This window comes from Candidatus Endolissoclinum faulkneri L2, from assembly GCF_000319385.1.
GTDB lineage: Bacteria > Pseudomonadota > Alphaproteobacteria > Thalassobaculales > Thalassobaculaceae > Thalassobaculum > Thalassobaculum faulkneri.
In genome coordinates this window covers 807399-922741 of the sequence record NC_019566.1, presented here as the reverse complement: position 1 = coordinate 922741, position 115343 = coordinate 807399, and the positions used below count along the sequence as shown (strand labels likewise).

Here is a 115343-nt window from a genome sequence, read left to right as displayed (position 1 = left end):
TAAGGTTGACTGGCCATTATGGGCATTATTTTTACCAATCGGTGCTGCTTCGCTGCGTGCCTTAGGTCATTTGTTATCAAAAGTTGGTATGGAGTCTGGCATTCCAGATCCTTATTTTGCAAGTATTGTTGGTTTTACGGTCTCTGCCATCATAACGTGGTTAGTACAAGTCTTGCTCCGTGATTCAATATTAATAGATTGGAAAGCCCCTGGGGTGAAGTGGTTTGCTCTGGGAGGAGCAACGACCTCAGCTGGTATAATTTGCTTAAATGTTGGACTGCTGCGCGGTGATTTGGTCGTTCTTGCACCTATGGCTGCAACTTCACCGATATTCACTATGCTACTATCAGTGTTGATATTCCACAGCGAGCGTTTGACTAATAAAGTTGTGTGCTCAACGCTTATTGTTGTGATTTCTGTTCTTTTCATTGCTCTTGGTAATTAAGTTTTTGCATACGCAAAGAAATAGGAGAGTTAAATAGCAGTCAGTCTTAAATATTCCGTTATATATAGAGATCATCTTGGATAAAAAAATAATTACTTGTATCTAGATTAATTAGTTAAATTACTTAAAGTTTTGATAAATTCGCCTTACTATCTAGTGCTTAATTATAGCTTATTTTAATACTAAAAATTACTATTAACTAATAGTTTATTCTTTATTCTCTTAACTATTTTGGTGCTTACATTCCCACAATATGCAAGTTTGCTGTGGACTTTATTGGGTAATATATTGGATTTTCAGGAAGGAGATTTTGTCAATGAGCAAAGTTAAGCTTATCGACGTGGGAGGAGATATTTTTAGAAGATCTTTTAGGAATCTTAAGTCAAAAGTTAGATAAAATTATATTCAAAGATAGTAAAAAGAAAATTTTACAATTCTTTTTTTACCGGAAAAATATCACAAAAGGATCATTGATATTGATTATAGATCAACTTGTTAAGTCGCGTAAATCATTTCAATTACTGCGATATTTATTTTTGTTGGTGATTCTATTCTTTCGAAGGTTGAAAAATTTTTAATTGTCTGATAGTAGCCAGTAAAAACTATAAGTTTTACAAAAGATAATGTTTAATTAAGCAAACTAATAACAATAGTAGTAAAATACATGTATTTTACTACTATTGTTATTAGTAATGACGTATATAACTCTGGTATTATTTTGTTATTGAATAATATTAAATTATTATAAATATATAGAGAGGTATTTTTTTTAGGTTTTATTTGAACAAGAATCTTGTAATTAGATTGATTGTTCAAAAAATGCTTACAGTTTTAAGTTAAATGAGTATGCAATTGCATTGCCTAACGCTAAACTAGACAAATATTCAACCTATACTTGTAAGAGTTAGCAGCTTAATTTAGATGATCAAAAATTATTCCAAGATTATAATTTTGGTGATTAAATAACTTTAACTCACTAGTAAACTGCTAAAGATCTAATTAGCTTTTGAGAAAATAAAATATTTTATAAGGCAAAGGCAAATTGATTTTTATATCATATACTTTAAAAATTTTTAATTAATTTCCAAGTCAACTGGCCATCCGACTGTACGACAAAAATCAATTTGTCTGGGAGTAAAAATAGATAGATCATGTTTACGCCATCGTCCGATGCTTTCTGGCACAATCACTTTACTTGCTGCCTTTATTAAGGTAGCTTTATCTATTGATAAATTTAACCTTTCAGCTAGTTCCAGCATAGCTTCCATCGGATTGACAACGAAAGTATCGAATTTTAAAGTATAAATTCGCTCTTTGTGTCGTGCACTCATGTTGTTAAGTCGCTTTTGAGTGCGAATCCAGTACTCAAGTTGGGCAACCTCTGGTACGACATAAGTATTTAAATCTATCTCAAATAACCATCCCCAATTGCCAAGTTGGCCCTTATTGTTGCTATAAGCCATGTCAAGCGGATGACGAGTAACATAAATAAATAGCACGTCTGGCCAGTGATCTATAATTTGTTCCAAAAATAGATGACAATTCGGTTCTTTAGTCATCCAACCAACGACATTCTTAAATCTATCAAAACCTTGCCGTTGTTGATGCCAAAATCTCCCCAAGGCTGGCCAGCGAGCTATTGACGTTAAGTTAACACCTTCTCGCATCACACGCTCAAACAATTGAAGACGTTGGTGAATTTTTTTTTCTGATACGCCACGGCGAATCCAATGAGGTCTCTTAAACAGCTCGGTGAAAATTAAGTTATCGTAAGCATTATTCAGACAATCACCAGCATAGTAGCCAAAAGACATTATTGCATTAGCAACAGCTCGAGTACCTGAGCCACCAATACCTCCGATGAAGAGAATAGGTAATTTAAATTTAACCATTTGAGTCGTGTTTATTGGGTTAAATTAATCAATAAGTAAGACATAATAGTTATGATTAACTTAAGTTTTTTATCATATTATTAGCACTTTTAGTCGGTTTATTGTTATAATACAGTTTAATCTAATAAAATAGATTTATTAGTAAAATAATACATTGTTTTTTAGAAAATCCATTACAGTGAAATAGTATAGTGTGTTTTGTTTTAGATTAGATTGTAAAATACATTAATTATTTTTCAACTTTTAATAAAAATAATTGCATTTGCTTAAATATTATTTCTTTAACTAAAAGTACTCATAAGATAATCCCATTAGGTTTACTAATAGCGAATATTTATTTCAATAATTTTTAATTATTTTCCAGAACAAGCAGAATGTAATATTCCGATAGAGTAAAAATTCTAACGTAAAACTAACTAATAAATTTTTACCATTTATATCAATAATATTAAATAATTGTCAGATTATACTATAAAATTCTAATGCTTGCTATTAGCATTGTCAATGCTGCTTACTAAGCTGCAATATTGTTTGATATACCTTAGCTTTCCTTATATAAAAATATTATTACTTTTTTCATTTGCGTAATTTTTTTTGCTATAATTAGACATTATATTTTTAAAAGAACTTTTTCAAGTCTTATTAACCCGTACAAGTGCTTTGCTTTTAATTAGCGTCTTGTCCGCAGTGAAGTTGCCTAATTATTTATAAATTTACTTTTATTAACGAGTTGCATAAAATCAATTAATAAATAATTTGATGTTAATTTTTCTGTAGGTTGCTCGCTAAATAACAACTATTAGCATAGTGGAATGGATTTTCTTTAATTGAAAATACCCAGCTACATATCTTCTCTTTCTTCCTCTTTACGTGTTATAGGTATTGAAATTAGTGAACGCGAATTAACTAAAATTTTGACGCGAATTGCAATTAGTCCTAGAACTTATCCAACTCATGCATGGCATAAGCTGATCTTCACTTCCAAATTACCTAATATCTTGGCAGACAATCTTGACTATGCTGTAGAAACGTTACGGCAAAACACCTATGAAGTAGAATTACAATCCAATGCATCTCGATTAGCCAGCCTACGCAGTGCACTTGAGAAAATAGGCGTTAACGGATTTATTTTACCTCGAGCGGACGAACATATGGGTGAGTCTATACCATCCTCAGCAGAGCGTGTATCTTGGTTAACTGGCTTTACTGGTTCAGCTGCGGTACTACTAGTACTATCCGATGTAGCGGTAATATTTGTAGACGGGCGGTACACTACGCAAGTCGTTCAGCAAGTTGACATCGATTTATGGACCGTGGAGAATTTTTCCCTCAAAAACTTAACCAACTACTTGCGCAAGCATCTTGCTGGCCGTTCTCTTGGCTTTGACCCTAAACTACATTCAATTAATACCATTCATCAGTTAACTATTGCAGTCCACGATGCAGGAGGTATTATACTTTCACTGGAAATCAATCCAATTGATGAGTTATGGATTAATCAACCACCTACTTCGCTTAGTCCTGTAGAGTTGCTTCCGGTTAAATTGACAGGCATGGAGACGACAGTTAAGCAAAAATTGGTTGCAAGCAAACTGGAGCACTATAAAGTAGATGCAATGGTATTAAATCAATCAGAATCGATTGCTTGGCTGCTTAACTTACGTGGCGCTGATGTAGCATACACGCCTTTACCATTAGCTTATGCTATTATCAATCGTACTGCACAGGTTGCACTATTTTTAGAAAAATCAAAATGCAGGGGTTGTTTGCAGAATATTTTAGATAATAAGATTTCTTTGTATCCGTTTGAGGATATTGGCAGTGCTATAGATACTTTAGGAGCTAATAATAAGACAGTAGCCATTGATCCAAATTTCTCTACTGAATGGATGCGTCGTAGGTTAGAAAACGCTGGTGCCGTTATTTTTTTGGCTTCTGATCCTTGCATCATGCTTAAAGCCTGCAAGAATGCTATCGAATTAGCTAATACTCGTAATGCTCATATACATGATGGAGTTGCAGTGACGCGTTTTTTGAAATGGGTAGAAGATAATGCTAATAACACTACTGAATTAGATGCTATTGAAGTATTGGAAGCATTTCGCTCTGAAATTAGCAATTGGCGTGGTCCTAGTTTTCCTCCAATATCTGCTTCTGGCTCTAATGCTGCTATAGTGCATTATCAAGTAACATCAAAGACTAATCGTCAACTGGATAATGATAATCTTTACTTGATTGACAGCGGTGGCCAATTTTCTGATGGAACTACCGATATTACACGAACTGTTGCTATAGGTACGCCAAATCAAGAGATGAAGGAACGTTTTACTTTGGTACTAAAGGGGCATATTGCTATTGCTTCAGCACGTTTTCCAGTTGGAACCAATGGCGGTCAGCTTGATGCGCTAGCGAGACAGTTTTTGTGGAAGGCTGGGCTTGATTTCGATCATGCTACAGGACATGGGGTAGGAGTATTTCTTGGTGTTCATGAAGGTCCACAAAGGATAGCCATTTCGAATAATGTTTCCATCGAAGCTGGAATGATTTTATCGAATGAACCGGGATATTATAAACCTGGTGCCTATGGTATTCGTATCGAAAATTTGATGATAACGGTGCCAGTACCTTTGCAAAATGATCAAATAACTGATATGCTAGGTTTTGAGATCATTACTTTTGCACCAATAGACCGGCGGTTAATCGAGATATCATTGATGACAAAGGAAGAGATTAGTTGGTTTGACAGTTATCATGCAAAGGTGCGTGAAAAAATATTGCCTAATTTGGATTCAAATCATCAGCACTGGCTAAAATTGGCCACGGCCCCCCTGATAGTTAGTATCATTGCTTGGTTTTTTATCGGTTTTAGCAACTAATTTTAATAAAAAACTTAGATTAGTAAGTTTTTATTAAAATACCCTAATATTAGTTGTGAAATATTATGTAATTTTAGCAAATTTTCTTGAGTCTTTCTGTGAAAGACTATTAAAATTTTTTAATATTTAGCTATACGTCTTTTCTATGTTTTAATCCATAGTAATTCAAACAATACAATAATAGCTAAAAGGCATAATATTTATGCTATCTTAGGATAAGATAGTCAACATTATTTTTAATTTAGTTAATTAATGTTATTAATACGTTAATATGCTGTCTTGTTTATTATTTTAACTTTTTTTTAAAAATCGAACATTGTAACTATTGTTTTTATATTTATCGATAAGTTTACATGTGCTTTTGATTTACTTAATGGCAATCGGCACGAGTTGACAGTAATTTAATTAACTCTTCGTCCAGTTATAAGCGTATGAATAACTTGTAATTAAATTTTTTTAAAGTTAAAGAGCAGTACCTCTATACTTTTGCTTTTGGTAAAGGCTTATTTTATAAAATAATTTTTGGATTGTTAGCAAGTAGTGATGTATATGCTTTCAATTTATTGCATTGTCTACTAATAATCGAACAGAGCTTTTCTTGATAATTCTAGCAATGAAGTGAAATTTATTACTAGATTACTATCTAGTAAAGTCAACATTTTTCTTATCAAAGAAGAGAAGTCTAGTGCAAGATTAATCGTATAGTGATACCTGTTAATGTACTACTACTAATGGTAATTAAGATAAATTATTTTTATTTGAAATAGCAATGAATTAGTGATAACAAGTATATCTTATTAATGTTGGTAATTTATGATAAACTTATTTATTATTTAGCAATAAAAATATAAGTTATTCAATCTGCTGTATGCTGTTACGTTATTAATATCTTGGTGACATCACACAGATAAAACAAAGGATTTCAAGTTTTGTTATGTTTTAAGAAATCTCTAAAGAGATTAAGGCATGTATAAATAGCTCTGCTAAAGAAGGAAAATTAGCTAATTTTCCTTTAATCTACATATAAAATATAGCGAATTGAGCATTCGGCAAATGCATAGCCAAGCACATTATCTTGCAGTAAAATAAAGGTGAGATCTAATAAGATTTAGGAGAGCAGGAACTGCAGCTGTGGCAATTTGTGAAGCAACTGCCGACCAATCCATCAACAGAGCTCCGTGAGCAACAACGTTGGATTGCTTGATGCTCCCTAAATTACGACCGCGAGCATCTGAAATGCTCCAGGAAACAACAACTAAGTCATCATTGATATCATTTGGTGTTAGAGTAACGGTTCCTTGTATCACAAATCCATCTTGTGCAGGAAACTTAGTAATATTAACATTAACTTGTTTAATGGCATCAGTCAGACTTTGATGTAGCAAATCATTACCATTACCCGTTGCGCCTATAATTTTATTGATTGTTATTGTTAAATCCGCAAGTGGAATATCGATGCAACTAACTTTTGGCATGATCCAACAAGCCAATTGATCTAGAGCTTGATCAATCTTGATATTGTTGGCGATCACATCTTGCCTTAACGCAACCACTTTGCCGTTTGGTTTTTTTAAAGTCCATTTGATTCTTAGCTTCTCATCTAATTGTTGCTTACCTTCCGCTATAAGAATTAAACTTGCCCGGTTTGATGTTATTGAGCTAGCAGGTATGCCATGCTTTTGAATGGCTTTAACCGTCATAGTGGTAATGCGTTTCATTATAGCAGCATCCGGTAAAGCAAACACTGGGCATACTAATACCCCTTCTGTATAAGGAGCTATTAAGAAAGAAGCATAAGATATATTTGCTTTGTTCTTGGAAAAAGGCTGTGGTATTTGCCCGCATGCAGATAGTATACCTAAAATGCTTAAAAGTGAGAGTAGTTTGCCGATCAACTGATCTATTGATTTATTATTGTTCATAAAATGAATAGAAAATTTAACATCAGCAGCAATGGTAATATTATACTGCATTGTTTTTATCTTTACTTAAAAATTTAAGTAAATTAAGTATTTTATTAAATTATACATTACCTAGGTTATTGGTTTTTTTTAAAAAATCTATATTACACAATAGTTATCATTTTTTTAATTCTTTAGTTTATGTGCTTATATTAGACAATTAGTTTCTTAAAGTTTTGTGGTAGATCTGCTTATTAGATATCTTTGTTTACTTAACATGGGATAACGTGAGTAATAAATATTTATATGTTATTAAAACGATGATTGTTTGCATTTATTATGCAATAATTTTGATCAATAAAATTTAATTAAATTAATTTTTATTTTTTCGAATAACTTTTATCTTGGCTTAGTAAAAATAAAATTCTTTATTTAATTAGATTGCGCTTATTGTTCTGAGGATAGGAGATGAGTATTAGTCATTCCGCTTTGAATTTCAGATGAAATGGAGAAAAAATGAGCAATTTGGCATATTGTTCTTAATTATTGCACATTTCGACAACAATAATTAACTGCCTTTATACCGAGCAAAAGATTAAGTAAAGAATGTTGCAAGTTTTTTTTATTCGATAATTTAGCATTTTAAAAACTAACTATTTTAAATTATTATTTTATGCCGCACAGAGCGTAGTAAAATTTTTTGTTAAAACTAAATTTTGCTTGCTTGGTGGCTAAAGTATTAATCGAGAAAAATAGTTTGATTTATAAAATATACATTAGTGCCAATAATGAGCGTGTTAATCATGAACTATGAAAGATATTGTTAGCCAGCATAACAATTACGCTGAATTAATATTTGATTATAGGTGGATTTTTCTATCAAAAAGCTCATTTACATTATAAGATAAGACTATGTTATCATAATATTGATTTGATATATTGTTTTTAGTTGAGTACAAAATATAGTTATTTCTGATGTTTCTATTTGTTCTCTTTATCATTCTTATAGAGAAGTCAAAAATTTTTAGCCGCGTAATTTGCGATAGCTTGATAAAAATCAATTTTACTTTATCGACCATCATCAATGTTTTTTTAAATATAATACTATTCTTAAAAAGAATTACTAAATTTATAAAAATTGTTTATATACCTAATATATTAGGTATATAATTGGAATGTAAAAGCTATAAACTTTAATAAGTAAAGAAAGTATAATTGTATTTAACATTGTTGCTTTTATATACTATATTTTTTATTTAAAATCCTAACTTAATTCACTATTACGCCAGAGAAGGTTAATTAACGCTTTACTCAAAAAAAAATTATTTTTTATATTAAAAACATTGTTAGTTATTTTTGCTAAAAGATCTTTTTACTAAGCTTAGTTTTATTATTAATGTAAATAATTAGAATGACAGAGATAAAGAATAAACAAACTGTAATGAATGTATTTAATTGGATTAAATATGAAATTAAATCCTGTTTAAGAAGCCTGGCTATCTCAAAAAAATGGCCAGAAAAATTACCATTTGATCGAATTACCGTCGAGCCTCCACGCGATGCCTCTAATGGCGATATTGCTACGAATGCTGCAATGGTATTGGCTAAACCAGTCGGTATTAATCCGTATGATATTTATTTGCCACTAGCAGAAGGGTTGAAAAAACTTGAATCTGTCAAAAGTGTTGAGATTATCCACCCAGGCTTTATCAATATCCGCTTAATATCAGATATTTGGTTGGCCCAGATTAGCAAGATACTTGAACTTGGCCAAGATTTTGGCAACTCTAATATGGGGTCTGGTCTTAAAGTAAACGTAGAGTATGTTTCTGCAAATCCTACCGGTCCATTGCACGCTGCTCATGCGCGCTGTGCGGTTTTTGGTGACGCACTTGCGTCTTTACTAGAAAAAGCTGGCTTTAGCGTTATACGAGAGTATTACATCAACGATGTTGGTTCACAAATAGATAAATTAGCTCATTCTGTTTATCTTCGTTACCAAGAAGTGTTGGGTAGTAGCTCGTGCATTCCAGAATGCGATTATCCTGGTGAATATTTAAAGGATGTTGCTAAAGCATTAGTAATGCACGAGGGAGACAACTTGATGAATGCTTTAGAACAGGAATGGCTAGAACCGGTTAGAACCTTTGCTGTCGAATTGATAATGACTAATATCATGAAAGATCTAGTGACTATGGGCATTCACATAGATCGATTTTCTTCTGAGCGTGCAATTGTAAAAAAAAATTTAATTAGTCATGCATTGGCTAGGTTAGAAGCTGTAGGACTAGTTTATAGAGGTATGCTTAATCCACCAAAGGGAAAATGTCCTGACGATTGGGAACCAAGACCGCAGCTCCTCTTTAGGTCGACCAAGTTTGGCGACGACGTTGATCGTCCACTACAAAAATCTGATGGTTCTTGGACGTATTTTGCTAATGACATCGCTTATCATATGGATAAGGTAGAACGAGGTTATATGGATATGATCGATGTTTTTGGCGCTGATCACGGAGGCTATGTAAATCGCATAAGAGCAGCAATCTCTGCCATAACTGGTGGTCAGGCTAATTTAGATGTTAAGTTGTGTCAGATGGTGAATATGTTTGACGGTGGTAAACCAGTACGTATGTCAAAGCGCTCTGGTAATTTCGTTACTTTGTCCAACGTATTGGATACAGTTGGACCTGATGTTTTGCGCTTTATTATGCTAACTCGGCGTAACGATCAAACTTTGGAATTTGACTATCAGAAAGTTAGCGAGCAAAGCCGAAACAATCCGGTGTTTTACGTACAGTATGCATATGCTAGAGCTTGTTCGGTAATTCGCAACGCTAAGGAAATTTTTTCTGCTGAAGATCTCTCAGATTTTGCACTTTCTCGGGTTGAAATAAATTTTTTAACTGATCGTAATGAATTGAAGCTTAGCAAGCTGTTGGCAAGTTGGCCGCGCGTCGTAGAGAGCGCGGCGGCATCACACGAGCCACATCGAGTTGCATTCTATCTAGCTAATGTTGCCGCTAACTTTCATGAGCTTTGGAGTAAGGGTAGGGAAAATGCACGGTTGCGCTTTATTTTAAAAAATGAGCGAGAAATAACTATTGCACGAATTGCCCTAGTACGTGCAACAGCTGTGGTGGTTGCCTCTGGACTAGAAATAATGGGTGTTAAGCCTATGGATGAACTCAGGGGATAAAACGCAAACCTAATAAATTATAACACAAGAGAGCATTAAAATAACTATTTTGAATCTGTTATTGGTTATTGTAGGACTTAGTCGTATAGCTTAACGAATGAATCCTTTAATTCTTTGCTGGTACAAAGAAGCTTCGGATCTTAGAGTGACAATTTGCAATTCTCAGTAGCTAGATAACCAAGTTGGGACATAAATTGATACGGAAACAATTAGCAATAGTTTACAATAAGTGCATAACCAGTGAAAGCGCCATCCTAAAGCTTAATATTGTGCAGTCATTCTGCCATAAAATTACTCTTTTTTTGATAAAAAGTTAGTATCGATGACTTTTATCACGAAAGTCAAGCTATACGCTAAATATATCATTCTATACTATGCGACAATCATTTATAATTTATTTTAATGAAAAGCAAGCCATTGTTAAGCAACAATGCGCTCTTGATGATAAGAAAATGTATACTACTATAAGCGAAAGCTAATAAGCGTTATTTGGAATTTTGCAAATAATATAAATACTTTACTCTGTATTCGCAGAGCATTATGTTAGCAAATGAGGGTAGCGAGAAAAACTAACTCTTAGTTTAATGAACAAAATGCTAGTATGTTAGCTATATGTTTTTCTTTTTTTGTAAGATGTTATTTTACCTTTGGTAGGCCTATAGGCAGTAAAAAATAAAAGTTTAGATTAAGTAGCCCAATTCTTGTATTTTGGTTTAGAAAAAAAATATTTCTTAGTAATTATATTTAGAGATTTAATAATTGTAAAATACTGCAAAGATTTTTATTAACATTTAACGATTTAGAAATTAGATTATTTTTATTAAAGCTATATATTTAATAATTTGGCAAATGGTTGTGATTATACTATAGTTTATATTTGAATGATATAAATACTATATAATAGAATTATCAATATGGGATATGCAATATATGCTCTGTTAATTTTTTATGTATAGCAAAATCATTATTTTTATTTTTTTTTTTGATGATGATATTTACGTGTTTTAATTAGGAACATAAATACCTATTAATTATAATACAATAAGACCATTCTCACATGGCAATTCTAGTTGTGCATTTGCAGAAATAATAATGAAGGTGATTTTTAGTTTGAATTTTTACCGAATACCATCTAATTGGATGGCAATAAACAACTATTAAATAGCTGCTTATCAATTGTTAATTATTTAGACTTGCTCTAAGCAATTTTTGACCAAATTATTTTTTAATAGCCATGATTGGTGGCGATCTTGGATAACCTATATCTAATATGACATACGAGCATCGCATTCCTCTTGCTCTCTCCATGACCTGTATTCGCCATGCTTATGGGACCGTACAGGCTATTGATGGATTGGATGTTTCTGTGAGTCCTGGTGAGATAGTTTGTTTACTTGGTCCTTCTGGTTGTGGAAAAACAACAATCTTACGTCTAGCAGCTGGACTCGAGGATATACAAGAGGGAGAAGTATCCTTGAATGGGCAAGTTGTAGCGGTAAACGGAAACAACTTGCCGCCAGAAAAGCGCGGGGTTGGATTAGTTTTTCAGGATTACGCTTTGTTTCCACATCTCGACGTGATAGATAACGTAACCTTTGGTTTGATTGATTGGCGAGCTAGTGATCGTAAGGCTCGCGTGGCATATATGTTAGAAATGGTCGGATTAACGGATGTGGCGAAATCCTTTCCTCATGAATTATCTGGCGGTCAACAGCAACGCGTTGCACTAGCTCGTGCTTTAGCTCCCAAGCCGCGTGTAGTATTGCTTGACGAACCGTATTCCGGGCTGGATGCTCGATTGCGAGATCGTGTACGAAGCGAAGTGCTGCGTATTTTGAAATCCAGTTTTTCTGCATGTTTAATGGTTACTCATGATTCTGAAGAAGCTATGTTTATGGCTGACAGGATTGTTGTTATGAGAGCTGGGCAGATTGTTCAGCTTGGTAGTCCCGCCGAGCTTTATTGTTCACCATCTGGAGTTTTTGTTGCTGGGTTGTTTGGCGAGGTGAATTTGATTGAGGGTAGAGTGCGTGGTGATACAGTCTATACTATAGCTGGAGCATTTTCATCTGGTGGATTGCCTAATGACCAAAATGTTACTGTAGTTGTGCGACCAGAAGGTGTGCATATTGATACTTATTCTGAAACCTTTAACTGCGGTATTTGTTGCGAAGTAGATCAATCCCGCCTACTAGGTAGCGCTAGCTTAATTAATCTTAGTGTAAGGGGTGAGGATGTGAAAGTGGGTAAAACATTACATTTAACTGCGCGCGTATCTGGAATTTTTTTGCCATTGCCTGGGACTCGCGTACGAATTACGATCGATCCTTCTCAAACTTTTGTATTTCCGCGCAGTGATCCTCAATGAAAGCAAAGAGTCTTGCTATAGCATAATTTAAACATAGCTGGCTTTTGTATATTTGCTTTCACTAATTGTAGTGATTTGTCTATAAATTGCTGGTAGAGTCCATTGAAAAATTCATTCTAGGATAGGATTTAGGAACAATTTCATGGGAAGTTTTAGCATATGGCATTGGCTTGTTGTGTTAGCAGTTTTACTTTTGTTGTTTGGAGGTAAGGGTAAAATTTCTAGCTTAATGGGTGACTTTGGTAAAGGGATAAAAAACTTTAAAGAAGGCATGGAATCTGATAGCTGCGGTGGTCAAAAAACTAACAGGTTGCTCTCTGAAAAGACTAAAGATTAGCATAAAGTTAATAACTGATTTGATTAAAAATTTTTAAATAGCGACCTTATTGTTTAATTGCCTTCCACATGAAGTATTAATCGCAAATCAATAGAGAGAGTAGTATAAATGTTTGAACTTGGCTGGCAAGAATGCGTTATGGTAGCCATTGTAACAATTATTGTGGTCGGTCCAAAAGAATTGCCCTACGTAATGCGGGCAGTTGGTCGTTGGATGCGTAAGGTAGGTTTAATGGTACGAGAATTTCAAAGTCTTCTAGAAGAGGCTGAGCTTGATGATGTGCAAGGTGATATTCGTTCATCTTTTGAAGAATTATTTGGCAATAATTTCAATATACAATCGCAGCCTCAAAAGTCCAAAGATAATGCTTTTAAGGAAATGTACAAATCGGTAAATGCTAAATTGATTTTTGATGAAGTTAATAATGAGCATGATGATAGCATCTATAATTCATCACGAATGGTTGATATTGCATGCAATGAACCTGATAAAACATCATCATCCTTTCTTGATAAAACTACTTTAAGTTTATCTTCGATGTCACCTGAAAATGATTCAGCTAATACTCATCTGTTGGATGAGAATGCGTATTCTAGACATAATTGATGAGTATGGGTAATCGTCTAAGAGATCAAAAATATGATCTAGATGATACTAAGATGTCGTTCTTCAGTCATTTAATTGAGTTGAGGGTACGGTTGATCTATGCGATGGCAGCTTTTTTAGCATGTTTTTTTGTAGGTTATTATTTAGCTGAGCCAATTTTTTGGTTCTTGGTTGAGCCTCTACGGCAATTATGGAATGGTCAGTCAGATCGCCAGCTTATTTATACCGGTTTGCATGAGGCATTTTTCACCTACATCAAGGTTGGTTTTTTCTTTGCTTCTTGCTTCTCCTTTCCACTGGTGTCTATGCAAGTATGGCTTTTTATTACTCCTGGACTATACAAAAGTGAGCGTCATGCGTTACTACCTTTTATGGTGGCTACCCCTCTAATGTTTTTGCTAGGTGGAGGTATTGTATATTACTTCGTTATACCAATTGCTTGGAAGTTTTTTGTCAGTTTTGAAATAGTTGGCTCACATAGTCATTTGGCTATGATGTTAGAGCCAAAAGTTGATCAGTATTTGTCATTGGTAATGAGATTAATTTTTGCTTTCGGAGTTGCATTTGAACTTCCTATATTACTAATTTTATTAGCTAAGTATGACATAGTTAATTCTCGAATCCTTAAAGACAAGCGAAAATATTTCATTGTATTGGCCTTTGTAGTAGCTGCTATCATGACTCCCCCAGACGTAGTTAGCCAAGTATTGCTTGCTGTTCCTATCATTCTTCTTTATGAATTTTCTATTTTTATTGCGCAATTTATCGAAAATAAACGTAAAGAAAATGCAAAGACAGCAGGATGCAGTGGTTTGATGTCATAAGTTATTAACCTATATCTCGACGTTAAAATAATAAATTTTTCAAACTAATAGATATGGCAAATGCCTACAATTTATTCGTAAAGATTTATAATTAACCTGCATAATTTACTCATGCATGATATTCGAAGCATACGTAAAAATACTGCCACTTTCGATAAAGGTTTAATCAAACGAGGGATAGCTTCATCTTCTAAGGCTGTTTTGGCTAAGGATTCAGAATGGAGATCAATAATTACAGAGCTACAGATTGCTCAGCGACGTCGTAATGAAGCATCTAGGCAAATATACATTGCTAAATGCAAAGGGGAGGATGTACAAACTATAATTGCCGAAATATCGCAGATTAAACATGATATAAGTCAGCTGCAAGAATTAGAGCGGAAGCTTGCCACTGAGGTTAATGCCATGCTTGAAATTTTGCCAAACATTCCAGCAGACGATGTGCCAGATGGTCTAGATGAAAGTGCTAATATTCTAATGCGTACAGTAGGTACCCCGCGCAGTTTTAATTTCTTACCAAGAGATCATGTTATGCTCGGTGAAGGTTTAGGTATGATGGATTTCTCATTGGGTGCTACACTAGCTGGCTCTCGCTTTGTTGTATTGAAGAGTCATCTAGCTAAGCTAGAGCGATCAATTGCATACTTTATGCTTGACATTCATACTAATAAATTCGGATATACTGAGATTGTTCCGCCTTTCATTGTGCGTGATGCTGCGGTTTATGGTACCGGACAATTACCTAAATTTTCTGATAATTTATTTCAAACTACTGATGGACATTGGTTAATTCCAACCGCTGAAGTCCCTTTAACTAACTTAGTCGCAGATAGCATAGTTGATGAAAGTGAACTACCGTTGCGTTTTACTGCTTACACGCCATGTTTTCGCTCAGAAGCCGGTGCTGCCGGTCGAGATACTCGTGGCATGATTCGCCAACGTCAGTTCACTAAAGTTGAGTTAGTATCCGTAGTTCATCCAGAAAATTCAGATGATGAATTAGAGAGAATGACTAATTGTGCTGAAACTATTTTACAAAAGCTTGGCTTAGCATATCGTGTGATGAAGTTATCTGCAGGTGATATGGGGTTTACAGCTCGGCGTACTTATGACTTGGAAGTTTGGCTACCGGGTCAGAATGAAGGAAAAGGTCAATATCGCGAGATTTCATCTTGTTCTACTTGTGGTTCTTTTCAGGCGCGACGTATGAAAAGTAGATTTAAAGCTAAAGGCGAAAAAAAAACTGATTTTGTTCATACACTGAACGGTTCTGCTCTTGCTATTCAAAGAACCATGATAGCTATTTTGGAAACGTATCAAAATGAAGATGGTTCAGTATCGGTACCTGATGTTTTACAACCATATTTTGGTCGAGATTTGATTAATTTGGTAGAATAATCGATGACTTTTCATACTAAATATTGTACCGATTGACTATTTAATGATTAATGTGTTGCGGATTATAGGGAGATAGCGGTGATTATAGAATAAGTCTTTAAGTTTTATAGCTAAATTTTAATTTTTTAATGTTTATGCAAGAAGTAAAGTTCCTTTGTTATTTTTTTTTACTAGTCTACATGCTTTTTTTCTAAAAAAAATTATTTATCAAAATTATGATAAAGCATCACAAATAACAACGCGTTTTTCTATGTGTGATTGGTTATAGATTGTGAAGATTGGTATTTTTGACTAGTATCTACTTATCATAATTATTTTTATTGCATTGTGTATAAATCTATAAATTTACTACTAATATCCAATTTAGTTTTCATTCCAAAGTAATGGTCTGTAATAAGCAGCGCTTACATATCTCGTTAAATTTTATGGCCATAATAATAAATTACGAATAATTGTGAAATAAATTGCTTTATGATAAGATATATTTTAATACATGAGTTACTTAATTAGTGAGTAATGTCGTGGATTGATGTGCAATCATCAGCGATGAATTTTACCAATCATATTGGGAGGCTAAGTGTAATGTATTATCTACTATCGAAGCTTAATACTAAAGGTAGCTGATTTTATATTATTCTATATACGCAACCAACGACATTTTCGTCTTGTTTTCCTTTTTAAAAGGACTGATTAGCTATCATCCTTTGCATTCAACCCTTGTCGAAAGATAAGCTTTCGCCTCTTAAAAGTAAATATCAAGTTTACAAAATTATTGTGGATATATTATTATTTTGTTTATAGCAAATTGCGCATTATCAACCCTATTGTTTTATTTATTGTATCATTACCATAGAACAAAATCTCAAATATGGTTTATCGCAATTACAAAACTTATTATATATTATAATTATAAGCTTTATAATGAAAATATATAATAAAATTAAATTAATTTAGATTAATGCTAATAAAAATAACTTGTGCGGTTATTTATAAGAAAAAAGGTAATCATTTTTAGCTTACTTCCAATCTACCATAAGATTTAACATTGGATTTAGATCAAAATTAAAATTCTCATATAGTAAAGAAAATAGTTTACAGTATAAGTGTATACAAAATTATCATACATTTTTATTATTACTTTTCTTAAACTAATACGGCTTGTAATGACCTTCAACGTTATTTAATAGTTATTATTTTATTTACTAGTTAATTATCTTTATTCAGTAAATATTGTCGTTAGTTACTGTTACCTACTTATATAGTATAGTACAGCTTATACTAATTTTTAGTATCAGCAGCTTTGTTTGTTGAATGGTATATTAATCATACCATAAAGTACTTAATTGGTTAATTAAGTATAATTCACCGGAAAACTAAGAGAAGAATATTGGTTTATAAACAAAACTCTAATCTAAAGCATATTTTCATCAATTATTCTCATTCTATTTAATAATATGGCTTGGTAGTATTTTTGAACATTTACTGTAGCTTTAATTCTATTAATTAGCGTAGTGGTATCAATAATCTAGTTGTATAAAGCTATTGGTTTAGTTGGTAAAAGTAGTAATAGATGATTCGCACTTTTAATTATTGTATAATCCTTTATTATTTTTTAACGGGAATCTTAATCCTATAGTAATTAAGGAGGGCATTAATGCAAAATTAGCTATTATTTCCTTACTGTTAATATAGATCGATACTATTGAATTATAGCTATCTTTTTTTACTTAGTTGAAATGGCTATATTCTTGCTTGATCAACAAATAAAGCAATCTTTGTTCTACAATTCTTGGATTAGGCCTATTTACTAATCAAATCTAATTAAATTATGTTTAAGTATACCAATAGCATTGTTTATTATCAATGATAAGTTGTATTTATTGGGTGTTTTTTTCAACAGTTTAAGATATAAATATAGGTACAGTGTTCAAGTAATACCATTTCTTTTTATAGCGCAGATTTTTTTTACTTGCTACAAATACCATTTATTATGCTGATATAACCGTTGTATTAATTGATTATAATCATATTTTTTTAGACTAAAATTTGTACTTCATCTAAGAATAATTGATACATAAAAATGCTTTCCTGTTATTTTGTTGTATTGTTACACTTTTACAGGGAATATAGGAGATATTTTAATTAATTTTTCTAATCGAGCGCTGTTTATCTCCGCGATTCTAACATTGTTTCTGTACATACCCACTTGTCAAAATCTGCTTCTGAAACTAAACTCAGAGCATGAGCAGCTTGTTTTAAGCTAATGCCGTCCTGGTGTGCTTTTTGGGCAATCTTGGCTGCCGCATCATAACCAATATGTGGGACTAAGCCAGTAACTAGCATTAAACTACGGCTTAGTAAATAGGCAATGCGTTCTTTATTAGCTTCCATCCCTTCTACGCAACGTTCAGCAAAACTCGTTGATGCGTCTCCCAGTAATCGAATTGACTGCAATAATGCATCTGCCATTACTGGTTTAAATACGTTAAGCTCAAAATGCCCACTAGAGCCGGCAATAGTGATGGTAGTGTGATTTCCCATTACTTTAGCACATACTTGAGTCATAGCTTCGGCTTGAGTTGGATTAACTTTGCCAGGCATAATGGAAGAACCTGGCTCATTGGCAGGTAGAATTAATTCACCTATGCCGCAGCGAGGGCCAGAACCAAGCATGCGTATATCGTTTGCCACTTTCATTAGAGATACTGCCAGAGTATTGAGTACTCCAGAAATTTCTACTACAGCATCATGAGCAGCAAGCGCTTCAAATTTGTTGGTGGCAGAGGTAAATGGCAGATCTGTAAGATCTCTAATCTCCTCTATAAATTTTTCGGCGAATGCCGGATTAGTATTTATACCAGTACCGACTGCTGTTCCTCCCTGAGGAAGCTCTAAAAGGCGTGGTAGAACTCCCTCCAGACGTTTTATTCCAGTTCTTACCTGAAATGCCCAGGCACCGACCGTTTGACTTAGTTGTAATGGCGTAGCATCTTGTAAATGTGTGCGACCAATTTTAACAATACCTTGAAATTTTTGTACTTTTTTATCTAATGCGTTTTGTAAATGATGTAGCCCGGGCAATAGTCTAGCATAAATCTCACGCACCCCAGCGATATGCATGGCAGTTGGAAAACTGTCATTGGATGACTGCCCTAGATTGACGTGGTCGTTAGGATGGATTGGGCTTTTTGAGCCAAGAGAATTACCGAAATATTTATTAGCCAGATTTGCAATCACTTCGTTTAAGTTCATATTAGTGTGAGTACCGGAACCAGTTTGCCATACTACCAACGGAAATTCTTCGTCGTAATTTGCTCCTGCAATCTCTGCTGCGGCATTCTCAATAGCTTTAGCTAGTTCCATTTTCAAGGTACCAAGTTTGCTATTGGCTCGGGCTGATGCCTGTTTCTGCAAGGCAAACGCGTGTATTAGTGCGATGGGCATTCGTTCGAAACTAATTGGAAAATTTTCCAGGCTGCGTTGAGTTTGGGCGCCCCAATATTTATCGTTTGGCACGTACATAGTTCCCATGCTGTCAGTTTCTTTACGGGTGATGGACATTTAGACTCCTTAAATTAAGATTAGGAAAAATATTAGCGCGGAAAATAGCGACAAGCTCAATGTGGTAAGACCAGGAAAAATTGATCAATTTGGCATTAGTTATTCTAACGAATAACTGCCTCTGTTAAGAATCGAGGTATCTCGCGCTAAGTTTGTAAGATTGCAAGAGAGGGCTATGATTGCTGGGATTTTGTTTACAGCAAAGTTATTGACTTGTGCTTTAGATCGATCGTATGGATGGTTAAAGATAGCAAAAAACCACACAGTTTATTATTTCCTAAAGGTCGTGTAAACAGATTAAGGGTATATTTTTAATTCGACCGCTGTAGATGCCATTAGCATGAACTCCGGAACGGATTGCTCGGATATTTTCTGCGTTAACATCTATAGCGAACACTGGAGTATCAGGATTAAACGTTAGAGCAATGCTATAGCTCTCAGTAAAAATAAATCAACACGCTTATTAATATTGCATGCTTCTTTACGTACCACTTTAAATATAGCCTCATCAACATATTTATTTTTCTGAAATCTTTCTAGTGTTGGAAATACACCCAAAAAGTTAACATACCTAATAACTATTGAGGAATAATCTGCTATATTTGCTGGTAAAAGATCATGTTCCTTTGTTATTTGCACGAACAGAATGACTAGTGTTTAACTTCAGTTAATTCAGCCAAAATTTTTCTCTCTTCTAAAGAGATCGCTTGGTACTCTTGCCAAAAATATATACGTTGATATGCGCATGATTAAGTATGATATCTGTTCGTTCTCCCAATTGTAACATGTTATGCATATGTCTATGGATAAGCATACATCAATACCTGTAATGGTGCAGTTAGTATTGTATAGACATTAAATTGGCACTAATTTAACACTGTTATTTTCATTGAAACCAAGTACTCGAATGAGTACCTCACTGCAAGCTTAGCTCATTGCCGCGATCCCACAATATGATTGCCTTTACCAGTGTTACAATGTTAAAATTATTAATATTAATTCACAAAATAATCTTGTACATTTGAAGAAACTTATCATTGCTAATATTGATTCTAATACCAAAGCTGTAATGAGGAGTAAACATACTTCATGAAATTTGCAGATGTTGAATCTATGCGAGGATCAGAAGCAAATAGTACCCTTAATAATTTCCTGTTCTCCTGTAAATACGATTGACTATTGTTTTAGACTAAGATCGTTCTCAGATAGAATAAAAATTAAAACAATACAGAAACTTATCGATAGTAATTTTCTTTTTTTCCTATTGTTTATTTCAAAGCTGCTTACTGTGCCAATTGTTATTTATACCTATAAAAAGAGATATTGTTGGATGTGATCTTTTGTAAATAAAAATAAATAAATTAAATTATTTCTTACACTAATAATCGTCAAAGATTAATATTTAATTTAAATATATTTGTCAAAGAATTTAATTTATTAAAAGAAAATCTTAAAACATTTGGTTAGCTTAATTATTATATATTTTGCTTATTCTATTAGAGTAATACAGTAAGTTAGCTAACCTACTAAAGCATTCCTGTAGAATAATAATAATTAGATGTATCATAGCTAACGCTATGAGCAAAAACAAGCAAGATGGAGCGATTAAAAAGCAATAAACTAGAGAGTTTGGTCTTAGTTGTTTGTTAAAAAAATTATATTTTAGTATCTAATTACAATAGTAGCAATTTTTATAAGCTTTATTGATGTGATATTCTAGATAACATTTTATTGAATTATTTCTAAGTTTAGAAAAATTAAATTATTTAACTACAGTCTAATATTTTAAGTTATCTAATAGCGTACAATAATAGAATGACTCTGCAAGTTGGGTATAGCATTGAATAAAATTATATTATTTATTCCCAATGTCGATGGTATCAGGCTATTATTAATATAATCTGATCTTAAACATAGACCTAGTATAATACTAGTTTATATTATAAGTTGTCAATGTTTATATTGACATGTATAGAGCGCTTGATACAATAGAATAATCAAAACGTAAATGGGGTACTTTTTAAGTGTATAGTCAAATTTTATTCATGCTAAATTCAGACAAATAAAAATTATTTGCTTGTATGTGTTCCTCCTAAAAGTATTTTTATTTTATTTAGAATCATAAAACAATCGGTAACTCAAAATTCTTTTATGATAACTAGGTTAAACATTTTCACTGAACCTAATTAATCTGTGTTGTATCAGAATTATCAAAAACATTTTGAGTATTGCAGAAGGATCAATAATTAGTCTTATCAAACTAGTATTTTATAGAATATTTATTTTTGAACGATAAAGTTGATCGAGCAACATGTATCGCATTGTTCATTATGGCTTTTGTTTGATTGAAGAGAAATAAGATTTACATACGAGTGATTTGCTTAATACTGGTGGGGGTAATTATTCACTTGCAATTTATCATTAGAATTGGAAAAAAATATTTTTCTAATTGGATTTTATGCCATAAATGAGGATGATAAAATCATCACGTTGTTTTTGCAGTATTTATTACGATTAAATAATCTATCCTTGCTTTCAGCTTCTACATTAGCGCGGCATAAATGCTTTTATTTTCGATAAAGCTATCAAAAAGCTTATTATTATACAATAACGTATAGAAATCCTTTTTTGCTAAAAAACATTAAATGAGCTGTAGTTAGTAAATTCCAACGAATAATTTAGATATCAAGATTAGCCATTGAAGTGGAATGTATTCTTATAAAAAAGTATACACGGTGAGTTAGCTAACTAAATAATCGATGTATTATAATTAATAGTACTCCAAATATACATCTTGCTAAATTTAATAATGAAAATTCAATTATGATAATTTAAGGTGCATTTATCAATGCTAGCACTATGAGCATCTCTCTAAAATTAATGTCGAGCTCTTCCCCACTTATCCTCGAAGCAAGGGGTATAAGTTTATATAATGGGAACAAAGGATTACTTGAAGTAATTACCATATCGGTAAAAGCCGGCGAAATGATCGGATTGCTAGGTCCTAACGGTTCTGGTAAGAGCACATTATTAAAAATTCTTGCTTGTCTTTCTGAGCCATCAGAGGGAGATGTTTTGCTTAATGGTAAGCCAATTATTCGCTTAAATCGTAAATCAATTGCTCGTACGATAGGCTATTTACCACAGGGAGCTAATAGTACATGGCCGATTTCAGCACGTGAAATAGTTATGCTTGGTCGTATACCTTTTCTATCATCGTTATCTAAAATTTCTGAAGTAGATCACAGCGCAGTGAACAACGCTATGTTAGCAACAGATACTACACATCTCTCTAAAAGAGAGGTAACTAAATTGTCTTGCGGTGAACGCATGCGGATTATGATAGCACGTGTCCTAGCAGGAGATCCATCGCTTTTGCTATTAGATGAACCGGTGACAGGTCTTGATCCACGTCATCAACTGGAAGCGATGATATTACTCAAACAGCTTGCTCTAACCGGTCGAAGTAGCTTAATGGTTTTGCATGATATAACTTTGGCGGCTCGATTTTGCGATCGGATTTATGTACTAAATAATGGAAGGATAATTTCTGAGGGCTTTCCTTCTGAGGCACTGAATATCGAAATCATGGCTTCTGTTTTTGGGGTAGAGACTCGGCGTATCGAAGAAGGTAACGAAGTATTGATTATTCCTTGGTCTCTTCATGAGCAGAGCTAAGTTAGTTAAAAATTAGGCATAATTGACTGCTTTGTTCCAGCGTTTACTATTAATAAAAACCATAAGCATAAGAAAGTTTAATTGTAGGATATCGATTATGTAAACTTGAAAGTTGATATTATCTACAATACTCTGCAGCAAACAATCTTGTTATTCTAAGTAAAAGTACAGTCATAAAATAGCTTGTTAGCTATTTTATTTTAGCAATAACATAAATTTAATTAGCAGGTTAACTGTTTAAATTTATGTCATGTTTAATGCGGCAAGGGATTACTTATATAGTATTCGTAGTACTTTACTATTGTTTAAAATATTTTTTTAACGACTAATGAATTATAATTCAAAAAAAAATAAATTAAGCCCAAGAGGATTGGTATGAAGCATATTCATCTTTTACAGAAAGATCATTAGCAAATAAAGACCACCTTTTAGTGACAGCACTACTAATAATCCAGTTTAAAGATACAGAGAATGACACGATAGCTTGCTTTATTTTGTTCTAATTTATACTATAATAGATGGTGCTTTATTCTTCTCATATTATTAATATTATTTTACTAATTTATTATAGTAAATGATTTAAATAAATGTGTGATTTATTGTAGCTATACAGTAACTAATTAGTTTTTTGTCCTTTATATTAGGAATACTATCAGAGAATAATACAATCTCACTATCGAATATTTTTGTTTTAAGGCGTTTATTAGTGGGATTATCTCCTAGATGCTAATTTAGTTTAATGTAAAAGGTCGTCAATATTTTATAGCTGCAGTATTTTTATAGCATATAGTTAGGCAATAATAATTATATCATAATTACAGATAAGTTGTGTTTTGGGAAAAACTTAAATTGCAATTGCTAGCCTATCAAAAAAACCAGGTTTGCCGTCTAGCAGTTTATACTTTATGTTTATTAATGTTTTGCAATTAATTTGTCATTAAAATAATTGCTTGGAGATATAATTTGTTACTATTGTAGTCGTAATAATCTTTAATTTAATTTTTTAATCGACCAATCATTTATTAAATAAATAAAGATTTTATTTAATCTCTAGCATTGACTTGTTACGATCTTGCTATGGTTAAAGATCGTTTGCTTAATAGCTTGCAACTAAGCTTGGAGGAGTATTTGATCAATTATATTTCTGCTAAATTATTACATATTTATCCAGTTGCGCAAGTCATTCCTCTTTTACTGTGCGTGGTATTTTGTTTTTATTTAGTTTGCTGGTTTTATTGTTAAGAGCTTGTTTAAGCATACGTGCTTGGCGACTTTGTATTCGATTTTTCAGAAGGCGTTCAACTATTTTTCCTATATAATACCCTAATGGCAAGCCAATAATCATGAATGGTACTGATCCGAGAAATATTGCAGCGGTGCCTTCTTTTAAAGCGTACAAAAAATACTTAATATTTTCAAAATCTTGTACATCCATCACATTAGAGCATGTGATCATATGACAACCAACCCAATAATAAAACGTGTAAGTGGGTACCAAGGTTAATGGGTTAACCACTAGCGAACCAACTAAAGCGATTATCCAATCAAAAGTATCTTGACGCCATAGTCGGTTGCAAATAAATGCGGTAAGGAAGCATATAATTGCTTGCAGACCGACAGTGGGTGAAAAGCCGATCACCATTCCCATAGACATTGAACGGGAGATCACCCCGGGCGACATACTAGTCTTTTTCCACTGACGTAATATTTTACTAATTATTTTTATTTGCAATCGCGGCACTCACCATACCAGGAATCTAATAGTGCCGGTGCAGCTATATTTTATTTGCTATAGATTTTTTCAAATAGTTTGATTAAAACTAGTCGTATTTGATAACAATTCATCTCTACTGTAGAACAGATAGATTGAATTACATTATCAAGATTAAATATATGCACCGAGATGAATAGCAAAAGAAGGTTTATTTTTCTTTTTAAATACTAAAGCTTATACTCAGATAGTGTGTTGTTTAAACTTACATTAAATTCTTAAGTATCAAAGGACAACAATTGTGATTTTTTTGATATAAGTTTTGTTTTACACTCGTAGTTATATGCGTTTTGACGTGTTTACTCTGATTTTATGTCATCTAGCATAAAAACAATAAGATTTAAGAACAGTGATTTGATAACATATAAGTATTTTACTTACAACTACTGCATTAATTGCGAATTAAATGATCTTTAATTAATTGTTTTTTTTGAAAATTAAAACTGGTAAACGTTAGGAGCAGTAGGCTAGGATATATTTTTGATATCAATATTTAATGTATTCTTTTAGTTTTTTTCCCTATTTAGAGACGGCCAGACAACAAACCAGAGATCTTTCAAAAGAAAGTGACTATATAAGAAGATTACAATAGAGTAAGTGTTATAATTTAAGGATTTTTTATTACCCGCTCTCATTGAGAGACATGGGCGTTAGCTGTATTTTTAACAGAAAATTATGCATATAGAAGATGCTTTATAAATAATTTTTCTGCTGCTTGATCAGAATGATAATTTGAAGAACTAATGTAAAATATTAGGAATTGATTTGTCGCGTATGATTTTTAAACGATATAAGCTGAATTTTCTTAGCTTTGCTTTATACTTTTACTTTAAGCTCACTTTTTAAGTGAGCCCATTAAATTTATAAAAGGAACCATCCGCGCTTCCATGTATAAAATAAGATCATTCAGCTAAGTTTTACTCAGACTATACATAAAATTAATATCTTTCTTAAGGTAAGAATTAGCTTTAGTGAGCACTTTGTGCAATGATTAATTTAAATCTATTTCCGAGCGTTTACGTATTGTTTAGCATAAAGCTGAGCATAAGTTCCGTTTATTTTTACTAATGCTTGATGGTCACCGCATTCTACTACCTTTCCTCCTTCAATAGCATAGATAAGGTCTGCTTTTAGCAGAGAAGATATCCTATGTGTTATAATCATGATGGTTCTATTTTTCATAAGTTTTCCAAGTGCATCATGTATCTGCTGTTCTGATTCGCTATCAAGTGCATTTGTTGCTTCATCAAGCAGTAAAATTGGTGCGTTTTTTAGTATTGCTCGTGCAATAGCAATGCGTTGTCGTTGACCACCAGATAATTTAATTCCGTACTCACCAACTCGAGTATTATAGCCTTTTGGCAAAGAACTAATAAAAGTGTCTGCTGCAAATTCAGCTGCTGCATACAATTCCTTATCTGTAGCTTCGGGTCGGGCAAAACGGATATTTTCAGCAACGGTATCATCAAAAAGGATAATTTCCTGACTTACCAAAGCTATTGAGTCACGTAAGCTATTTATAGTTAAAGCACGCACATCGCTGCCACCAACAGTGACTGAACCGCTCTCTACGTCAAAAAATCGTGGAATAAGATTAATAATAGTACTCTTGCCAGCACCGCTGGGACCAACCAAGGCAGTAATTTTGCCAGCTGGAGCTAATAAGTTAATACCTGCTAACGCTTCAGTACCATCGGAATAGCTAAATCTTACATCCTTTAGAGTAATGTCCGCTGGAGCTCGTACCATGGCTTTAGCATTCGGCGCTTCGGTTGTAACAGAACGATGATCAAATAACACAAATAGCCGCTCAGCCGCTGCTAAACCTTCTTGCAAAGTTGTGCTAACTTTGCCAAGACCGCGTAATGGTTGATAGATCATAAGCATAGCAGTAATAAAGGAGAAGAAAGCGCCCGGAGTTGTGGTTCCTTCAATAACTTGATATCCTCCATAAATGATTATTGCTCCTATAGCTAGACCACCGCATCCATCGACAATAGGCTGCACAGCAGCACGCACTAGGCTTTGTCGGTAAGTTATTTGATAAATTTTATTGCTTAATGTGTAAATACGTTTAGTTTCTGATTTCTCCATTAAGTAAGCTTTTATTACCCGGATACCTTGAAAAGACTGGCTTAGCAGTGTTGTTAAATTTCCCATACATACTTGGGCTGTAATAGAAATTTGGCGCATGTTTTCACCCAATTTTTGTATAGGAAAAACAGTGATCGGTGTGATCAGTAAAGCGATTAACGAGAGACGCCAATCTTGATATAGCATTACTCCAAACAATAAGACTACCGATAAACCGTCACGTATTAGGCCAACTATGGCAGTTGAAGCTGTTTGACGTAAAGCCTGGACGTTGACAGTAAAATGTGATACTAGTTCTCCCGTAGAGTGATTTTGAAAGAATAACATATTCTGATCAAGCATATGAGTAAATAATCTAACCTGTACGTCCGCTACAATTCTTCCTCCTACTCTGGCAAGAAACGCTTCCTGAAAAAAAGATGCTGACGCCTTGAGCGCAAAGGTTATCATTACCGCAGAGCCAACTAACCATAACATAGAATGGTTCCGTTCCACGAAGACCTTATCAACAATAGGATCCATCAACCAAGCGGTAAGAGCTGTTGTTAAAGCTACCATCGCCATAGCAATAGCGGCGTAAACTAGCCATTTTATGTAAGCTCGTACGAAGGTTGTCCACAAGCGGAACAATAGTAGTTCAGTGTAAGTATGTTTTAACAAAATTTTAATTTTTTCGTAATTTGTAACGATCATTTGATACCTGATTCTTGTTGACAATAAACTTCTTGACTTACTTCGCGTTGCTATAGTCAGCCCTTAATGAGGTTTTTGAGAAGATTAATTAAGATGCTGGATACTATATACTCCTATTTAACTCACCGTTCAGATTGATGAAAAATCATGCTAGTTGATCATGGCTTTTTGCGTATACTTTTTTTTAATAAGCGCAGAGTTGATGGAGATCTTTGGCGGTCTGCTCAACCAAGCCCCGCTCATTTGCAAAAAATTAAAGCAGAGGGCTTTAAGACAATCTTGAATTTACGAGGGTCACGCAATGACGCTACCTATATCTTGGAACGTGCTGCGTGCACAGAACTTAAACTTAATTTAGTAGATTTTCGTATTCGCTCACGCTCGGCCTCAAACAAGCTAACTATGTTGGCTAGCATTGACATTTGGAAAACCTTAGAATATCCGGTATTGATGCACTGTAAATCTGGATCAGACAGGACCGGATTTATGGCAACGATGTATTTATGGCAGCATAAAAAAGTTCCCTTACGCCAAGCGATGAATCATTTATCTTTGCGTTATGGACACGTCAAACAAGCTAAAACAGGAGTTATTGATTTTTTTTATGAACAATACCTGCAGGCCGAAAAAGAAAGTGGAATTGGTTTTCGCAAGTGGGTAGAAACAATTTACGATCGTGATGCTATGGATGCTGCTTTTAAACAGAAAAGTCGAGCGAATATTTTGATCAACTGGATTTTGCGTCGCGAGTAACATTGCTTCTATACTAACAACAAAATCCCTTTATTTTATAACCAATGATTAAAATGCTATAAGCAAATTATTATAGATTCTTTATCTAACTATAATTCAATCGCGAATATTTATGATGTGAAAATGCTAGCGTGATAGCACTCTAATGTATTAGTTCGTTATTCCTATTGATTATGCTACGCCTTGTCCATTGATCATGAATGGGTGTTGATTTCTTTCCTGCATTTGTTATGATATATTTTTAGTATTTAACTACATATTTTGATTAGAAAAAGCAAGATATTGTTTTTGGTCATGTGATTTGCTTCTTTCTCGAATTACCATCTTAGCTTAAGCAATTTAGATAATATTTTACCTATATTTGTTCAGGATAATCTTAAGTGATTTATTTATCCTTTAAGTATTAGATTGTAAAAATACTTACTGACTAAGATTATGGATCATTTGGAAAAATTTATCATATCTCCAATTGATGAACAATTACCAATCGCTGAGCTATAAAAATCATTAGTTGCCAATAATTATATTATTGAATATAATTAGCTTGTGATAATTTGCTTTATAGCTTTTTAATAAGAATTAGCTTTGCTAATCCTTAAAGTAAACGCGATAATTTACCAAGAATGAAATTTGGTTGTAATAGCGTTGTAACTTAGATTAGTATTGTTGTTAGTGTTGGGATATCCAAGTAATTTCGTATTGATCTTTAATGAACTATTCAAACAGTCAACGTAATTGATTGCCTAATTTTTATTTGTGTTCTATCTTTATAGATAACCTTTTGCTTATGGATGACTTGCTTCCTGATTTGGATTTAGACTTACCTAGTCCCCGTAGAGATCAGCGTGTTGTTGTAGCAATGTCTGGTGGTGTTGATAGCTCAACAACCGCTTGTCTGCTGAAACATTCTGGTTATGACGTTATTGGCATTACCTTACAACTTTATGATCATGGTTTGAAGATTGGTAGTGTTGGTGGCTGCTGTGCTGGTAAGGATATTTATGATGCTCGAGTAGTAGCTGAGCTATTTGGTATTCCACATTATGTACTAGATTACGAAAGCCGTTTTCATGAGAGAGTAATTGAAGATTTTGCTGACAGCTATTTACGAGGTAAAACTCCTATTCCTTGTGTCCAATGCAACCAGAGAATTAAGTTTAGAGACTTATTGATAACAGCTCGAGGCTTAGGTGCATCCGCACTGGTTACTGGCCATTATGTACGTAGAGTGCCTGGACCGCATGGTGTTGAACTTCATCGAGCTATCGATTTAGCTAAAGACCAAAGTTATTTTTTGTTTACTACTACACGAGAACAGCTTGAGTTTTTACGCTTTCCTCTGGGGAATTTTAGGAAAAATCAGACTAGAAATTACGCTAGTCGGCTTGGGCTAAAGGTGCAAAATAAGCCAGATAGCCAAGATATTTGCTTTGTGCCAAATGGCAAATACTCAGAAGTAGTTAAAAAATTACGCCCGGAAGCATATGAACCAGGTGAAATCGTACATCTAGATGGTACCGTAATTGGGCGTCATGAGGGGATTATTCATTATACGATTGGCCAACGTCGTGGCCTTGGTATCGGTGGTAGAAAGGTTAAGGGTGGTCAATCCCATACCGATCCTCTTTACGTGATTAGCTTATCCCCAGAAACACATCGCGTTGTTGTTGGCCCGCGCTCGGCATTGGGAACAAATTATGTTCTGATTGGTGAGCTAAACTGGCTTGTAGGTGAACTTCATGCAAATATGAATATATCTTCTAATTTTCGCGTATTTGCAAAACTTCGATCTTCTCAAGAAATTACTATGGGCACCTTGCATTTGACTGGTGATAGTGCAAAATTGATTCTTGATGATGTGCAATTTGGTATTTCTGCAGGACAAGCGGCAGTTTTTTATGACGCTGAGGCTGGCAATCGTCTGCTTGGAGGTGGTTGGATCATGAGAACTAGAAAATTTTTGGAGTAATAGATAACGTAAAAGTAAAACATAATGTCTAATAGATTGGTTGATTTTACCTATAAATTATATTTATGTCAGCTAGTTGAATAAAATATAATTTATATTGTTGCAATAAATAATTAATGTTAAGTAAACCATTTCAGATTTTTGTTGAATATTTTACTATTATTATTAAGAGCATTTTTATGTATTAAAATTATTAAGTTGTTTGAAATAATTGTTAATTGTGAGTAATTCATCAAATTAAAATTTTTTAATCTATACATATGGAATCTTTTTCTATTTTAGCGTCAAATATATAAGATAATTTTTAGTATTATAGAGATAATTTTTTGGTTCTTTTTGAATAAAATTATAAGGTAATAATCATATTATCATTATCAATAAAAATGAACCAATAAAGATGAAATAATTTTTTCTCTATTTTGTTTAATGACAAATATTTACTGAGTGATTTTAGAGAGATATATAAAAGATACACTGTAATGACCAACTGATTTATTTATTATTATCTTTACTTACTCATTAGTAAGAGTGATGTTCTTATTAGAAAGAAATATTAATACTATTCTACAATGTAAAAAATTAATTTTTAATTATTTGAGGGTATTTAAAAAGCGTAAGATGCTTGCTATCATTTACTCACTTATCAAGTGATAAGTGAGTAATAATTTACATTCTAAACAGCACTTTTGTTATAGCTATTTTAGTGATAGTATTTTTAGTTAAATGCTATATGGGAAAACGGAAATACTAAATTAATTTTAAATTACTCATTGATTTTTATGATTTTATAAATTTAAATAATACGCTAAAATCTACTTTACACAATGAACATTGTTGTTGTTATGATGGTTTGGCTATTGAATAGCTTGGTTGTGATTATAAAATTACGGAATTTTGTTACCCTGAATAACGATGTATGGTAGTTAGGAAGGCTTTACTGTTTATTCTACTACTGCCGTTTTAATGACTGATCGATTAAATATTAAGCATAATTTATGAATTTATCCTTGATTTTTAGCTTTATAAATTTTGCTATATCTCAATTACTTATAATTTTTACCTCATCAATCTTACTGATACTCAGTAAGATTACTTTGTATTGAGTATAGATTGTCACTTGACAAATTATTGATTATTATAAAATTTCCATTTTAGTATAATTACTATAACTCAGGTTTTAATGACTGTTGGAGTATTCAAACGAAAAAAAATAATCTTCGTATTTTACCTGCTGCTTTTTATAATCCTAGCCTATATAGATAGGTTTGTCATTTTGAATTTTAGTAAATTTACTAAGTGCTTTGTATTTTTTCTAAATTTAGACCGACAAAAAAAAATTTTTCGGCTAATTTATTATTTCAATAATACAAATGGCAGTCTATTATACTTTTGATCTTGAATACAATAGCTTCAGCATATAGTTACCAGTCTAAATGATCAAATAATTTAATATATTTTAGCTATTTGTGAGTAAAGATTAATTAAGGCGAGTACATTAACTCTAATACAATTAAGCAAAATTTTTTTGTTGAGTAACACAACTACCTTAATTAAATTTAATCTCGAATAAAAAATTTTTATTTGATTAATAAAGTTGTTTTGCTAAAAACAGCCGATTTGATTCCGCTTTTATGGAAAAGAAGAAGATTGATTTATTTTATTTGTAATGTAGTTCTTTAAATACGTTTATTGCTGCTGATAAACTAGTAAATGTTTGCTGCTTTGACTGTAACAAAGTCTGTATCGTTACGCGTCTTTGCGTGGAATTTTAATTATGACGCTAGATAATAAAAGAATTATTTTGATAGTTGGTGGTGGAATAGCTGCTTATAAGGCACTTGACTTGACTCGATGTTTGCGTGATCGTGGAGCAATTGTCCGTGCAATATTGACTAAGGCAGGTGAGCATTTTGTTACTCAACTATCGCTATCAGTATTAACGGAAAACAAGGTTTATACAAAATTATTTGAATCGACAAACGATTTGGAAATGAAACATATTAAGCTTTCTCGTTCTGCCGACTTGATTATTATTGCTCCTGCTACTGCAGATTTAATTGCAAGCATGGCCAATGGATTGTGTGGAGATCTTGCTTCCACTTTATTACTTGCAACTGATACTGATGTGTTAATTGCTCCTGCAATGAATTTCCGTATGTGGGAACATCCGGCTACTAAGACAAACTTAACGACACTAATATCTCGAGGGGTGCGAATAGTTTGGCCAAATAAGGGATATATGGCATGCGGTGAGCACGGATTTGGCCGTATGGCTGAGGCAATTGATATTGTTAAGGAGGCGGAAAATTATTTTCTAAATCGCTCTGGCTCTCTCGCTGGACGCAAGGCGATTGTAACCAGTGGACCGACATATGAGCATATTGATCCAGTGCGCTATATTACTAATCGTTCTTCTGGTAAACAAGGATATTCCATTGCTAAGGCTTTAGTAGATTTAGGATCTGAGGTTACGCTAATTAGTGGCCCAACCAGCGAACCTTATCCTCTGGGAGTAAATACTGTGCTGATTGAAAGCGCTAGTGATATGCTAGCAGCTTGTGAGGCAGCTTTGCCTGTTGACATCGTGGTATGTGCTGCTGCTATTAGTGATTGGCGAGTAAATACTATAAGCAAACATAAGATCAAGAAGGAAGTTGGTAGCATTAAAACCTTGCAACTTACCGAAAATGCAGACATATTGCAAACTCTCTCCCAAAAGACGGAGGATAGGCCAGATTTAATGGTTGGCTTTGCAGCGGAAACAGACAATGTAGTAGAACACGCTATGGCTAAGTTAATACGTAAAGGTTGTGATTGGATTTTAGCTAATAATGTTTCTCTTGATGATAGTACCTTTGGTAGTGATAACAATACTATTCATCTGATTACTAGCGATAAATTAGAAAACTGGCCAACTATGACTAAAGCTGAGATTGCTTATCGTCTTGCCTCCAAGATAGCAGAGTATTTTCAGAGTAGGCTTTTTACATGAGCATTTTTATTCGTGTTGTTCGTCTAGCACATGGAGCCGACTTGCCTTTACCAGCCTATAAAACTAGTGGTTCAGCTGGAATGGATTTGCATGCTGCTATTCTTACTTCGTTAAGTCTGCCTCCAACGGAGCGAGCCGTTATTGCTACTGGGTTATCAATCGCGCTACCTAAAGGGTACGAAGGGCAGATAAGAGGACGTTCAGGCCTAGCGCTTCATTGTGGTATTGCTTGTTACAATGCACCTGGGACTATAGACAGCGATTATCGTGGTGAGATCAAGGTGATGCTAATAAACCTTGGTAAGAAAACGGTGAATTTCGAACGCGGAGATCGTATTGCTCAGCTAGTTATATCCCCTGTTATCAAGGTAGCTTGGGAAGAAGTATATGCTTTAGAAGATAGCGAACGCGGGACCGGTAGTTTTGGTTCGACTGGATTAAATTAATTAATTTTTCTCATTTATTTACTGGTTTTCAGCATTAAATTTAAATTACTGATAAAAAAATTTTTATTATCCTAAGTAAAAAATTACTTTATTATTTACGATGTTTTATTTAACGTAAACTTATTACTTGCTTTATTCCGAGTAAAAATCTAATAATTATACATTTAAGCATATATACTAATATTAAGGTTATAATAAGTAACAAATGCTAGTTGTATTACTGATGTACCATATCAATTAGAAAAAAATTAAATTAAATAACTAACTAGAAATATAATCAAAATAAGAAAATAGCAATAACTTATATAAAAACGATAAGTATTTAATATGAAATACGCTATAAACAATGTTCTGTTGGTGATTAATTTCTCTTTGTGAATAAAATTCAATAACAAATTATTCTCTAAATAAAACTATATGTTAGGCGATTAATATCTAAGAAATATTGATATGGTTTAACAAACTGACTAATGGAGTATGCAAAACGCTATTAGAAGCAATTAAATCGCCTGCTGATTTTAGCAACGCTATCTTGCCTTTAAAATCGCTGATATAGCCACCTGCTTCTTTTACTAACAAAATACCCGCTGCTGTATTGTTGATATTTAGTTTTTGCTCCCAGTATCCATCAAGCCGACCAGAAGCAACCCAAGCAAGATTTAGTGCTGAGCTACCGAAGCAAAGCACCCCAAAGCTTTTTTCTAGCAATTTACTTTCTGATACGTTAAATAAATTTCGACTATTAGTAATTTCAGCAATAGAAATACCAGTGGCTAACAAAGCTTGCTGAATTTTACTACGGCTAGATACACGTAAGCGACGATTATTGAGAAAGGATCCGGAGCCTTTTTCTGCCCAGTAAAACTCATCATTTAGCGGTTGGTAAATTGCACCGGCAATTATCTCACCTTTTTCTTCAAGTGCAACAGAAATAGCAAAATGCGGAATGCCGTGTAAAAAATTCTTGGCACCGTCAAGCGAGTCAATAATCCAACGCTGTCTATTCGGATCACTGCTATGCAATGTACCTTGCACTTTCATTAAAAACCCGTATTTTGGCCTAGCGTGTTTGAGCTCTTCATAGAGTAAACGTTCGGTTTGTCTCTCAGCAGTTAATACGAAATCTAGTGGACCCTTTTTAGAAACTTGTAAATTTTCAACCTCACCAAAGTCTCTCCGTAGGTTGCGAGCTGCTTTTTGGCAGGCTTTAAAAATTACGTTATATAAGGCCGAATGAACGGCCATTAGTATATTCTCCTATTGCTAAATATTTCCTTGATGAAAGCTAGAACATTAATTGTCATTCTTTTGCACGCTCGACGTAGCTGCAGTCTTCAGTCTTCACAATGACACAAGCTCCAATTTCAATGTAAGGTGGTACTAAAATTTTTAAACCATTTTCTAAAAGAGCAGGCTTATATGAGGCTGCAGAAGTTTGCCCTTTAATTACAGAGTCTGCCTCTACAATTCTCATAGCTACGGTGTTGGGTAAAGCAATAGAGAGTGGATTTTGCTCAAAAAACTCAATGCTTACTTTTAAGCCATTTTTTAAGAATGATCTTTTATTACCCACTACTCTAGAATCAATCTCTATTTGAGAGAAATTATCTTGATCCATAAAGTACAGTATATTGTCATCACTATATAGGTAGGTTGCTTCACGCTGCTCTAGGCGTATGACTTCAATCTGTTCTCCTGCACGAAAACGTTCGTTTAATTTCGTACCACTGCGAATGTCTTTCATCTCAACTTGATTAAAGGCTCCGCCTTTACCTGGCTTTACTGCCTGAGTCTTAGTAATAACCCAAAGTCTTCTTTTATGCTCCACCACGTTGCCGATGCGTAGCGCATTCCCATTTAGCTTCATTTAGGAGCCCCATCTTAAGGAAAAATTTTAAAATATAGTAACATTTTACCAAATTAATGATCATATGTCTATATTGATCAGACTATTAAGAAAGATAAAGATGATATCTAAGTTATTATTTTATTTAGCTTATCTTATCTCAATTACATAATTGATGAAATAACTATATAATTTCAGTGATTAACAATAGATAATATTGTTTTTATTTTAACACTTATAAGTTATTATATTATGAATTAATAATCAGTGATTAAATTGCTACTATTTGTTAAATCAAGCTATTTATCTAGCTCTCGCTGTAAAAATTTTTTATGAAAAATCATCACACTTGATGATAATATACATGATTTAGTAAAAACAGATTATTATAATCTATGTGATTAGTATAACTTAAGGTTTAAATTAAATGCTTTATGCTAGAATTTATAAGCTAAATTGTTAATTATTCTTCATTTGGCATATAAGATTAATCATATTAAGGTTTTTTTAAAGATAAAATATAAATTTTATCAACCATTTTTGTAGTAATACATTGATTACGCATAAAATTATACTAGGTTAAATGTATTTATTCAGGATATATGTTGTTTTCTTATCTGTTTAGAATGATCAAATAATAACTTAAATATGTTTAAAAAAATCAGCATTGATTTAAATATTATTAACCATAGCTTATGCGCTAATTAACAAATTAATTTACTTAATGTAGAATATTACAAATAATCAAATGCTAATTAATAAACTGCTATAAATAAATTATTCATTAAAAATATTTAATTTCGGTTAGATAGATAATTAACTAGCAATTAATAGCCGATATAATGTTATTCTAGTTCTTTAGAAGTTAACCAACAAAAACAATAACACAAGCATACTAAGATGGTATTTTATCAATCGATAGCTTTCTTAGCTATAAGAATTAAGTATAAAAATATGAAGTTAGATATTTGTTAAACAGCTTGTAATTCTTGCAAAGAAATAATAAAACCTAATTCAACTACAAAACTTCACTTTAAAGATAAAACATGTATTTATACATGTAAAATATAATTGGATTGTTAAATTATTCGTCAACCTAAGACCAGTAAATAAACTCACTACAGGTAATTTCGCAACTATTTTTAATCAATAAAGCAATTGACTAAACAAAAATTAAAAAAGTAATTCCCCAACATGGTGCTATTTAAGTAACTTTACACAAGGCATAACCATTTTAGTTATGTAAATAATCAAACTTAGCTATGTACTTATCACCATCTTTTTTTAAGATGATAATTTTAAACATAAGGATAGTATAATCATTGGTTATCAAAAGTTATATTACCAGCTTTATTATAATATTATTTAGCAATTCTAAAATTAGATTGCATAAAAATAACTTATAATATATTATTATTCAATAAAATATTAACCTTTAATTAAAGTAATATTTATACTTATTAATCACCTAAATAATGTTGGAGATATGTTAATTTAAACGAAGGTAAGATAATTAAATACAAAAGCCTTGTTTCAAAACTTATAGTTCATCTTCAACAACGAATATACTATAGCTTACAAAAGTAATTGATTTTTGTCAATTATATAGAACTAGTGAAGCTTTTTAGCCTCATTTTAGCACACTGAAAGTAAATCTATTTTTACTAAAAAAAATCTTCGTAATTAAATCATTAAGAATAAACGTAGTCTAATAATTTTATTGTGAAAATTTAATTCTTATTGATCGTATTTTCTTTTTAAACTATATTAATAGTTTATTTGATTAATTCATTTGGTTTCTAAAAAAACTATACATTTTACCAATATAGATTTATTTTTTTGGCTATGGCCTAATTTGTCATATTGACAATAAAACTTTAGTTATTTCTAATGCTCCAATTATCTATAAAATACTTATATTCATAGGTATAAAATAATAACCTGCCTTTATCAGCTGAGTTATTGTTTAAGATCGCGTTTTACATTTAAAAATCTTTTTTAAGAGCATGCGGCTTTGGGCCAATAATCTAATAAATGTTCCAAACATCACCCATCTACAATTGCTATCGCTTTATTTTAACATTTATCAGTTCTTTTTAATTCATTTACCATACGGTCCACCTGATGTTGATTTTTTTAACTAAAAATAATGCTATTTTTGATTTGCCATTACACAACTAATATTTAGTTGTAGGCTTAATAATAGTTCAAGCGATAATTTAAGCAATTGACTTAGCGACTATAGTTAAAAATTCCTTTTTTAGGAAGGATACTACTATCCATTAGCTATTCAGCGTAGATTATTTGTCATAAGTCGGATTAGTCGCTTAGTTTATCTTAGTATTTGATATCATACGTCTTAGCATTAATCGACAAGCTTGTTCATCTGCTGTAAAACCACCTGTAATCCACCAATTCTCTACTAAACGTAACAATTCCCCAATTTTTGGTCCAGGTTTAATGCCGAGTGCAAGCACATCATTGCCCCTGAGAGGGAAAACAGGTGGTATCCAATTTTTAGCGATAGCAAGATCATCTTCAATGTTCTCCCCTGTTTTTGCTGCGAGCAGCATTTTAGCATTGATAAAGTTTTTAGCACCGAAGCGATATATTATTGTTTTACGTTCATAAGAATTCATCAAAGTATTTCTGGATGTTGCGATAGCAGAAGCTAAACGTTTTGCATCAACATTAGAAAACTTAAGCCTTTCTGAAACCGATCGAGCTGTATTTGAATCGGCTAATAAAGCGGCGAGGCGACTAATAGGATTTGGATTAATACTATAGTAACGCTCGATATTTATGAATCTTATGAGCTGACCTACATCAAATGGACCATCCCACAAATGCTTAGCTATTCCACTTTCCGCCATGATAACTATCACCTTTGCTGCCATTGGAGCAATTAGCAGGCGGGAAAATTCTTTCCATATTCGTTCACCAGATAACCCAGATAAACTTGGCGCTAAATCAACACAAGCCTTAAGACTATCAATATCAGGTTCTTTATGCCCATACTCAGCATAGAAGCGGAAAAAGCGAAGAATTCGCAAGCAGTCCTCGTGAATTCGCATTCGCGGATCACCAATGAAGCGAATGCGTCTAGCACGAATATCAGCAATGCCGGTAGCAGTTGGATCATAAAGATTACCCTCCATGTCGAGATAAACAGCATTTAGAGTAAAATCTCGACGTGAAGCATCCTCAAGCCAATCTTCTGTAAAGGATACAACAGCATGACGACCATCAGTATCCATATCTCGACGCAGAGTAGTAACCTCTACAAAAGAACTATCAATAAAGATAGTTATAGTACCGTGTCTTATTCCAGTAGGAACTGCGTGTAAACCAGCCGATGTACATAGAGCAAGTATATTAGCAGGCAGTGCATTGGTTGCTATATCAAAATCAACAACCGGCAAGCCAAGCACATGATTACGAACTGCTCCGCCGACAAATCGTCCGAGGTAACCATTGTTGGCTAATAAAGATAAAACAGAACTGCAAGGTGGATTATACATCCATTCAGCAAATACCATACTCTCAGCCGGTTTCATGCGAAAATTAATTAACTACTCCTTTAAAGTATACATAAAAGTTTACAAAAATTCCCATTAACCTAGAAACAAGCTTTAAATTAGCTTGTTAGCACAACAATGTTCTTGTACATCAGCACAGATAGAAATATCTTTTTCTTAATCAGGTTTGTCAAATAAAAAGTACAATAAATGATTTTTATAAGGATAAATAATTTTTTACTTGTAGTCGGATTGCTTTATTGAAGTAAATTTATGCTTCTTTATCTAATAAATTAAAACAAACAGCTTTATTGTTAGTCAATGTTACAGTTAGTATCTATTAATAAGGATTATAGTTTATTATTTATTCGTGCATTTCTAACTATAGAGGTAAGCTATAGTATCTTATTAATAATTTATTACAATTAATGCATAAAAGATATTTCCAATTTACAGTATTGCATTTGTTAATACAGTAAAATAAAATAATTTGCGTTTTGACACTCTAGTTATTGAATTCTAATGCACTAGATTTCGGCGAAATCTATTAATTTAGATCTTAGCCTTTACAAAGTTTCAAATTGAAGTCGAGCTAATTAAAATGTTAATCAACAGACGCAGATTGACATTAAATCTTTCACGACTAACATTGGGTATTTGTGCGATGTTTAGTAAGCTAATGCTTAAACTTACTTAAGTTATATATTCCAAAATTATGAGCAATGATTGGAGTTAACTGGTAATCCATTATTAACAATTCCACAGCAATTTAAATACATGGACAAGATTATGATGGTTGTGTTGCCTTGGTTCTTAATTTAATGCAAAAATCCTAATTTTTTAGGATCTTTTTATCTTATTCTGTCTTGTAATAAAGAGTTGTGTAGCAAGAAATTTTTTAAACGGTGAATTAAAGCGTGATGCTAGATCAATTACCCAATTGGCTCACTATTTTCCGCATTCTAGCGGTAGTGCCGATTGCGCTGTGTCTCTGGCTTGGTGGAGAAACTCTGCGATGGATTGCTTTAGTATCTTATATATTAGCTAGTATTACCGATTACTTTGACGGTTATCTTGCGAGAGTCATGCAAGTTCAGTCGAGTCTTGGGCGGTTACTGGATCCAATCGCCGATAAGCTGCTGGTCGTGGCATCATTGCTGATCCTAGTAGCACTTGACCATATTTCTGGGATAACAGTTTTGGCGGCTTTAGTAATCATGTTGCGTGAGATATTAGTTTCTGGTCTGCGTGAGTTTTTAGCAGAACTGCGAGTTAGCATACCAATTAGTCGTTTAGCCAAGTGGAAAACAACGGTTCATTTAATCGCAATCGGTTTTTTGATTATTGGAGATGATTCAGCAAAATGGATATATTTCACAACGATTGGTGAAGTTGGTTTGTGGTTAGGTGTAATTCTGACACTCTGTACTTTTCAGGATTACTTAGTAAAAGGAATACGCCGTGTATCTGCTCATAAATTAACGCGTTTTTCGGAGAGGAATATGAAATAGTTCTATTTTATTTATTAGAAGATAGATTGTACTAAAAAAATTTTTTGCATAATACTATAATTCAATTTTGTCAATACTTAAAATTTGAATAATGTATTTATTCCTTACAATAAGCTACTAATATTTTGCTTGCTTTTACTTCAATAAGGGCAGTGCGGAGTATTTTATGATAAAAAACTTTATGTCATTGTACTGATGATCTTAACTTAGGAAAATAATTTAACGCTTGATTTGTTTGATGACATCACCCACTATACTGATATATATTATCGTAAAGGTAATTAATTTTTAAAGTTATTTGTTTTAGTACAATATGTGTGTCATACTTTTTCTTTTCGTGCGTAAAGTATGTATTTATATACGATGAAATTTACGTGTTAAATTACTATGGGTATGCTTTCTAATAGTTTTCTGAATCTTAGTTGTGCAGTTTTTTAACAATTATTTTTACTTAAGGTAATGATCTTATAGGTAAAGTATATTTATGCTAGTTTTATTTTGTATTTGTATAATTGATCCACTATAGAATTCTTACTAGGTTACTTTTTATAGTCTTATGTTATAGTACAGTTTGATCAACTTGTGTAATTGGTTTACTTCTGTAAATTAATCTGTCTTAATTAGAGTGTGTTAAGATCGCTAAACCTTTATACTAAACTTGGATATAGTTAATATAGGATTTACTGTTTACTTTATGATATAATTTGTTACAAAATTACGATGCTTCTTGACGCGCTACAGGATTCTTTACAAACTACATACAGCAAATGGCTATCAGCTCTTAATAATGTTATTTGTGAAATGGAGAAAAATTGCTAATGAAGAAAAGATTTATAGATTGTATCCCTTTAAAGATCTTTAAATTTTATGAATTAATAGGGTATTAGCATAAATAAAACACAGTAAATATCTTTCAATAAGATTGATTTTTATTAATTAATTTGCGTATGAAAAATCATACATTTAAAGAAATAATATTTATTAATAAACTTAACTATAGCAACTTTGCCTTATTGTTTGTGATTTTGCAAAGCTTTACAAAGCGGGCGTAGCTCAGTGGTAGAGCACAACCTTGCCAAGGTTGGTGTCGTGAGTTCGACTCTCATCGTCCGCTCCATTTTTATGTATTATTTTCCATCAATGATTGACTTGGGCTGCTGAGAATGCTATAAATTTAATTTTATAGTGGTAGTAAGGTCGTATTTTTAAATACGTAATAGATTATTCTGTGATTATTTTTATCAGCATTTTTCTTCTTTACATGATAAAATTTAGGGAAACAAATTTAAATTGTTTGCTTTTGTGTTGGCTTTAAGCTAATTAGCTAAATTAGGTTATGATATTTATGGTTTCTGTTATTTATCTATGAGGTTATTAATTGTAGTTAATGATATATTTTTTTCTTTTATTTGCTTTGTCATTTAATTCAGCGTTTTATCTTAGGAAAATTTATCGCGCTTATCTTGACTATCTTTGTAATTTTATGTTTAAGATAGCAAAAATCGAGCGTTTAAGCAGAAATTAGTTTTTCTTTTATCACTGTTACAAATTACTTCTGGAAGAAGATAGTTTCTGACTTTGCACAAGCAAAAGTTTGTATCTGCTGCATCTTTAATACAATGAAGATATATACAAGAAATACTTGTATAAAAGATAGATTGGTTTAGTGAATGATGGTACTCAGGCGAGTGTATGTTAATAAGAGAATGAAAATTCAGCATGAATCGATTGACCAGCGCTATTTAACCTCTTTTGTGCGTCATTGATCGAGTTATGCTTAAGCTGCTCTTAGCAGTCTTCAGATTAGTTTTATAGATCGTGGGCTAATACAGAGTAGTCATGACCGCTAAGATTATTCTTGGCTCGCGCGGATCGTTGCTAGCTCTTGCGCAGACTAGAGAGGTTAGCAACCGTTTAATGGCAGCTTGGCCTGAGCTAAGAGAGGAGGGAGCGATTGAAATACGTAGAGTGAAAACAACTGGAGATATTGTGAGTGATCGTCCACTTGTTGAGCTTGGCGGTAAAGGAATGTTTATCAAGGAGCTAGAAAGCAAATTGCTTTCTAGAGAAATTGATGCCGCGGTACATTCAATAAAAGATATTGAAACTACTATTGCCGAATCTACCGTACTTGAGGCTGTATTGCCGCGCTCAGATCCGCGCGATGCGTTTATTTCTTACTGTGTTGATAGTTTTAATAATTTGCCAGACGGTGCGCGAGTTGGTACCGCTTCAGTCCGACGTGCTGCTTTAGTGCGCAGTCAACGACCAGACTTACAGATAGTTTTGTTTCGTGGGAACTTGGATACTCGCTTGCGTAAACTGCGCGAAGGCCAGGCAGAAGCAACTTTCTTAGCAGTTTGTGGGTTACAACGTTTAAAGATGGAGCATACAATTACTAAAATAATGGAGGTGAACGAATTTCCGCCAGCAGTTAGTCAAGGAGCAATTGGTGTGCAGCGTCGAGCAGGTAGTACTGCGACTCATGACGCTAATATCGCTCGATGGCTTTCTGCTCTGGACGACTGGGCAAGTCGTTCAAGGGTAATAGCGGAACGCTCGATGTTAGCAACACTGCAAGGTTCATGTCGTACCCCAATTTCCGGTCATGCGGTGTTGAATGGTAATCTCCTGACTTTGAGCGGCTTGGTGTTATCATTGGACGGAATGCATAGTCATTCTGTGACTGCGAGCGCTGTTGCTAGTGAGGCAGAATCTCTTGGTCGTTGGGTGGGTGAGGATATTTTGTCGCGCTGTGGCCGCAATTTTCTCGCTTAACATTTTATGCCATTACGGCGAGTTATAGTCACTCGACCAGCATCACTGATAGCTGATTTTCGGGCTGAGCTTGCGCAATATAGGATTGAGGTGCTGCCAGCACCTATGTTATCGGTTAAACCGGTTGCTAAAATGGCAACTATTGCTAGTGATGTCCAGGCAATTTTACTTACTAGCGGCAACGGAGTGCAAGGTGCGGTACGGCTAGGAATAAGTCGTAATTTACGCGTTTTAACGGTTGGCTATGCCACCGCGCAATTGGCTATGAAGGCAGGTTTTGTTACGGTTACTTCTGCATTAGGTGACAGCGCATCTCTCATCAATCTAGCTATAAAAGTATGTAAACCAAAAAACGGACCATTGATCTGGATAAGCGGAGAGTCAGTCAGTACAGATTTAGTTGCACCACTATCAGCTCATGGTTTCTTAGTCTATCGACATATCGCATATTTTACAATCATGTCAACGAACATTCCGGTGAGAGTAGAAAAGGCCTTGCGGGCAGGATTAGTAGATGGAATATTATTTTTTTCCCCCCGTAGTGCAAAGGCTTTTGTGATTCTTGTAGGCAAACGATCCCTAGAAGTGGCTTGTTCAACAGTATCGGCGTATTGTTTAAGCGATTCTATTGCTCAGGTGATTTCAAAACTTAAGTGGCACGCTGTGTATGTATGTAAAATGCCGACAAAAGCTGCTCTTATACAGACAATGATTGTCAGCTGATCAGTTTAAAATATTTAGAAAGTGATTGCTCTATGGCGAATACGCCTAAGGAGGAGAACACAAAGAGCATTCTCGAGATATAGAATAGAAGGAGAAGGTTATGGAGTGGACGAGCTGCATATATTTAATTTACTAGCACAACGACTGTAGCAGCGAAGAGAAAACCTATATCTGTTACTAATAGAGATTCGCTGACTATCAGATCTAATAGTGTTTCCGATACAAACCATAATAATAAATTTAATTTTGATATAAAAATGCGGTTTCAATGGTCAATTCATCTGAGCATTTTAGCTCGAGTACCGAAAAAACAAAAGTTTGCCATTGTAAGGCAGGGAACGAAGCAAAGAGCGGCAATGATACCGTAAGTGATAAACAAGCTAAAATATCACCGAAGAATAAGAGTTTAAGCGCTGTTTTCATGCGGTTAATTATTGTATTTATTATTTTATCCATAAGCATTTGTTATGTTAGTTATCCAAAGTGGCGCGAAAAAGCAGAGCAATATGTAGCTATGATTGGCGCAATTTCACCGTTGACATTAAGTAAGTCTATTATAAACTTTTTAACACAAGATTCGCCTACTTCGTCGGAAAATATTAAATCTCAGCCTACTAAATACGAATATTTAGATTCTTTCTTCGATTCCTTTGCAGTTTTGAAGAAAGATTTTCAGTCTCTGAAAGAGCGCTTAGTTGTTTTGGAAACAAAGACTTATCTTTTGTCTGAAATACCTGAATGGATGAGTAAAACGAAAGAAAATATCGATAGAATAACTGAGCAAATTGATGCGATGGAGAGCAAAGTTAAAGTTTTATTAGATGATGTAGCAACTTTTCGCTACAAGCAAAAAGTTGCGGAAGATATTGACGTATTTTCATCAGCCGGTTTGGATTTGTCGGATCGTTTGTCTATTTTAGAACGTCGTCTTTTAAATATAGAAGAACAAGAAAATTTTGAATGGCCGCTTGTCTCGTCTGATGGTTTTGACATCTTGCAAGAGAAAATAAAAGTTTTACGGAGTTCTTTTGAAGACAGGGATACTAGTCTGATCGCTCAGATTGACGATATAGTTGCTGCTCAGCAAGAGCTAAAATACAAATTAGAAGAAGACCAAAATAAAAAAAAGAAGATTGGTGCTTTCTTGTTAGCGATTGATCGTTTGCAAGAAGCTAGCCAAAAAGGTAGTGCTTTTGCGGTAGAACTGGACGAGCTAGAAAATGCTGCTTGGGATCAGCTAAAAATTGCCGAGGCTATTGTTATTTTGCGCACTCATGTGGATGGTGTACCTTCCTTGGTAGATTTGCGGTATAGTTTTCCGGCTGTTGCCCAATCGATAATCAAATCCACGTCTTCAATCGGTGATGATAATGATATAGTTGACAAGGTAATGACACGTATATTCTCATTGGTAACCTTACGACACACTGAAACGGATGATAATCGCTCTCTTGACGCTATAATCAATCGAGCTGAAGCAGCTACCAGGAATGGTGATCTTTTGATAGCGGCTGATTATTTGGAGGCGTTAGTTGGTAAAGCTGCTCAAGCGGCACAGCCATGGATCACTGCGGTAGAGGAGCGTTTTGCTTTAGATAAAGCAATACATACTCTGCATTCGCAGGCGCTTGCTGCGCTGTTAGGGGATTGAATAGATGCGAGGATCACTAATTTATCTTATACAGCTTGTTACTTTTGTATTTATCGCAGTCTGGCTATCTCAATATCCTGGCTGGATTAGCATAGAGTGGTTGGATTGGAAATTAGAAACATCATGCGCATTGTTTTTATTAGCAATTAGTGTTATAATTGCTTTGGCAACATTCAGTTGGCGGGTTGTTTATGCGCTTATAAAAATTCCCTCGTCGTTATGGCACTACCGTAAAGTTTATCGTGATAAAGCTGGCTACCATGCTCTCATTCAAGGGCTGGCAGCAGTCGCTGTTGGTGATGGAGGTGAGGCTAAACGTTTTTCGCGTGAAGCTGGCTCCCTTCTAAAAGATCCATATCTAACTCGATTGCTTTCTGCTCAAGCAGCGGTATTAGGGGGAGATTTATCTGTTGCTGGGCGTTATTTTGCTACTATGCGAGACAACGAAGATACTGCTTTTTTTGGATTACTCGGCTTGATGCGGTTGGCTAGTGCAAGGGGTGATTACCCTTATGTTCTCGAGCTAGCTAAAAAAGCAAATAATTTGCGACCAACCTCTGTTAAAGTAGCCACTACAATGGTCTTCGCTCTCGCTCGGGATGGTCAATGGGAAGAAGCGCAGTCTGCTCTCCAGGACTTTGTTAAGAGAGGACTTATTTCTAAGTCCTCTGGTAAAAGACATCGGGCCGCTCTGCTAATAGAGCGCTCAAGATTAGCTGATAACCAAGATCTTTCTCTGACTTTTGCGGCTAAGGCTCGAGAAAGTCAACCGGACTTTGTACCTGCTATAATAGCAGAAGCGTGGCTATTAGGCGCTATGGGTCGTAAAGATAAAGCCTATACGCTGATAAATAAAGAATGGAAACAAACACCTCATCCAGATCTAGTTACATTAATGCGTATATTGTGGAAAGATGACCTTGCTGGATCTATGTTATTATGCAAAATACAGGCGATGGTGGAAAGTTTACCAGAACATGCCGAAAGCCTTTTGGCCGTTGCTGAAACTGCCTTAGATAATGATTTTTGGGGTGAAGCTAGGGCTCAACTTTCTTCCTTGGCTCCAGATGATATTGGCCCTCGAGCATGCATGCTTTGGGCTAGATTAGAGGAGGGCGAGCATGGCAATTTAATCAAATCTCGTAATTGGATGCAAAGAGCATCTTATGCTTTAAGTGATCCCGCATGGACTTGTATTTCTTGTGGTTCAGTTATGCCTCTATGGACTATTGCATGTAATAATTGTGGTGCGTTTGAAACGATTACTTGGATTCGTCCACCAGTAATAGTTTTTCCACCGGTCCTAAGCAGTTTTCCCCGCAATGGTATGGACTCAGTTAGATCTTTTCGCTGGTCTACAATTCAGCATATAAAACCAACAAAAAAACTTGCTTGGTAACTTAATTTTTTTTTGTTTTATATTTGTTTGTTAAAATTAAGCGATATTCATTTTTGCTTAACTTAGCTGATAAAATCTTCTAAAACAGATCTAGTAATCTATTACAAACTTTTTTATCAAAAGATTTTAAGACATTTTACACAATTAAAATTATTGTTGTACTGTTTTACTAGAAAAATTTTTTAAATTACAGTTAATATAAGAAGCATTGTTCGTAATTTATGCGCTAACTAGTAAATAATTTTACGATAATCCTGTTGATTTTTTAATGAAATATTGAAGAAATTTCTTCGACGTTGATGCATGTGTAAGAACGTATAGCAAGCTTAGATCTATTAATTGTTATAGTTTTTACTTGTATATTTTGACATTATCTTGAATTATCGTTTTTTAATTACTTATTTTTACCCAACGAACTATTCTATTATCAACGAGTAGCTAGAAGGCTAGTAACAAACTGCGCAATGTTCCTAAAGCGTATAATTAACGTTCGACCTAACGATAAGTGACATATCTATGTAGTAATTGTTTAAGTTATTTAACAGCAAAAGCATTAGCTATATACAAGAGGAAAGATATTTCCCGACTATTTTAAATCCGTTACAGCTTTATTATAGATTAAACGGATAGTAATAAAACTCATTTATAAAAGCTTCGTATTGAACATGCAGTGTGTTGCATTTTACTATAGTAGTCTATAATGGAAGAACTTTGTTTAAATTATCCCAACTAACAGCTTACTAGTAATAGCCGAAGCTTGCATTTTCGTTTGATTATCCCTATTATGCAGAGAAATAATTTGATTGATTATTGGATTTTCTTTGCCGCAATAGCTCAGACGGTAGAGCAACGCATTCGTAATGCGCGGGTCGGGGGTTCAATTCCCTCTTGCGGCAGCATTATCTTTTTTTGATTTACTACAAAAAAATAATCTTTTTTTAACTAAGTGATTGAGGTTGATAAATAATCTAATTTGTCTATAAAAATAGATATTTTATTATTCCGGTTTTTATCTAATCTATCTCCTATAGAGACAATCTTACATTTGTTTTTTTATATTACTCGTAATTTTTTAGCATTTGATGCTTTAGCACTTTTTAAAATATTTTACTTTTTAAGTATTAGTTCAAACATACAGATGTAAATCTTAACAAAGTCAAAACATTATATTTAATATATATAATCTAATCTAGTAAAAAGCAAGAAATTTTTTGTCTTACAATTATTTATACAATAAATATTATCATTGGGTTACTTATTGCGATTAAATAAAATTTAATTAAAAATGTCGTTAGCATAAAATTATAAAGGAATACTAAATATATTTTAGTTTATTATTTAAGTAAACAGTTACACTATTAACTAAATTAGAAACTATCTTAGTTAGTCATTTTCCATTGAAAAAGCTCTACGTACAGTTAATTATATTTAATTTAAGCTAATATTTAGTTCATTATTGAACTAATTAGCAAAATTTAAATATCATCAACTAACGATTAGCTTGTTTATAGATATAAAAATCCTATAAATATATAATTTACAATTAATAAATTATATAGCATTAGTTTAGATGATATTAATAGTTATTACTTATACTAAGGTATATATTTGATGAAATAAATTTTTGTAAAATGGACTAGTTATGGTTGTCGTAATATTACATTTTGGCCTGATTAAGCTAATGGCACTTCACTATTTTTCTATTTCGTAAATAGAATGATAATTTTTAGTATCGTTTAATAAATTTAATCTTTTAGTTGATAACTAATTTACAAGAAATTATTCTCCTACGTATCGTAGGACAATTAAAAAAAATTATCTAATTTAACTAATAATCTAGGCTGTGCCGAGAAATTTAATACAAGTATTAAATTTCTCTATATAGATTGCTTTTTTACACGCACGTCTAATCGCTTTTTTACTATGAGTAGGACTATACTTTTAATAAGATTCCTAGTCGTTTGTAAGATATATTTTCCTCTTTTACCTACGCACCTTGATTAAAAATAAAAATGTTTACTAAGGGTTAATCATATTAATAATTTTACTTTACATTAAAAAACTTCTACTGAACAATTAATAAATTGTTTAAAGAAGTATTTATTGTTAACGAACAATAAAAGATAATTTGTTAATTATTAAATAATTTATGGCAGTGCCTAGTAATTTGCTTTTATAATTCAGCAATTTTGACGAGGTCGTTTTGCATATTTTAATATGTCGAAAGATAGCTAAGTATTTGGAGATACGTTATGGCAACGAGTAAGGACATACGCCGAGCTTTTCTCGATTATTTCAATCATCACCAACATTTAGAGGTTGCTTCCAGCTCGCTCGTTCCTCACAATGATTCAACGCTGATGTTTACTAATTCAGGTATGATTCAATTCAAGAGCTTGTTTACTGGCGAGGAAACTAGTGAGTATACGAGAGTGACTACCTCACAAAAATGCATGCGTGCCGGAGGCAAACATAACGACTTGGATAATGTTGGTTATACGGCGCGTCATCATACGTTTTTCGAGATGTTAGGTAACTTTTCTTTTGGTGATTATTTTAAAGCTGAAGCTATCGAGTATGCTTGGAAAATGATAACTAACGAATTAGGCTTGTCCAAGGATAAATTATTGGCGACTGTATATGCTGAAGATGACGAAGCAGCTAAGCTCTGGAACAAAATAACTGGCTTGCCGGAGCAAAAAATTATTTGCATCCCGACATCAGATAATTTTTGGGCAATGGGTGATACCGGTCCATGCGGTCCATGCTCAGAGATATTCTTTGATCATGGACCTTCTTTCTCTGGTGATTTGCCTGGTAGGTCTAATGGAAATGGAGATAGATTTATAGAAATATGGAATTTAGTTTTTATGCAGTATGAACAAGTTTCGCAAGAAGAGCGTGTTGATTTACCTCGACCATCGATTGATACCGGTATGGGGTTGGAACGTATTACTGCGGTATTGCAAGGAAAGCATGACAACTATGAAATCGATACAATGCGCCATATTATCGAAGCTTCTGCAGATATTTCTGGTGCAGATCCGGATGGCAAATTTAAGGTATCTCACCGCATAATTGCTGATCATTTGCGGGCTAGCATTTTCTTAATTGCTGACGGTGTGTTGCCTTCAAGTGAAGGTCGTGGCTATGTTTTGCGCCGAATTATGCGCAGAGCGATGCGTCATATACATATTATGGGTTGTACCGATCCAATCATGTATCGTTTGGTGTCAACAATTGTGAAAGATATGGGTGAAGCATTTCCTGAATTAGTACGCGCATCAGCTTTGGCTACTGAAACTATTAAAATGGAAGAGATCAAGTTTAAGGAGACTTTGGATCGCGGCTTAAGCCTCTTATCTGATGAGACCAATAAGCTTGGCTTTGGTCAGCCTCTAAGTGGTGAATTTGCTTTTAAATTATATGATACATATGGATTTCCTCTAGATCTGACCAGTGATATTTTGCGTGGTCAAGGCAGATCTTTGGATCAGGCTGGTTTTGATCTGGCTATGGCAGGTCAGCGTGCTGCTGCTCGTAAATCCTGGTTTGGTTTAGTCGAGGCTGCACCAGATCTTATCTGGTCTCAGGTCCGTAAAGATGTCGGTGCAACCAAATTTTTAGGTTATGATAAGACCTCAATAAATGCTGTGATTTGCTCATTGATCGTCGACAACAAGCAGGTTAGCAGTATACACTCAGGCATTGATGTTTTGGTTGTCGTAAATCAGACCTCGTTTTATGCAGAAAGCGGAGGCCAGATTGGTGATACCGGTATTATGCGCACTTCCAGTGGAGCAACTCTAACCGTCACGGATACTAAGAAAAAATTTGGTGATCTTTTTGTTCATGTTGCTATAAGTAATAGTGGAATAATTAAGATTGGTGACTCGGTGGAAATGCTGGTCGATATTGATCGACGTGATCGAGTACGTGCTAACCATTCTGCCACTCATTTGTTGCATGAGGCTTTACGTAGAAGGCTTGGCTGTGAAGTTGCTCAAAAAGGCTCGTTAGTAACACCTGATCGTATACGTTTTGATTTTACTCAACCTACTGCTATCACTAATGGTGATCTGTTATGGATAGAGAGTGAGGTTAATCGCCGAGTATTTCAGAATTCTTCTGTAATTACACGTCAAATGACATTAGAATCAGCCCTCACTGAGGGAAGCACAGTACTATTTGGCAAAAAGTATGGCGAAAAAGTTCGCGTCGTCTCTATGGGAGGAAAGATTGAATCAGATAACAGGTTTGCTTGGTCAGTAGAATGCTGTGGTGGAATTCATGTGAAAAGAACAGGCGATATAGGTATAGTAAAGATCATTTCTGAAATGGCTATCTCTGCTGGTGTACGACGAATTGAGGCAGTTACTGCCATGGGTGCGTTAAATTGGATCAATTCTCACGAAAAAATTATTACAAAGGTTGCAGCTGAATTAAAAAGTACTCCGGAAAAATTACCTGCTCGCACTCATGCTTTAATCCAAGAGGTTCATCAGCTTAAACGTGATTTAGTTAAAAGCAGAAAGCAATTAGCTTTTGGTGGTGGTATTACTAAAAATGTCTGCGGAATTACCTTCACTATAAGGTTGTTGGATGCTGTTCCAGCTTGTGAATTAAAAAGTATCGCCGATGGTCTTAAGCAACAAATTGGCTCTGGAGTTGTTGCTATTATTAGTAATAATAATGGTAAATCCTCACTGGTAGTTGCTGTTACTAATGATTTAGTTGATCGTTTTAGCGCAATCGATCTAGTTCGAGCTGCTTCATTTGCTATCGGTGGTAAGGGAGGGGGTGGACGTCTTGACATGGCTCAGGCGGCTGGCGGATATAATATAATTGATAGCAACAATAAAGTTATCGCGGCCATCGAAGAGGCTTTAGCCTCTTTATACCCCTCGCCTATTTTATAGATTATAAATATTAAATCAAACCGCTAGGTAGTTTTGTTGTATGTTTTCTTTGCTTTATTGCATCCTTTAAAACTATTTTAAAGGATGCAATAAAGCAGTAAAATTTCCTTTTAGCAAAAGGATTCTTATAGAGTTTTGAGGAGAGATATGTAAGTATGTTCTAATCACTAATGCATAATAAATTAAATATTACTAATAAAAGTTGATAACTTCTATACCAACAGATTAAAATTAATATTTTAGTAGTTTAATGATTGATTAGCTTGACATTGAACTCAATGATATAATAATACAATTATTATTTGTTTAATTAGCTTAGTTTGTATATGTATTATTTATTTGATGTGGCGTTTATTTGATAAAATCAAAGATTTATTTCTTTTATTTAAAATTACAGTTTTTTGTTAAAAAAATAAACTTTCTCTAAAAAGTAACATCTATACGCTTATTGTCTGCTAATAAAAAAACTTACTTAGAATGATACTTATCTCTTTATTTAGTTAAAAATAAATATATAAATTTTATTTAATAAAACTAATTATACTTATAAAAACAAGGCATTAGTAATATCACTGTATAGTGATATTTTTATTTGATTAATAATTTACTTACTGCATAAGATTTAAAAACACTCTCCAGTACATCTTTATAAATTTTTTCTTAAAAAGCTATCCACTAGCATGAAATCAAACAAAAAAAAATAATAATATTATCTTATTGACTGTTTATCACTGCTAAAACCAAAACAACATTTCAAATAAAGCAATATATTTACTATATACAATTATTACTGCCATACTTCATGTATTACTTAATTTGTAGAAAGATAAATTATCATGAATTTGATAAACGAGTTATATTCAAAGATGGTGTCTAGACAATCCACCGTTGTACCATCTTTATATAGATATGTACTCATTTTCTTTTATAAAAATAATTAGGTATAATTACCATAAGATAATTTTTTGATAATATTCATGTTGCATCTGAGTCAAGTGTAAAACTAATCTTCTTCTTCTAAAGCATTAATTTAACATAATTATAACGAACCATAATTTTAGTTATATTATTTAATAATAAAAGAGATATGGGAATATGCTATCATATTTTAATCAACTTAAAGTTCTCTATTGTTTCTTAACTATTAAATGTTTTTTAGAAAACATTTAATAGTTATAAGCATTAGGCAACCTCCGAATGGGCAGCGAAATTTGATAGTGTACGTATTTCGTATTGATATCATCTTAGCCATTGATAATAGCTAAGATGCTTATTAGTTATTGAAGGATTAATAAATTGAATATGCTATAGTATTTACAGTGCTAAAATTTAGCAAATTACTGTAATTCACTGCAGACTAAATTAGTAATAGCTGTTTTTGGTAAAAATTATAAGTGATCAGCGATATCTAATTGTATTACCATTAGCCAAGAGTGCATTTTAATACAGTGAAGTAAATGTCTTGTAAGGTATAAATATCAGCTACGGACACGTGCTCGTCAACCTTATGCATAGTTTGGCCGACTAAACCAAATTCTACCACTGGGCATAGTCTTTTAATGAAACTAGCATCTGATGTACCACCAGTTGTGCTTAGCTCTGGACGTCTGCCTGTAATCACAAATATGCTGTCTGATATTAACTCGGATAGTGCCCCAGGTTCTGTAAGAAAGCTTTCACGGGAACATTCGGTTTTAAGTGTGTAAGACATATCCTGCTTATCAAAAAACTTACGAAACATGAGGTTAAGCGATTCAGACGAATAGCTATCATTAAAGCGTACGTTAAAGGTAGCTTGTGCTTTCGCTGGAATAACATTATTGGCTACATTACCTACATCAATTGTTGTTATTGATAGAGTGGTTGGTGGAAAGTTTACTGTACCTCGGTCTAAGTTATTGTTAATGAACGGTGTAAATAAACGAATTAGTTGGTGTACTGGATTACTTGTTAGGTGTGGATAAGCGACGTGGCCTTGGATGCCATGTAAAGTAAGACGTCCTGTAAATGAGCCACGACGGCCAATTTTTATCATATCCCCCATAATCGTATGGTTAGTTGGTTCTCCCAAGATACACATGTCAGGAATCTCGCCGTTATTTTTCATCCAATTAATGACCTTAGCGGTGCCATTAATAGCCTGGCATTCCTCGTCACCACTGATCAACAAGCTGATTGACCCTCGCTTTCCACCATAATAAGCTAGATATCTATCAACTGCAGCGACGAAGGCACCAATTGCCCCTTTCATATCTGCAGCACCTCTACCCCAAAGCTGATCTTTAGCGATGATACCGTCAAATGGTTTTACGGTCCAAGATGATAAATCACCAACTGGCACAACGTCTATATGTCCTGCAAAGCAGAAATGGGGTGCAGTGTTGCCTTTACGTGCATAAAGGTTTTCAATTTTATGTGTTCCATATTCTTCAAAATGTAATCGATGACATATGAATTCCATCGGTTCTAGCAAAGATTGTAATAAATCTATAGCACCTCCTTCTTCAGGAGTGACGCTGGGGCAGCGTATTAAATCTGCGGCAATTTTAACAGGATCAAGACAGTTTGAGAACGATGTAATGATATGGACAGGAGTTAACATATAAATTTTTTCATAGAAATCAGTAACGGAGTAAATCATTAATCGATGTCTTTGACCTAGTCTGAGCATCCACATTTTTAATGATTACAGCGCAAGAAAGCGAAGGACCCTGCATGTCATTAGGTAACAATTTGCCTGGCATTGATCCAGGTACTACAACTGAATAAGCAGGTACACGACCTATATGAACTTCTCCTGTATTCCGGTTGACGATGCGAGTAGATTGAGAAAGAAAAACTCCCATAGAAAGTACTGCACCTTCCTCAACGATCACACCTTCAACAACTTCGCTGCGAGCGCCGATAAAACAATTATCTTCAATAATAACTGGATTGGTTTGTATAGGTTCAATTACACCACCGATACCAGCGCCGCCGGATATATGCACGTTTTTGCCAATTTGAGCACAGGAACCAACGGTAGCCCAAGCATCAATCATGGTACTATGATCGATAAAAGCGCCAACATTGACAAAACATGGCATTAAGATTACACCTGAAGCGATATGCGCAGAATAGCGTACTACACAGTGTGGAACTGCACGGAAGGAGGCATCGCGGAATCTTTGTTTATTCCATCCAGCGAATTTTAACGGCACTTTATCCCACCATAAGGATTTTCCATGTTTTATATCCTCCGGACCACCAGAGACCAATTCCATATCGTTTAGCAGGAAAAATAGTAATAGCGCTTTCTTGATCCAATGATTAACAGCCCACTGGTGGTTACCCTTAGGTTGGGCAGTGCGAATTAAGCCAGCATCTAGTTTCTCTAAGACGATTTCGACGGCTTCACGCACTTCACCCTTGGTAGAGGTGTTTATGCTATCTCGGTTTTCCCACGCAGTGTCGATAACAAGTTGTACAGCAGTATTCATAATTTTTAATTTTTGTTAACAGTTTAAAATTATACATTTTCTTAGTATACTACATTTAGTTAGTATAGAATGCTGGTAGCGCAATGTTTACATCAGTTATTTTCCTCTCTTTACTACGTCTCGCAAAAAGCTAATTATATCTTTGGCTACGTTTTGTACGTACGGTTGATCGGAACCTGCTTTAGCCCAGTTGAAATCATTTTCTAGCCAAACCGTAGTCATCCCAAGATCTGCAGCCGGTTTTAGATTGTTGGCTATATCTTCGATCATTACTGTGCGTTTAGGATCAATGCTTAGCAAGCTAATTAGCCTGTCATAAGGTGCTGGATTAGGTTTAGGCGAATAATCAGAGGCAACTATATCATAAACATGGTCAAAATGGTGGTCGACGCCTAGTCTTTTTGTTACCCGTGCACAATGATCTGCCGATCCATTGGAATAAATAACCTTACGACCCGGCAGCTGCGCTAATAATTCTTCCAGCTCCGGCGCTGGATCGATAGAGTTAACATCGATATTGTGCACAAATTCCAAGAAAGACAATGGATCAATATTATATTCCATCATTAAACCGCGTAAAGTAGTACCGTAACGCTTGAATAAATCCTCCTGTAAATCGCTAGCTACTGTAAACTCTAAATCAAATTTCCCTTGAATAAATTCAGTCATTTTATCCGAAATTTGTATGAAAAGGTTAGATCGTGGAGAATATAGTGTATTATCCATATCGAAGATCCAACAGTCGATAGTTTTTGATATCATTTAGCGTATTAATCCTTAATAATTTTTTTAAAGTATGCTAGTATTTAGTTATGAAACGAAGTTTATCTTGAATGTAGTTAACTACTAAGCTTGGCGATATAATGATGGCCAAGAAAAATAATCTTATTATCCGGGCAAGATCATCAATCGAAATTACCAGCTTAAAAAGCTATCATCTTAACATTGACTGTTGTTATATAATAGGCTTGACTTAGGATTAAGCTGTAGAATGATAATTCTACATCATTGAGTCACAGATCGTTAACAATGACTGCTAAAACTTTAAAAATATTTTGGTATAAATTTAATATTTTGCTTGTATTTTGCGACCAGAAAATAATTGTCTTCATCTGAAGATGAATTAGTGATATAGCTAATTGCTCTAATACAGCAATAAATTTGTTGCTGTGATTTACAATTTTATCAAATTGATCGGAGGTATCGATTTAAAAAAGTAAATCAAATTTACTAAAATTAATTTTAAAAATTGTTCAAAATGAAATAAACGCTTCTTATATGAATTAAACAATAAAAGGAAAGCATCTTTTAAGATTCGGACTAGAATAAACTATTTTAGATCATAGTTTTTAGTTATTTATTTTTATATATATCTCATATGCTTTTTTTTAATACAATATTAAATAATGCATTATTAAATATTAAGAGTGCATAGCTGAAAAGTTTTCTTACTAAATTATAGTAGATATTTTACGTTAAGTATTGATTTTTATGAAAAATTTTGTTGTGTTATTGGCGTTTTTATACTAGGACGTACTTGTTAGCTATATGTTAAGTAAATGAATTATTACTTTTAAGCAGTATGCTATATATTAAATCTAGGCAAATAATAGTTTCACTAGCGTAATATTGAAATTATTTGTTTTTAATAAATCGAACAAGCATTTAGCAAAATAATTAAATAATTTAGCGTATAAAAACAGTTATCCTAGTTTTTAAGTTAATATTAAAAAAGTATTCTGCCTAATAAAAACTATTTAACTCTGATGAGTTGTTAATGACCGAAAGATAAAAATTATTAGCATAGTAACTTGTTGTAATACTTATCACTTTGGGATAAGTATTTTACTGTAGGTTTTTTAGATATTTTTGTATTCTAATGCTAGATCTACAGAGGATTCTTTTTAAGATGTTAAACTACGGCCGAGGAAAAATATAACTTATGGATAATAAAGTTGAATTATTTGGTCTAATCTTATCTTTTAGTTGAATTATTGACTAATTATGCGACAGTATTGATTGATTTAATCAAATAAGCTCTGAGAATTCATGTTTTTAATTTTAGTTTAGAAGATTATACTTAGCAGTTTTTAATCATTTTCCTGGTTAGATTTTTAATTTATGCACCTAATAAATTGTATTACTATAAAAGATGTTAGAAACAATAGATTATATTTTATTTGTTTAGTGTAATCATTAACTTTTTAAAATTATTTTTTTATTTATCCATTATGAATTGCACTATAATTAGATTTTAATCTGGTTTATCGTTTGGTATGATGATAATTTTTGCTTAACACTATTTTGTTACTTTTTTATCTAATGATTAATAAAGTGATAAACGCTAGATTGTATCCTGTATTCTACTACGTGGATAGATTTACTGTGTATCTCAGGTTATGCCTTATTAAAGAATATGCATTGTATTATCTGAAGAATTCCATTACGTCAGAATAAAAATATTCGAATAGCGCATACTAGATAAAGCTATAAAAGAAGCGATAATATAAATCTTAAGTCAATCAATTAATTAATTATTAGTCAAAAAGTATCTTCTTTGCGCGATAGAAAGCTATTATATTATTTTTCTTTTTTTTAATTACTTATTTAAATAAAATTATCTTGATTAATAATTAGTATTAATTAGGCTTATTGTGAAATAAGATAATTAAAAATGTTTTGATAAGTAATTAGGAGAATACGCTTAAAGATAAATGATGGCTCGATAAAAGTTTTAGACCAAACTCCCTCAAAGGGTTTGAGAGAAATTATCTATTCTTGGAGTATTTTGAATGCCTTTTGCGTATCTTTATTGTATATATGGATGTATATTAAGTTTATTGTTGCGAAGTGACACTAGAAATTTTGGTTGATCGTATCAACTTTAAAATAGCTATTCGATTGGATAATACGAAATCTTTAGGGTGATATACTTAAATTCTAATGGTACTTTTTTTAAGCAGTTTTTTATTCTGTTTTGGAGGTCTTGGATTTAAAGCCAAAGAAACGGATGTTTATTGCTCTCTTACTTAATTTTAAAGGAGACCACATGGCGCGGCCTGTGATCGGCATTCAATGCAACCACTTTGTAGCCGAAGGGGTAATTGAGACTCAGCTGGTTAGCCAGCTTAGCATTGAGGCAGTTGCTGTTGTGGCTAACTGCACGCCACTTTTAATACCCTCTATGCCAGATGCTTTGGACATTGATGATTTATTGGCAGTCTTGGATGGAGTTGTACTAACCGGAGGTCGAGCAAATGTACACCCTCATTACTACGGCGAGGAATGGACAGAGCAGCATGGTCAAATGGATCTTGGTCGTGATCAAGTAGCCTTACCAATGGTACGAAACTGCGTAGAACGGGGGATTCCAATTCTTGGCCTATGTCGCGGAATTCAGGAAATGAACGTTGCTTTTGGAGGCTCACTTCATCCAGAGATTGGCAATATACCAGGAAAACACCGTCATCGTATGCCTAAGAATTGCAAAGACCCAGAAATTATCTTTGCTTTGCGAGAAAAAGTACGTTTAACCCCCGGCGGGAAGATTGCTACTATGCTTGGCACTGAAAACATTGTAACTAATTCACTACATGGCCAAGCAATTATGCGGCCTGGCGATCGAGTAATTGTTAATGGTGTGGCAGCCGACGATACGATTGAGGCAATTGCAATTGCTGATGCTCCTAGTTTTGCTATTGGAGTGCAGTGGCATGCAGAATATAATGCTATTGCTGATCCTGTTAGTAGAGTTATATTTGAAGCATTAGGCGCTGCGGCTCGTGTACGCTATCATTCTAGGATAGCCAACTAAAAAATTAATCAATAATTAAGAGCAGGTCTATCTTGATAATTTGGATGACAGCACAAGCAAGTAATCGCTAAATAACTTAGCAAATTTTTATAATCAATTATTGCTACTAATTTAATCAGATATGCTAAATTTTTAGCATGACGATAATCTTTATTATAACAATGAAGTAGTTGTTTTTGTCATAATTTTAGCATTAAATATCTTAATATTTGCCGTTGACAGTGCTTTTTAAATTTTTTGCTGCTACTCATAATAATATACTGCACTTTGAGTTAATCGTTTGAAAGTGAGAGATGATAATTTTGGTTTTTACCTTGATATTAATTTAATTTTAAAAATAAGTTTTATTACTTGACTAAGATATTATGACTTAAATGCAGTACCACACATTCATTCGGATTTACTCAAGCCTATTGAGCTAGTTAGTTATGAAGTAAATAAACAATGATTACTTATAATTGAGCTATCAAGTTTAGGAAGAACTCAATTAATAAATAATTTTCCGTTTATTATGCCTTATTTACTTATATAAGCAACGTAATTTTAATTGTCTATACATTGTTTTATGGAATTTGATAATATTCATGTTAATTTTTATTACCTCATGAATACAGTATAATGGCAGTTTGTATGCAACTTTGCTTAATATCAAAATCTTAGATTAATAAAAGGGCAATTTCGTAGAATCATTTTACGTTTTCTAATCATAATGTTATTGATGTTTACTAATTAATTGCTAATATACTTTACATTAGTAGTTAATGAATTGTTTGGTAAAATAAATTCTGTCTAAGTTAACTATTGAAATCTTTAGTTGTTTTTTCACTGATACTATCTATCATAATATGATTATGGGATGATGTTGTATAGCATCAATCCAATTGTCATATGTTGGTTGTACGTTAAACTATTTAAGCAAGCAAATTATTGCTTTATTTAAATTTTGTTATATTGTTATAGCTAAATAAGGCTATTGTTCTAGATAATTTAAAAAATCAAATTTAGTTTGGTAAAAGTTTATTTTACATATCAAGAAAACTGGTCAAGTTACAGGTTAATTTTTTAATTAAAAAATTAGCGATGACAATCGATATTGTTTGATGAAAGATCCGCTGTATGTTTGATGCCCGACATATCTTTAATAACGTTAAGCAGTTCGCTGGACGCGTGATAACTTTCTGGTAATTTGATGCGTACGTTACCGCGGCTAGTTTGGATAATAATATAGACACGCCCAGATCCCTTTACTTCTTTTTGTATCAACTGCTTGATCTGTTTTAGAGATGAACTGTTACTGAGAAAAATTTCTATTCCGGATGTTATCTGTTCCATTACCTGATTTAGTAGTTTTATTGAGGAGGCTGATAGTTGCAACTTGTTGTCTTTAATTCTTGCGTTAGTATGAATCAGTAGTGGTTCTCCTGAATCTAATAAATCTTGTGATGTACCAAGTAGCTTTGAAAACATGATTAACTCAAATAAACCTTTACTATCAGTAAATTGTATGTTTGCGAAATGTTTGCCAAACTTAGAAGTGCGGATTTGTCTACCAATGACTATTCCAGCCATCGTCAGTTGTGTCTTTCCACCTCTACAGAGAGTCTCTGAATATGCTTCGCTAGAAGAGGTCACTTTCATCTTAGTTAAATTTTGTGCATAAGAATCTAACGGATTAGCTGAGAGATAAAATCCGAGTGCAGCAAATTCTTCCCGTAATCGATCCATGCTTGGCCAGTCTGGTCTGCTTTTAGGTAAAATTTGCTGTTGCAATGCCCAATCTTTTTCGATGCTAAAAAGACTTATTTGCTCAGAATTTCGCTCATTTGCTGCTAAGTTTAGGCGTAGCATAATGGTATTAATATTCTCAAATAATTCTGCACGATTGTTATGTAGTTCATCAAAAGTTCCGGCGCGGATTAAATTTTCCATAAGACGCTTGTTTACTTGATTGGGGTTAATACGATAAACAAAATCTACTATATTTTTGAAGGGTCCGTCTTTGTCTCGTAAATACACTAGTAATTTCATCGCTGAAATACCAACGTTTTTTATTGCAGCAAGAGCATAACGAATACCATATCTATCATCTTCAAGCTTTTCGACTGAAAAATTCTCGCGTGACCTATTAATGTCTGGAGGCAGTAATTTTATATTAAGATTGTTTAATTCTTGACGCAATACGTTTAGTTTATCTGTATTATTAATTTCATAGGTCATTGATGCTGCTAGAAACTCAACTGGATAATTAGCTTTTAGATAAGCAGTTTGGTAACTAATCATAGCATAAGCCACGGCATGAGATTTGTTAAAACCGTATCCTGCAAAAGCAGCGATTTGATCAAAAATACGGTTAGACTGGTTTTTTCTTACTCCATTTGCAGTTGCTCCCCTAATAAATTTATCACGTTGAGCATCCATTTCTTCCTTAATCTTTTTACTCATGGCTCGACGTAACAAGTCTGCAGCACCGAGGGTATAGCCAGAGAGTAGCTGAGCAGCTTGTTGAACTTGCTCTTGATAAATCATTATGCCAAAAGTTTCCTTAAGTACTGGCTCCAAAATAGGATGCATGTAATCTGGCTGTTCCTCGCCGTGCTTACAGGCGATATATTTTTCTATGTTTGCCATTGGTCCAGGTCGATACAAGGCAACTAGCGCAACGATGTCTTCAAACCTATCAGGACGCATGCGGCGTAACACATCGCGCATTCCTGAACTTTCTAATTGAAATACGCCAATGCTATCGCCCTTGGTTAATATAGAATAAGTGTGTTTATCGTTAAGAGGAATTTGAGATAGGTCGATTTCTACTCTTCGCTCTTTTAATAGGTCAACGGCTAACTTGAGTACCGTTAGAGTCTTCAAACCTAAAAAATCAAACTTTACAAGACCAGCTTGCTCTATCCATTTCATGTTAAACTGGGTAACTAACATATCTGAGCGTGGATCACGATAGAGAGGTACTAGATTGTTTAACGGCTTGTTGCCTATTACTATGCCAGCAGCATGCGTAGATGCATTGCGATATAGTCCTTCCAACTTTAGAGCAATCTTAATCAAATTAGCGACATTTATATCATCTGCACTTTGCGCTTGAAGTTCTTTTTCATTTTGCAGTGCTTGTTTCAAGGTGACTGGATTATTAGGATTGTTTGGTACTAACTTGCAAATATGATTTACCCGGCTATAAGGGATTTCAAGTACACGTCCGACGTCGCGTAAAGCTGCACGAGCTTGAAGTTTCCCAAAAGTGATAATTTGTGCAACACATTCTCGGCCATATTTTTTCTGCACATAGTGAATTACTTCATCACGACGATCTTGGCAGAAGTCGATATCAAAGTCTGGCATTGATACGCGTTCTGGATTAAGGAAGCGCTCAAATAGTAATCCCCACCGCAACGGGTTTAAGTCAGTAATTAGTAAAGAATAAGCAACGAGTGAACTTGCTCCTGACCCGCGTCCAGGACCAACAGGGATCTTTTTTGACTTAGCCCATTTTATGAAGTCCGATACGATAAGAAAATACCCTGGGAATCCCATTTGTTCGATAATCGTTAATTCCATATTGAGTCGCTTGCGGTAAGGAATTGCTATTTTTTCTCGATTAGTAGCATTCATTTCTGGAGTATAAACATAAGCATTTAAGCGGTTTTCTAGACCATCACTCGCTTGTATGCGTAACTCCTCCGCTTCAGTTCTATCATCTTTCGTTTCAAATCGTGGTAGTATGGGTGCAGTCTTCTCCGACATTACCGCGCAGCGTCTTGCGATTACTAGAGTATTATTAATTGCTTCTGGTAAATCAACAAATAGTTGATGCATTTCCTCAGCGCTTTTGAAGCGATGATGTGGAGTAATTTGCCAGCGTTTTAAATCGCTAATTGTTGTGCCTTGTGCTATACATAGAAGAACATCTTGTGCTTCATACATATCTTGGTCAGCAAAGAATACGTCGTTGGTAGCTACCAAAGGAAGATTACGAGCATATGCTAAATTAATCAGATACTTTTCTATTTGGCGTTCTTCTTCAATGAAATGGCGCTGCAGCTCGATGTAAAGTCTATTAGGAAAAAGTGTCTCTAAACGTGTAAGTATAGCCTCCGCTTTGCTTTTGCCTTCTTTAGCTAATAGTAAGCGACCTAAACTACCTTTTATGCCTCCTGTTAGTGCAATCACACCATCGGTACGTCCTTCCATTTCATCAAGGGAAATCAGCGGAGTGTCATTTCCTGTAGTATTGAGAAAGGCCTGACTTACCAGATTCATTAAATTAGAATAGCCGGTTTCGTTTTGGGCAATCAACGGTAGTTGGTCTGGTAAATTATTACAATTGCTGACTTCATACAGGCCTGCTAATTCCGTATCTATTGTTCGGCGAATGTTAAGCTGTACTCCTATTATTGGCTGTACGCCTTGGTTAGAAGCTGTTACAGAAAATTCCAATGCTCCAAACATATTGCTAGTATCCGTTATGGCGACAGCTGGCATAGCATTTTGCTTGGCAAGTTTTACAATCTCGCTGAGATGAATCGCTCCTTCAGCCATAGAATATGCTGAATGTACACGAAGATGAATAAATTTAGCGTGAGACACAATAACCTCATATATTAATATACAACATTAATATATTCTGTTTATTAGTAATTATAGTGTATCTAATTAGGGGTGAACGAATTATAAAATAAATTATAACAATTAGGAAAATTTTAATTATTCCAGTATTTTTAGATAAAAGTCTATATAAACGCAATTATTATTCTGTGTATAATAATTAGTTAGCTAATTCGTGAACAAAATTAAATTTTAAATCTAGCTAAGATAAAATAAACTATTATAAATAAACTGTAATCTAATATGAATTATAAAGTTTTAAATGTTGCTTTAATACTTAAAACAATTAATGGTTATTATTGTTATATTAAATGAAGTTATTTTTCATTTGAGAAAAGAGACGTAATTATTTTAATTTTTGTTAATCTTGTTATTACTTTATAATAAAAGTTGTACTACGAGATTGATAATTGACAGTTCTGATAGATACTACTGAATACGCTAAAGAATATATTATATCATCAGTTAATTCATGAATTTTTAGGCAGCCCGACGTGCATATAAAATAAATAAAATTAAGTTTAGCTATTTTACTGAATTGGTTGCCAAATATAGGATCCAATCTGTTGTAGCTGTTGAAGCTAATGTAATTTTATTTATTGTGTAGATGATTGTTGTTCAACTAATACTCCGTCACGACACTCAACTATACGGTCCATTTGTGTCGCTAGATCCGTGTTATGGGTTGCTATTAGGGCCGATAAACCGGTACTCTTTACTATATGGGTAAGTTGGCTAAATACTTGATATGCTGTTTGTTGATCAAGATTACCTGTCGGTTCATCGGCAATCAATACTCTTGGTAAATTAGCTATGCTGCGCACAATTGCCACCCTTTGCTGCTCCCCTCCGGAAAGCTTAGCAGGCCGATGATTTGCTCGAGAGCTTAAACCTACCATATCCAGTAATTTGTCTGCTTGCTTTCGTGCTTTACGCTTAGAATACCCGGCAATCATTTGTGGAATCATAACATTTTCGCGAGCAGAAAATGCTGGCAGCAAATGGTGAAATTGGTAGACAAAACCAATAGTGCTTTGGCGAAAACGGGTACGTTCTCCATCATCCAGCTCTGAGCAGTTTTTTCCGTTGACAATAACTTTACCACTGGTTGGCTTTTCCAAAAGGGCAGCAATGTGTAATAAGGTTGATTTACCAGCACCAGATGGACCAACCAAAGCGACAATCTGTCCTTTATTAAGAGTTAGATTAGCCGATCTTAGCACTAGCAGTTTCTTGCCTCCTAGGCTGAACATACGAGTTACTTCCTTCAGAACAATAGCTTTTTCATCTGAAATTACAGGGAAGTTTGGTTGCAAAGATATCATCGTTTCATTCGTAGCGTAGAGCGTCAACTGGATCAGTGAGAGCAGCACGCCAGGCGGCGTATATTGTTGCCATAAAACTAAGTGCCAATGTAATTATGAGCACCATAATTATTTCAATTGGGTTCATCTTTGCTGGGACATTGGCTAAAAAATATATCTCTGAAGGAAATATTGAGGTGGCAAAGATGTTTTCTATCCATTTCTGAATCAGATTTATTTTTACCACAAATAGTAATCCAAGCACCGCACCTATAATTGTACCAATAAATCCTATACTAGTTCCCGTCATAAAGAATACTCTGGTAATCATACCACGTGAGGCACCCATGGTTCTTAGTACAGCAATTTCCTTGATATTGTCTTTCACCAGCATGGTCATTGAGCTGGCTATATTAAATGCTGCAATTAAAATGATCAACATCAAGATTAAAAACATCACATTACGTTCAACCTGCAATGCATTAAATAAGCTGCTATTTTTTTGCTGCCAGTCATAAAAATACGCTGTAGGAGGCAGTTCTTTAATTATCTTACATCTTACATCATCTAGTAAATTTGGATTTTCTGTAAAGATCTCTAGTGCATTCACCGAGTTTCCTTGCTGAAAAAACGTTTGAGCTGCCTTTATTGACATGTAGACGAAACTACTGTCGTATTCGTACATGCCCATCTCAAACAAGGCAATCACCTTATAGGTTTTTATTCTTGGTATATTACCGATTGCGGTAACAGCGAAACTGGGTGAAATCATTGTTACATAATCGCCGACTTGCAAACCCATACGATCGGCTAATCGCGAACCCAGCACTATTTTGGTCATATCGTTAAAATCTTCGAGGGAGCCGTCTTTAATATTATTGGCTATAAGTTTTTTGGACTTTAAATCTCTTGTTCGTACACCTCTCACTATACTGCCCGCAGCAATTTTGTTAGCAGTTAGCATTGCTTGCCCTTCGACCAGTGGAGTAACGCTCAATATACCAGGCACTAAAGCAATCTGCATCAATAATTTATCGTAATTTTTAATTACTCCATCTCTTGCATAGATGTTGGCATGACCGTTAAGGCCAATGATTCGGCTGATTAGCTCCTCTCGAAAGCCGTTCATTACGCTCATAACAATGATTAAAGTTGCTACTCCAAGGCCAATACCTACTATAGAAAACCCAACTACAATCGAAATAAACCCTTCTTGGCGACGAGCCATTAAATAGCGCATTGCTAGCATTCGTTCAAAATCACCGAAAATCATTTATTAGAGCTTTCTGTGATAAGTGCCATCACCTGTGCTGTATGCGTGTGATATCGTAGATGTATCTTAGATTAATGATTTATCAGCCTACTAACCGAGTGAGGACTTCCTCAACTGATATTTCTTCATGTTTGCCCGTCTTGCGGTTTTTAATTTCTACGATTTTGTTTACAGCGCCACGTGGACTGACAACAATTTGCCAAGGCAAGCCTATTAGATCCATGATAGCTAGCTTAGCACCAGATCTATAATAACTGTCATCCATTAAAACCTCGACACCGGCTGAACAAAGCTTAGCGTAAATATCCTCCGTAGTGGCATGACAATTTGTGTCATCAACGCTTAAATTTATCAAGCCAACATGAAACGGGGCTATTTCTTCTGGCCAGACAATGCCGTTTTTATCGTTGCAGGCTTCAATGATAGCACCAACCAAACGAGAAATCCCGATACCGTATGAACCCATATGCACAACTTTTTTTCTGCCATCTGCACAGGTGACCTTTGCTCCCATTGGCTCAGAATATTTAGTGCCTAAATAAAAGACATGCCCAACTTCAATGCAGCGAATATTTATTAGATTGTCTGCCTCAATTGGACAATTAATTGGATCGTGTTTTGTTTTGGTTGCTGCGTAACGCTTTAGACAACAATCAACTATGGGCTGAAGGTTGTCATTATAATCAAATTTATCGAGAGTTACTTCTGTATCGATCCAATCCTTTTGACAAAATATTTCGCTTTCACCGTTATCGGCTAATATAACGAATTCGTGATTCATTTCGCCGCCAATTGGCCCGCTGTCAGCATTAACTGGAATTGCTTTCAAGCCCAGCCTATTAAACGTTCGTAAATAGGCCATAAATTGGCGATTATAGGTGATTTTAGCAGCTTCCTTGTCAATATCAAAAGAATAGGCGTCTTTCATTAGAAACTCACGACTACGCATTACGCCAAAGCGTGGACGTACTTCGTCACGAAATTTCCATTGAATATGGTATAGCCGATTGGGTAGCTTTTTATAGCTATGCACATGGTTTCTAAAAATATCAGTAATTTGCCATTCGTTAGTAGGTCCATAAAGCATGTTGTGTTTATGCCTATCAGTAATACAAAGCATTTCCCTGCCGTAATCATTATAACAATTGTTTTTATACCACAATTCGGCCGGTTGTATAGTGGGCATCAACATCTCGTTCCAACCCGCTGCATTTTGTTCTTCGCGTACGATTTGTTCTATGCGCTTCAAGACTTTAAGTCCAAGCGGAAGCCACGAATAAATACCAGCACTAGACTGCTGCATCATCCCTGCTCGCAGCATTAGACGATGAGATAAAATATCTGCTTCCCGAGGCGTGTTCTTTAGAGTAGGCAGAAAATAGCTGGATACGCGCATTCAATTTCTCGGCAATAAAATTACTAGATTATGTTAGGCGTGCTGTTGTTAATTTTGGTTAAACCTATACTTATTAGTTTTTCAAGTAACAGCAATTTTTATATTTACAATTTTGGAGTAATACCAAGGACAGAACGCTTTTACTGCAAAAAATAAGTATAGTTGAAAAAGCATTAATTAGATCCTACGAAGTTTTCGTATGTTTAGCGTTTTAATTAAAAATCAGATTATAGAAGATTATCTTAATTATTGTATAATAGAACTTTTTTTAATTAAAATTTAATAAAATCTCTAGCACTTGGCGAAAAAATAGAATATTCTATTTTTTCGCCAAGTGCTAGAATATAAAAAGCTTCAATTATGAGCTGCTTACGATCGAGCATTAATGCATTTTCTAGTTGGATTAATCGATATATAGCATCACGGCGATAAAAAGCAGATTCTAAACCGATGCAAGAAACATAAATTCGCCCAGCCTCTAAATCACCAGGAATTATTTCTTGAATGTCAGGGGACTGATTGGCAGCCAGAATGGCACGTTCTATCCAACGCAATAGCATGTAAGTCACAATATGAAAAATGTCTTGATTACTATTATTTAATTTTCTTTTGCACCAATTTTCTGCTAGAGCATGCACTTCTTCTCCACTTATTTTAGGAATTTTACTGAGAATATTGATAATGTCACGATATATTACAGCTCCACCAGCTTCTAAGAATGTTAAAGCTTTTCCTGGACTTCCTTCTACTAAGCGTAAGATGATATTCATGTCCTTATCTGATAGATACGGGTAAACCTTAGTTATCAGTGAGGCAACAAAATTATCATTTAGCGGTCTTAGCATCAATTTTCGACAGCGTGATTTAATAGTTGGTAAAATAGCATTTAGTGAGTTGGTAATTATTATTACTAAAGTTTTTTCGGGAGGTTCTTCAATCAATTTAAGAATAGCATTTGCAGCGTTAGTGTTCATCTTTTCGGCTTCATCAATAATTATTACACGCCAACCGCCGGAGCTAGACTTCAAATGTAACGAGCTTTTAAAAGAACGAATATCGTTTATACGAATTATAGAATTTGTTCTTCCTTGTTCGTTGGATTTACAGCGTAAAATTTTAAGATCTGGGTGGGATTCAGACGAAACTTGAAGGGCAGCTTGGCACTTAGGATTTATCGTAAGAGACTTAAATAAACTACAACTCAATGGTTGGTGAAGCTTATTTCCTTCTTGGGAAAGAATAAATTTCGCCAAACGGAAGGCTAAAGTTTCCTTACCAATACCAGTTGGTCCAAAGAATAGCCAAGCATGAGGCATCCGTCCTGAATTATAAGCTTCGACAAGCTCGCCTTCCGCTTTCTCATGTCCTAGCAATTCGGTTGATGCAGAAGGAAACGGTAAACCTTGATTTTTATTCTTTTGATTATCCCTCATTAACAATTTTTAGTACAACAATATCTAATTGATTTAGATTGCTCGTAATATATACATGTTGCCAACTAATAATTTTCAATTAGTGTGGCTTACAGATTAAGTATAGCCTAATATAGCCTTTAGGATTAATTTTTTTGTAGAGCGTTTTTTACATATATAAATTTAGAGTAGATCACATTTAATACAAGTTAATGCCTTAAATTATATTGTAGACTATTTTACTTTTACGTAAGATTATAATATAATAAAAAAGTATACTTACCATAGTATGAATATTTCATCACTACCTCTACGTTTTCATTAAAGAAAAAAATAGCTTCAATATTATATCTTTATGAGTGTTCTATATAGTAGCCCAATATTAAGTAGTAGATAGCTCGAGATATACGATTCAATCCATTCAATTTATCAATATTATTCTTAGCTACAAGGGGGACAATCTGATCCTCTCTATTGGGAATAGATATTCGTAGTTGGGCTAATACTTGACCCTTTAAAATTGGTGCGAGAATTGGGCTATCATATTCCACACTAACTTGCATTTCTTTACGACTGATACGATCCATAGTGATAACCAGTTCTTTCTCTGTCGTCAAGGATACCGTATTTTGTTCACCAAACCATACTTCAGCTTGTTCGACAGTTTGGCCTGAATCAAACAGTTTGTAGTTGTTAAATTCACGAAACCCCCATTCTAGTAACCTTTCGCTTTCTCTGGAGCGCTGGTTAGCGCTTTTTAAACCACTAACGACTAATATTAACCTACGTTCGTTACGTTTTGCACTAGCAGTTAGCCCATACCCAGCGATCTCAGTATAGCCAGTCTTAAGCCCATCAACCCCTATATTTTTGTAAAGTAACGAATTACGATTGTTTTGCTTGATTCCATTATAAATAAAGCTTTTTTCTGCATAAATCTTATAGTATTCAGGAAATTTTCGGATTGTTTCAATAGCTAAAACTGCAAGTCCACGTGCAGTAACTAAGTGTTTTGGATCTGGCCAACCTGTAGCGTTATAAAAGGTAGCTTCTCCCATACCGATCCTAGAGGCTTTTTCATTCATTAGTTCTGCAAAAGCAGTTTCCGTTCCAGCAATTGCTTCAGCAAGTGCAATTGCTGCATCGTTTCCTGACTGGACTATGATACCACGCAAAATATCATGAACGCTTACTCGTGAACCAATTTCCACAAACATCTTGGAGCCACCTTTTTTCCAGGCCTGCTCAGAAATCGGAATCTCGTCTTCCATGCGAAGCCTTCCATCTGCTAATCGTTCAAAAGCCAGTAATACAGTCATTATCTTAGTGATAGATGCTGGTGGCATGAGTCTGTCTGCATTTTTTTGCAGTAACACATAACCAGTATCGTAATCTAGCAGTATTGCTTCACGTGCACTAGTTGCTATTTTGGCTGCATTAGCTAATGAGGGCAATAAAATACCCATAAAAAGCAACAAATAAGTAATGCGAATAGTAGTGCTTACTATCATTTTCAGCTATCCATTGACGATACAAGTGAATTAGTATTCATTAACTTTAAAAGTATTTTGGTTTGCAAATTAATACAAAACACACTGTTTTGTAATTAGATTTAACATATTAAAAATTTTTTATAAATATAATATGCAAAGATATTATATTTGATTAGTGAATAATTATTCGATATTGTTTGTATCATGTGATCGATATTATTTGGTAAACGGATTTAATACTCTGATAGAGTTTTTGATACGTGCTACATCAAGCTTTCTTGATAAAATCTATTTATCTGAACAAATGCTATATTTGTTTTCGACAAAATGTGGCGTACTGGATAATTTATTATTTAATTTACGCACGAAAGTAATTATTTTTTTTCTTCTATAGCGCTAGTACCTAACGATGTCTTCTTAACTTTACTACTTCAACACGAACTCGAGCCGTTCCTTTATTTACAAATCCTAAAAGCTTAGCGCTACGGCGTGATAAGTCGATGATTCGACCACGAGAAAACGGCCCACGGTCGTTTATGCGTACGATCAATGAACGATTGTTTATCAAATTTGTTACTCGTACTAAGCTTGGCATTGGCAGGGTGCGGTGCGCAGCAGTTAATTTGTTATCGTTAAAAATTTCTCCATTAGCTGTTTTTCTGCCGTTGAACCCTGGTCCATACCAAGAAGCAATACCGACTTCTGAGTAATTTAATTCTTTCTTCGGATAATACCAAACGCCTTGGACTTTGTAAGCAGCGCCAAGCTTATATCTTTTTCTATGATCATAGTATCTTTGGTTATAATTAGTGTTCTCTATATTTTCCAATATATCTGTTTGTGAGCAACTAGTCAGGATAAATGCTACAATTAAAATTATGGTTGGGAACCATGGTCGAATTAAAAAATAACTTTGTAACAGAATCATTATGTTTTTAACATTACCCCATGTAACATTAGAAATGTAATATAATTATATTAGCATTAGCAATTTTGCTAGAATAATGATCAAATAATTGAATTAATAAGTTGAATATCCATAAATTAAAATAATTGTGATTATGTTTTGCTGCACTATTTAATTATACAGTATGTTTTTTTTCAGCAGTGCTGATTTCGTGTAATTTCTTTCGATAGTGCTGAATGATAAATTCAAATATTTTATGCGGAAATTACGAGGAGTGATAAGCATTAACTTCTTGATTAATAGATAATTACGGTTATTTTAGTGTACAGTAACGAGTGCTTCATATCCTATAAAATAATAAATAATACATTATTTTTTTATTTTAACGTATATTTTTATTACTGCGATTAAGTCAAAGGTATTTTAATTTATTGAGTGAGTGGTAGAGATTTATTTAATGATTAAATTAGAAAATGCATTTTACTTTTAGCGTTCATAAGTTTATATTTAGCTAATCATTCAGCAATACTTTTTTAGATTTAGGATATTAGTATCTTTGCTAAAAAATTACTAGAGATACAAATAAAAAGCTTTGTTATCACTATTTTTATGATAAATTTAAATAATTAAATATTATTTATTTTTTAATAAACTATTTATGTTGATTATAAAGTTAATTTTTATAATTAAATATTTAGTAATGTGATTACTAAAGAAAATAATGTTGTAGAATTCTTTGTTAAACTTTATTATGTTTTGGCGCTGGTAGACAAAAATTATAGAGTTGATTTGGTGTTTTGTGGCTAGCTATCTTTTAAAAGAAAGTTACATCTTACAACAAGAAATTGTAAAAAATTAGTATTTGCTAGTACTAGAGTTATTTGAGGTTAGATTACAGCATCGTATTTGTAGATATTGGCGCAGCTTGATTGCTAAAATTAATGATTGTTTTGCTGTAGAAGTTGAGCAATATGTATTATATTTATTAACATTTCTCAATGTGAGAGGATCTTTAAGATAGACTATTTTAGTATAGATTAAGCTATAGTAAGAATTTGAGTCTGCCTTATATTAATTAACTGTATTTATTTAGACTAAAGCTATTAATTCTTACGATTTATTTGCATTCTATAAAGAATAGAAAAATGCTTACTAGATGTATAAGGATTAAATTTAGTATGATAGCTTATTGCGTTATAGAAGTAATGAAATTATCACTTTATTGTTGATCAAGCTGTTGTCTTTAAAAATTTACTGTGAGCGGAAATACATGTTTATTATAGGTATTAAGAGAAACAATTTTATATTAAAAGAAAATTATTAAGAAAATCGTTAGCAATCATAGGTAATTTTTGATTATATATATCAATAGTAATTTAAATAGAGTATTTATTAATATTGCTTTTAAAAGTTGATGGTTAACCAACGACAAGACAGTTAGTATTGTTTTTCGAGTAATATTTCGACAGCAATAATCTAGGTTGTGTTAATTTAGATAAAAATACTAAAAACCTTGTTATTTCTAAAGTATTATACTAATAATAAAAGAAGTTTTATCTTTTTTCTGTTACTTAAACATTAAACATATCCTATAGATAAACGATTTTGATATTTGCTTAAAGCAATGCATAATGTTTGAATATCGATGAAAAACTAAATGCATTATACAATTCATCATATGAATTTATAAATGCTTAATTATGAATTAGTCTAAGAAAGAGTAAAATTATACTGTTATCATTTTTAAAATAATTTGATCAAAGTAAGAGTATATAAGTAAGGATATGTACTATACATCCTTAGAATTGTTAAAAATGGCTAAGATTTCATCACTTTACAAAAAAAAATTCAAATATAGTTACACAACTAGAATATAAATTCTTTATAAATTTAATTTGCATTAAAATCGATTAATAATAATAAATTGTTAATATTTTTAAGATATCTATTGGTCTGTCCTAGGTATACAATTGCATTTACTATAACCTTAACGCATCATCACTTGGTATGATGATACATTGATCTGTGAAATGTTAACATGCTTCCTTTACAAGGACGGATGACCGAGCGGCTGAAGGTAGCGGTTTTGAAAACCGCCAGGGTGCAATTCCCTCGTGGGTTCGAATCCCACTCCGTCCGCCATCTATTTTAACAAAGAAATACCATACACAATCTTGATTAGTTCGAAACGCCTTTATTATATTATGAATGTAATTTCTATTTGCCTCGCAGTTTATAACTAATCAATTAATTAATTATAAAAGTAAGTAACGATTGATATTTCACTAATAAAAAGCTATTTATTTTTAGTCAGTTAAATTTAGTGTTACTAAAAGATAGTAATTAGTAACATGTATTAGATCTAAGGAACTACATGTTGTATTAATCAATAGACGCTAAAAGGAATTGATTAATCTGTTGCTATAATAGTTTTACTAAAAACGAAATAAAATTTTTCTCGAAAAGTTTGGTGTCATTTTTAAATGAAGTTTAGTTTATGATCATAATCATATAAATTTGTATACTTTATAAAAATAAAGCTTTTTTAGGTTGGATATTTCCCGGTATGCTTAAATTATACACTTTTATTAATGTTAGAATGTAAGATTTTAGCGCTACACGTTAACTTAGAGATCTTGCTTTTTGGATAATTGCTACTACGGATGCGGTGTTATTTAGACAGCAAAATCAACATCTTTATAATGCTAGATTTACTGGTTAAGTCTTAATGACGTGTTTTAAGATTTAGTTATTAATTAAAATACGAGCAACTATTTAAAATAATAAAATTAACTAATTAATATTAAAATGCAAATCTATTCATCTTATTATACGAAGTTTTAGACAAAAGCATTGACTTAATATTAGAAAATAGTAAACGTTTGATTCATAGATAAGCTTCATTCATCAATTAGTACATTTTCCAATTAAGGAATTGAAAACAAATTCAGCGATAACCAAAGATAATGTTACATTATCTGATTAATTATTCTCCCTTGCCAGCAACAGTTAAGCCATCAATCCGGATAGTTGGGCAATCTGTTCCATATTGAAACATTAAATCGTTAGCAGCGACTATTGAAGCAAACATTTTTTCTAAGTGTCCGCCTATAGTTATTTCTGATACCGGATAAGTAATTTCCCCATTATTGATCCAATATCCAACAGCAGCCTGGCTATAATCACCTGTAATTAAATTGACGCTTGTTCCCATCAAGTCAGTAATAAACAATCCTTGCTCGACCTCATTGATTAACTGTTTGGGTGATAGTTTACCAGGTATCATGTAAAAATTGCTAACGCTTGGCTCAGGATTACTGCTGGTACTGCGCACCGCGTTAGCCGTGCTATCAAGCCCAAGCTGGCGGGCAGTAGTTAAATCTAAGATCCAACTGGTTAGTCTACCGTTATCGACCACCGCACGCGGGCTTGTAGCTAGTCCTTCTGCATCAAATGGCTTAGAACGAAAACCGCGAGGTCGATGTGGTTCATCCATAATACGAATGTTTTCAGGGAATAGTTGATTATTCATAGAATATTTTAAAAAACTTGTACCTCGAGCGATGGCTAAACCGCTGATTGCTGATGCAAAATAGTTAAGCATCGAGCGAGCTGCACGCGGTTCAATAACTACCGGCACCCGACAAGTTTTTACTGGCCGTGGATTTAATCGACGCACGGTACGCTCCCCAGCCTGACGACCCACATCAGCTGGTTTATCCAAATCTTCGTCAAACACTTTAGCAGTGTAATCGTAGTCACGCTCCATTGTGCAGTCAGTACCCGCTATAACAGCTACTCCCAATGAGTAGCTGGATTGCTTGTAAGCTCCAATAAATCCATTGGTTGCAGACATCGTTACTTCGGAAACTGTAAAACGTGCCTCGGCTCCTTCAGAATTTGTAATACCAGACACGGCGAGAGCAGCATCTTCAGCAGACTGGGCGCGCTCAATCAAATTATCCACACTCAACTCAGTTTTATCAAACATCTCAATGTAAGGCCATTTACGAGCTATTTGTGTAGGATCAGCTAGACCAGCATATGAATTCTCTGGTGCTACTTTAGCCATGGCTATTGCTCGCTCAATCATGTTATTTAAAACATTTTTTTTGAAGTCAGTTGTGGAAACTGCTGCTTGTCGATTGCCAACAAACACTCGTAAACCAAGTTTGCAATCTTCCGATCTCTCTATCGCCTCCGTATTGCCGAGACGTTGCGATACTGACTGAGAGATCTCCTGCACTAAAATAGTATCAGCTGCGTCAGCTCCGATTTTTTTTGCTTGATTTAAAATATCTGCAAGTAAATCATGCGCTAAAATATCATTCATGAAGTTTCCTAAATCCGTGCTAGCATTTAATTATCCAACAAACTACAAATTCATTAAGATATTAAACATATATTCTAAATATATTTACAGTATCTTCCACATTACAGCATAAAATAGTATAATTTATTTACTTGCATAAGTTTTATATCTTTAATTGTACTAAATATAACAATTATTAAAAGTTTAACGTGAGTAGTTATACGTCTTAAGCTAAATTAAGTGGTGTTTTTTGTTAAATTTTTGTATAGAGAGTACAATCTTGCTGCCATATATTCGAGTATAATTAAGTGTTTTTAAAAGCTATAAGCATTTTTTTAACTACTATAATCTTTGTTAGTCTAAGCCTGATGCTATCTTTTTTTAATTTTACTTAAAGCATTTCAGGATTTTCTACAATGTAGAATCATTACGACGAATAGGGCTATCATCAATTACTTCAATAATAAACTTAAGATCTTTTGCGGAAAAAATCTAGTCATAGTCTTGTACTTAATCTAGTAAAGTACAATTTTATGCTTGATAATTTATTATTATCGACGTTGCAAATATCTAGCTTATGATTTTAATTTTAGGATTTTATCTTATAGGATATTTCTACTTAATAAACAAGTTATATTCAACAAATCTCAAATTCACAGTTTTTGTCATTGATTGCCAGAGCCAAAGGCTATAAAATAGCTGTTTTACTAAATCAGCTAACATAAAAATCATTAATCCTTCTCGGGTATGCATTATATCTTCATTCATTTCTTAAAATATTATAATCATAATAATTCTTTATAAAAGAAAAGAATAATATAAAAAGTTTGTCAAAATTACTAGCTTCTCAGTTGTTTTAAGATCACTAATATGCTATTTAATTATTTGAGTTATTTGGAGTATTTAAATACTCAGGATTTACTGAATAGTTTCAGGATATTTAAGGTTATGAGCATTGCTTCGAATCCTCAAATGACTTCTATATTGTACAATAGATTAGGTAGATAATTATCAATTTTAGTATCTACAGTTAAGATCGGATAGAATGGGCTAAATTGTAAATTAACTTGCATAGCTTCAACAAAATTACGCTCGTTTACTTTAGTAAGTAAGCAATATATAATTATTTTATTAAGTTACTTTTTTAAAAACTTACGATACTTAATAAGTTTGGTTAATTCAAAATTAGTTTTTAAATTGTTGAATATAATAGCAAAAGTACAATAAAATATTTTGATATTATCATAGGAAGATCAATGCTTGCTTACTTAGAATTAATCGTTTCCTTATTTATTGAAAATGCTTAATAATATAGCATTAGCTTTTAAGCATATAAAATATCAACAGCTATTTTGAGTTATTAAAAATTCCAATGAGTTACACAATTATTGTAGCAAATGTTAATCCATTGTTTAATTGAAACTAAGTTCAAATAATTAAATGCTTTCAAAGATACTTCGCTTTTGATAAGCGATCAGGTGTCGAACTTTATTTACTTAGAGATTTTTAATCTAAATATCACCATCCATAACACTTTACTACTGTAGTCGATGGTCTTCTACGCTGAAGAAATTTATCTAGCGCTTTTTCGATAACAGTTTCATTTTTTGCTTATAGCTAACTCGCTAATTAATATACCATTACTTACATTATCTATTCCAGACTATAATATAGTCCATTACTACCATTTAATTTAGATACATCTTTAATAAAGAATAATACATTAAAAATACCTTAGTGGTAGAAATATTAAATTTTGATTTTTTTAATTATGGTACGGCAAAAAACTTCTACAGCTTTTATCTTAATGGCTATTAAAATTACTTTTATATTCTACGCACTATATGATTGAATATCACTTGTACAAATAATAACCGATATTAGTTGTTTTAGTTTTAGTACCTTGTCAACTAATCATTTGTAACAATGAACTGATTTTGGCATCGATAGGGTAATTTTTCAAAAAGTTAATTAAAAATTTTTTGGGAGATTATCCTAATTTTTAGTACAGAGGATTGGCATATTGAACTTATTTTATTTTAAACATTAGTTTAAAGATGCCTAAGAATATTAAAAATTTTTTTTAAACAGATAAATTAATTAATGAGAAAAAATAAAAATTAAGTTATTTGTTTTTTTTCTTTAATTTCTTTATTAGAACATTAAAGAAATTTTAAACGCTTGCTGAACAATTTAAAATAATAAAAAACGATATTCTCGCAAACGGAACAACAAAATAAAACTTTACTAACAGGATGTACACTTTAAAAGTAAAAATTAGAACAGAATTGTAGTCCAGATTAATAAACTCTTTTTAAAAAACGGCCCTAGCTGTGAAGTTTATTGTCACTAAGCGAAAAAGCTCATAGTGCTGTTAATTGGATTGAAGATAAGGGATAGTTAAAAAAGCTTCTAAGCTATAATAGCTCGAGCTACTTTAATTGCCCACAGGGCAAATTGTACAACACTTGACTAATTCAATACCATAGGATTACTATAAATTTTGCATCATTAATAAATATTAAGAAAGATCGATATGTCCAAAGCGATTTTTGGAGCAGGCTGCTTTTGGAAATTAGAAGAGCATTTTCGTTACGTTTTTGGTGTGGTTGACGTATCCGTAGGATATTGTGGTGGAAATAAGGATAATCCAACTTACGAAGAGGTTTGTAGTGGCACGACTGGTCATGCAGAAGTAGCAAATATTAAATTTGATAAGAGTAAAGTGGGTTATGAAGATTTGCTGAGAATATTTTTTAATTTTCACGATCCAACTTTGGTTAATCGTCAAGGGCTGGATGTTGGCAATCAGTATCGCTCGGTTGTATTCTTTGATAATGCAGAGCAGGAACGCTTTGCTTATGCAGCGAAGGAAAAGTTGGTAGTAAATGGCGTTAAGATAGCTACCGAGATTGTCAAATTTGATATTTTTTGGCGTGCTGAAGAATACCATCAGCAGTTTCTATCTAAGCTTTGCAAGGGATTATTTGAAAATAAATAGAGATAGTGTGCAATTTTACATATAACGGGATGGCTTTATAAAATATTTATTAGTTATTTAATGTTAAGCAAATAACATAGATTACTATATAAATATTATATAAGCTTGCCTATAATGGTTTGGGCTGATATTAGTAATTTATCGTTTTGATCGAGTAGAATAATGTTAGAATAACTTTCTGATTTATTGCAACGCAATATAGACTAAGATGATTGTTTTTTAGTAGAAAATCGCTAAGTATTGCTTTACTTTAATGTCTTAGCCGATTTTAAATTAAGTTTAATTGCATTATAATAAATTTTATACTTATTTTAAAATAATTTGTATTTTATAGCAATTAATTTAAAGTAACTTATTAGCAGCATTATTTTTTTTAATTAAAATATTTTTAGATGCATTGTTTATAATCTTATTTATTAGATTTATCTAAGTATTTCATTGTGTATATTGTTTTTTTTAGTTACGAATAGATTCTCTTTTAGAGAAAAATTTAACTGTGAAAATTGGTTTTGGCTGGTTGATGTGAGTCATAAATGTTAGTTATGGAAGATAGTTTAATATATTTGTTAAATTTAACTTATATAGGCTTTAAATGTTAATTTAAAGATTAAAAGTGTTTGCTCACTGTGACTATTTAAAAATGGTGAGGCATAATCTTGGTAGCGCACTATTTTATACTAATAATAGTCTAATAAACAGAATAAATAAAATTCTACTGCATTGTAGCATGATTGTATGATTTGTCGGCCCTATATTTACAATATAGTTTTTTATCAAAAAATTTCTTCAAAAGAAACCGTTACGTTAAGTAATGTATTAATGCTTAAGTTTGGAATGTTTAGTTGCAAAATAATCTAATAAAAAAAATAAATTAATCTATAATTATAGCGCTATTTTTGCGTAGATTATTGCAATGATACTGGTTGTTGATGTTTTCTCATACTAAATTAAAACATATTTTCAGAACAAAAAAACTATTTATTAACGTTCTGAGTAGAAATTTATGTACTATATTTAAATTAAGTTAATGACAAGTAGCTTCTTTTCGAAGACATATTAAATATTTATTGTATTTGTTGGTATCTATGTATTGATTTCCTTGCCTAAAATAATAGCCAGTTAGACAAATATTTTTAGGATGCCTACGCATGCTTTTGCTCATGATGCTTTTTAAATCAATATTTAACCTTTATTCAGGTAAGGTAATTTAGATTAATTAAAAATTAATATTTTTATAACTCGATTAGGCGATTAACTGCTTTTTACTTTTGTAAAGCAAATAAAGATGATCATTAGAGTTAAGTTTGATTAGCTTGTTATAAAATAAAATATGCTAATAGCTAAACGCTTAATAAGCAAAGCTCACTGTAGGTTGCTCTAAATCGTACAATGACAATATACTTTATGATATTAAAATTTATTGAGATCGCTTTGATAGCTTGAACAACTAACTAACAATCTTCTAATTTAAAAGCATCTAAATAATTACGATTTTTTTGCATATAGCTTATTCTACTAATCAATTATAATTTAAATTGACTTGTAGGATGAGTACTAACACCAAATTAATTGCCGCACTTAGATGAGAAATTCTGTGCAATGCCAGGCTGTCTAGAATGTTAAATGTCATATAATAATAAAATTTAGTTTGATTATTATTTATATAGATCTAGAGATTAAGTTTATTCGCACAGGTTCTGGCCTTAGTAGATTATCTTGCTTAGCGAGAAAGATGCTGTCTAACTAATCTTTTAATCATTCGTAAATAATTAGTTTTGATTCGCAATAAATTTAATTTTTTGTTTTTCATTTAGGCAGTGTTTAATGTAGCAGCATTCTATGCTAATAATCCTCAAATTATTAGCATAGAATGCTGCTTTGAGTAACAAAAAAAATAAAGTTCATATATTAAGTGGTATATTTATCTAACTTTTATTATATAGTTTGTCTATAAAAGGAATGCATATAATAAGTTATTTGCGATAACGCTATTCAATAATAAATAAAATCTTTATCTATTAGAAAAGTCAGGTTTGTAAATATAAAATTAATACTGTATACTTTACCTTTAGGTAAATTTCAGTTAAAACTTAAAATATTAAGACAGTAACTAAGAAACCTTTATAATTTTTATTTTTAATATTAAATATTAATCAGATAATATCTTCTTCTTAAAAGAGTAAGTTGAATATTGGAGTATTTTTAATGCTGAATTATTAAACATTCTATTTAGCTACCTTAGGTTAAAATTTTTGCTCTTAATAAACATATCCCCACTTTGGACACTGCTTAAGCTGCATTGCATACGTTTGTTGATGTTATGTTCGACATAATTATAATTAAAGCATTGGACAATGTATTATAATTTTTTTTAACTAAAAATACATTATACTTACATGCTAATCTTGATATAATAAAAATTGTAAAGTATCATGTATATCTTTTTCACTTTACTTTGCATAAAATTTTCTCAAGAGCACGTATAAATATTATTAGTGAAGGCTATCTGATCAAAGTATCAATAGGTTATGTATTTTTTATAAAAAAATTAGCTATTACAATAGAACAAAGCTTAAAGCTTGTCGATTTAATATTTACATTTAAATTAAATTTTTTTGCTGAGTAAATAGTTAGTTATTGTTTTTATTATCGTGCAGTTGATCGCTTGTTGTCTCTACTAATATTGTGCATATTTTGTTTTGTTATTAATAAAATTATTACGGTATGGGAATAGCATATAATCTTCTTTTTCTATCGGATTTGATTTAACTTAGAATAAGCATTAGCTAGTCGGCAAAATTCTTTCACCGTTAAATTTTCTGGCCGGGATGTATGATTTAGATCTGCTGCTTGGATTAAAGTAACACCTCCTAGCTTTTTTAAACTTTGTCGTAGCATTTTTCTGCGTTGAGAGAAAGCTGCTTTCGTGATATATTCCAAAATATCGCGGTTGGCTGCTGCAAGTGGTGTGACGCGTGGTACTAGACGTACAAGGCTAGAACAAATTTTTGGTGGCGGAATGAATGCGTTTGGCGATATATTCATTAATTTTTGAGTAGTGCATAGCCAAGATACTAATACGCTAAGTCGTCCATAAATTTTACTACCTGGATTGGCTATTAGTCGATCGGCTACTTCACTTTGGAACATTAGGGTGAGCGAAGCGAAGTCATGTGGGTTACGTAGTAAAGTAAGTAGAATGCGTGTAGCAATGTTGTAAGGTAAATTGGCAACGATATGTCGAGGAGGTTGACTAATTGCAGTAAAATTAACCTTCAATGCGTCCTCTTTAATTAGAGTTAGCCTACCTGATGCTGCTGTAATTAAGGATTTAAGAAAATTGTTAGCTCTAGAGTCAATTTCGACTGCCACCACTTTTCTGGCACCTTCTAGCAAAAGCCCACGAGTTAAGCCACCAGGCCCTGGACCGATCTCAATCGTTGTACCAGTTGACATGTCGCCTGCTAATCGGGCAATTCGGCGAGCTAGGTTAATATCAAACAAAAAATGTTGACCAAGCGACTTGCGAGCAGAAATTCTACCAGCACTTATTATTTCACGTATTGGTGGCAGCATTGCTACTTCATCCGCGATCTCAAGAATACGTTCAATCACTGCGATTCAGCGCGACGACGAACTATACACCAAGCCATATCAGTAGCAGCTCGTAGACTATCTATTCGTGCTGTACCGGTACCGGCTAATCTTAGCGCTGTGCCGTGATTGGGAGACGTACGAATGAATGGAAGACCTATAGTTACATTGACCCCTCTCCAGAAATCAAGAGTCTTTATTGGCACCAAAACTTGATCATGATACATGCCGAGTACAACATCATAATTTGTCCTTGCCTCTTCATAAAATAGTGTATCCGCCGAAAAAGGGCCTTGAGCATCAATCCCTTTAGCAGATAGTTTGGCAACAGCGGTAGCGATCACTTCATTATCTTCTCGTCCCAATGTGCCGTTTTCTCCTGCATGAGGATTAAGTCCTGTCAATGCTAGACGTGGGGCAATGATTCCAAAATCAGCACGCAAAGCGTTATAAGTAATAAGCCCGGTAGTAAATATTTTTTCTACTGTAAGTTGACGCGAAACCTCTGCTAATGGAATATGAATTGTTACTGGTACTACTTTTAGATCAGGTGTTACAATCAACATTACGGGTATAACATTAGCATCCGACAGTTTAGCTAGATATTCGGTATGTCCAGGTTGGTTGAAACCTGCTTGGTATAAAGTTTCCTTTTGGATAGGATTGGTTACAACAGCGGAAGCCATTCCTGCGCGTATCAAAGTTATTGCTCTATTAATTGCTTCTACCGTTGCTAACGTATTAGCTAAATTAGGTATACCGGGAGTGGTATCTACTGGAAAATGATGCCTTAATACAGGTAAAGCACTTGGGAATGCATTACTAGCATAAGAAGGATCTTCCATAATCTCAAAAGAGATAGATAATCCAAGTAGGCGTGCACGCTTTGCCACGCGTTGTGGATCGTCAATAAGAAAGAACGCAGGTGTATCTTGGTTGCGGGTGATCCATAAACCAAGTACAAGGTCAATACCAACACCCGCTGGTTCTCCAGGAGTGACTACGATAGGTGGAACATTAGACACGAGTTTCAATAAAGGTAGCTTGGCGTAATTCACGTAAATAGCGCTGAGCAAGGACCCCAAGGCGCTGGTTCTCGAGATTGCGACGAATCTGAGTGGAATCTTGTAGGGTGGGATTCTGATCATTGCGCTGGCAAAGCATAACTGCCAAAACGCCGTTTGGCAGATTGATCGGCGTTGTTTTTTCTCCAACTTGCAGGTTTTCTACCTTTGCTCTCAAATATGAAGGCAATTCAGTAATACTTAACTTTTCTAGCTTTGGCGCTATAGAGGAACCAGCTTCTTTAGCCAGTACTGCCAAATGCTCGCAACTCTTGGCTTTGTCGATTGTATCCTGAACCTTTGAAATATACATCTTGCGCTCTTGTAGATCATTGGGGTGTATCATTGATAGAAATATTTGACTTAAACTGATATGAATCAGTCCAGGATCCTGCTTTGCTATTACTCTTGTATCTTTTACTTGAAGGATGTGATAACCAAACACAGTGCGTATTGGCTCTGTGATCTCCCCTACAGATAGTGTTTTTATTACATTAGAAAGTTCTTGCGTGAGATCTTCAGGTAATAACCAGCCTATATCGCCACCGATACTAGCATTGGAACCCTGAGAGAATTGCTGCGCAAGTGACTTAAATGATGCACCAGCACGGAGTAGCTTTACTAGCTGATTAGCAAACTGTAGCACCTCACTTTCTTTAACTTGATCATCAACGGTTAGCAGTATCTCAGAAACTAATTTTTGTTTATGTCCAATCTGAGCAGCTAGGCGTGAGCATATCTCATTGACCTCATCAGTGCTAACTTCGACCTGATTTGCAAATTGGCGTTTTACTAATTTAGCCCAAAGTAGATTGCTGCGAAGTTGACGTTCTAGCGTGTTAGGGTTGATGCCAAGTTGCAAGATAAAGTTCTTCAATTCCCCTGCCCGTAAACCATTACTTTTCTCGATATCACGAAGCGCACGATCCATTTCAATATCTTGGATATTTATGTTCATTTTTTTTGCTTCTTGAATCTGAATTTGCTCGTCAATGAGATTTCTCAGTATTCTAGGTGCAATCCTTTGGGCAGTTTCATAACTTCGTGGGAGTTGTGAGGTTATGATCACCATATCAATTCGATTACGCAGGTCCCAAAAAGAAATAATTTCGTCATTTACTACGGCAGCAATTCGCTGCATATATTGTAACTTGTTTGCTAGCGGAGCTACTGTCCGCATAAAAAAAGTACTTACGCAAACAACAAGTGCAAACACCATAGATATTTGATATCGAGACATTAAATGAAGCATACTCAATGCGAATAGAATTACCAGCATATCATTTAGTAAATGTCGTATTGCACAACAACGTCTTTATGAATATTCCAAGCTAGTATGAATTAAAATTCACCTAAATGAGTTAGGGTAAGACGAAACATGATTCGATCGTTAGCTTTGATATCTTTGTCGCTTATATTCGAGCGTTGAAAGTTGATACCAAATAATATGCATTCGTTTGTATAGGTAAAGCCTAACTTACCACGAAGCAAAGGATTATGAGGATGCGATAACTCACTTGTTAGAAGTCCATCTATATTCCAATGATCGCTCATTTTTAATCGGCCGTATAATTCAATTTGTTCACGAGAAATTGGTGATTGGTTATCGTAATAGCTATCAATACTGATATAATTGCCCCCGAAATGAAATCTTGGTTGAGATAAATAAAAACCAACTTCGTTACGGTGCAAGTTTGCTTCTTCAGGATCATAGCGGAAACGATATGTCAATTTGAATGGCCAACTTGTTGGACGCAACGATAGTGCCCCAACCAAGTCTGATAAATCTTCTTCTAGACCAGCACCATAGTCAAGTGAGCATCTACCGTAAAATCGATAACTTTGGCCTATTAAGATCTCACTCGAACTACCATCATCACCGTATACTCCGGCATGCAAACCATAATTCAAGTGACTACCATTAGTCACTCTATCTGTATCATCATAGCGATTTAAGCGAAATAGTTTAGTTTCATCAAATTCAAATTGCTGACTTCCTTCATTTGTAATCTTTTTGGGATTGCCTCCCAGGGGGGCAATAAACAAGCTGCCAATTGGCTCAATAAGTGTAGTCAATTGATTGCTGCGCTTGACAAGTGGATACTGCCACTTTAGTCCCATTTGCGGAAAGATACGACCGACGATATATTTATCCTCATTTAACCATTTACCAGCGTTAGTCACGTAATAAGCATCAGTTTGTAAGTTAGCGTTCAGAGTATAGATCGCGCCATTATCCGATATAGATTGTAACTCCCATCCAGTGACTGCGGAAACACGTTGAGTATTCTTTCCAGACTTTTTGCTCATGGATAGCAGGCTGGCATCCAGAGAAGTATGACCTCCATACTTGTCTCGAGGTCCGACATAGCTATATTGGATAAGCGGAAGTATAATTGGCGTATCGTCCGAATGAATGCTAGATTGTAGATTTTGAAATTTATAAGCTTCTAGGGAGGTGTAGTTGCGTCCATGGAATCTTTCGGCGTACAATTTGCTGGTTAGCAACCTTGCATCTTTGATGTTGTAGTGAGTTAAATAACTGCTTTGACTTGCTTGTTCAAAATCAAAACCACCAAGCCATGATTCATTTATTTTAATTTTTCCTGCCCAGTCAGCATGCCACTCGAATCCATAATCTTTTGAAGCAGTATTTTGATAACTTTGCTTTACATAAGCTATAGAGTTATCTAAGTTTATTTCTCCTTTAGAGAACTGCTTGCGATAGTTGGTTAAAAGTATGGAGCCGCTCGTTGAGTGTATTCGTGGCTCTATTAGTAAGTCACTAGCATCGTCGATTACGTAGTAATATGGTTGACCATAGATAAAGCCTAACTCATCTGATAGACCAATAGTTGGGGCAAGCATACCAGAGCTTCGCTTGATAGTCGGATCAGGGTGTTTAAAGTATGGTGTAAAAGCGATCGGAAAGCCGTATAATTCAAATGTAGCGAAATTGTAAATGATATCTTTATTAATCTCATCATGGACTATTTTTAGCGCTTTAATCTGCCATACAGGTGTTTTATTTCCATCTTTATCACATACACTACAGGGAGAAAATATCGCTTTTTCTAGCTCTGTATGATAAGCAGGTTTGCGTCTACCTCGGACTGCTGCGAGACGAGAGCCGTCAACTAACAAACTGCGAAAATTATTAATTGTGCCGATTTTTAGCTGGTGGTTTAATTCCACATAGTCGCTGAATATTACTTGGCCCGATGATTGCATGATAGCGACATTGCCGAGAGCAATAACAGTATCAGCTTTACGATTATAGCTTATTGTATCAGCGCGTAGGACAAGAGAATTTTGACTGATTTCGACATTACCACGTGCAGTTAATATGCCAAAAGATTCATCATAAATTATCTCATCCGCAATTAAGAGAAATGGCTTTTTTCCAGCGTTGGCTTCCTGTGCTTTAGATTGCTTGACAATATTGTTAACAGATAACAATATCAGGATAGCAGCAATAATTTGTGTACGTGTCATCCATCCTCAAGATGTAAATTGCCAGCAACGCTTAATAACATTGTAATAATTGCGGGAGTCCACGCTGCTAATCGTGCTGGAATTCTTGCTGCCATTCCTAGTGCAAAGAGGATATTTGATAAGAAATATATTAGAAAACCACAGCAGAGCCCCGCAGCAGCCAAAACCAATATGTTGTTATTTTTAGCTAAACGTAGAGAGAATATTGCTGCAATCATAACCATGTCCATCATCAATAGAGGATAAGCTAGCTTTGCGTGCCAATAAAGCCGATGTTGAACTGCTAAAAAACCAGTATTTTCAAGTAATTCAATGAATTGCTGCAATTCCCATAGTGACATTGTTTCAGGCGCAATGTATAAATTCTTGAGGTTATCTACAGTGAGATTAGTCGGGAAGGAAATTTCATCGATTGGCTTTGATCTAGTGTGTTCAACAGTTATAACTACATCTTTTAACATCCAATTGCCGTTAGATAATGTTGCTTTGTGGGCATCTATTCGTTTCTGGAAATGATTTTTATAATCAAAAAATAGCATTATTACATCAACTAGACCAGTATTATTATAGATATTTCGTGCATTAATTACTAAGCGATGCTTTTCGTCCTGCTCGCGCATCCATATCTCGCGAGATTGCACCGGTAGAAATTTATTTGATCGGTTATGTAGAACAGAATCTTCTAACTGATGGAATTTTTTTAGCATGTTAGAAGAGATTGAGTTTAAGATGGTAATGTTAATAATTCCCATAGCTAATGCTATGAGAATAGGTGGCATCATAAATTGCCAAACTGACACGCCGACAGATCGAGCAACCACTAGTTCGTTGCTCCGAGTTAGCTGAGCAAATGCAAGCATAGAGCCAAACAGTATTCCAAAAGGCATAATTTGACATGCCATGGTTGGCAACTTTAGCAGTGCCATTTGTAATAAAACGATGAAATATGCACCTTCTTTTCCTGTTCCTCGACGCAGTAGCTCGATAAAGTCGAGTAAGAAGACTGTAGTTGTGAGTCCTGTGAAAGATCCAAACAGCCAAATAGCTAATTGGCGGCCAATATAAAAAGATAGTATCCAAGAAAACCTCATTTCCTTAACATAATTATAATCTGGTAACTTGAGCACGTCGTGTACGTAAACGCACACAAGACAGAGAAATAATTGATAAAATCAATGGTAATATTACTGTAAGCCACATAAGTGCAATCATTGGCGATGATTTTGTTACCAAATACTTGCTTACACAAGCTAGAGATTCGGTTGCGACGGCTAATAGTACTGCGAGTATAATCTTAGTTGACTGTCGATGTCTGGAAAATTTCGTTGATAACATTACCGCCAAGCCGATTGCGCTTAGGCTGATAGGTAGTAAAGGACTGCTCAATCGTTGGTATCCTTCAGCTATTAGTTCGCTTGCACTACTGTTTGTATTTACGCTGTCAGTAGGATTAAGTAGTTGATATATGAACAACTCATTTATTTCACGATAGCTGCGCTTTTCCTGTTCATTCTTGCCAAGATCAATTAAATAATAGTCAAAGTACAAAATATTGATATGTTTAGTTTTAACCTCATGCTCTTGTCGATTGCCGTTAATCATGACAGCATGAGGTCCTTTTGGTGTATTGACCAGTATACCTTTTTCAGCCACAAAAGTTATCAACTTAGCTGGATTTCGCTGGTCGTGCAGCATAATGCCAAGTAGATTGCCGTTTGCTTGAAAAGTGTGAAAATAAATGGTGATATTATCGCCCAAGGAGCAAAATTCACCTTCACGCGGTATAATGTTTTCCATGTTATGCTTTATTTGCCATTGCAATTCCTTAAATACTCTATAGCCCATCGGAATTAAGTAGGTGTTTAACAAAAAGCAAAGCCCTGTCGTAGCGATAGCGACAAAGAAAGCGGGTTGTGACAAACGTATTGGGCTGAGACCAGCAGCAGCCATTACGAGCAATTCTTGATCAACAGTCATTTTATTATAAACGAAGAGCATGCTAGCGAAGCTAGCAATTGGGAGCACAATCGAAAGCCAGGTAGGCATTAGCATAATGGTAAGATATATGAATGTATTAATTGATAAGCTACGATTGACTAGCAGATCTACAAAGCGCAGAGATTGCGATAGCCAAATAACAAATGTTAACGATATTATTATAAATAACATCGCAGTAACAATTTGTCGTAGTACGTAAAGTTTAAAGCACATCGGTACGTCAGATTATCTTTGATAATGCCAAATTTATAGCAGTGAATGATAGCTCAATTAAAGTATTGACACCGTATATATGAACAGGCTATTGCAAAAGGCATACTTTTTAGCAACTGTGGAAAAATTTGATGAATATCAGCTTTACTAAACTCAACCGCCCTAAAAAAGGAGCGTTAGTCTGTGGTGTTGTGGAAGGTGGTAAATTATCACCAACTGCTTATAAAGTGGATAACGAGACTAATGGTCTCATTAGCACAGCTATTTCTTGCTCGCAGTTTACTGGCAGATCTCACCAAACACTGAATGTTTTTACGCCAAGCAATCGTATATTGTTGATCGGTCTAGGTAAGCCATCCCAAATAAATTTAGCTTTTGCGGAAAAATCTGGAGGCGTTATTTATGAAGCTTTGGCTAATAGTGGTGAAGAGGAAGCCACTATTATGATGGAGGTGGATGATTTTAAGAGTGTAGAAATAGCTGCTCATTTAGCACTAGGAGCACTATTGCGCTCCTATAGATTTGATTCATATAAAACTAAAATAACAAAAGAAGAAAGACCATCACTGGTTAATTTGTTTATCTCTATCGAAGAATATTCTTATGCTAAAAAAGTTTATGAAGTTGAAGCAGCTGTAGCTGAAGGGGTATTTTTTACTCGAGACCTTGTTTCTGAGCCAGCAAATATCTTGTTTCCTTCGGAATTCGCCAAACGGGTTGCTTTGATGACAAGTTTGGGATTAAAAATTGATATATTAGAAGAAAAGGAAATGGCTAGGCTTGGTATGTCTGCTATGCTTGGCGTTGGTCAGGGTAGCGAGCACGAATCGCAGGTAGTAATAATGCTCTGGGAAGGTGGTGACAAAAACCAAAAATCTGTTGCTTTTATCGGAAAGGGAGTATGTTTTGATACCGGTGGTATCTCTTTAAAACCTTCTACTGCCATGGAAGAGATGAAGTTTGACATGGGTGGTGCGGGAGTAGTTTGTGGCTTAATGCGTGCTTTAGCTAAGAGAAAGGCTAAGGCAAATGTCATTGGCGTGATTGGCTTGGTTGAAAATATGCCAGATGGTAAAGCGCAACGACCAGGTGATATTGTTCGATCGATGTCTGGACAGACCATTGAAATTGTTAATACTGATGCAGAAGGTCGGCTTATTTTAGCAGATTTGCTGTGGTATACTCAAGATCAGTATAAGCCAGAGTTCATGATTAATATTGCTACTCTTACTGGTGCAATGGTTGTAGCGCTTGGCGAGGAAACTTGTGGTTATTTCAGCAATAATGACATATTAGCGGGCGAGTTACAGGCCGCTGCCAATGCTGTTGATGAGGCTATTTGGCGAATGCCGATGGGTGAAGTATATAATAAGCAAATGGATAGCGATGTAGCTGATATGAAAAACGCTGGCTCACGTTGGGCCGGCGCAATTACCGCAGCGTGCTTTCTGGAGCGTTTTGTAAATAATATTCCTTGGATTCATATGGATATTGCAGGCGTGACTTGGTTACGTAACAATTTGCCTACTGCACCAAAGGGCGCATCTGGCTTTGGTGTACGTGCGCTTAACCGTCTCGTTTTGGATCATTGCGAAAAAAAAGTATGAACAAAATGACTTATCATCATCTATACAGATCAGCATTAACGCTAAGAGCTAATATCAATTAAGTCATCAAAAGATATTTTGATTTTGTTTTTTGATACTAAACAAAAGTTTTCGTAATGAAAAAATTAAAGTATGTTTGTCGTTTTATTTTAAGCTGTTTAATCAGCAAATGATGAATGATTTACTATCAAACTGATAGTACAAGCATCTTTTTAAGGACATTAAATGTAACCATTAAGTTATGTTAGAAAATTAAATATGGCTCTATTTAATCTCCTCTCTACTCTAGTTCATTTAAATTTGCCGAACCACACCTTAAAACTGATAAGTGCTTTGTTTACTTATGCAGTTAAGGTATATTTAGTATATTAAAGGGTAATGAAACAATTATATTTTTCTACTAAGAACGCGCTATAGCCTTGGATATTTTGTAATATGTATTTGTTGGTGAATAGTTATTCAGCTCTGACGGGATAATTTTTGTATCATAGTATCTTATTAAGATTAATATAAATAGAATGATAAAATTATTATCTCTCAGAATAATATATTTAAAATAACTATTAATATTAATGCATATTGCAGTAGTAATTTTATGCAATAAAATCTCTTAACGCTATTTCTTTTTTTTCGGCTATATTTTTCATACTCTTTTATGTAAAAGATACTCTACGTGGATCCTTGCTATAAACAAGCATACTTAATGTATTTTATATTTGATGGTTATTAAACTTAATAAGTTATAGTTTTTCAAAATTTGCTAAAATATTTGATAGTGCTTTTTTATTTCTACATTGCGTAATGCATGAAGAAAAATTAATCAGACACCTTAACCTGAAAGGTGATTATACTTCTTACCGTACAAATGTTTTTCCTTTGCTTACATCAAGTATTAGTCATAAAAATAGTTATATTATATTTGCTTATTAATTAATTTCATTCTTGTGCGTATTCGCACCTAATAAAATGATTAATTAGTCGTAACAAACATTGTATTTAAATGTTTGTTGACTTATCCTCAACGTAACATAAAAGAGTATTAAAAGCTAGTTGGGTGCTTAACTAAATAAACAAGAATGTTTTTATTGATGTGATTGATAATATTCAATACTAGCCTATGCAGCTAAGAAAAAATTATTACCCTTAAAATAAAAAACGCATTAAATAATTATCTATATTAACCTTGTATATTTTCTGTTTATTTGCAGCACTAGAGCGTAAATGATTTGAAAATTTGGTATTTATTCAATAATCAATCATCCTATAAACATGTGCTTTTATTTAGTATACTTATCATCGACTTCTTTAAGGTTGTATGGCTAGAGAATAATCATGCTTAAAAATCAGCTATCATAGATAAAAATTAAAATTTTACAGATTAAATACTCTAGCAACAAAAGGACACAAGGGCAGGGCACAACTTAATGCGCTCAATCAAGCCTATTGTTTGACTGTTAATAGTGATAATCTCAGGTTCTTTGCCTACAAATGATAATATCATCATCATTAAATATGCAACTAGCAATAATTTATTATATCTTTATTAAGATAGAATAAAGATAATTATTACATCATCCAAATATATAGCTAATAAAATTCAGGATTATTATCCGAATCATTTATTTATCGATTATTAATTTGATAATATATTAATGATCACTTATAACGCTGCTTGTTAATTTAAAAATCCAGTTATCGATATGTTGATCTATGCAAAAAATTATATTGCTTAATTCAGCATTTATTTAAGTATTCGCGATGTAGTGTGAAATCAAAATTCATATGCATATAATTAAATTGCTCTATTAAATTCGATTCATCGACCAAGATTTCAGAAAATTTTATTATTTAATAAAATATTTCTCGCTTTAGAATTACGCAATATTTAAGTATCAGTTAAAATAACTTGATATACTAAACTAAATACACGACCTTTGTCACAAGCTGTGCGATGCTGTTCAAAGCATATTCATTGTGCTATAAACACAGATTAACCAAAATTTTCTGTTATTTGTAAAATCACTAGGTAGCTATTTTTAGCTTATACAAAATGCTGAATATAGCAATATCGCTTTGTTGAATTTGACTACTATTTACTATTAATAATCCATGAAAAGTTTCATTAGGTGTGCAAATGTTGAATACTTGATGCTGATTTTTGGTGTCATTTGTGCTACAAATGTTTTTTTAAGAAATCTAGCAAATGTAATAGTCAGATTTGAGATAAGTGTATAGAAACCGCTATTCTAGTTTTATTTACAAAGTAAAATTTTATTAATTGCATAGCAGCAAACTAAAAACTTAACAAAATGATCTGTCAATTATATTGATTAAAATCAATGTGTATATCTAAATATATTTAAAGTTATTTTTATCATTAATACTTACAATGGAGGGATTATAGATAGGGTGTATTATGACCAGAGTCAAAGTTAAAAATCTGTTATTAATAATTTTAATTGCGGTACTGTAATTCATTAATGACTAAATGCTTTATCTTCATTTTAGTTTAGCAAGATATTTATTAATGATAAAATTTATAGTATTTGATTAACTAGTATTTATCTAAATCTGTTTTTAGATAGTAGATACTTATGCTATGATCACTCGCAAGTATTTGGACATGCCATGTTCATAATTCCATTGGCGAGCATAACCAAGAGAAACTTCCTCGAATCGAGTTTTACCAAGCATGTCTGTGCGCCTAGTATGTAGATGACCAGTTACTACCGCATATGCATTAAAGCGTATATGCCAATCTTCAGTCAGTAGTGTACCGCACCATGGAGTAAAGCGAGGCACAAGTGGAATGCTTATTAAATCTCGACGTAGAGGCCAGTGATTTATCAGAATAGTATGTGCGTTAGCTGGAACTTCTAAATTAAGTCGCATTTCGGTCTGAGCCAAACGAGTGTGACACCAAGCGATGCGGCTTTTGTAAGTTGCTGGCGAAAGTAGAACCTCGTCAGTGCATACGTTGTGGGTTTGCTCGGCCCATTCAACTACTAGCTCAAGTGGTACGTTATCTGGTCGAAAACTGTAATCGTATAGCAAAAACATTGGAGCTATAATTAGTTTGTCAACACCTTGAGGCAAAGATCCAGGCCATAGTGGAAAAGGATCTTCCGGAGTAATCACTCCTAGGGATCTAGCTCTGGCAACCAAAGCATTGTAGCGATTAGCCCCTATAGGTTCGCCGGAATTGGGTCTTGACCACAGTTCATGATTACCAGTAACCCATATCACTTTGGCAAAATGGTTTGCTAGGATAGCTAGTGCGTCTGCTACTATATCGATTTGTTCAGCAACATCGCCAGCTATTATCAGCCAATCCTCAGGATAAGAAGGTAAGTCTTCTAGCGCTATACGATTTAGCCCGCTTTCTAAGTGCAAATCAGAAATTGCTAGCAGTTGCATATACTTCTCCTCTTCTTTAACGATAATATGCCTCTTCAGAAAAGAAGAATCTCTTTATCTAACATCCACTTTTTTGCATAAATACTAGTTTATTATTCAGTGTACTGTTGGATTCAGCAAAACTCTTCTTCTTTTGAAGAAGTCAGTAGATGATCGCTGATTATTTTAACATTCTGATTTATTACTCACTATTAAATACTAAGCACATAGATTAGCGCAGCTTAAAGCATAATGGCTACAAGGTAAAATGGCGCTATTCATCTTGAATGATTCATAAATCATAGCACTATTAACACTTAATCATCGAATTTATATTCTTTACATGTACTCCTTGCTCTTTAACAAACTGACAATTGACAAACGATTAAACTTTAGGTTTATTAGTAATGGCAATTTAACTGTTTATTTTATTTATTATTTAGCCTACCTTCATTTAGCATTTATCAACTTAATCCTTTAATTATGCTTAATTATAAGTATTCTACATTGTTTTAAATATTGATATAATATTAAATAATTAAATTAATTATTATATACTATAGTTAATTTAAGAGTATTTTTGTGCTGTTGCTGTAAGCTAATTTGATTTTGTTATTCTTAATTTATATATCAAATACTTAAGCATCGCCATGTATAGTATTAATTTTTTAATCTTCGTAAATAGCTAAATAAACAATAACTATCTTATTAAGCGATAAATAAATAAGCTTCGTCTCTAGCAATTGTTCCCGTATTGATCAAACTAAAATTGTTTCTGTTCAGGCAACAAAGCAGTTGTTTAGCATAGTGATACTATGCGATTGAATTTATTTCTATATGCGATAAATTATGTTATCAAACTTAAACATATTTATTAAAAACAATGCTTAATACTAAAAGATTTTTAATTTTCAGTATTGTTGGTTTCGTTTTTACAACTAATGTGGTAAACAAGCAATGTTTTTACTTAATAGCTTGATATTGCAAATTGCTAATTCTATATTGTGTACTTTACTGGAGGTAAGGGATGCAGACTCGTAGCCGTTTGTTTGATGATTTTGCTCGTATGGCTAGTGGAGCCTTTAGTGCGGTTGCAGGTGTACATACGGAGATTGAGCAGCTTATTAATCAGCGCCTTGAGAGGTTTTTAGCTGGGCATAATTTAGTGACACGTGAGGAATTTGATGCTGTAGAAGCTATCGCTACTAAAGTACTTAATGAACAAAATGCTTTGAAAGATCGTTTAGCTGAATTAGAATCTCAGCTGAGAAACCTCAGAATGACTGACCTGAAACGTAAACCACCTGCTAAACTACACCGTCATCGATGGGGTTTTGATTGTGGTAGGCGAAATGTCGAACTTAAGGTTCAGTCTAATGGTGCTACGCTGAAAGACGAATAACTATTTTTGATAATTTATATGACTTAAAATCTAAGTAAGTAATATTTTACGATAAATGTAATTAAAGTTGTTTATTGATAATAATATGTTTTATAAAAAGTTTTTATATGCTTTTGCTTTTTAGATTTAGACACTAGCTGTGTAGGCTCGTTTATTCTGGTTCTTTATCTCGATTATTGAGAATTTATTTTTATAAAGTTTGGTTTTGATATTGATAAACGGAAAAATAATGTTTTTTTAATTATATTAATCTAGTAAGGCTATTTATATCTATAGCAGCTATTTCTGATTATTTACTTTTAATCTATTGTATCAGTTTTTATTTGCATAATAAATAGCAATTACTAATTTCTAGCTTATTGTTAATTATTTTGATCAAGAGCATATTTCAACATTCAAATGAGCAAATATTTTGCTTATGCCTCTGTACAATATATCTACTAAAGTGTAAAATGCACTACTTTATTATCAGGTAGGGCATAGATGAATACTTACTTAAGTGTCTCTTTTATACATTAACAATGTGTGCTATTTGACAAGGAAATAGCCTATAAAAATAAAATTGTTCTACTTGATTGGCTAATATTGCTTTTAAGCTGATTATAGGGAACAATAATTTTAACAGAAATTAATTTAATTATTTATTAGGGTAATTTATTAATAAAATGCCAATAAAGGCTATCTTTCTATAGAAAATTATAAAGATATAAAACTTTTATGAATAATTATTTTACTATTATCAGTGCTGATTAAACATGTTTAAGTTTCTATACCTTTTAAAGGATGATATTGATGATATCAATGGACTACAGTTTTAATTTATAAATTAAAACTTGTTAACTAAATCTAAAATAGCATTCTATATAAAACTCTATTTTAAATAGAGCGCTAAATTGTTATTATCACAATAACTAAAAAATTTTCAATGAAACAGATCTATTAATTAGGTAATTAGCCTAGCATGTACAATATAACATGCAATCAGATTGCAAAATCATTTATTATTGTAAGTAATCTAAATATTAACAAAAAATCATAGGTTAATTTAACGTAGTGAATAGAATACCTCAATACTCTCTATTTCATAGAAAATTATATTATGTTAATTCATAATGATATTATAATCATACGTTTATCTTGTGTTATCTTTTAACCGATAACGCTATGCCTATGCAAGAGATTATTATTTCATTTGCTGCTAATAAAGCTAACTGCTGCTAACACAACAAATTAATTGGTTTAATTTTATTCTTTAATCTGGTATTTCAATCCAATTGACTTGCCCTAAACCACGCCAACCTATTGAAATGTAGTATTTATCTAACAACATTCTTTGCTCAAAACTCCACAGACTATTGCTTTCTTGCATATCTGCTCCGAAGTTAATTCGGATTGGTGTAATAAAGGGATTCGTAAACCAAAATTGATTTAGTTCTTGCGACAATCCCTTTCCTGTAGCCTTTATAAAAGCTTCCTTTAAAGTCCATAAAGACATAAAGGCACTTGTCTGATTTGACGTAGCTTGAGCCATTATCCAGGATAGCTCAGGCGGTGCAAAATAATGATTAGCAATGGATAGATCAATCTTACGCAGTCTATTCTCTACATCTACACCTAAATCTGTATTCTTTGCTGCTATACCAACTACAACCATTCCTTTGGTATGTGATAAATTGAAAGAAATTGCAACCGTTGTCCGCCCAAGCAAGGCAATAGGCTTGCCGTATTTACCTCTCGTAAACCGAAAATCATGAGGATCTACACCTAGTTCATTGGCCAGTGCATTACGCACCATAGCGTGGGCAACAATGTATTCTACACGTCCAGTTTCAAATACTTGACGAGACGCTTGCTCGCGCTCAAAACTATCAAGCAAGGCTTGATCAGCCGTAACGTCAATTTCGCTAAAGCCTTCGATACATCGAAAATAAAGAGAAATTGTCGAAATTGTATAAGCCCTAAGATAATTAATTTATTTTAAATAGCATGTAAATTACTCGTTTATTAAGATAAGAAAATTTAATAATTAATGCAATATTTTTATACTCATATATAACAGAAATAATTTTTATTAGCTTATGTAAAAACACTTAACTAATTTTTTTGGAATATATAACACAGAGCAAAAATACTAATAAGTAAACCACTTAACTATAAAAATACTATCGCATGAATCGATTGCATCTGGGGTAAGCAAAAATTTCTAGCGTAAGCAGTATTACTAAAAATATTTAGGGTAAATCTATTGAAAATAATAGTGTATTAATCTTAGCTCAGATTAATTTACAGACTATATCATTCATTAGAGAATAAGTTTTAGCTTTTATTCTATCGAACATCTACTCAATTAGATTAATATTTTTTTATTTACTTAACTAATAACAATTGAATAACTACTATTTGAGCATATACTTTTATTCTTTATACGAAGCTTTTGCCATGTAAGTATTACTATAATAATTAAATTAATAAAATTGCTAAATCCTTTAATCTTTGATGGAAACATTTTTAGTATAAAACTTTTTATACGTTTAATCGATAAGAAAAAGAAAACTTAAAAAATTATAATAACGCGTAGCAGAGAATTTTATTTTAATCAATAAAAATAATAATTTAAATTGATAACAAAAATTATTTCAAACTGCAAATCTGATACTTACAATACCATAATACAATTATCTTCATCATGGACCTAAGAGAAATAACAATTAACACCGACGTCCACTTTGCCTATCGAACAGATGGCAACGCCCGTCACCCGGAATAACATTAAGTATTCTCTCTTCTTGAAATATAGGAACCCCCTCCGCAGGCATACGTACTGTTGCTCGCGGGCCACCGTCTAGTACTCCATGTAATACGCAAGCGTCACCTAGATCTTCCACAAATTCCACTTCGAATGGAATTCCGTCTTCGCTCAGCTCCACATGCTCGGGTCTAAAGCCGAGAGTTACTGGACCGCTAACCCGGTCAACGCCATCCACGCTATAGATTCTGCTATTAGTCCCGTCCAAAACTACTGATCCACCATCAACTCTAGCTTTTAGTAAATTCATTGCAGGTGAACCAAGAAAACTTGCTACAAAGACATTTGCTGGTCGGTCATAAAGATCGCGTGGGCTGCCGGTCTGTTCAATTATACCTTGATTTAGCACTACAATCTGATCAGCAAGAGTCATTGCTTCTACCTGATCGTGAGTTACGTGGATCATTGTAGTGCCGAGGCGGCGATGTAGACGACTAATTTCCAAGCGCATTTGTACACGCAGAGCAGCATCAAGATTAGAAAGCGGCTCATCAAACAAAAATGCTTTTGGATTACGCACGATAGCTCTACCTATAGCCACACGCTGTCTTTGCCCGCCGGAAAGTTCTTTAGGTTTACGATCAAGTAAATCTATAAGCTGTAGGATTTCAGCTGCATTACGTACTCGATGTTCTATAGTTTCTGAGGAAGTTTTTGCCAACTTTAGTCCGAAGCTCATGTTTTGATATACCGTCATATGTGGATAGAGTGCGTAGCTTTGAAATACCATAGATACACCTCGTTTAGAGGGATCAATGTTATTCATGACCTGTCCGCCAATCGATAATTCACCAGCATCTATTTCTTCTAATCCAGCAATCATCCGTAATAGTGTAGATTTTCCACAACCGGATGGCCCGACTAAAACACAGAAAGTGCCATCTTTAATACTTAAGTCAATTCCATTAATTACCTCGGTATCACCGAAATTTTTATGTAAGTCACGCATGGTAACGTCAGCCATTCGCACTCCTTATCCTTTTACAGCACCAGTAGTTAGCCCCGAAACAATTTGGCGCTGAAAGATCAATACCAGGGCGATCATTGGTACAGTCACTATTGCAGAAGCAGCCATGATTTTTCCCCATGGCACCTCAAACTGGCTACCACCACTAATTAGCGCTATTGCTACAGGCAGGGTGCGCTGATGGTTGCTTAGAGTAAATGTCATTGCAAACAAGAACTCGTTCCATGCAACAACAAAGACTAGAAGGCTCGTGGTGATTATTGCTGGCCGCATCATCGGAAAAAAAATCTTAGTCAGTAAAACCCATGGATTTGCTCCATCCAGTATAGCTGCTTCTTCAACTTCGACAGGTAAATTACGTATGAAGGTAGTCAAAACCCAAACCGTGAATGGCAAAGTAAAAATTAAATAGCATAAAACTAACCCAAGCCAGTTGTTAAATAAACCAAGTGCACGAATTAGCTCAAACATACCCGACAGCACAGCGACCTGTGGAAACATAGATATGATAAGGACAGCTAGGAGAATTAGGCGCTGGCCTTTGAAACGAAATCTGCCAAGCGGTAAGGCAGCAGTCATGCCAAATAACAATGATATTAACCCTGACGCAATCGATATAGTTAGTGAATTCAAAAAATTCTTTCCGAATGGCTGCTCCTCGAATACAGCAATATAATTTTCTAAAGTAAGCTTTTCTGGGAAAAAGCTTACCTCAAAAATAGATGAACCAGATTTAAAAGAAGTGATTAAGGCATAATAAAATGGGAATAAAAATACTACCAGCAGTACGCTAACTATCATAAATAATCCAATTTTTACAGTTAGCGAGTTATGATAGATTGTCATTCTAGTGAACTTCTTTCATTACGTCTACACGCATTATTGCTAAACAAGGCGCGATTATGAAGAAAATCACTATGAATAACATAGTCGAGGCGGCTGAGCCGTAACCTAGATCTTGAAAGTTCACAAGATTCTGGCGGGCATATACTGACATAGTCATAGTTGATTCTGCGCTACCTGTCATAATATACACTACGTCAAATATTCGCAAAGCTTCGATTAATCGGAAAAGCACTGCTACAATTAACGCCGGTCTAATTAAAGGTAAAGTTATACCGAAAAATACCTTTATTGGGTGGACGCCGTCAACTTTAGCGGCCTCGTAGCAATCATTAGGTAACATTTGTAGTGCTGCTAATACTAGCATAGCGACGAATGGAGCGGTTTTCCATGAATCGACAAGAATTACTGTGAGCATTGTAAGATTATGATCAGCAAGCCAAGAAATTGGATTGGCAATTAGTTGTAATTTTACCAATATATAGTCTATCACGCCGAATTGGTCATGGAGCATCCAGTTCCATATCTTTGCCGATACTACAGTCGGGATTGCCCAGGGGATTAACATGGCAGCACGAAACAAGGAGCATCCGATAAATTTGGTGTGCATTACTAATGCAATTATCGTTCCCAATAATATTTCTATAACTACTGATCCTATTGCAAAAACTATAGTATTCCAAACTGAATACCACCAAAGCGGATCGGCAACTAATCCATACCAGCATCCATTATCCTGAACCAAGAAATTATCAAAACCAATAAAGCTATAATTAGTTAGAGTAGATAAAGATGCGTCAGTAAAAGCATAAAAAAACGTATAACACAATGGCCAGATTGCCACTATTAGTAAGACTACTAACATAGGCAATAGCAACAGCCAAGCACTGTAAACCTTTCTTTTCTGGTAGGATAATTTAGTGTCCTCAGATTTTAACCTCTGCTCCATCGCTCCGAATTTAGTTATTTCGAGACCATTATAATCGACCGTGATGATGGTTGATACGGTTTAAGCTATTATCAAGTTTAGATAAACTAGAAATAGAATCTTTTTGTCCGGAAAGAACGTTATGGATAGCCGACCAAAATTGATATGACAATCGGTTATAATATTCACCTGAATTTGCCGAGGGACGAACAACCGCATTAGATAGGGTTTGCCTTATAATAGAAAAAAATGGATTAGCTTCCAGCAATTCTCTATTCTCATATAATTGCGGATAAGTTGGATTGTATGAGTACATAGCACGCAGCTTTTGCTGTGCTGGACTAGTTAAATATTTAACTAGATCTACTGCAAGTGTAGGATTTTTAGAATATCTAGAAACTGATAGATTCCACCCACCAAGCGTACTCGTATGATTGCCATTAGTACCTCCTTTGGGTAAAACTGCCAATCCGACTTTATCTTTAATTGGACTATCCTTGCTTTGTACTAAAGCCCAAGCATAAGACCAGTTACGCATGAATACAGCATTACCAGACTGAAATACACCTCGCGATTCTTCCTCATCGTAATTTAGTACCCCTAGCGGGGTAATATCCCCTATCCAAGAAGAGGCCATTTGTAAAGCTTTTACGGCCTGTGGATTATTGACAGTGCTTTTACCATCTTTATCAACAATAGTGCCACCACCATAGCTTTTAATCCACTCAAGTGCATTGCATGTTAGGCCTTCATAATTTCTTCCTTGCCAAACGTATCCCCACATAGCGTGATTGCCTGCTGCACGCTCTTTTTCCATTATTGCTTTGGCTGTAGTTCTCATTGCTTCCCATGTTTTTGGTAAACCAAAGTGATATTTTTTTAACAAATCCTTACGGTAGTAAAGAAGACCTAGTTCCGTCCACCAAGGAAGAGCAAGAAGTTTCTCGTCTACTGTGTTGTTCTCAATAATAGCTTTGAAATGTCCTTTGCCAGCATTGGCATCATATTCATGCAGATCTATCGTGTGTGCAGACAATAGTCTCGGCCATACTACATCAACTTGCATAATGTCGATATCGTCACCTTGATTAGCAAGGATCTGCTGATACATAGCCATACGCTCAATGGAAGAATTTGGTGTAGGTATAATCTCAACTTCTACGCCATGATTTTTTGACCATGCCTCTACAGCAGCTCTACAAAGTTTAAGCTCTACGCCGATGGAACCGCATGATATAGATAATTCATGGCCCTCTTTAGCAATCAATCTCGCTGATTGCGCACTGATGATCATGCTACTGGCAACGATTAGCAGGATCGCTATTGTATATGCTATCTTTATTTGCAATACATGCCCTTATCTTAATTTGCAATACATGCCCTTATCTTAAGAATTAAGATATTCCTCACCTCAAAAATAATTTATTCAGTAACCGCTATAGATTTTTTAGGACTTATAAAATTCATATAGTTTAAAAGAATATCGTTACAACACTTCATATTCTATGAAAAATCAATTTTGATGTAACAAAAAAATATGATAATATTACAATGCTTATTAGGCATTTACTTATTAGTATATTTACTGTGTGGCTAATTTATGTAAAAAAGTATTGTAGCTAATTAATTTATAACTCATAGATTTGTTCATCTAATTGACATTTATTTAAAAACTCAATTGATTAAGTGTTTGTTGAAACTAGTTATATTTAGGTTATTATCTGTTTCTGTCTTAATTCATCTTAAAATCCTCGTGAGGAGATAAATATATTGCGAGGAAACAAATAATAGTTTAGCTAATTCAAAATTCGCAACTGTCGATGGGGGGTTGAGCAAGATAAAATTTTCTATACGTTTGAATTTAGACATAACATTTACTTAGATGTTTTATGTCAAAAATAGAGTAAGTAATCGTGTTTAGTAAAAAAATAATTAAAATTAATCGACAATATTAGAATGATTAGCTTTAAAATCTACTACTGCTTTGACGTTATCTGAATCTTGCTGCATCTTCTCAGCAATCTTCTCAGCTGCAATTAGTAGTTTACGGTAGGTGTTTAGGGAAAGTGGTATGCTAGAGAGATAAAGGATTAGTAGAATACTTAGTGTGAACCATGGTACACTGATTAATGTGGCTGTAATTAGCCCAGAAAATAGCAAGGTTGGAACTATCCAGCCCTGAGATAGTTTTATTTGCTTGAAGGAATAAGTCGGGATGTGACTTACCATCAGTAATCCGACACCTATGAGCCAAATCGCAACAAATATTGGAGTATCTTTCAGACCGAGATAGAACTGGAAATCAAGTATTAATGGCAGTAATGCTAGACCAGCTCCAGCTGGAGCTGGGACTCCAATAACGTAATTATGAGCAAGTATAGATGCCTCGTTGTCTTCCGGACGCACATTAAAACGGGCTAGTCTTAGCACACAGCAAATAGCAAAAAACAATACTACCATCCAACCAAGATTTTGTAACTTGATCATAGACCATAAAAATATTAACACGGCAGGGACCACGCCGAAACACAAAAAATCAGATAAGGAATCTAGCTCTGCCCCAAATCTAGACTGCGCGCGCAGCAAACGAGCCATACGACCGTCAAGTGCGTCAAATACCGCTGCTAGCAATATCATGCCAACTGCAAACTTCCAACGCTCAGCGAAAGCAAAACGTAAACAAGACATGCCAAAACATAACGCCATTACGGTGATCATATTAGGCAATAGCTTATTAAACGACAAAACACTAAAACGTTGACTTTGGTGTCGGCTTAGTCGGTTCATCGCATCACCCCTTCCCGCAAAGCCTCTGTACTATTAAGATCAGCGATCACGGTTTCACCAGCGATACAACGTTGGCCGAGCGCTACTAGTGGCGCAACTTTAGGAGGCAGGTAAATATCCACCCGACTCCCAAAGCATATCATGCCAATTCGTTCACCTGCTAGCATGACCTGCCCTTCGCTAATTTTACATACTATTCGACGAGCTACTAGTCCAGCAATTTGTACTAAAACAATTAGCTGCCCGTCTTGAGTTTCCATTGTTATGAGTTGTCGTTCATTTTGCTTGCTTGCTTTGTCAAACGAAGCGTTAATAAACGTACCGGGAAGATAGGTAAGCTTAACGATCTGGCAATCAATAGGGATGCGATTTACGTGAACATCGAAAACATTCATGAAAATGCAGATCCGCTGCACTGTCCCTGGATTAATGCCAAGTTCCTCTGGCCATGATACTTGGCTAATTGAAACAACAACACCGTCGGCTGGACTGATAATTAACCCATGACGCACCGGCGTTATTCGATTTGGGTCACGAAAAAAATACGTGCATCCTATTGTCATTACCAAACCAGGTAAAACTAGCCAATTATTTATTATGGATAAGATAATTGTTGCTACAGCAAAAAATACTATAAATGGCAACCCTTCTCGGGAGATCTGCGTTATAATTAAATTTAGCATGATAACTTTAGTCTATTGGTCTGTCATTACTATAGAGTAATCTGCTAATGATAGGTTGTACCGATGATAAATTTTTAATTCGACTAAGTAATGTAAATTTGTGAATACAACTATAGTTTTGGCGTGAGTGAAATTAGTATTGCTAATTATCTTTAATTAATAATTGGATCAATATGATTGTTGCATTTTGCAAAAGATTACGAGACAACGAATCGTAATAGTTAGAGTATTACGATATAGTTTTAAATATTTGCAATTATTATTGCCTAAGTAAATTAATAACTTTATATCTTCACTCTATGGCTTAACGATTTTTAGTATCGAATACAATGTATCTAATGGATTTGATTTGCCATTTAACCTTTTGTATTAATACTTGACTACTAAGGAATAAGAAATGAAAAATTGCTTGCTATTTTATAATATATTTACCTAAAGGCACTAATTTTTAATTATACTAAAACATTTCGTATATTACTTCAATATGGTAAAGGTTGATGTTAAATTTCTTATTTATTAATTACTAAAACTTTATAAAATAATGGCAGTCGAGCGCTGGCAAAAATTAACGGTTGATTTACGATATCCTGAGATTGTCTAGCAGACTTTTTAAAGATTAATTTATCTTTCTTTATCCTAATCACTAAATTACTATTCTATACATCAAAGTTGTAGTTTTTTAGGCACTAATGTTTTGCTCATTGCCTCTTAATATATCATTTTTATAGTATAGATTACGCACATAATAAATATAATTGATCCTATCTCGCAGATATTGATAGCAGTTATTCATTTTTATTGTTATGTGTTATCTGATAGCTTAGTGTTGTATTTAATTTAAATTGCAATAAACTTATCATGACCTTGCGGGTTAAACACTGTGAAGGCTTTTTGTATGAGTAATTCATTATCTCAATCTATCTGCGTCTTTTGTGGATCATCTTCTGAAGTTGATGAGCTTTATAAAAAAGCAGCGCAAGAAATAGGTTGTGTAATTGGTGTACGTGGTTACACGCTAATCTATGGCGGTGGCCGACTTGGTTTGATGGGAATAGTTGCTGATGCTACTTTAGCGGCGGGTGGCAAGGTAATTGGCGTAATCACAAAAGTCTTGCAAAATTTGCAAATTAGCCATGCAAGATATGATAAACTATTGGTAACGGATAGTATGCACGAACGTAAACGTCTCATGTATGATCTTGCTGATGCTTTTATCATATTGCCAGGTGGCCTAGGTACTATGGATGAAACTATGGAAGTGCTAGTCTGGTTACAGCTTAAATTGTTGGATAAGCCATTAGTTATGCTTGATATTAATGATTTTTGGAGGCCAATGTTTGCACTGATTGATCATACTATAGCTGCTGGTTTTACATCCGAAGAGAATCGGAATCTCTATAAAGCAGTTAGCACAACAAGTGAAGTATTTGACGTGATTGGTAATTGGTCAGCTCAAGAAAAATAATCACAATAAAAGCCACGTTGTAATATATTGTCAAAATTTTTTAGTTACGCTTACTTACTTTAATGAGGTAAAGAACTATAAAATTGTTACGGGATTGATAAATGGGTAAGATTAAAGTAAACAGGCCAATAGTAGAACTTGATGGCGATGAAATGGCAAGGATTATTTGGCAAATAATCAAGAAGAAATTAATTTTGCCATATCTAAACATTGATATAAAGTACTATGATCTTGGCATTAAGGTTCGTGACAAAACGAAAGACCAAATCACTGTTGACTCTGCTGAAGCCATTAAAGAATATGGTGTCGGTATCAAGTGTGCAACAATTACTCCTGATGACGATAGGGTTGATGAATTTGGCCTAAAAAAGATATGGCGCTCACCGAATGGTACGATACGTAACATTTTAGGCGGTACGGTGTTTCGCCATCCGATTATATTTAATAATATTCCTCGTCTTGTGCCTAGTTGGTCCCAGCCTATTGTTATAGGTCGTCACGCTTTCGGTGATCAATACAAAGCTACTGATTTCTCTGTCGACGGCCCAGGTAAATTAAAAATTATTTTTCAGCCGGAAAATGGCGATTCCATCACTCGAGATGTTTGCACTTTTCCAAGCAGTGGTATTGCCTTGGCAATGTATAACATAGATGATTCAATTCGTAAATTCGCACGAGCTTGCTTTAATTACGCCTGTGATATTGGCTGGCCCTTATATTTATCTACTAAAAATACTATCCTTCAAAGCTATGACAGTCGCTTTAAAGATCTATTTGAAGAAGTTTTTAAAGATGAGTTCAAATCCGATTTTGACTCTAAAGGTATCTTCTATGAACATCGATTAATTGATGACATGGTTGCATGGGTGCTTAAGTCTTCTGGAAAATTTGTTTGGGCATGTAAAAACTATGATGGTGATGTGCAATCTGACGCAGTAGCTCAGGGCTTTGGTTCGCTTGGTTTGATGACATCAGTGCTCATGACGTCAGATGGGAAAATTGTTGAATCTGAGGCTGCTCACGGTACAGTAACTCGTCATTATCGCCAATATCAGCAAGGTTATATTACTTCAACTAATTCTATCGCATCAATATTTGCTTGGACCCGCGGTTTGTTTTTTAGAGCTAAGTTTGACGATACTCCTGAAGTTGCCAATTTTGCTAATACCTTAGAGAAGGTTTGTATGGAAACTGTAGAAAGTGGTTCTATGACTAGAGATTTAGCTATATTGATCAGCCCGGATCAACCTTGGCTGAGTACACAGGAATTTATTGCTCGGCTGGATAATAATTTGCAGAAGGCAATCAACTTGTGAAATAAATGTAAGATATTTTATTTACTATCGCCCTAAAATTTAGCTGCATGTGGATTCTAGCAATATTGGGTGAGATGTTTAGGATGGATTTCTGGTCTAATTATTTGATTGTATTGAGATACAATCATGTTAACGCGCACTAGATCCATATGCCTTTGCTAAAGCCTTCCTTTCTTTTCGCACCTAAGCAAATGACACACTCACTGTTAGGCCAATAACAGTGAGTGTGTCACAATTTAGCTTGCTTAACTAATGGAGCAATTTTAACGGCTACTTTAGCGATAAAATTTAAATTATCATTGAATAATAAAGTTAATAAATTATTAGCTGGCCGCTAGTTAGCGGTCTATAGTTTAAATTTTGCCAGTTATCATTGATTTTACTGATTGATAGATACAGGTTTTTATAGGTAATGCATCTTTATATCAAAGATATATGACTTCTTTCTTAGTAAAGAAAACTAGCAATGTTGCTACATAATTTTGTCATTAAAATTTATGATTTTGGCAAGATGTGAAATAAATATTAAAATTTTTGACTTTTTAATCATTCTTTTTTTATAACAATCGTAGTATGGCTGCCTGCCAAGCAGTATTGGGTAATGATGCATAATTATTTTAATGCATTAACGGCATTATTCAATGATGTTTTTTGTATTAGTTCTTAATTCGCGAATAGGGAGTATGTTCTGTAGAATAATGAAGATAGTTTGCGTAGTTTTTTTTCTTTTAGAGTCCTAAATTAGAGAAATTTTGTAATTATAATTATTGTGATTGTATAGCTAAGTAAGCTACATTGCTTATGGTGCTTAACTGGCTACTTCGTAGGTTATGTTGTTAATTTAAGATATTTTAGGAAATTTAGTTTATTACTCGCCTGCCCGTTTAGTAGAAGATAATTGTATTTAATAGGTTTTAATCATTTATTTTGGCTGCAAATCTTTATGTATTGTTGGTTAACCAATCTAAAATATATGCAGTATGTTAAAGCTATTACGTTGGAAAAGTTATTGAAGTTTATAGCTTTTAGCATTTTCCTCTTCAGGAGGGAGAGAAAAATTCCAATAATCAATAATAAGTTTTTCGCTTGTTTGTAAAGTTAAAAATAGCTGTATTATTTTAATTACGCGCATTCTTGCAATCGTTAAGGTCAAGTTTTGTCTCTGCGAACAACATTCCACCATTGTTCGATTATACATTGCGTTAACTTTTTAGCATTATCATGATGATTTGCATTATTTGATTTTATATTAACAATATTGTAGCTAATTAATAAATAATAAATCTTGTTAAGAAATCATTGAACTGTTGCAAAAGATGCATCGAGGTTATTTTTACTACAGTTAATAAAATTATGAAATGATGATAATTTTATTGTGATTTTACCATAAAGTTAATTTTAAATTAAATAATAATGTCTAACTGCATATTATATTGGCCTGTGTGATCTCTGATTATCATCTCAGTATAGTATATTCTATGCCCATAGAATATACTATTTATTTCTCGTTGAACTATATTACCTAAACGATAGCTTCTTTTTGCTAGAAAGAATAAAGTTTCTTCAGCACTCTTTATTTGCTTTTGTTTATAAGCTGTAGTTACTACTATACTTATTTAGTTCTAATAAAAATAATACATTCAAAATGAATCTTAAAATAAGGGCGATGTATTATTGGTCAAGTGATTAAAAATATCTATAAAATATAATTAGTTAGGGATAGACAATTATTTGTGAATAAATCATTTTTTACTTTTAATGATCTAGCTATAAAGTTATAATTTATAAATTATAAATCTGATCGAACGTCCTATAGTTGGGATACTGCATAAAATTTATTAGGATTGAATAAGAAGGCCTATAGCTATTTGTTCTATAAGTTTAATTTAATTGATTTGTAAATAGCTTCATTATATACGTTGGTTATATATTCCGCAACAACGTTAACACAATTTATTAAAAACTATCTTCTAGTATATTTAAATAATAATTATCATTAGGTGTAAATACTTGATCCTCAAGAGTTTCATTTGTAAACCTGTCAACCCTACCAAGGGTACCGTTTAGCGTCATAGTTCATAAAACAAAAGTTGTCTTCTGGCGTTAAGTTAGCGATAATATTCCGCATTCCCCTAACACTATCAATGACTGTTACCGGCGCGTCTTTACCTCCCATATCAGTTTTTACATGCCCAGGATGCAGTATAGCTACGATCAAACCTTGACAAGTCAACTCCCTTGCTAAACAGTTTGCTGCCATGTTTAAAGCTGTCTTGGACGACCTATACACAACATTTCCTCCACGGTTAAGTTGAATAGATCCCATTAGTGAGCTAGTGAAAGCCATCACCTTCCGAGCACTACTTAAAACGTTCTTTTTGAACTTCCAAGCTAAACGGATTGGTGCAAAAACATTAGTTTCCATAGTTCTAGCCCAAGCATCATAATCTATGTCTCCAATCGATATGCCCTTGTTTATATTTATCCCAGCATTATTAAACAACACGTCAATTGGCTGACTTTTTAGTTTATCGACTAACAAATCAATGGCATTAATGTCACTTACATCTAGTTGGTAGATTACAACATCTCCCTTCACAGCTTTAAGTCTATCTGCGGTAAGAGGATTGCGGCAAGTTGCGATAACATGCCAGTGGTCGGAAGCATATTGCTTGGCAAGTTCAAGTCCAATGCCGCGATTAGCACCGGTTATAAAGATTGTTTGCACAACAGTTCCTCAAGATAAATACAGTTAATTTTCTACACAACATTCATGTTGCGCACTATGTTAGTGAAGACAAATTCACATATACATCAAATAGTATTTGTCGTATAGAAATTTCATGAAATAAAAACAGAAATGATCATTCAATTTATTAGTTGCTCTAATTATCTATCATGCTGTAGTGATTAAGATAATAGCTTATTAAGAAGGTCAAATATATGAAGTTTTACCTACTTTAAGTTGTAAGAGTTATACCTTATAACGAGTTGTTCAAGTGTTCTGGCAAATATCTTATAAAATATCTTTTTTTCGAAGAAATTATTGGTTAATCGATTATTTAAAGCCTTTTAGAGGAATTTATATTTAGTTATAAAATAGAATTACTAATCTATCTTATCTAATCAACTTGAGTATTGCTAGATTTGAAAAGTGATATTGTTATTATTTGTCATATTTTGTTATTTTTTGAATGCAAAGTTTTAATTAGCTATTGCATTACATAAAGATGCTATTTACCGCCCTTGCTCTTAAGTATCATCTTACCCAATCAAAATGATAAAAATAACTTTTTATTATAAGCGTATCAGTCTTATATAATTTCCTTCTTATAAGAAAATGCTTTTCTCATGCTATGTTGTGGCTTAATATATTGATAATATAAGCCACAAAATCTTAATAAGTTATTGGTATCCTTTAAATAATAGTCTGACATTAGATATGAATCTTTATTGTGCGAAATCTATTTATCCATTAATTATCTAGAAACAAATTTGAGACTTAATTACATTGTAATAGGAATTTTATTGGATTAGCAGAAAGAATTCTACAAATGACTATAGCTGAAACCATACAGATTAAGCTACAAAAAGCTTTTGCTCCATCTATGATGGAGATCACAGATGAGTCTGACATGCACATTGGTCATGCTGGTAAACGATCGGAATCAGAAACTCATTTTCGTATAATTATTGTATCGCCTATTTTTGATAAATTAAGTAGAGTACAGCGTTATAGGATGGTCCATAATGTTATTGCAAACGAGTTGGAAAATGCTGTTCATGCTGTTTCTATGATGCTGTGTTCGCCTAATGAATTTTGGAAAAAAAATTAATTAATCCAATTCAATTGGAATAATCTTATGTACAATAAAAATATTTTCTTAGTATTTTACTGTATAAATTTGTATTTTACTGTACAAATTTATACAGTAAAATAGCCAGTTATTAATTGATTATGTCAATCAATGCAATTATCTACGTGAATAAGAGTTTTTGTAACCAAAAATAATTTGCTATTTGTTACTCGATATAATATTGAATTCTATGATTATTAAGGCAAAAATTTTCTAAATTAACAGCATTGGATGATTGTTCGTCTTTTAACTCAAGTTGTTGAGTATTAGCTTAACAGCTTGATTTAGCGTATTTTACGGACACTTTTAGATATTTTATATACATTTTTTAAACAATTTTACTATTGCAATAAATAATTAGCTTTAGATGCAAAGAAAGCTTTTTGATCATGATTTAATGTCTTATTGAATAATGATTGTTATTACTTTAATATATGATTAATAAGTAAAAACTTTGCTTGTTATAAAAAAAATTTGTTGATAAAATTTATAGTTATTTTGTTATTAGGTAGAAGTAATAGGCTAAAGATAGTGATAAGCTTAAAAATTAAGAGATATTAGCGTAATCATGGATGATTATATTTTTATAATCATAATTTTTATAGATTGAAGGTGAATATGTCCTTAATAAGTTACCGCTTAACGACATTGGTCATTTAGATATCAGGTTACTGTATGCTTTATAATAAATAAAGTATTAGCTTGTTAAGCAGATAATAGTTTTGTAGTGATCTGTTTTCAATATAAAAGCATCATATTGTTTTTGTTTTGATTTATAATCATTTATTAGCGCAATAGACAATTTAGATTAGGATAATTTATCCAGCATTGAAATTTTTACTTATACCTATCTTCCAGATACCTAGCAGGTAAATTCTAGTTAGCCGTTGATTAGTTTGCACAAATTATAACAATAGTAGTCGTTTTGATAATTGATGTAACGTTTTCTAGTTTGTAATTATTATTATTCATTGTGACTTATTGCATTTACTACTAATGACTAAGCTATGAAGTAAAAAAGTAATTGCCCAATACACTTTAAATGTTTTGAAATATCACCTACTAAAATAATCACATACAAGAATACGATTTTTTAAGTGAGGTTTTTTGTGATATCGTATGAGAAAATATTATATAGATGACTCATATTAACTTTCTCTTGGATTGGAGAATTAATACATTTACCATAACTAATGGTTAGACAATAATACTATTTGGGTAATTTTAACATTCGCTTTTATTAGTTGTTTAATATTTAAACTTTAATTACCTACCTTAAAAGGTTAATTAGCTTTATTCAAAAAAATATTATTATTTTAGATACTATGTCAGGATAATGTATAAAGTTTTTTTTGTAGATAAAAATTTACTTAGCGCGATGATTTGTTTTTAGCTTTTATTAAAGATAATCGAAGAAATTTCTTTAGTTGATGATTTAAATTGTTTTAAACTACATATTATAAAAAATTTTTTGTGATTTTGTTTTAGATTATAGGATATTAGTAAAAAATACTCAAAGTATAAGGTTAAATATTTATTTCGCATATTACCCATTACAACGCAACTTTGTTCTTTTTATTGAATAGTAATATCAAATGTTTCATGATTGTATCTCCAAGCTGTTCAGCATCGACGATAGTCGTCGCGCGGCGGTAATATTGTTTAACGTCATAACCAATTCCAATAGCTACAAGTTCCACAGAAGAGCTTGAGTCAATATATTTGATAATTTTACGCAAATGATCCTCCAAGTAATTGCGGGAATTTACTGATAAAGTGCTGTCATCCATTGGTGTTCCATCAGAGATTACCATTAGAATGCGTCGTTTTTCTGGACGACTAATAATGCGATTGTATGCCCACATCAAAGCCTCTCCATCGATGTTCTCTTTCAATATATCTTCACGTAGCATCAAGCCAAGAGATTTACGAGATAGTCTCCAAGGAAGATTAGCTGACTTGTAGATAATATGTCGTAGAGCATTAAGTCTACCGGGTTGTTTAGGGCTACCTGAAGAAATCCAGCGTTTGCGTGCCGATCCGCCATTCCAATCTACAGTGGTAAAGCCCAGAATTTCGACTTTTACGTAGCAGCGCTCTAGCGTGCGAGTTAGTATATCGGCGGTAATTGCTGAGATCGTAATTGGCCTACCGCGCATAGAGCCCGAATTATCTATTAATAAACTGATGACAGTATCCCGAAAACTTGTTTTTTTCTCAATCTTATAAGACTGTGGATACAGCGGAGATGCAATCACTCGGGACAATCGACTTGTATCTAGGAGGCCATCATCCAAATCAAATTCCCAAGAACGACTTTGATGAGCAATTAAATAACGTTGAAGACGATTAGCTAACTTACTGATAAAACTTTGTAAATGGTTAATCTGCTGGTCAAGCTTTACGCGCAAATTTTGTAACTCTTCAGCGCTACAGAGCTTTTCTGCTTGTACTACTTGATCATATTCTGTGGTATAAATACGGTAGTATTCTTTATATTTTGCTGTGTAATTGTTACTTGGTTTGCCATATTTCTTTGAGAAGCTACAGTCTGGAAGTAGCTTAGTATCCTCTTCTTTATTGATCTCATCATATCCAGCAAGCCTTCTACTGATCTCTACATCTTTTAGAATGTTATTGTCCTTGGTTTGTGCTTTGGCATTTGTTAGATCGTTACTTTGATTTATTACATTGTAATACTCGCTATTGTTGATAGTTGGATATTTATCAATTGTTGTTTCTTTGCAGGTGTCAGGCTCCACCAGCTCAAGATTTGTGATTATTTGGCAAACTAACTGGGCAAAAGCATTTTGGTTTTTTATATTGATAATTAATTGTTTAAGGCTGTTCCCAACTTTGTTATGTAGCCAAAGGCGCCATAAACCAATCAACTCTTGAACGTATTTTGGAGGTAATTCACCAGTAATCGATTCCCATGCTATCAAATACATTACATCTTCTAAGGATAATTCATTTTTTTTGCCTCTATCTAGATCTTCTTTAGGCTTAAAATTATTATTAAGCCTAACGGATAGATTATGAGCCACTCCAGGCATACAAAGTGCACCCAAAGCTTCAGTTCTTGCTTGCTCCATCACATCAAAAATTTTACGCTCTGTTTGGCTTTTAGGGGCATAACGTGCATGAATTTCCTTATTGTGATGCTTTAAATATAAAGCAATTGAATCAGCCTCTCCGCGTAAATATGCAAGAGTATCTGGATTTAATTGCTTTGCTGGTAAAGGCAAATAAGCACTGCTGCTAGAATTCAGTGCTAGTTGTGTACTGTAGATAACTTCAAGATTAACTTTACCGGACATCGCTCTTAAGCAAGCTGCTATTGAAGTTTTGAAGCATTCAAAGGCTTGATCATTGGAATGATTACTAGTTTTTATCACATTCATTGTTGTCTGATATCAATTAGAAAGTTTGATGCCAACCTCAGTTAGCTCCTCATTGAAGCAACGCTGATAGTATTCCGCTACAATTGTCCGCTCAATTTCTTCGCATTTATTAAGAAAAGTCAAACGAAAAGCAAGATTAATATCGCCACCAAAGATATCGGCATTTTCAGCCCAGGTAATGACTGTACGTGGAGACATAATCGTGGATATATCTCCGGCGAGAAAGCCAGCGCGAGTCAAATGAGCACATGCTACCATTTTAGATATCAAACTCTTGCCTTTTTCACTAGCATAACTTGGATTATTAGCAAGAACGATGCTAATTTCCGCATCTTTTGGTAGATAGTTAAGGGTAGTTACTATATTCC

At 33.7% G+C, this 115343-nt stretch carries 65 protein-coding genes and 3 tRNA genes (2 of these 68 cut by a window edge); 30 read left to right on the top strand and 38 right to left on the bottom strand.

Features of this window, described 5'->3' with window-relative positions:
• Nucleotides 1-445, top strand: the end of a protein-coding gene (locus A1OE_RS02790; RefSeq protein ID WP_015088679.1) for a DMT family transporter. It extends 449 nt beyond the left edge of the window; 445 of the gene's 894 nt are visible here — the last part of the coding sequence; its start codon lies off the left edge, out of view; the stop codon is at nt 443-445.
• Between the two features lie 1073 nt (nt 446-1518).
• On the opposite strand, the gene A1OE_RS02785 is transcribed toward A1OE_RS02790, so the two are convergent.
• On the bottom strand, nt 1519-2337 hold the full coding sequence (locus A1OE_RS02785) for a sulfotransferase (protein WP_015088677.1): 819 nt from the start codon (nt 2335-2337) through the stop codon (nt 1519-1521).
• 827 nt (nt 2338-3164) lie between these two features.
• Between A1OE_RS02785 and A1OE_RS02780 the strand changes: the two genes are divergently transcribed.
• Nucleotides 3165-5213, top strand: coding sequence for an aminopeptidase P family protein (locus tag A1OE_RS02780; protein ID WP_015088676.1), 2049 nt, complete (start codon nt 3165-3167; stop codon nt 5211-5213).
• A 1070-nt stretch (nt 5214-6283) separates the two neighbouring features.
• Here A1OE_RS02780 and A1OE_RS02775 read toward each other — a convergent pair.
• Complete coding sequence (locus A1OE_RS02775) at nt 6284-7186, bottom strand: hypothetical protein (protein WP_015088675.1); 903 nt, start codon at nt 7184-7186, stop codon at nt 6284-6286.
• 1369 nt (nt 7187-8555) lie between these two features.
• On the opposite strand from A1OE_RS02775, the gene argS reads away from it, so the two are divergent.
• From argS to serS, 6 genes are all read left to right on the top strand, one after another.
• On the top strand, nt 8556-10310 hold the full coding sequence (gene argS, locus A1OE_RS02770) for an arginine--tRNA ligase (protein WP_044283395.1): 1755 nt from the start codon (nt 8556-8558) through the stop codon (nt 10308-10310).
• 1270 nt (nt 10311-11580) lie between these two features.
• Complete coding sequence (locus tag A1OE_RS02765; RefSeq protein ID WP_015088667.1) at nt 11581-12678, top strand: ABC transporter ATP-binding protein; 1098 nt, start codon at nt 11581-11583, stop codon at nt 12676-12678.
• Nucleotides 12679-12820: 142 nt separating this feature from the next.
• Nucleotides 12821-13015: a twin-arginine translocase TatA/TatE family subunit gene (locus A1OE_RS02760; RefSeq protein ID WP_015088666.1), complete on the top strand. Its 195-nt coding sequence runs from the start codon at nt 12821-12823 to the stop codon at nt 13013-13015.
• 108 nt (nt 13016-13123) lie between these two features.
• Nucleotides 13124-13621 (top strand): Sec-independent protein translocase subunit TatA/TatB, encoded by a 498-nt coding sequence (locus A1OE_RS04155; protein ID WP_015088665.1) that lies wholly within the window; start codon nt 13124-13126, stop codon nt 13619-13621.
• Nucleotides 13621-14445 (top strand): twin-arginine translocase subunit TatC, encoded by an 825-nt coding sequence (gene tatC, locus A1OE_RS02750; protein ID WP_015088664.1) that lies wholly within the window; start codon nt 13621-13623, stop codon nt 14443-14445. Before A1OE_RS04155 ends, tatC begins: the two co-directional genes overlap by 1 nt.
• A gap of 111 nt (nt 14446-14556) precedes the next feature.
• Nucleotides 14557-15843 (top strand): serine--tRNA ligase, encoded by a 1287-nt coding sequence (serS, locus tag A1OE_RS02745; protein WP_015088663.1) that lies wholly within the window; start codon nt 14557-14559, stop codon nt 15841-15843.
• Between the two features lie 2166 nt (nt 15844-18009).
• Here serS and fumC read toward each other — a convergent pair.
• The gene (gene fumC / locus A1OE_RS02740; RefSeq protein WP_015088658.1) at nt 18010-19404 is read right to left on the bottom strand and encodes a class II fumarate hydratase; all 1395 of its coding nucleotides are present in this window, start codon (nt 19402-19404) and stop codon (nt 18010-18012) included.
• 2880 nt (nt 19405-22284) lie between these two features.
• Here fumC and A1OE_RS02730 point away from each other — a divergent pair.
• Nucleotides 22285-23082: an ABC transporter ATP-binding protein gene (locus A1OE_RS02730; RefSeq protein WP_044283264.1), complete on the top strand. Its 798-nt coding sequence runs from the start codon at nt 22285-22287 to the stop codon at nt 23080-23082.
• 355 nt (nt 23083-23437) lie between these two features.
• On the opposite strand, the gene A1OE_RS04550 is transcribed toward A1OE_RS02730, so the two are convergent.
• The 3 genes from A1OE_RS04550 to A1OE_RS02720 all read right to left on the bottom strand — a co-directional run bounded on the left by A1OE_RS04550 (nt 23438) and on the right by A1OE_RS02720 (nt 27640).
• Nucleotides 23438-23560, bottom strand: a complete 123-nt coding sequence (locus tag A1OE_RS04550) for a hypothetical protein (protein ID WP_272942667.1) — start codon at nt 23558-23560, stop codon at nt 23438-23440.
• Between the two features lie 702 nt (nt 23561-24262).
• A complete protein-coding gene (locus tag A1OE_RS02725; protein WP_237737646.1) occupies nt 24263-24823 on the bottom strand; it encodes a DUF2062 domain-containing protein in 561 nt (186 codons plus the stop codon).
• Nucleotides 24824-25855: 1032 nt separating this feature from the next.
• A complete protein-coding gene (locus tag A1OE_RS02720) occupies nt 25856-27640 on the bottom strand; it encodes an ABC transporter ATP-binding protein (protein WP_015088648.1) in 1785 nt (594 codons plus the stop codon).
• Nucleotides 27641-27787: 147 nt separating this feature from the next.
• Between A1OE_RS02720 and A1OE_RS02715 the strand changes: the two genes are divergently transcribed.
• The 4 genes from A1OE_RS02715 to dut all read left to right on the top strand — a co-directional run bounded on the left by A1OE_RS02715 (nt 27788) and on the right by dut (nt 33800).
• Entirely contained in the window at nt 27788-28393 is a 606-nt protein-coding gene (locus tag A1OE_RS02715; RefSeq protein ID WP_015088647.1) for a fused DSP-PTPase phosphatase/NAD kinase-like protein, read from the top strand.
• A 787-nt stretch (nt 28394-29180) separates the two neighbouring features.
• On the top strand, nt 29181-30362 hold the full coding sequence (gene mnmA / locus A1OE_RS02710; protein ID WP_044283263.1) for a tRNA 2-thiouridine(34) synthase MnmA: 1182 nt from the start codon (nt 29181-29183) through the stop codon (nt 30360-30362).
• A 1774-nt stretch (nt 30363-32136) separates the two neighbouring features.
• Nucleotides 32137-33354 carry a bifunctional phosphopantothenoylcysteine decarboxylase/phosphopantothenate--cysteine ligase CoaBC gene (gene coaBC / locus A1OE_RS02705; RefSeq protein WP_015088641.1) on the top strand — a complete coding sequence of 406 codons (1218 nt, stop codon included), beginning with the start codon at nt 32137-32139 and terminating at the stop codon, nt 33352-33354.
• Nucleotides 33351-33800 (top strand): dUTP diphosphatase, encoded by a 450-nt coding sequence (gene dut, locus A1OE_RS02700; RefSeq protein WP_015088640.1) that lies wholly within the window; start codon nt 33351-33353, stop codon nt 33798-33800. Before coaBC ends, dut begins: the two co-directional genes overlap by 4 nt.
• A 435-nt stretch (nt 33801-34235) precedes the next feature.
• On the opposite strand, the gene A1OE_RS02695 is transcribed toward dut, so the two are convergent.
• The 3 genes from A1OE_RS02695 to A1OE_RS02685 form a co-directional block, all read right to left on the bottom strand.
• The gene (locus A1OE_RS02695) at nt 34236-35045 is read right to left on the bottom strand and encodes an inositol monophosphatase family protein (protein WP_015088638.1); all 810 of its coding nucleotides are present in this window, start codon (nt 35043-35045) and stop codon (nt 34236-34238) included.
• A gap of 55 nt (nt 35046-35100) precedes the next feature.
• Nucleotides 35101-35667 (bottom strand): elongation factor P, encoded by a 567-nt coding sequence (efp, locus tag A1OE_RS02690; RefSeq protein WP_015088637.1) that lies wholly within the window; start codon nt 35665-35667, stop codon nt 35101-35103.
• A 2306-nt stretch (nt 35668-37973) separates the two neighbouring features.
• Nucleotides 37974-39203, bottom strand: coding sequence for a CCA tRNA nucleotidyltransferase (locus A1OE_RS02685; RefSeq protein WP_015088635.1), 1230 nt, complete (start codon nt 39201-39203; stop codon nt 37974-37976).
• Between the two features lie 881 nt (nt 39204-40084).
• On the opposite strand from A1OE_RS02685, the gene pgsA reads away from it, so the two are divergent.
• The 9 genes from pgsA to alaS all read left to right on the top strand — a co-directional run bounded on the left by pgsA (nt 40085) and on the right by alaS (nt 52145).
• Nucleotides 40085-40675 carry a CDP-diacylglycerol--glycerol-3-phosphate 3-phosphatidyltransferase gene (pgsA, locus tag A1OE_RS02680; RefSeq protein ID WP_015088634.1) on the top strand — a complete coding sequence of 197 codons (591 nt, stop codon included), beginning with the start codon at nt 40085-40087 and terminating at the stop codon, nt 40673-40675.
• A gap of 1042 nt (nt 40676-41717) precedes the next feature.
• A tRNA-Gly gene (locus A1OE_RS02675) sits at nt 41718-41792 on the top strand.
• A 722-nt stretch (nt 41793-42514) separates the two neighbouring features.
• A complete protein-coding gene (gene hemC, locus A1OE_RS02670; RefSeq protein ID WP_015088631.1) occupies nt 42515-43453 on the top strand; it encodes a hydroxymethylbilane synthase in 939 nt (312 codons plus the stop codon).
• A 6-nt stretch (nt 43454-43459) separates the two neighbouring features.
• On the top strand, nt 43460-44176 hold the full coding sequence (locus A1OE_RS02665; RefSeq protein ID WP_015088630.1) for a uroporphyrinogen-III synthase: 717 nt from the start codon (nt 43460-43462) through the stop codon (nt 44174-44176).
• 21 nt (nt 44177-44197) lie between these two features.
• Nucleotides 44198-44326 (top strand): hypothetical protein, encoded by a 129-nt coding sequence (locus A1OE_RS04545; RefSeq protein WP_272942666.1) that lies wholly within the window; start codon nt 44198-44200, stop codon nt 44324-44326.
• Between the two features lie 118 nt (nt 44327-44444).
• The gene (locus A1OE_RS02660) at nt 44445-45827 is read left to right on the top strand and encodes a COG4223 family protein (protein ID WP_015088629.1); all 1383 of its coding nucleotides are present in this window, start codon (nt 44445-44447) and stop codon (nt 45825-45827) included.
• A 4-nt stretch (nt 45828-45831) separates the two neighbouring features.
• Nucleotides 45832-47226, top strand: a complete 1395-nt coding sequence (locus A1OE_RS02655) for a heme biosynthesis protein HemY (protein ID WP_015088628.1) — start codon at nt 45832-45834, stop codon at nt 47224-47226.
• A gap of 823 nt (nt 47227-48049) precedes the next feature.
• A tRNA-Thr gene (locus A1OE_RS02650) sits at nt 48050-48122 on the top strand.
• Between the two features lie 1356 nt (nt 48123-49478).
• A complete protein-coding gene (gene alaS / locus A1OE_RS02645; protein WP_015088625.1) occupies nt 49479-52145 on the top strand; it encodes an alanine--tRNA ligase in 2667 nt (888 codons plus the stop codon).
• A gap of 1423 nt (nt 52146-53568) precedes the next feature.
• Here the strand turns inward: alaS and dapE are convergent.
• From dapE to A1OE_RS02630, 3 genes are all read right to left on the bottom strand, one after another.
• Nucleotides 53569-54786: a succinyl-diaminopimelate desuccinylase gene (dapE, locus tag A1OE_RS02640; protein ID WP_320408554.1), complete on the bottom strand. Its 1218-nt coding sequence runs from the start codon at nt 54784-54786 to the stop codon at nt 53569-53571.
• Nucleotides 54767-55627 (bottom strand): 2,3,4,5-tetrahydropyridine-2,6-dicarboxylate N-succinyltransferase, encoded by an 861-nt coding sequence (dapD, locus tag A1OE_RS02635; protein WP_044283261.1) that lies wholly within the window; start codon nt 55625-55627, stop codon nt 54767-54769. Before dapD ends, dapE begins: the two co-directional genes overlap by 20 nt.
• Nucleotides 55628-55720: 93 nt before the next feature.
• A complete protein-coding gene (locus A1OE_RS02630; RefSeq protein WP_015088621.1) occupies nt 55721-56386 on the bottom strand; it encodes a pyrimidine 5'-nucleotidase in 666 nt (221 codons plus the stop codon).
• Nucleotides 56387-58673: 2287 nt separating this feature from the next.
• Between A1OE_RS02630 and A1OE_RS02625 the strand changes: the two genes are divergently transcribed.
• Complete coding sequence (locus A1OE_RS02625; protein WP_044283260.1) at nt 58674-59438, top strand: gamma-glutamyl-gamma-aminobutyrate hydrolase family protein; 765 nt, start codon at nt 58674-58676, stop codon at nt 59436-59438.
• A gap of 1074 nt (nt 59439-60512) precedes the next feature.
• Here the strand turns inward: A1OE_RS02625 and dnaE are convergent.
• The 7 genes from dnaE to A1OE_RS04520 all read right to left on the bottom strand — a co-directional run bounded on the left by dnaE (nt 60513) and on the right by A1OE_RS04520 (nt 71858).
• Nucleotides 60513-64034: a DNA polymerase III subunit alpha gene (gene dnaE, locus A1OE_RS02620; protein ID WP_148276840.1), complete on the bottom strand. Its 3522-nt coding sequence runs from the start codon at nt 64032-64034 to the stop codon at nt 60513-60515.
• A gap of 614 nt (nt 64035-64648) precedes the next feature.
• A complete protein-coding gene (locus A1OE_RS02615; RefSeq protein WP_015088612.1) occupies nt 64649-65425 on the bottom strand; it encodes an ABC transporter ATP-binding protein in 777 nt (258 codons plus the stop codon).
• Entirely contained in the window at nt 65382-66629 is a 1248-nt protein-coding gene (locus A1OE_RS02610; protein ID WP_015088611.1) for a lipoprotein-releasing ABC transporter permease subunit, read from the bottom strand. Before A1OE_RS02610 ends, A1OE_RS02615 begins: the two co-directional genes overlap by 44 nt.
• An 82-nt stretch (nt 66630-66711) precedes the next feature.
• On the bottom strand, nt 66712-68025 hold the full coding sequence (gene proS / locus A1OE_RS02605) for a proline--tRNA ligase (RefSeq protein ID WP_015088610.1): 1314 nt from the start codon (nt 68023-68025) through the stop codon (nt 66712-66714).
• Between the two features lie 272 nt (nt 68026-68297).
• A complete protein-coding gene (locus tag A1OE_RS02600) occupies nt 68298-69458 on the bottom strand; it encodes a DNA polymerase III subunit delta' (RefSeq protein WP_015088608.1) in 1161 nt (386 codons plus the stop codon).
• A 332-nt stretch (nt 69459-69790) separates the two neighbouring features.
• Nucleotides 69791-70948 carry a D-alanyl-D-alanine carboxypeptidase family protein gene (locus A1OE_RS02595; RefSeq protein WP_015088607.1) on the bottom strand — a complete coding sequence of 386 codons (1158 nt, stop codon included), beginning with the start codon at nt 70946-70948 and terminating at the stop codon, nt 69791-69793.
• Between the two features lie 385 nt (nt 70949-71333).
• Nucleotides 71334-71858 carry a septal ring lytic transglycosylase RlpA family protein gene (locus A1OE_RS04520; RefSeq protein WP_015088605.1) on the bottom strand — a complete coding sequence of 175 codons (525 nt, stop codon included), beginning with the start codon at nt 71856-71858 and terminating at the stop codon, nt 71334-71336.
• Nucleotides 71859-73890: 2032 nt separating this feature from the next.
• Between A1OE_RS04520 and A1OE_RS02585 the strand changes: the two genes are divergently transcribed.
• Nucleotides 73891-73979 (top strand) — tRNA-Ser (locus A1OE_RS02585).
• A gap of 844 nt (nt 73980-74823) precedes the next feature.
• Here the strand turns inward: A1OE_RS02585 and A1OE_RS02580 are convergent.
• On the bottom strand, nt 74824-76170 hold the full coding sequence (locus A1OE_RS02580) for a TldD/PmbA family protein (protein WP_015088601.1): 1347 nt from the start codon (nt 76168-76170) through the stop codon (nt 74824-74826).
• Nucleotides 76171-78685: 2515 nt separating this feature from the next.
• Between A1OE_RS02580 and msrA the strand changes: the two genes are divergently transcribed.
• Nucleotides 78686-79150, top strand: a complete 465-nt coding sequence (gene msrA, locus A1OE_RS02575; protein ID WP_015088597.1) for a peptide-methionine (S)-S-oxide reductase MsrA — start codon at nt 78686-78688, stop codon at nt 79148-79150.
• Nucleotides 79151-81901: 2751 nt separating this feature from the next.
• Here the strand turns inward: msrA and rsmA are convergent.
• From rsmA to A1OE_RS02545, 6 genes are all read right to left on the bottom strand, one after another.
• Nucleotides 81902-82726: a 16S rRNA (adenine(1518)-N(6)/adenine(1519)-N(6))-dimethyltransferase RsmA gene (gene rsmA, locus A1OE_RS02570; protein WP_015088591.1), complete on the bottom strand. Its 825-nt coding sequence runs from the start codon at nt 82724-82726 to the stop codon at nt 81902-81904.
• 35 nt (nt 82727-82761) lie between these two features.
• A complete protein-coding gene (gene pdxA / locus A1OE_RS02565) occupies nt 82762-83769 on the bottom strand; it encodes a 4-hydroxythreonine-4-phosphate dehydrogenase PdxA (protein WP_044283256.1) in 1008 nt (335 codons plus the stop codon).
• Nucleotides 83762-85048 carry a peptidylprolyl isomerase gene (locus A1OE_RS02560; RefSeq protein ID WP_158512542.1) on the bottom strand — a complete coding sequence of 429 codons (1287 nt, stop codon included), beginning with the start codon at nt 85046-85048 and terminating at the stop codon, nt 83762-83764. The genes pdxA and A1OE_RS02560 overlap by 8 nt, the downstream gene beginning before the upstream one ends.
• A gap of 101 nt (nt 85049-85149) precedes the next feature.
• Nucleotides 85150-87303, bottom strand: coding sequence for an LPS-assembly protein LptD (locus A1OE_RS02555; protein ID WP_015088588.1), 2154 nt, complete (start codon nt 87301-87303; stop codon nt 85150-85152).
• Entirely contained in the window at nt 87300-88430 is a 1131-nt protein-coding gene (gene lptG / locus A1OE_RS02550) for an LPS export ABC transporter permease LptG (RefSeq protein WP_202802544.1), read from the bottom strand. Before lptG ends, A1OE_RS02555 begins: the two co-directional genes overlap by 4 nt.
• On the bottom strand, nt 88408-89514 hold the full coding sequence (locus A1OE_RS02545) for an LptF/LptG family permease (RefSeq protein WP_015088586.1): 1107 nt from the start codon (nt 89512-89514) through the stop codon (nt 88408-88410). The genes lptG and A1OE_RS02545 overlap by 23 nt, the downstream gene beginning before the upstream one ends.
• Before the next feature lie 131 nt (nt 89515-89645).
• On the opposite strand from A1OE_RS02545, the gene A1OE_RS02540 reads away from it, so the two are divergent.
• A complete protein-coding gene (locus tag A1OE_RS02540; protein ID WP_015088585.1) occupies nt 89646-91121 on the top strand; it encodes a leucyl aminopeptidase in 1476 nt (491 codons plus the stop codon).
• 2592 nt (nt 91122-93713) lie between these two features.
• Here A1OE_RS02540 and A1OE_RS02535 read toward each other — a convergent pair.
• On the bottom strand, nt 93714-94538 hold the full coding sequence (locus tag A1OE_RS02535) for a metallophosphoesterase family protein (RefSeq protein ID WP_015088577.1): 825 nt from the start codon (nt 94536-94538) through the stop codon (nt 93714-93716).
• A 1006-nt stretch (nt 94539-95544) separates the two neighbouring features.
• On the opposite strand from A1OE_RS02535, the gene A1OE_RS04220 reads away from it, so the two are divergent.
• Nucleotides 95545-95919 carry an accessory factor UbiK family protein gene (locus tag A1OE_RS04220; RefSeq protein WP_015088575.1) on the top strand — a complete coding sequence of 125 codons (375 nt, stop codon included), beginning with the start codon at nt 95545-95547 and terminating at the stop codon, nt 95917-95919.
• A 1252-nt stretch (nt 95920-97171) separates the two neighbouring features.
• Here the strand turns inward: A1OE_RS04220 and A1OE_RS02525 are convergent.
• From A1OE_RS02525 to A1OE_RS02495, 7 genes are all read right to left on the bottom strand, one after another.
• Nucleotides 97172-97795 carry a 4'-phosphopantetheinyl transferase family protein gene (locus A1OE_RS02525; RefSeq protein ID WP_015088573.1) on the bottom strand — a complete coding sequence of 208 codons (624 nt, stop codon included), beginning with the start codon at nt 97793-97795 and terminating at the stop codon, nt 97172-97174.
• 832 nt (nt 97796-98627) lie between these two features.
• Nucleotides 98628-99689 carry an ABC transporter ATP-binding protein gene (locus A1OE_RS02520; protein WP_015088570.1) on the bottom strand — a complete coding sequence of 354 codons (1062 nt, stop codon included), beginning with the start codon at nt 99687-99689 and terminating at the stop codon, nt 98628-98630.
• 9 nt (nt 99690-99698) lie between these two features.
• Nucleotides 99699-100538, bottom strand: coding sequence for a carbohydrate ABC transporter permease (locus A1OE_RS02515; protein ID WP_015088569.1), 840 nt, complete (start codon nt 100536-100538; stop codon nt 99699-99701).
• Nucleotide 100539: 1 nt separating this feature from the next.
• Nucleotides 100540-101484, bottom strand: coding sequence for a carbohydrate ABC transporter permease (locus tag A1OE_RS02510; protein ID WP_015088568.1), 945 nt, complete (start codon nt 101482-101484; stop codon nt 100540-100542).
• Nucleotides 101485-101512: 28 nt separating this feature from the next.
• Nucleotides 101513-102757: an ABC transporter substrate-binding protein gene (locus tag A1OE_RS02505; RefSeq protein ID WP_044283254.1), complete on the bottom strand. Its 1245-nt coding sequence runs from the start codon at nt 102755-102757 to the stop codon at nt 101513-101515.
• A gap of 644 nt (nt 102758-103401) precedes the next feature.
• Nucleotides 103402-104250, bottom strand: coding sequence for a CDP-alcohol phosphatidyltransferase family protein (locus A1OE_RS02500; protein ID WP_015088565.1), 849 nt, complete (start codon nt 104248-104250; stop codon nt 103402-103404).
• Nucleotides 104247-104933: a phosphatidylserine decarboxylase gene (locus A1OE_RS02495; RefSeq protein WP_015088564.1), complete on the bottom strand. Its 687-nt coding sequence runs from the start codon at nt 104931-104933 to the stop codon at nt 104247-104249. The genes A1OE_RS02500 and A1OE_RS02495 overlap by 4 nt, the downstream gene beginning before the upstream one ends.
• A gap of 895 nt (nt 104934-105828) precedes the next feature.
• On the opposite strand from A1OE_RS02495, the gene A1OE_RS02490 reads away from it, so the two are divergent.
• Both A1OE_RS02490 and A1OE_RS02485 read left to right on the top strand, forming a co-directional pair.
• A complete protein-coding gene (locus A1OE_RS02490) occupies nt 105829-106398 on the top strand; it encodes an LOG family protein (protein WP_015088560.1) in 570 nt (189 codons plus the stop codon).
• Between the two features lie 101 nt (nt 106399-106499).
• On the top strand, nt 106500-107714 hold the full coding sequence (locus A1OE_RS02485; RefSeq protein WP_015088559.1) for an NADP-dependent isocitrate dehydrogenase: 1215 nt from the start codon (nt 106500-106502) through the stop codon (nt 107712-107714).
• A gap of 1006 nt (nt 107715-108720) precedes the next feature.
• On the opposite strand, the gene A1OE_RS04490 is transcribed toward A1OE_RS02485, so the two are convergent.
• Together A1OE_RS04490 and A1OE_RS02480 are read right to left on the bottom strand one after the other, a co-directional pair.
• Complete coding sequence (locus tag A1OE_RS04490) at nt 108721-108867, bottom strand: hypothetical protein (protein ID WP_158512541.1); 147 nt, start codon at nt 108865-108867, stop codon at nt 108721-108723.
• 894 nt (nt 108868-109761) lie between these two features.
• The gene (locus A1OE_RS02480; protein WP_015088554.1) at nt 109762-110442 is read right to left on the bottom strand and encodes an SDR family oxidoreductase; all 681 of its coding nucleotides are present in this window, start codon (nt 110440-110442) and stop codon (nt 109762-109764) included.
• An 826-nt stretch (nt 110443-111268) separates the two neighbouring features.
• Here A1OE_RS02480 and A1OE_RS02475 point away from each other — a divergent pair.
• Entirely contained in the window at nt 111269-111550 is a 282-nt protein-coding gene (locus A1OE_RS02475; RefSeq protein WP_015088552.1) for a BolA family protein, read from the top strand.
• A gap of 1574 nt (nt 111551-113124) precedes the next feature.
• Here A1OE_RS02475 and A1OE_RS02470 read toward each other — a convergent pair.
• Nucleotides 113125-114975, bottom strand: a complete 1851-nt coding sequence (locus tag A1OE_RS02470; RefSeq protein ID WP_015088550.1) for a cobaltochelatase CobT-related protein — start codon at nt 114973-114975, stop codon at nt 113125-113127.
• Nucleotides 114976-114987: 12 nt separating this feature from the next.
• Nucleotides 114988-115343, bottom strand: partial view of an AAA family ATPase gene (locus A1OE_RS02465; protein WP_015088549.1) — the end only. Its footprint extends 649 nt past the window's final position; only the last 356 of its 1005 coding nucleotides appear in the window; its start codon lies off the right edge, out of view — the gene reads right to left on this strand; the stop codon is at nt 114988-114990.

Coding starts and splice junctions, on each gene's coding strand:
- A1OE_RS02785 (WP_015088677.1), bottom strand. CDS start 2,337: ATGGTTAAATTTAAATTACCTATTCTCTTCATCGGAGGTATTGGTGGC.
- A1OE_RS02775 (WP_015088675.1), bottom strand. CDS start 7,186: ATGCAGTATAATATTACCATTGCTGCTGATGTTAAATTTTCTATTCAT.
- argS (WP_044283395.1), top strand. CDS start 8,556: ATGAATGTATTTAATTGGATTAAATATGAAATTAAATCCTGTTTAAGA.
- A1OE_RS02765 (WP_015088667.1), top strand. CDS start 11,581: ATGACATACGAGCATCGCATTCCTCTTGCTCTCTCCATGACCTGTATT.
- A1OE_RS02760 (WP_015088666.1), top strand. CDS start 12,821: ATGGGAAGTTTTAGCATATGGCATTGGCTTGTTGTGTTAGCAGTTTTA.
- A1OE_RS04155 (WP_015088665.1), top strand. CDS start 13,124: ATGTTTGAACTTGGCTGGCAAGAATGCGTTATGGTAGCCATTGTAACA.
- tatC (WP_015088664.1), top strand. CDS start 13,621: ATGAGTATGGGTAATCGTCTAAGAGATCAAAAATATGATCTAGATGAT.
- serS (WP_015088663.1), top strand. CDS start 14,557: ATGCATGATATTCGAAGCATACGTAAAAATACTGCCACTTTCGATAAA.
- fumC (WP_015088658.1), bottom strand. CDS start 19,404: ATGTCCATCACCCGTAAAGAAACTGACAGCATGGGAACTATGTACGTG.
- A1OE_RS02730 (WP_044283264.1), top strand. CDS start 22,285: ATGTCGAGCTCTTCCCCACTTATCCTCGAAGCAAGGGGTATAAGTTTA.
- A1OE_RS02720 (WP_015088648.1), bottom strand. CDS start 27,640: ATGATCGTTACAAATTACGAAAAAATTAAAATTTTGTTAAAACATACT.
- A1OE_RS02715 (WP_015088647.1), top strand. CDS start 27,788: ATGCTAGTTGATCATGGCTTTTTGCGTATACTTTTTTTTAATAAGCGC.
- mnmA (WP_044283263.1), top strand. CDS start 29,181: ATGGATGACTTGCTTCCTGATTTGGATTTAGACTTACCTAGTCCCCGT.
- coaBC (WP_015088641.1), top strand. CDS start 32,137: ATGACGCTAGATAATAAAAGAATTATTTTGATAGTTGGTGGTGGAATA.
- dut (WP_015088640.1), top strand. CDS start 33,351: ATGAGCATTTTTATTCGTGTTGTTCGTCTAGCACATGGAGCCGACTTG.
- A1OE_RS02695 (WP_015088638.1), bottom strand. CDS start 35,045: ATGGCCGTTCATTCGGCCTTATATAACGTAATTTTTAAAGCCTGCCAA.
- efp (WP_015088637.1), bottom strand. CDS start 35,667: ATGAAGCTAAATGGGAATGCGCTACGCATCGGCAACGTGGTGGAGCAT.
- A1OE_RS02685 (WP_015088635.1), bottom strand. CDS start 39,203: ATGAAACCGGCTGAGAGTATGGTATTTGCTGAATGGATGTATAATCCA.
- pgsA (WP_015088634.1), top strand. CDS start 40,085: ATGCTAGATCAATTACCCAATTGGCTCACTATTTTCCGCATTCTAGCG.
- hemC (WP_015088631.1), top strand. CDS start 42,515: ATGACCGCTAAGATTATTCTTGGCTCGCGCGGATCGTTGCTAGCTCTT.
- A1OE_RS02665 (WP_015088630.1), top strand. CDS start 43,460: ATGCCATTACGGCGAGTTATAGTCACTCGACCAGCATCACTGATAGCT.
- A1OE_RS02660 (WP_015088629.1), top strand. CDS start 44,445: ATGGTCAATTCATCTGAGCATTTTAGCTCGAGTACCGAAAAAACAAAA.
- A1OE_RS02655 (WP_015088628.1), top strand. CDS start 45,832: ATGCGAGGATCACTAATTTATCTTATACAGCTTGTTACTTTTGTATTT.
- alaS (WP_015088625.1), top strand. CDS start 49,479: ATGGCAACGAGTAAGGACATACGCCGAGCTTTTCTCGATTATTTCAAT.
- dapE (WP_320408554.1), bottom strand. CDS start 54,786: ATGATTTACTCCGTTACTGATTTCTATGAAAAAATTTATATGTTAACT.
- A1OE_RS02630 (WP_015088621.1), bottom strand. CDS start 56,386: ATGATATCAAAAACTATCGACTGTTGGATCTTCGATATGGATAATACA.
- A1OE_RS02625 (WP_044283260.1), top strand. CDS start 58,674: ATGGCGCGGCCTGTGATCGGCATTCAATGCAACCACTTTGTAGCCGAA.
- A1OE_RS02610 (WP_015088611.1), bottom strand. CDS start 66,629: ATGATTTTCGGTGATTTTGAACGAATGCTAGCAATGCGCTATTTAATG.
- proS (WP_015088610.1), bottom strand. CDS start 68,025: ATGCGCGTATCCAGCTATTTTCTGCCTACTCTAAAGAACACGCCTCGG.
- A1OE_RS02600 (WP_015088608.1), bottom strand. CDS start 69,458: ATGAGGGATAATCAAAAGAATAAAAATCAAGGTTTACCGTTTCCTTCT.
- A1OE_RS02595 (WP_015088607.1), bottom strand. CDS start 70,948: ATGATAGTAAGCACTACTATTCGCATTACTTATTTGTTGCTTTTTATG.
- A1OE_RS04520 (WP_015088605.1), bottom strand. CDS start 71,858: ATGATTCTGTTACAAAGTTATTTTTTAATTCGACCATGGTTCCCAACC.
- A1OE_RS02580 (WP_015088601.1), bottom strand. CDS start 76,170: ATGAATGATATTTTAGCGCATGATTTACTTGCAGATATTTTAAATCAA.
- msrA (WP_015088597.1), top strand. CDS start 78,686: ATGTCCAAAGCGATTTTTGGAGCAGGCTGCTTTTGGAAATTAGAAGAG.
- rsmA (WP_015088591.1), bottom strand. CDS start 82,726: ATGCTGCCACCAATACGTGAAATAATAAGTGCTGGTAGAATTTCTGCT.
- A1OE_RS02560 (WP_158512542.1), bottom strand. CDS start 85,048: ATGTCTCGATATCAAATATCTATGGTGTTTGCACTTGTTGTTTGCGTA.
- A1OE_RS02555 (WP_015088588.1), bottom strand. CDS start 87,303: ATGACACGTACACAAATTATTGCTGCTATCCTGATATTGTTATCTGTT.
- A1OE_RS02545 (WP_015088586.1), bottom strand. CDS start 89,514: ATGTGCTTTAAACTTTACGTACTACGACAAATTGTTACTGCGATGTTA.
- A1OE_RS02540 (WP_015088585.1), top strand. CDS start 89,646: ATGAATATCAGCTTTACTAAACTCAACCGCCCTAAAAAAGGAGCGTTA.
- A1OE_RS02535 (WP_015088577.1), bottom strand. CDS start 94,538: ATGCAACTGCTAGCAATTTCTGATTTGCACTTAGAAAGCGGGCTAAAT.
- A1OE_RS04220 (WP_015088575.1), top strand. CDS start 95,545: ATGCAGACTCGTAGCCGTTTGTTTGATGATTTTGCTCGTATGGCTAGT.
- A1OE_RS02520 (WP_015088570.1), bottom strand. CDS start 99,689: ATGGCTGACGTTACCATGCGTGACTTACATAAAAATTTCGGTGATACC.
- A1OE_RS02515 (WP_015088569.1), bottom strand. CDS start 100,538: ATGACAATCTATCATAACTCGCTAACTGTAAAAATTGGATTATTTATG.
- A1OE_RS02510 (WP_015088568.1), bottom strand. CDS start 101,484: ATGGAGCAGAGGTTAAAATCTGAGGACACTAAATTATCCTACCAGAAA.
- A1OE_RS02505 (WP_044283254.1), bottom strand. CDS start 102,757: ATGATCATCAGTGCGCAATCAGCGAGATTGATTGCTAAAGAGGGCCAT.
- A1OE_RS02500 (WP_015088565.1), bottom strand. CDS start 104,250: ATGAACCGACTAAGCCGACACCAAAGTCAACGTTTTAGTGTTTTGTCG.
- A1OE_RS02495 (WP_015088564.1), bottom strand. CDS start 104,933: ATGCTAAATTTAATTATAACGCAGATCTCCCGAGAAGGGTTGCCATTT.
- A1OE_RS02490 (WP_015088560.1), top strand. CDS start 105,829: ATGAGTAATTCATTATCTCAATCTATCTGCGTCTTTTGTGGATCATCT.
- A1OE_RS02485 (WP_015088559.1), top strand. CDS start 106,500: ATGGGTAAGATTAAAGTAAACAGGCCAATAGTAGAACTTGATGGCGAT.
- A1OE_RS02475 (WP_015088552.1), top strand. CDS start 111,269: ATGACTATAGCTGAAACCATACAGATTAAGCTACAAAAAGCTTTTGCT.
- A1OE_RS02470 (WP_015088550.1), bottom strand. CDS start 114,975: ATGAATGTGATAAAAACTAGTAATCATTCCAATGATCAAGCCTTTGAA.